Here is a 115,343-nt window from a genome sequence, read left to right on the forward strand (position 1 = left end):
TGGCACTCACGCCCGCCGAGCAGCCGCCCGTAGCTCGAACGACCGATGGCCGAACAGACCACGACGAGCGTGGAGTCGAGCAGACCGTCGTTCGCGAGCCCCGCGAACAGCTCCTCGAGACCACGATCCAGCGCCTCGGCACAGCGCTGGAATCCCCGCGGTCGTCCCCAGTCCGCTGTCTCGCGCACGGTCAGTGCCAGCTCTCCGACGCGGCGCAGCTCGCGCGCCTCCCGGCACCGATCGGCGAAGGTGCGCCCGATCGCGCGGACGCCCACGCACTCGGACTCCAGGGCCCGCGCAGCTTCGAACCAGTCCGTCGCGGCAGCATCCAGGCCGGTGCTCAACTCGAGGCCATCGCGGGCTGCGAGGCGCGGCAGACAGGCGGAGAGCCTGCCGTGGAAGGGCCCGAAGGCCGGCGCAGCGACGAGTTCTCGCGAGACGCCTCCCCATCCGTCCAGGGCTGCCCCAGAGGTGACGCGCACCGGAGCGTGGCCCGCGACGAGGTCGCAGGCCGGCAGACCGCGCTCGACCAGCACGAAGACGACCGCCTCCGGCTCGGCCACCGGTATCGACGGCAGGCCCAGGCCGCCGGTCACGAGGGCCGAGCCGACCAGGAACTCGCGCCGCGTGGTCCCGCGGGCCCCGCTGCCAGGGTCGCGCACCTGCCCGGTCATGCCAGCGCGCGGTGGACGATCTCGTAGACGTCCTTGCTGAGCCCGTCGACCGCGGCGATGCGCTCGAGGGCCCCGCGCATGGCCTGCTGGCGGTGCTGGTCGTAGCGCTTGTAGTGGTTGAAGGAGCCCGCCAGGCGCGAGGCGAGTTGGGGGTTGGCGCCCTGCAGCTCGATCACGGCGTCCGCCACCAGGGTGTAGCCCGAGCCATCGGCGCTGTGGAAGCCCGAGTGGTTGGCCATGGCGAAGGCCCCCACCACCGAGCGCACGCGGTTGGGGTTGCGCCAAGTGAAGTCGGGGTGATGGGCCAGGGCCGCCACGCGCGTCGGCGCGCCGGGCAGGACGCTCGTCGCCTGCAACGTGAACCACTTGTCGAGCACCAGCGGGTCGCCCTTCCACTTGGCGTAAAAGGCCTCGAGGGCCCGCTGGCGGTCGGGCACGTCCAGCTGGCACAGGGTCGCCAGCGCCGCCTGGGAGTCGGTCATGTTGTCGGCCCCGTCGAAGTGCGCGGCGACCGCCGCGGTCCACTCAGGCGACTCGAGGCACGACAAATAGGCCAGGGCCACGTTGGCCTCGCGGCGGCGATCGATCGAGGCGCGGTCGTTGCTGTATGCCCCGCTGGGCTTGGCGCGCTCCCAAAGGGCTGCCAGCTCCGTGCGAGTGCCCTCGGCCAGGGCGCGGCGCACGGCCCGGCGGGCCCGATGCAGGGCGTCGGGATCGACGATCTCCATGCGTTGGGCCAGCTCCAACTCCGACGGCAGGGCCATGGCCAGGGAGCGCATCGAGCCGTCAAGGCTCGGGTCGGTGACCACGGCTCGGAAGGCTTCGACCAGGCCCTTCGAGACCTGGAACTCGTCGCCCCGCGCCAGGGCCGCGGCGCCGGCGAGGATCGCGGCCCCGAACAGGCGCTGACCCGCGTCCCAGCGGTTGAAGGCGTCGGAGTCGTGCGCGAGGCGGAAGGCGAGGCGCTGCTCGTCCTCTTCCAACTCCAAGAGCACCGGCGCGGACAGGCCACGCGCCAGAGAAGGCACCGGCTCGGCGGTCAGTCCGGCGAAGACGAAGGTCTGCTCGCGCTCGGTCAGCTCCAGCACGCGCTCGGTCGGCGCACCGGCGGCCGCCTCGCCCTCGAACCCGAGCGGCTGGTCCGCACCGTCGGGCCCGATCAGTCCCATGCGGATCGGCATGTGGAGCGCGCGGAAGTCCTCCTCGCGCTGGCCGGTCGGGCACTCCTGACGCAGGGTCAGGCTGTAGGTCCCCGCCGCGGCGTCGAAGCGTCCGGTCGCCACCAAACGCGGCGTGCCCGCCTGGGTGTACCAACGCTCGAACTGCGCCAGGTCGCGGCCGTTGGCGTCGGCCATGGCCGCGCGGAAGTCGTCGCAGGTCACCGCCTGGCCGTCGTGGCGCTCGAAGTACAGGTCCATCCCCCGCCGGAAGCCGTCGCGGCCCAGCAGGGTGTCGACCATCCGGATCACCTCGGAGCCCTTCTCGTACACCGTGGCGGTGTAGAAGTTGTCCATCGAGATGTAGGACTCCGGTCGGATCGGGTGGGCCATGGGACCCGCGTCCTCCGCGTACTGGCGCAGGCGCAGCATGGCCACGTCTTCGATGCGTTTGACCGGTTCGGAGCCCATGTCGGCGCTGAAGCGCTGGTCGCGGAAGACCGTCAAGCCCTCCTTCAGGGTCAGCTGGAACCAATCGCGGCAGGTGACGCGGTTGCCCGTCCAGTTGTGGAAGTACTCGTGGGCGACGACGCCCTCGACGCCCTCGTAGTCGTCGTCCGTGGCCGTGTCCGGTCGCGCCAGGACGAACTTGGAGTTGAAGATGTTCAGCCCCTTGTTCTCCATCGCGCCCATGTTGAAGTCATCGACGGCGACGATCATGTACAGGTCCAGGTCGTACTCGCGACCGAACTGCTCCTCGTCCCAGCGCATCGCCGCCTGGAGCGAGCGCAGGGCGTGGTCGCACTTGTCGAGGTTGTGCGCCTCGACCCAGATCTCGCAGCGCACGGTGCGGCCGGAGACCGTGGTGAAGTCACCCGCGTGGCTGGCGAGCTGGCCTGCCACCAGGGCGAAGAGGTAGCTGGGCTTGACGAAGGGATCCTCCCAGCGCACCTCGTGGCGCCCGTCGCCCAGGTCGCGCTCCCCCACCCGGTTGCCGTTGGACAGCAGCACGGGGTAGCGCTGCTTGTCGGCGCGGATCGCGACCGTGTACGTCGCCATCACGTCCGGGCGATCCAGGAACCAGGTGATGCGCCGAAAGCCCTCGGCCTCGCACTGGGTGCAGAAATTCCCGCTCGACAGGTACAGGCCTGAGAGCTGGGTGTTGCTCTCGGGGTGGATGCGGACCTTGGTCTCGAGCTCGCACCGCGCCGGCAGGTCGGGGATGGTCAGCCGCTCACCCTCGATCGTGTACTCGCCCTGCCCCAGGACGCGGCCGTCGACCGCCACGGACAGGGTCTCGAGCTCCTCGCCGTCGAGCTCCAAGGGCCCCTCGGCCACCTCGTCGTTGCGGCGCAGGGACAGGCGCGCGGTGACGACGGTGCCCTCCTCGCCCAGGTCGAACTCCAGGGCCACCGAATCGACCCAGAAGGTCGGCGGGCGGTAGTCGAGGCGGTGGATCTCGCGCGGTTCGGCGGCGGTCTCGAGGGCGGTCATCGGTCGGCTCCGGAGGGGTCGGGGGGGGCTTGGAGGGCGGCCAGTCTAACCGCGGCCGCCGGGGCCCTCGTGGCCCCCGGGCCGTCGCAGGCCCGGCCCGGGAATCCGTGCGCCATCGAAGTGCCCCCGGCGCGACCGGAGGCGGTCGGATCGGAGCCGGTCCGATCAGCGCCGTGCCAATCAACGCCGTTCCGATCAACGCCGTCGCCCGAAGGCCTCGACGTCGAAGCCGCGAGTCGCCCCCACACCGTCGACGCGCGCCGCCAGGGCCGAGACGGCCATGGAGGTCGAATAGACCCGCCCGGCCACGAAGCCCCACGGCCCGATCGGGTCCCAGGAACCATCGCTGCAATGGCCGGAGTCCTGGTGGCCCAGGAGAAGATGTTCGAGTGCGGCGAGCCAAGCCGCGCTGCCGCCCGGACTCATGGAGCTGAACTGATGGATCGCGCGCGCGCCGAGCCTCCAGTAGTACAGGTCGACTGACTCCCCGTCATCGGACCATTCGGGCCGTCGCCGCAGGATCAGGTCGAGACCCTTCTCGACCAGCTGGGCTCGCTCCGACTTGGGAGCGATGGGATCACCGAGCCCGTTCGCAGAGTGCAGGTGGATCGCCAGGGCAGCGGACGTCATGGCCTCGCCATGATCCGCGGGGAAGCGTTCGTGCATGCCCTCCAGGCGGGAGGAGCTGCTGCCGACGGTGTTGTACCCGCAGCGTCCATTGCCCCGATCGCTCACCTCGTAGACCCAACTGAGTGCACCTTCGAAGCAGTCGGCGTCGACTCCCTCGGGCAGGATCCGGTCAGCCGCCGCCAGGGCCTCGATGCACCAGTAGGTCGTCGACGTGTTGTTCTCGCCGGTCGGCGGCAGGTCGTAGTGCCAAGCGCCGTAGGGATTGCGCGCGCGCCCGAGGAAGGCCACCGAGCCGCGCACGAGCTCCTGCAACAGCTCCGAGTGCAGGTCGTCGTGGTAGCGCGCCAGCACCTGGCAGGCCAAGGCCTGGTCGTAGAGGAAGTTCGTGGCCCGGATCGGTCCGAACATCTGCTCGTTCTGGTCCCACTCGCCCACCAACCAGGCCAACCCCGCGCGCACCGTCGCTCCGTGCTCCGGGTCCCGCGCATCGACCCCCGCATCGGCGAAGGCGAGCAGGGCCAGGGCCGTCAGGCCCAGGTCGTGGTAGTCGAAGCCGGCCCCGTCGCAGATGGTCCCCGACCCGGCGCAGCCGGCGCTGAACGCCGCACCGCTCCAGCTGCCCTCGGTTGACCGGTGCCTGGCGAGCCAGTCGAGGCCAGCGGCGATGGCCCGGGCCACCGGCTCGTCCAGCTCGCTGGCCGTGCGCCCGCGCACGGGCTCCAAGCGTCGGATCAACGCAGCCTCCCCCAGGTGGACGAGGGCGGCGTCGAACACCGGCTGCGCGGGGGACGCGGCGTCGGTGGGCGAGCTCGCCCCATGCGCTTCGATCGCCGGGCTCGTCGCGCGCTGACGCGCCTCGGCCGCCCAGGCGAAGTCGTCGTCGGCGCACAGGAGCGTCAACAGAGCCAGCCGCGACAGCGCGCGCCGATGCTCGGCGGCGCTGCTCGCCTCGACCAGGCCCAGACCCAGGACCGTCCCGAAGCCAGCTTGGAGGTCCACCGTGAGGCGCTCTTGCACCGCGGCCTCCACCGCGGTGCCGCGACGCTCGCCGATCTCCGCCAGGGCTGCGACGACGCGCTCGTACGGCTCGCGCTCCCGGAGCGCCGCGACCGCGGCGCCCTCCGGATCCTCCGGCGCCGGCGTGAGCCATTGCACCAGCGCGGCGAGGGCTCCATCGAGGCGGGCGTCCGGGTCCGCGCCCGCGCCTTCGGCGGCAGCCCCTGGCTCACCGTCAGACGCCGCCAGCGACGGCTCCAGCCCTGGCAGCCGGCCTTCGAAGACGTCGGCCAGCGACGGGATCCAATCGGCCGGCGCCGAACGCGCGAGCACCAGCGGATCCTCGAATCCGTCCGGGTGCACCGCGCGCCAGGGCCCCACCGGTCGCGAGCCGGCGAAGTAGCCCCGCAGGGCGGGGGTGCCGTCCGGCCAATCCAGGCGGAGCTGCCCGTCGAGGTGCCCGCCGACCAGGGTCCCCCGCAGGCGTGGGGCGCCCCCGGGCCAGTCCTGCTCCAGGTGAACCACCGGGCCCGATCGACGCGGATCGAGCCGGCCGTCGGGCAGCCAGACCTCCTGCTCGCCGCTGCGTCGGCCCTCGTCGAACACGATCTCCGCGAGCCTGCCCTTCGAACCCAGGTCCGAGTCGGGGTACCAGACGCGCCAGGTCCCCTGGACTCGGCCGTCGCGGCAGTTCCCTGCCGCCTGCTTCTCGCCGTTGGCCCAGACCAGTCGCCAGCGATCGGAGGCGAGGCCGTGGTCGAAGCTGCCGCGGGCCGCCAGCTCGCCGCCAGGGTGGAAGCGCTCATAGGTGCCGTGGCGGACCTCGGTGCCCTCCGGGGCGTCCCTCAGCACCTCGTAGCGCTCGCGCGAGCCGTCGGGTAGGACGCGCTCCACAGCGCGCACGGGCTCCTGGGTCGGGGACGAGGCGAGCGCGGCCATGAGGGCCATCGGCAGCAGCATCTGCATGGACAGTGGCAGGGTGTCGGAAGGTGGCGATCGGGGTGTCGTGCGGGCCCCTTGCAATGGAAGAACGGGAAGCGGCGCCGGGATCGTCGGAGAATCGCCCCTTCGGGGGGTGACTCGGGCCGGGAGAGGTCCGACAGACGCTAATCTGTGCCCTTCGCGCGGGATCCCCGGGATCCCGTCGTGCCCCGTCCCCTGCTACACGACCCCAGCCACCCCGCCATCACCGTGCTCTCCACCTCCCAGGTCCAGAAGCTGATCGAGGCTCACCTCCCCGATGCCCAGGTCCGCGTGACCGACCTCACCGGCACCTCGGACCACTTCGGTGTCGAGGTCGTCTCGCCCGTGTTCGCGGGCAAGTCCCTGATCGACCAGCACAAGATCGTGCACGCGGCCTGCGCCGAGCACATGGGCGGCGCGATCCACGCCCTGCAGATCAAGACGCGCACGCCCGAGTGAGCCCGCGGGTCCCTCGCGCGCACCACTAGGGTCGCCGTTCAACCGTTTTCCGCTCAACCACCGTCCCCCCTCGAGAAGCAACATGTGGAACAAAGACAAGGTCGAAGAGACCGTCAAAGCTGACAAGGTCGTCCTGTTCGCCAAGGGCTCGCGATTCCAGCCGATGTGCGGCTTCAGCGCCAAGGCCATGGACATCCTGTCGCGCTACACCGAGAACTTCACCGTCGTCAACATCTTCGACGACGAGAACATCCGCCCCTCGCTGATCTCGTTCAGCAACTGGCCGACCACGCCGCAGCTGTTCATCGACGGCGAGTTCATCGGCGGCTCCGACATCATGGAGGAGCTCATGAAGAACGGTGAGCTCGAGACCAAGCTGAAGGCGACCGGCGCCGTCTGATTCGGCTCGGGTCCGCCGGGGCGGCGCATCCCGCGGGGGCGCCGCCCCGCTCGCTTTCGCGGTTCACATTTCCCGCTCGCTCTCACCGCGCTCCGCGCCCCGCCCCCGCGGCTGCCATGTCCAGTCTCTTGCGCCCCATGTCGGTCGGGGAAGTCCTCGACGGCTCGTTCGCCCTCTATCGGCGCCACTTCCTGCGCGTGGTGACGATCCCGGCGCTGATCTACACCGTTGTGTTCGGGCTCGGCGTGCTGATGCCGATGCTCGGCATCCTGGCCGGGATCGTGGTCCAGCCGTTGATCCAAGGGGCTCTGGTCTGGTCCGCGTCGGAGCTGATCCTCGACCGCGAGCCGGCCCTGCGGCCCGCACTCAAGGTCGGACTGGTCCGCCTGATCCCGCTGCTACTCGTGACGATGTTCCACAGCATGATCGTCACCACCGGCTTCTTCCTGCTGATCGTTCCGGGGCTGATCGCCGCCACCTACTTCTTCCCCTTCCAGCAGGTCGTGGTGCTCGAGAAGCGCATGAACTTCCTGGACCGCGGGGTCAAGCTGGTGCGCGGCGGCTTCAAGAAGTGCCTCGGGGTAATCGTGATCTCCTACGTCATCGCGATGCTGCCGACCTCGATCATGGTCGTCGGCGTGGTCGCCCTCGACCAACAGGTGATGGGCCTGAGTCAGGACTCGCCCCTGACCTTCGGATGGATGCAAGCGGCGCAGTACGGCGTCAGCTCGTTGGTCTTCCCCTTCACGATCCTGGTCACGACCCTGCTCTACTACGAGCGTCGGGTCTCGGCCGAGGGGCTCGACGTCGAGCGCTCGGCCGCTGCGCTGGAGCGCTCGGTGGCCTCGGCGACCTGAGCTCGAACACTCGAACCCGGTGATTCCCACGGTCTCGACTGCGCTCGCCACGGCTCTGGGCACGGTCGTCGGACTCCCGGGTTCGACGCGGTCCCTGGCGAGTCAAGCCGACGCCGGCCTGCCCACGGCCGCGCGGGCGCGGGAGGCCCTGTTGGAGATCCTCACCGCGCCGGAGTTCCAGCCGTCGCCCGTGACCTGGCTGAGCCGGATCCAGGACCAGTTGCGTCAATGGCGCGACGAGTTCCTGATGTGGATCGTGCGCCAACTTGGCCTCAGCGACGGCGCAGGCGATGTCTTCGCTTGGGTGGTCCTGGGCGTTCTGGCCGTGGTGCTCGCGCTCGTCATCTTCGCCGTGGTGCGTGCCGTGCTGAAGAACTCAGGTCGGCTCGGTCAGGCCCCCGAGCGGGCTGCCGACATCACCGTGGTCGGCCCCGCCACCGGTCGCGCCGGCGCGGCCCTCGCCGCAGCCCGCGCGGCGGCTGCGTCGGGCAATTTCGAGGGGGCCATGCACCACCTCTACCTCGGCGCGCTGTGGCACCTGGACGACGCCGGCCTGGTGCGCTTCGAGGAGCGCAAGACCTCCGGCGAGTACGGCCGCGAGTTGCCGCGCGGGGACCGGCGGGATGCCTGGCGCGCGATGCTCGGTAGCTTTCATCCGGTGGCCTTCGGCGGTCGCGACGCCACTGGCGAGCATTGGAGCTCCATGCGCTCCGCCGCGGACGGGCTGGGGGTGCCCCAGTGAACGCCTCCGCACGAACCCAGCGCATCGCGATCGTGATCGCCACGATCGCGGTCGTCGTGGCCGCGTTCCTCGTGACCCCTCCCAGCAGCGAGTCGGCAACGTGGCTCAACCCGGAGACCACGGCGCCCGGTGGCGGCGCCGCCATCGCGCGCGGGGTCGAGCGCCTGGGCCTCGGCGGTGACGTGGTGCGCGAGACCTGGACCAGTTGGTGTGAGGACCACCCGGGGGCTGTGCTGGCGGTGATCGCCCCCACGGCGTCGATGGAGCCCGAAAGCCTCGAGTCTCTGCTGGCCTGGATCGACGGGGGCGGCACGCTGATCTACGTGCCCGGCATGGCGACCACGCTCATGCCGCGCACGGACGTCGAGCTCTCCGACGCCCTCGGGTTCACCATGCGGACGGCCGCCCGGGACCCCGAGGACCGCACCCGCCCGCGCGTGATCCGCGCGACCGAGGGCCGAGCTCCCCTGCGCGAGCTGGGCCTGGAGGGTGCCCCCGAGCAGTGGAGCGATTGGCTGCGCGCGGCCAGGACGGACGCGGAGGTGGTCGGCGAGCCCGCGGAGGTCTGGCTGCAAGACCACAACGGCCTGCCGTCGGTGGCCCTGTTCGAGCGCGGCGAGGGCCGTGTCTTCCTGTGGTGCGACGCCGAGGGGCTGCGCAACGACCGCCAGGAGGCCGCGGGCTACGGCGCCAGCTTCCTACGCTCGATCGCGGTGGTGGCCCAGGACCGACCGGTCTTCGTCGACGGCTACGGTCACGGACTCGCGGCCCTGGGCGACCTGGAGCTGGCCCTGTGGCGCTGGTCCACGGGCACCCGACTGGGGAACACGGCGCTCTTCGCCCTGGCCATCGGCCTGCTCGCCATGGTGGTCGCGGGGGTGCGCGTGGCGCCGCCGATTCCCGACCCGCCCCCGCCCGGGCGCTCGCCGCTCGAACACGTGAACGCCCTGGCCGACGCCTACCGGCGCGCCGGCGCCCACCGGCGCCCGACCGAGCACCTCTTGTCCACCGTCGAGCGCCGGTTGGGCTCGGTCGGTCTCGCGACGCGCCTCGCCTCCCTGCGACGAAGCCGACCCGACTTGGCGAAGGAGCTGGATCGGGTCGAGCGCGCGAGCAAGGATCCTGGGCCGACAGTCACGAAGACCAACGATCTCGTCGCCCTCTGCGCCGCCCTGGATCTGGTGGCAACCGCCGACACGGCGCCCCCGCGTCCGAACCGAAACGCCCCAAGGAACCCACGTGACTGAGCCCACGCCCCTCTCCCCCGCCGAAGCCGCCGACTGCGGCACGCGACTCGCAGGCCTGCTCGACGGCCTGGAAGGGGTCGTGATCGGCCAGCAGAAGGTCCTGCACCAGCTCCTGGTGACCCTCGTCGCCGGGGGCCACGCCCTGCTCGAAGGTGTGCCGGGGACGGCCAAGACCCTGTCGGTGCAGGTCCTGGCCGAGGCCCTGGGTTGCAGCTTCAAGCGCATCCAGTTCACCCCCGACCTGATGCCCAGCGACGTCACGGGCGTCAACGTGCTGAACCAGATCGAGCAGCGCTTCGAGTTCCACCCGGGCCCGCTCTTCGCCGACCTGGTGCTGGGCGACGAGATCAACCGCGCCCCCGCCAAGACCCAGTCGGCCCTGCTCGAGGCCATGTCGGAGGGGCGCACGACCGTCGATGGCGCGACCCACGAGCTGGGTGACCTGTTCACCGTCTTCGCCACCCAGAACCCGGTCGAGTACGAGGGCACCTACCCCTTGCCCGAGGCCCAGCTCGACCGCTTCCTGCTCAAGGTCCTGGTCGGCTACCCCGACCGGCCGGCCGAGATCGATGTGCTGCGGCGGCACCGCGCGGGCTTCGACCAACGCGAGCCGGCGACGTTCGGGATCGGCCACTCCCTGGGCCGCGAGGGCCTGGGCGAGCTGCGCGCCGCCGCGCGTCGGGTGCGGGTCGAGGACGAGGTGCTCGAATACATCGCGGACCTGGTCCGCTCCACCCGCGAGGATCCGACCCTGGTGATCGGCGCCAGCCCGCGCGCGTCGGTCGCGCTGCTGCGGGCGGCGCAGGCCTGCGCCTTGATCGACGGCCGCGACTACGTGATCCCCGACGACGTCAAGTCCATGGCCGTGCCGGTCCTGCGCCACCGCGTGATGCTGTCGCCGGAGGCCGAGATCGACGGCGCCAGCACCGACGAACGCGTCGAGTCCGCGATCGCGCAGGTCGCCGCCCCCGAATCGCGTGACGCCGAGCTGACGCCCCAGCCGTGAAAGGACTTCGGCCGAGGTCGATCCCCCTGCCCACCGCGCGGGCCTTCGGTCTGCTCTGTGCGAGCGCCCTGGTGGCCCTGGCTTCGACACCCATCGCCGGCGTGGCGGTGGTCTTCGTCCTGGCGTTGGTCGCGGTGGACGGCTGGCTGGCCTCGCGCGAGCGGGGCTTGACCACCACCTTCGACCTGCCCCGGCGCGTCGGCCAGGGCCAGCAAGGTCAGTTCCACCTGGAGCTCGACAATCGCAGCGGTCGCGAGCAGCGACTGGTCCTGGCCGTAGAAGCCGATCCGAGCCTGGTCACGGCCCAGGCCCTGGCGCCGCGCGAGGTGACCGTGCCCCAGGGCGGTCGCGCCCGACTCGCCTTCGACCTCCACGCGCGCCTGCGCGGAACCCGGGGTCTGGCGGCACTGCACCTGCGAAGGCGCGGCCCCCTGGGCCTGGCCTGGCGCCTGGAGCGGCGCGCTCAGCAGCTCGCGGTCGAGATCATCCCGGGCCTGCGCGAGGCCAACGCCCACGTGATGCGAACCGCCTACCACCAACGCCGCGACCCGGGCCTGCGACGCGCGCGGCGACGCGGCAACGGCGGCTCCTTCGAGAGCCTGCGCGGCTACGTGCGCGGTGACGATCCGCGCCACCTGGACTGGAAGGCCACCGCGCGCCACGGCGCCGCGATGGTGCGCCAGTACGAGGCCGAGCGCAGCCAGTCGATCGTGCTCTGCATCGACTGCGGCCGGATGATGGGCGAGCGCTTCGGCGAGCTCGAGCGCCTCGACCACGCCCTGGCGGCTTCGGTGGTCCTGGCCCGCGTGGCGGCGACCTGGCACGACCAGGTGGGCCTGTTCGCCTTCGCCGACCGCGTGCTACGTCGGATTCCGCCGCGGGCCGCGTCGCCCGACCGCCTGGCCTCGGAGCTGGCGAGCCTGAAGGCGATCTCGGTCGAGCCCGACTACCCCCGCGCCCTGCTCGAGCTGACGCGCACCCTGCGGCGACGCTCGCTGATCGTGTGCTTCACGGACGTGGTCGACGACGAGGTGTCCGCGCCCCTGGCCGCGCACCTGGCGCTGCTCGCCCGACGCCACCTGCCGCTCTTGATCGCTCTGCGCAATCCGCACCTGGCCCTGGCCGCGGCGGCGCCGGTCACCGATGAGCGCGGGGCCTACCGCCGCGCGGCTGCGGCGGAGCTCGAGTCGGTGCGCGCGGTCAGCCTGGCCGGTCTGCGACGTGCCGGCGTCCAGGTGGTCGACATCGACCCGAACCAATCGGTTCCGGCGGTGATCGAGGCCTACCTGCGCATCAAGTCGCGGCAGATCCTGTAGCGCGGCCGTCGCGGCGGGCGAAGACGCGACCCTCGGCCCGGATCAGGCGACTGCGCGGCCGCCGCCGGGGTTGCCGTCCGAAGCGCCACCCGGCGCGCCGCCGACGCGGTCCGCGTCCGAAGCTCCCGCGGAGCCCTCCGACGCCTCCTCGGCGCCCCGACCGGTCAGCCCCAGGTAGAACACGAGCCAGGTGGCGGCGCCGGCAGCGACCAGCAGCTTGACCACGTCGGGCAGGCGCGAGGGCGAGATGAAACCCTCGATCAACCCGGCGATCACCAACAGGCCCGCGACGCCGGCGATCAGGCTGACCGCTTCGCGAGCGCGGGTCGCGGTGGCGGCGGTGCGGGTGCGCCGGCCCGGGAACCAGATACCGCTGCCCATCCACATGCCCGCGCCCCCGGCGATGACGATCGCCGTCAGCTCGATGATCCCGTGGGGCAGCACGAACAGGCCGATGTTGTGGAGCACGCCGCGGTTGGCGAAGACCGCCAGGGCCGTCCCCAGGTGCAGGCCGTTGAAGGCGATCGAGGCCGCGCTGCCCAGGCCGAACAGCAGGCCGGCGGCGAAGCAGACCAGCGCCACCTGCACGTTGTTGGCGATCAGCCGCACGCTCAGGGCGTCGCTGCCCATCCAGGCGCCCTCCCAGGTGTCGCGGTAGTCCGCGTCCGGGTTCGCGCGTGCTTCGTCGGCCCGCGCGATGATCGACGAATCGATCAAGAGCCGCTCCATCTTGGCGTCGCCGCGGACCAGGCCGTAGCCCAGCCCGGCGCTGCCCACGAGCAGCAGGCCCGAGATGCCGATCGGCCAGGCCAAACGTCGGAAGAGGGCTGGGAACCCCCGGGACATGAAGGCCCACAGGCGCCGGCCCGCATCGCTGCGCGGTTGGTAGAAGACGTTGTGGACCGCGCCGACGAGTCGTTCGAGGGCGAACAGGGTGCGCGCGGAAGCGCCGTAGGTGCGCGAGCGCGCCAGGTCGGCGGAGACCTCGCGGTAGCGGGCGGCGAGCTCGGCGACCTCGTCCTCACCCACCCGGCGCAGCCCGCCGCGGCGGAAGCGCGGCAGGCCCTCGCGCAGCTCCTCCCAGCGCGAGCGCTTGGAGCGCAAGAGGGCCATGGCAGCGGGGGCACCGGCCTCGGTGGAGAGGCGCGCGGTGGCGCGGCGCACGCGCTCCTCGGCGTGGAAGCGGATCAGGTGCTCCGCTGGGGTCTCGCCCTCGCGGGGCGGATCGATCTTCGCGACCGAATTGGAGAGCCTGCGGCCGAGCTTGAGCAGGACCTCGGGCCGCAGTTCGTCCGCGCGGTCGACGAAGGACTCGAGCGCCTCGAACCCGGCGTCGTCCAGGCGCGGCGCCCCGCCGCTCGCGGCGACCTCGGTCACGTCAGGGAACTCGATCGGCAGCTCGCGCACGACCACGGTTCCGCCGACCAGGTCGCCCAGGCGCCGGCCGCGGCTGTCGATCAGCATCACGAAGCCGCCGACGAGGCAGCTCGTCCCCGGCTGCAGGTCGATGATCCGGATCAGGTTCCGTAGGGCCGCCGCCTGGATCGTCAGGGGCTGGCCGCCGGCGAGCACGGCACGCACGCCGAACAGCCGCTTGCCCGGCGTCTGCCCGTCCGAGAAGGCCTCGTAGAAGAAGAAGTAGCCCCAGATCAGGAAGGCGATGGCGGCCACCACCAGGGCGATCGCCAGCTCGGGCGAGACCACGCCCAAGTACTGTTGTCCGACCAGGACCACGACCAGCGCGACGACGATGAACGCCAAGAGGATCAGCGTCCCGTCGATCAGCAGCGCGCCGAAGCGCGAGCCGAGCCCCGCCAGGGGGAACTCGACGGAGACACGCTCGGGGGTGTCGATGCGAAGCACCCGGTCGCGCAGCACGTCGACCGGGGGCGCCGGCTCTGATTCGTTCTCGAGGTCGCTCACGGTTGGGGTCCTTGGATTCAGCAATGGCCGCCCGACAGGCTAACCGCAGGGCGACCTCCCCCGAGGCTCCTCGAGGGCGTGATCGGGAGGGGGCCGATCCCGCGGCCAGACGATCCGCGCCGCCGTCACCGGGGTCGGCCAGGTCGAGCGGGACCGTGGTCTGCACGCCCATGGCCAGGATCTGCGGCCGGTGCGAGGAACGGGTTCGCCAGCAGGGCCCCACGGGCAGGCCCGCGGCGGGCAACGCTCGCCGCCGGCCGTGGACGGATCGGTTCGCAAGGCACCGCCAGCGGGTGAGAGTCCACCGCCGGTCGCCGGCCGGATCCGCTCGGCGTGGATCCCGGCGGCCCGTGGGGGCTAGTCTGCGAGGCCATGGTTCCCACGATCTGCGCCCCCCGCCTGCGTGCCCACGCCCTGACCGTTTGCACCGCCGCCGCCTTGACCCTGGCCCTCGCCACAGGGGCCCAGGCGCAGCTGGGCTACGGCAAGGTCACGATCGTCGACGCGCAGCTCGGCCCCGGCGCCGACTTCGCCGACCTGCCCGAGGCCGTGGCGGGCGCGCGCGACGGCGAGTTGATCCTGGTCCGCAGCGGGACCTATTCGGGCTTCTCGATCGTGCATGCCGCCCTGCGTGTGTGCGCCGACGCAGGCGCCGAGGTGTACGTGGCCGGCACGGTCCGGATCGACAACCTGGGCGGCGGCGATCAGACCCTCTTGCGCGGGCTGCGCACGCCCGCGACCTGGCCCTTCCTCCAGTTGGAGGCCACGGGCTCGCTCGGACCGATCTGGTTCGAGGACTGCGAGTTCGGCCTGCCGGCCGGGTCGCTCCTCGCCTTCCCGACGACGGCCGCCTACCTCAAGAGCATGACCTCGGCGACCTTCATCAACTGCGACCTGGGCGCGTCCCAGGGCTCGCCGGTGGTCTTCGCCGATCCCGCGGGCGCGGCGGCCATGAGTGCCGAGTTCTCGAACGTCTGGGTCTGGGGCTCGACCTTCCGCGGGGGTGACGCGGCCCCGGGCACCGGCGCCGAGGGCGGTCGCGGGGTCGCCCTGAAGAACTTCGAGTTCTTCGCCTCTGGCAACACCTTCATCGGGGGCCAGGGAGCCGACGGCGGAACCTGTCAGATCGGCGGCGACGGCGGCGACGGCCTGGCTGCGCTCGAGTTCGTGACCAACCTGCACCTGCACCAGAACACCTACAACCCGGGGGCGGGGGGCGTAGGCGGTGCTTGCGGCGCGACGATCGAGCACCGCGGCCTGAGCGGCGATCGGATCGAGACCAACGGCGGGCAGTTGGAGCACCTGGGCGGGCCGGTGCGGGGCTTCTCGGTCGCCGCGCCGATCCGCGAGGACGAACCGATCGAGCTGAGCTTCGAGGCACCTGCCGGCGAGCCGGTGGTGACCTTCGGTTCGCTCTACCTGGACACCGACGTGCAGTACCCCCTCTCGGGCGTGCTCCACATCGGGCCCGAGCTGTCGACGATCTACCGCGGCATCGTGCCCGCCGGCGGCGTGGTGCGGATCGACCGCGCCGACGCGCTTGTGCCGCTGGGCTTCGAGCACGTGGTGCTGTTCATGCAGAGCGTGTTCGCGCCCGGGGGGACCGAGCCGATCGTGCTCGGGCCGCCCTCGGCGTTGGTCGTGCTGGCGCTCTGAAGACTGCGCGCGCGGCTCACCAGGGAATCGGCTCGCCCTGGAAGTCGAAGAAGGCGCCGTTGTCGTCCGGGCCGAGTCCGTCGATGACGCGCAGCAGTCCCGACACGCTGGCCTCGACGGTCAGGGGTGCAGCACTCCCGCCCATGTCGGTTTGGACCCAGCCCGGGTGCAAGAGGACGCAGCGGAAGCCCTCCGGCGCAAGGTCGATGGACAGGCTGCGGCCGAGCATGTTGAGGGCCGTCTTGCTCGCGCGGTAGGCGTAGGAACCGCCGCTGGTGTTGTCGGCGATCGACCCCATTCGGCTGGTCATCTGCAGCACCAGCCGCTGGGAACCGTGACGCAGGTGCGGCAGGAAGGCGCGGGTCACACGCAGGGGGGCGACGGCGTTGACCTCGAAGCAGCGGCTGACGTCGGCCAGGTCGATCTCGTCCAGGCTGCGGCCGTGGCCCATCACGCCGGCGTTGTTGAGCAGCACGTCGAAGGACTCGCCCTCCAAGCGCTGGGCCAGGGCCGCCACCGCCCCGTCGTCGGTCACGTCGAGCAGCTCCACCCGCGCCCCCGCGGCGCGCAGGGGCTCGGCGTCCTGCTCGCGGCGGACCGTGGCCACGACCTGGTCCCCCCGCGCGCGGAGCTGTCGCACGAATTCACGGCCGAGGCCGCGGCTGGCGCCGGTGATGAGCCAATTGCTTGCCATCGAATCAGTCCTCCGATCGGTCGTTGCTGTCGGTCACTTGGATCTCGAAGCCGCGCAGCCGCAGGGCGCGCAGGTAGCTGTGCGGGTCCATCGCCTGCTCCAGGGGCCTGGGTCCGGGGGCCACCTCACCGGTCGCCACCGCAACGGCACAGGCCGTCGCGGACCAGGCCGTGGTGCGCTCCATGGCGGTGAAGCCCGTGTGCTCGTCGAAGGCGTCGTAGACCTCGATCTCGAGGGTGCGCCCGCCCTCCTTGGCCTTCGCGCTGCAGCGCAGCACGACCAGGTCGCGATCCCCATGGAAGTGCAGCCGCTTCTGGAGCAGACCGCTGAGCAGCGCGCGCGGAACGACTTGGTTCGCGCCCGCGAACTGGACGGGGTCCTCGTCGAGCAGGCCCAGCTCGAGCAGCAGCTTGAACTTGCCGTGGTGCCCGGGGTAGCGGACCGTCTTGTAGTCGAGCCGATCAATGCGACCCTCGAAGGTCCAGGGGGTGGTGGAGAGACCGCCGGAGGTGACGAAGGCCTCGACGGCGCCGATGCGATCGAACTCCAGCTGCTCCAGCTCGGTGAACGTCGGCACCTCGACCACTCGGCCCTCGCGCAGGACCTGGGCCCGACCGAAGTACTCGTTCAAGAGGCCCGCGACGCTGAACACCAGCATGTAGTCGAGGGGCGGCTTGGGGTCCTGGGGCAGGCCGCCACAGCGCACGGCCACCTCGGAGCAGTCCCCCAGCTCGGCGACGGCCAGGGCCACGAACAGGTTGCCCATGCCAGGCATCAGCCCGCAGTCGGGCAACACGCACAGGTGCTTCGCGTTCGGGTGGCCGCGGTGCAGCTCGAGCTGCTCCTGCACCACCGCCGTGTTGCCACCCAGGTCCAGGTAGTGGCAGCGCCCCTCCAGGGCCAGGAGGGTCAGGGACGGCGCGAAGCGGTAGGGCAGGGCATTGAGACAGACGTCCGCCTCGGTGAACAGCGGCTGCATCGCGCGACGGTCGTTGGCGTCGATCACCTGCCCGCGCAGTCCCTGGAACTTGACCAGCTCCGCGATGCGCCGCAGGCCGGCCTCCAGCCGCTCGGAGCTGGAATCGATCCAGGTCAGGGCCGTGGCCTGGCCCCGCAGCGCCAGGTCGTAGACGGCCGCAGTCCCCTGCATCCCGGCTCCGAGCACGAGGTAATGGGTCATGGCCCAGAGAGTAACGGCCGCCGCCCCCCGCGACCGCCGTCCGAGAACGGTAAGAGCGAGTGAGTCGTGTTGCCCCAGCGGAGCGGCCCGCTAGTGAAGGCGAGGGAGACAGCGGTGCGGCGTCTGCCGCGTCCGACCTAGTCCTCGCCGTTCGAGGCGGTCGCGAGTCCTGGGGGGCCAGTCGGATCGCGACCAGATCGAACACGGCGGCGACGCACCGCTCGCCTCCCCGCCCGTCCACTTCGCGGACGTTCAGACCGCGGCGCCTGGCGGCGGGCGCGATCGAGCCGTTGGGGGGGGAGCCGTCGGACGAGCTGCCGCGAGGGGTCGTCGTGCGCCCCACTGGGCAGCCGCGGGGAGCGTGCTATCGTTCCCCCCGATGACCTCCCAGACCTCCGCGCAGGCGCTCCCCACCCCGATCGAAGCGCTCCCGATGATCCGCCGCGCGGCGGAGGTGATCGGACCGCACATCGTCCGCACGCCGACGGTGCCCGCTCCGGCCTTCAGCGAGCTGAGCGGACACGAGGTCTTCCTGAAGCTCGAGACCCTGCAGCGCACCGGCGCATTCAAGGTTCGCGGGGCCCTCAACAAGATCCTGACCCTGGATCCCGAGTCGCGCTCGCGCGGGGTGGTCGCGGCTTCGGCCGGCAACCACGCCCAGGGCGTCGCCCTGGCCTCGAAGATCGTGGGTTGCCCGGCGACGATCGTGATGCCCGAGCGCACGCCGGTGATCAAGGTCGGCCGCACCCAGAGCCACGGACCCCACGTCACGATCGTGCTGCACGGGGCCAACTACGACGAGGCCTACGACCACGCCCGCACCCTGGCCAGCGAGCGCGGCGCGGTGATGGTGCACCCCTTCGACGACCTGGACGTGATCTGCGGCCAGGGCACCATCGGCCTCGAGCTGTTCGAGCAGGCGGAGCCCTTGGACACGGTGATCGTGCCGATCGGCGGCGGCGGGCTGATCGCCGGCATCGGCCTGGCGCTCAAGGCCCTGTGGCCGAAGGTGAAGCTGGTCGGCGTGCAGGCCGAGGGCGCGGCGCCGATGGTGCGCTCCTTCGAGGCCGACAGCGAGGTCGTGGTCGCAGGACCGAAGACCATCGCCGACGGCATCCAGGTGGGCAAGGTGGGCCGGATCACCTGGCCCCTCGTGCGTGCGGTGGTCGACCAGTGCATCACCGTCAGTGAGGACGAGATCACCGACGCCATGGTCCAGGCCCTGGAGCAGACCAAACTCGTGACCGAGGGCGCGGGAGCCACGGCCCTGGCGGGTCTGCTCTCGGGCAGAGCCGAGTTGGGGCCGCGCGTAGGCCTGTTGATGTGCGGCGGCAACATCGACCTGACCCTGCTCACGCGCGTGATCGAGAGCGGCCTGGCCAAGGCCGGCCGCTACCACCGCATTCGCCTGCGGACGGCGGACGTGCCCGGCGTGTTGCAGCGCATCACTTCGGTGCTGACCCAGCTCCAAACGAACATCGTCGACATCAGCCACCAGCGCCAGGGCTGGAAGGTCCCGGTGGGCTCGGTCGACGTCGAGATCCTGGTCGAGGTCCGCGACGGAGACCAAGGCCCGCTGGTGGACGAAGCCCTGCGCGCCGCGGGATTTGCACCGCGGGAGCATTGAATCGCGGACCGTCCCGTCGGCCGGTGGAGGCGATCGGCTCGGCGTGGGCTCCCTGACCACGCGGCGCGTGTTCGTTTGGCGTGACCGACTGCGTGCGACCGTGCGTATTTCAGGGGTTGCCCCTCGAGCGACCCTCGACCGCAGCCGCGATTAGACGGCTCCCGGCAACCGGGCGACTCGTACGCGGTAACGCACGCAACAGTGCGCGGCGAAACGGATCACCGCATCGTGAACATCACCGCAGCGTGAACATCACCGCAGCGTGAACATCACCGCAGCGGCAACTCGTCCACGGCGGGGGCCGCGCTCGGACGTTCTCGCCGGAGCGGATCCAATGGCGAGCGCGGGGTGGATGGAGCCAGAGATCGGATTCGAACCGACGACCGCTGCTTTACGAAAGCAGTGCTCTACCACTGAGCTACTCTGGCCTGCCTTACGGCGGGCGGCGATGATAGCGCCCGCCCCAGCGGGAGCCCACGTCGAGCTGGGCAGAATCCCTGCGCGGTCCGCACGACCGCCCGACTGCGCGCCCCACCGAACGACCCGCAAGGGAGCCGCGGCGGCTGGCCCGAACGCGAGCGGCGCCGCAGGGGAAAGCCCTGCGGCGCCGCTCGTCAGTCCCGGGGCTGCGTCAACTCAGCAGCGCGCGAAGCTCGCTGCTGAGGCTCGGCGGCCCGGCGAGCCTCACTCGCTGACCATCGGGTCGAGGTCGCCCAGGATCGAGCGCGAGAGCTCGCCACCGGTCGGATCGTCCAACGCACCCAGGGCGCGCGCGGCTGCCGCACGGACCTGGATCGAGGCGTCCGAGGACACCACGCCCGAGAGGGAACCGAAGGAGGCATTGTCGGGGCGAGCGCCACGGCGGAACAGGGCTGCCAGGCAGTCGGCGGCCGCGATGCGCGCGGCGTCGGTCCGATCACCGTCGGCAGCGACGCCCACGACCTTGTCGACCGAACTTCCGTCACCCACGCGGGCGAGGGCTCCGAGGGCCGGGATGGCGACCGCGTCGACATCGCGACCGGCGGCAACGGCGAGCGAGTCGGCGGCACCGGCCAGGGCATCGGCGCGACCCGAGGCGGCCAGGGCATCGATCGCGGCGCAGGCCCGCGCCGCCAGGTCGTTGGCCATTTTCTGACCCTGGCTGAGGCGGTCGGTGAGCAGCGGCTCGACCGTCGAGGCCAGCTCGTCCGGGCTGGTGACGACGCCGGCGACTCGATCGCCGTAGGCGTCACCGAGCTCGGCGCTGCGGGTCAGGAGCACCACCGGCACGCCGTCCAGGTTGGGCTGGTTGGCCACCTGGTCGAGGATCCGGTCGGCGGTCAGGTCGCTCAGCTCGGAACCGACCAGCACGACGTCAGCCGAAGCCACGTCGAGGATCAGGCGCAGGCCGAGGACGCCGTTGGGCGCCACCGCGACGGACATCCCGCGACCACCGAGAGCCTCCGCCACGCGGCGGGCCCGGGCGGCGTCGCTGTCGATCACGATCGCCTGGCGCAGGACTTCCTGGCCGGCACAGGCCGCGAGGGCGTCGACCGCGGCACCCATGGCACCACCGTCGGCGCCGCGCAGGGTCGCGTGGGCCACCGCCAGAGCGGCCTCGCCGCGCACGCGCAGCTCAGGCGAGCCGAGGGCCGCCCGCACGCCGTCGCCGATCGAATCGGCAGTGTCGGCCAGGGCGCGGAGCAGACCGACCGAGGCCGCCTCATCACCGGCTTCGAGGGCGATCCGCAGGGCCCCGTCGAGGGCCGCGGAGCCGACCGCGAGGGCCTGCAGGTGGCCGTTCTCGACGCGACTACGCATGTCGTCGGCGTCGCCGCCGGCGGCTTCGATGGCCTCGAGCTTGACGACCCCCTTCGCACCCGCGAGGGCGAGGGCGCTGCGGGCAGCGACCGAACTCGGATCCGCGTCGAGCGCGCGCGCCAGGCGACGCTTGGCGACCTCGAGGGCGAAGAAGGCGCCGTCGGTCTCGACACCGACCAGGCCGTCACCGCTCCAGCGCCAAACGACAGCGCTGCGGCCGTAGGGGCCGAGCACGCGATCGCGCTCGAGGGCGTAGTCGAGGCCCTCGGCCGTGAGCATGTCGGCGGCGCTGACCGCACCGCTGGCTTCACCGACCATCGACGACAGGGCCTGCTCCGCGGCGAGGCGCACTTGGGTGTCCTCGTCGCCGCGGGCGAGCAGCATCAGGGTGCCCAGGGCCCGGCGATCGCCGAGACGACCCAGGGCCAGGGCCACGTGACGGCGCAGGCGCGGCTCGGGCGAGGAGGTCGCTTCGATCAGCGGCATGACCACGACGTGGCCCATCTCCTCGAGGGCGCGCATGAACAGCACTCGGCGCTCGTCGTTGCCGGCGTCACCGAGCGCCGGAAGCATGGCGGGCACCACGTACTCGCCGTGCTTGGCGGCCAGGGTCGCGGCGATCTGACGTCGAGCGATCACGTCGTCGGCGTTCTGCAGCAGTTGACCCAGCATCTGCCGGATAGCAGCCGGATCGTTCTGGGCCTCGGCGCGGCCGGCGCGGGCCAGCTCGAGGATGCGCTCGGCGGCGAGCTGCATCTGGCCCTCGCGGACCATCAGGTCGAGCCACACGTCGTTGTCGATGCTCTTCCAGAGCTGGTAGGCGTCCTCGCGCGACGGGTCGAGGGCCAGCACCTGCTGGAAAGCACTCACTGCCCCCTCGTCGTCGTTCTGCTCCAGAGCGCGCAGGCCCTGGCGGAACAGCTCCTGGACCTCGCTGTCCTGGAACGCGGCGGCACTAGGAGTGGCGACGGCGAGAGCGGCGGCCACGGTGAGCAGGCCGAGCGGCCGGCTGAATCGCATCATGTCGATCCTCTGCGCGAAAAGGGCGAAGCGACCAGTCGTCCGCGATGGGCGTCGGGTGTGAGTCACTTCGGAGTCGGATGGGGAGCCACCAGGCGCGAGGACGTAGCGCGCGGGCACGCAGACCTGACCGCCCGAGGGGCGGAGGCCGGCGGCAGCGCGGGTGGGGACGTGCCCGGCGGCGGCGCGAGTGGGTTGCGAGGGAACGGCTCCGCGGGACACTCGAGTCGCTGGTGGGCGAGTCGAGGGACCGACGAAGGCCGAGCTGGGGACGACCGCGCGGGAGGGATCCACGCGCGATCGGAGGGCGGGATGATACCTGGGGGGTGGGGCCGGTCAAGGACGCCGGAGCCCACCTGCGCCCCGCTCTAACCCCACAACCGGCACCGGCAACCACCTGGATCGAGAGTCCGCGGATCCCGCCGACCCTCCGACAAGGCCCGGAAGCCCCCGACGGCGCGCCGCCAGCTGCCTTGGCGCCCCCCCTTCCGGCGTGCCAGGATGCGGCCATGCCCCCCCAGACATCCGCCGAGGGTCCCTCGGCCGAACCGCGCCGCCCCACCGTGCTGGTCGTGGACGACGACCCCGACATCCGTCTGGCCCTCGAGATGATCCTCAAGTACGAGGACTTCGAGGTCTGGACTGCCAAGGACGCCCGCGACGCCCTCGGGCGCCTCGACGAGGAGCAGGCCTCCGGTCGCCGGGCCGACGTGGTCCTGAGCGACGTGAAGATGCCCGGGATGGACGGTCTGGAACTCCTGGCGGAGCTGCGCTCCCGGCCCGGGGCTCCGCAAGTCGTCATGATCTCGGGCCACGCCGACATCGCCACGGCGGTCGAAGCCGTCCGCAAGGGGGCCGCCGACTTCCTCGAGAAGCCCCTGGAGCAGAACCGCGTCGTGGTCAGCCTGCGCAGCGCAATGCGCCAAGGGCGATTGACGCGCGAGAACGCGGGCCTGCGCCGGGCCCTGGGCGACCAGTGGGACCTGGTCGGCGAGAGCGCGACCTGGCGCGCGGTGGTCGACCAGGTGAAGCGCCTGGCGGCCGTGGACGCCCCGGTCCTCTTGACGGGCGAGAACGGCACCGGCAAGGAAGTCGTGGCGCGCAACCTACACCTCCTGGGTCCGCGCTCCGACGGGCCATTCGTGCCGGTCAACTGCGCCGCGATCCCGTCGGAGTTGATCGAGTCGGAGCTCTTCGGCCACGAGAAGGGCAGCTTCACCGGGGCCCACGAGCGCCGGGTGGGCCACTTCGAGGCGGCGGACGGGGGCACCCTGTTCCTGGACGAGATCGGGGACATGCCCCTGGCGGCCCAGGCGACGGTGCTGCGCGCCCTGGAGACCCACGAGGTGACCCGCGTGGGCGGCTCGAGCCCCAAGCGGGTCAACATCCGGGTCGTGGCGGCGACCAACGCCGACCTGGCCCAGGCGGTGGAGGACGGTCGCTTCCGGATGGACCTCTTCTATCGCCTCAACGTCGTGCCCCTGCGGCTGCCGCCCCTGCGCGAGCGGCCCGACGACGTGGCGGTGCTGGCCCACTCGTTCCTGGAACGCCAGGCCCGCCGGCTCGGCCGTGCGGCCCTGACCCTCGACGAGGACGCCCGCGCCCTGCTGCGGACCCTCGACTTCCCGGGCAACGTGCGCCAGCTCAAGAACCTGCTCGACGGCGCGTCGGTCTTCGCCGAGGGCGACCGCCTCACGCGGGCGGACATCGAGGGCGTGCTGGCCAACGGCCCCGGCCTCGCCGCGCCCAGGACCTCGACGACGACGGTCACGGCGGACGGCGAGGACCCGTTCGACGCCCCCACCTTCGAGGAGTTCAAGAACCTCTCCGAGGCCGCCTTCTTCCGGCGCAAGCTGGTCGAGAACGAGGGCAACGTGAAGCGCACCGCCGAGAACCTCGGCATGCAACGCAGCCACCTCTACAAGAAGCTGGACCGCTACGGCCTGAAGGACTGACGGGTCCTGCGGGCCGAGCGGTCCAGGTGACGGCTCGATGCTGCGCGCTCACGCACCCAGTGCTGCGCTCACGCCCACCGCGTCAGGGGATCTTCAGCACCGTGCCCTCGGGCACCCGATCGGGGCTGTCGAGGACGTCGCGGTTGTGGTCGTAGATGCGACGCCAGAGGGTGCCCTTGCCGTAGTAGGCAGCGGCGATCGTCGACAGAGACTCCCCATTGACGACCGTGTGCAGGACCTCGGTGGTGCCGAGTTCTTCGTCGGCGGCGATCGGCTCGGGGGTGCTGACGTTGCGGATGCGCGGCGCGGGGCGCGAGGGGCGCGCTTCATATGAGTGGTCGCGGGTCGGCGACGGCCGAGCGTCGATCGGGACCAGCAGCTCGTCCCCGGAGGTCAGGACCTCGAGCCCCTCGTTGTTGGCGCGAATCACGTTGGCGTATTCGACGCTCCCGTAGAGGTCGCGGGCCAGGGACGAGAAGGTCTCGCTACCGTCACAGGTGTACAGGGCGAAGCCGGTGATCACCGTCTCGGCCAGGGCGTCGACCTGGCGCAGCCGGCCCTTCGGCAGGCCGCTGCTGTCGATCCCGCCGCTGTCGATTCCGCGACCGCTGGACTCGGCCTTGGGCTCAACGTCCGCGCTCAGCAGGGGCGGGGCAGAGCCACTCCCCGACGAGGAGCCCTTCGCAGCCCGGTCGGTGCCTCGCCCGGATGCGGGGCGAGCCGATCCCCCGAGGTCCGCGAGATCCAACTCGGTCCCGCTCTGGGCGGGCACCAGGGGCATCTGCTCTCCAAAGCGGTTGGCGATGCTGTCCGAGGGGGTGTCCCCGTCGGCTTGGACAGTCTTGGTCGAATTGAGCGAGACGGCGAGGACGACCCCTGAGAGGAAGATCACCGTCAAGACAAACAGCTTCTCGAGGTTGCCCATACGCGTCGCGCGACAGGAGCACTGCCGCCGCCACAAGTCACTTAGAGACAGAGAGTTGCAGCCAGAGAGAGGTCGGAACCACCCGACGAACCAAGACTCCGGTGCGAGGGGCCAGTGTTCGACCGCCCCCCACCCGAGTCAAAACAAAACCAAGGCCCCAGGGCGCCCGACCCACCAAATGTTGCGTTGTGGGACAAGCGGTGCGCTGTATCCGGTGGCCTGCCCGGCCGGATTCGCCTCCGAACTGGCCCGCGGGCGCGGACCGACCCGGAGGCCGCTATCGTTGGGCGCCCCATGCCCTCTGCGACCAGCGACCCGGGAGCCTACCCCCCGCCCCCGCCCGTCTACCCGCCCCCCCGGGAGGGCATTCGCGCCGCGGAGATCCGAGCCGCGGGGGGCGCCGAGGCCCGCGACCTGCGCCTGACCGACCCCTGGCTCGTGTTGGTCCTGGCCCTGGCCCTGGCCGGACAGGTCCTGGTCTGGTCCCAGATCAGCGGCTACCGCCTGGCGGACAGCGCCGAGTACATGGAGCGCGCGTTCGAAGTCGCCCAGGGCCGGGCCCTGGACCCGTCGACCATGCGCTCGTTCGCCTTCTCGGCGCTGCTGGTGCCCTACTTCTGGGTTGCCGACCTGTTCGGGATCACGGACCTGCGCGGCGTCGTGCACGCGATCCGCGCGACCCAGATGTTCTTCGGACTGGCCGCGGTGTTGGTCGTGGCGCGTATGGGCGCGCGACTCTTCGGACGCGCCGGCGGCCTGGCCTGTGGCGCCCTGCTGGCGGTCAATCCCGTCTTCGCCCAGTACACGGTCACGCCCCTGTCCGCGTCGGCGGCGATGCTGTTCGTGGTGCTCGGCATGGCCGGCATGGAACGAGCGAGCGAGCCCGAGCGCGCCACCCTGCGACGCGGCCTGACCACCGGCCTGTGGTTCGGCGGCTCGATCCTGATGGCCTTCCAGTGCATCCCGGTCGCCGCCGCGTTCATCGCCTTCGCGCCCCTGCGACGGGCTTGGCGCCGACCGGGGCACCTGGTCGGTCTGGTCTGTGGAGTGGCGGTCATGCTGCTCGCCCAGGCCACCCTCGACTGGTGGATGTTCGGCACCTTCGCGTCCGCGCTGCAGGCCTACGTGGTGCAGAACGCCGGGTACATCGGGGCCAACCTGCTGCGTCAGATCGGCCTCGAGGACTTCGCGATCAAGATCTACCTCGCCATCGACGAGGCCCACGCCAAGACAGGTAACGTCGCGAGCACGACCCAGGGCGTGTCGATGTACCCGCGCGACTGGTACCTGACGCAATTGACGTCGTTGTGTGTGGTCGTGCCTGCCGCGATCTGTGCGGGCGTCGGCGTGCTGCGCGCGCTGCGTCGTCCGCGCTGGATCCTGGTCGCGACTCTGGTCGTGCTGGCCGCCAACGTACTGGTGCTGAGCACCAAGGGTTCGAAGAGCTTTCGCCTTTGGGTGCCGCTGCTGCCGCTGATCGCGCTACTGGCCGGCGGTGGCTGGGCCTGGTTGTTCGCGGGAGGAGGCGGGGCTCTGGGGCGTGTGCGCTCTTCGCTCGGTGTGCTCACGCTCGCCCTCGGTTCGCTCCTGGGCGCACGCATCGTGCTGGACACGAACCTGTCGCAGTTCAGCGGTTACTGGAAAGCGATGGAGATCGTCAACGCCCACGCGCGGCCCAGTCGCGGCGAGATCGTCGTGGGCAGCGCCTACCACTGGGCCGCCGACTTCCGGGCCAGGGAAGGCGTGCGGCTGCTGAAGCTGCGCGAGCACATCGATCGCTGGCCGAACCTCGACGCCGAACAACGCGCCAACCTGCTGGCGGGATTCGCCGACCTGGACTGGTACGTGGGTCACGGGCAGACCCTGTTCCAGGACCCTGAGATCCTGCGCGCCGTGAACGAGCTGTTCGAGGTCCACGCGGTCCTCGACGACCGCGAGACCTACGAGGACCTGCAACCGATCTACGTCCTGAAGCGGCGCACGGGGGATCCCGACGCGCGCACCTTCTTCGAGGTCTTCACGGACACCGCCGGGGGCCAGCCCAACTTCCCGCCCCTGTACCAATCGCGCATCCAGCACCCGCGCAGCGTCCGCTACCGTCGCCCCGACGCCGACGGCACCGTGTCGGAGATGGTCTTCTTGGGCTTCGACGTGGACCCGAGCATGGTGGACGGGCAACAGGCCTGGGTCACCTACCACTGGTACGCCGGGCCGCTGCACGGGCGTCGCTACCAGATCATCGACTCCCTCACCGACCGACGCGGCGGCGGGTTCTTCAACAACCACGAGCCCGGCATGGGCGCCTGCCCCACCACCGAGTGGAGCGAGGGCTCGATCGTGCGCGAGAGTTTCCTGACGCGCATCGCCCCCGACCCCTGGAGCTTCGGCGGCGCCTACCGCCGGGGCGAGTTGATGCCGGTGGACCTGTGGATCGCTGTGGTCGAGATCGACGCGGCGGGCGAGCAGATCGGCGGCCTCAACCCGCACCTGCCTTCCACCGCCGGGCCGATCTCGCGCGTGCCGGGCCCCGGTGGCTGGGCCAGCCTCAACGGGCACCGCTGGAGTCCCCAGGCACAGCTCCAGGTGGGCGGCTTCTGGATGCCGGTGATCGACGAGCGGCGCGTCCCGGACGACGGTCGGATGATCCAGGCCCAGCCCTGACGGGTCCTTCGATCGACATCCGATCGCAGCGGGCCGACTTTTGGCCCGGCGCGGCCCGAGGCTCCTCCGGCGCGCTTGTTCGCGCCCGGCGACCCGCGCTATCCTCCCGGGTCGCTCAGCGGGCGCGCGGCGCCCCGCGACCGCTCCAGTCGAGGCTGCAAGGTGCCCGCCCTGCAATCCCCCCGTCGCGACGCCCCACTCCGTCGAGACTTCGAGACGCCCGTGAACCTGACTCACCCGATCGAGTTCGTGCATCGCCCGCAATCCGCCGACCGAGCTCGCGGAGTGCGCGGGTCCTTCTTCCTGACGGTCCTACTCGGCTTGACAGCGCTCCTGACGAGCTGCGCCAGCACGGGCAAGGGTGACGAGCTCGCCGCGCGCGTGACCATGCGCCAGTTCACCGGCAATGCGATTTCGATCGAGCTGCGCAGCGAGTCGCACACCGACGCCGTCGATTTCTATTCGCGCGCGCGCGACACGGCCAACGTGAAGATCGTGCCCGACGGGCTGATGGACGCCCTGCTGCGCGACCTCGAGCAGTACCACTTCGACGACTTCGCCCAACCCGGTCCGGGGCCCTCGAACGGTCTGAGCGGCGCGACCAAGGTGATCGAGGTCGAGGTCGACGGAGTGGTCCGTCACGTGGCCTCGCACCCCAACGCCAGCAACGAGCAGCGCAGCGCGGTGGTCGGGATGGCCACCTTCCTGAGCCTGGCCTTCAGCAACGTGCGTGGCTTCCAGTCCATCGAAGACGCCCAGAACAAGGGCGCGTTCTCGGGCTCAGGTCCGGGGATCGAAGGCTGAGACCGTGACCTCGCCGACCACCGAATCCGACCTGGTGACGCTTCCGGCCGATGGGGCCGCGCGTCCGGGACGCCGACCGGCCTGCGGCCGGGCCCGGTGGTCGACCCAACGCCCCGGCGAAGAGCTCTGAGCCGCCGTGTCGGTGGACAGCAGAACGACGACGCCCGGCCCGGCCGGCGCGTCGCCGCGCGCCCTGGCGATCGTCCCCGCCCGGCTCGGGTCGACCCGCCTGCCGCGTAAGGTCCTGCTGCGAGAGACCGGTCGCTACCTGTTCGAGCACACCGTCGCCAACGCCCGGCGCTGCGGTGCCCTCGAGCGGGTGATCCTGGCCACCGACTCCGAAGAGGTGCTGCGTGCCGCTGCGGAGGTCGACGTCGAGGCCGTCATGACCGACCCGGCCCACCCCAGCGGCACCGATCGCGTGCGCGAGGCCCTGGCCGCCCTGGCGGGGCCCGAGCCGGAGGTGGTGGTCAACGTCCAGGCGGACGAGCCGGACCTGGACCCGGGTGACCTCACGCGACTGGTTGCCGCTTTCCGCGACCCCCAGGTGCGCCTGGCGACCCTGTCGATTGCCATCGACGCCGCCGAGGACTTCACGCGCCCCGAGGTGGTCAAGGTCGTGACCGACGCCGCCGGGCGCGCGCTCTACTTCTCGCGCGCCCCCATTCCCGCCCGAGGTCACGGAGGCGACTCGCCGCGGGCCCACAGGCACCTGGGCGTATACGCTTACCGCCCGGAGGCGCTGCACGCGTTCTGCGACGCGCAACCGGGTGTGCTGGAGCAAACCGAGAAGCTCGAACAGCTCCGCTGGCTCGAAGCCGGCGGGACGATTCACGTGCTCCCCGCGACGCGGGCGCCCCGTGGCATCGACACGCCCGAGGACTACCGCGCCTTCGTGTCCCGCTGCCGACGCGCTCCCCTCGCCGACTCCCCCCTGGCCGGCGACCCCCCGCCTGAATCCTCGACTGGCCCACCGGCCGCTCAACCAGCATGACCAAGCACATCTTCATCACCGGTGGTGTCGTCTCGAGCCTCGGCAAGGGCCTCTCGGCGGCCGCCATCGGGATGCTCCTGGAGCGCCGCGGGCTGAAGGTGTCGATGCAGAAGCTCGACCCCTACATCAACGTCGACCCGGGCACCATGAGCCCCTTCCAGCACGGCGAGGTCTACGTCACCGACGACGGCGCCGAGACCGACCTCGACCTGGGGCACTACGAGCGCTTCACCCACGCGGTGCTGCGTAAGTCGAGCAACTACACCACCGGCAAGATCTACCAGTCGGTGATCCGCAAGGAGCGCCGCGGCGACTACCTGGGCCGCACGGTACAGGTCATCCCCCACATCACCGACGCGATCAAGGAGGCCATCTACGCCGGCGTCACCGATGACGACGTGGACGTGGCCATCACGGAGATCGGCGGCACGGTGGGCGACATCGAGAGCCTGCCCTTCATGGAGGCGATCCGGCAGTTCGGGCTCGAGAACGATCGCCACGACTGCATGTACGTGCACGTCACCCTGCTGCCCTTCCTGCGCGCGGCGGGTGAGATGAAGACCAAGCCGACCCAGCAGTCGGTCGGCAAGCTGCGCGAGATCGGGATCCAGCCGGACATCCTGCTGTGTCGCACCGAGCAGCCCATGACCGAGGACATGGCGCGCAAGATCAGCCTGTTCTGCAACGTGCGCAAGGAGGCGGTGATCGAGGAGCGCGACGTCGAGTTCTCGATCTACGAAGTGCCGGTGAGCCTGATGACGGCCCACACCGACCGCATGATCGTCGATCACCTGCACCTGACCGATCGCGGCGAGCCCGACATCTCCGACTGGATGGCGATGCTGGAACGGATCCGCGCCTGCGACACGAGGGTCGAGATCGCGGTGGTCGGCAAGTACATCGAGCTGCACGACGCCTACAAGTCGATCTACGAGTCCCTCTCCCACGCGGGCATCGCGAACGACTGCGAGATCGTGCTGCGCAAGGTCAGCGCCGAGGACGTGGCCGACCGCGGTCCGGCGGCGGTGCTGGGCGGCGTCCACGGGCTGCTGGTGCCCGGCGGCTTCGGCGAGCGCGGCCTCGAGGGCAAGATCGAGGCCATTCGCTGGGCCCGCGAGGAGGGCGTGCCCTTCTTCGGGATCTGCCTCGGCATGCAGTGCGCGGTGATCGAGGCGGCCCGGCACCTGGCCGGGCTCGAGGGCGCCCACACCCTCGAGCATTCGCCCCACACGCCCCATCCGGTGATCCACCTGATGGAGGAGCAGAAGGGTGTGGAGAACAAGGGCGGCACCATGCGCCTGGGCGCCTACGACTGCGACCTGGTGCCCGGCAGCCGCGCCCACGACCTGTATGGCGTGGACCGCATCTCCGAGCGCCACCGCCACCGCTTCGAGTTCAACGACGCCTACCGCGAGCGGCTCGAGGCCGCCGGCCTGCGCGCCACCGGCATCAACCCCCAGTTGGGGCTGGTGGAGATCGTCGAGCTGACCGACCACCCCTTCTTCATGGGCGTCCAGTACCACCCCGAGTTCAAGAGCAGGCCCCTGGCCCCCCACCCGATCTTCCGCGGCTTCGTGCAGGCCGCTCGCGAGCGGGCCACGGGCAAGTCGAGCGGCGTGCTGCAGCCGCAAGGGACGCGCGCGTGAGTGAGCAAGCGATGCTCCCCGGGGGCGACTTCAAGCTGTTCCTGACCCGCCTCGGCTACCAGGCGATGCTGAGCCTGGGTCTGATCGAAAACCCCGCCACGGGCAAGGCCCGGCGCGAGGAGAGCCAGGCGCGGATGGTCCTGCAGGACCTGCGGATGCTGGCCCACAAGACCGAGGGCAACCTCGACATCGACGAGATGGAGGCGCTCACGAACCTCGTGCGCGACCTCGAGCGGCACCTGGGCGAGGACGAGTAGGCCCGCGGGCGCGGTCCGTCGGGGATTTCGCTGCACCCCCTCCCGATCGGTGACGTCGAGGGGACGATGGGCCTCGTCCTCGCCACCGTGAGAGCCACGACACAGCCGACCCCCGACCCGGGTCGGGAGCGGGCGGATGCCGAGCTCCTGGCCGCGCTGGATCCCGACGACCCCCAGGGGGCGCGGAGGGCGTTGGCGGAGCTCTACGCCCGCCACGGGGCGGCGGTGCTGTCGTTCCTGGAGCGGACGTTGCGCGACCGGAGCTCCGCGGAGGACGCCCTGCAGGACGTGTTCCTCAGCGTCGCGCGCCACGGACGCGAGCAGCGTGGTTCATCCGTGCGAGCCTGGATGCTCCGCATCGCGGCCAACCGAGTGCGCGACGAGCGGCGCTCGCGGGACCGACGCGACCGGCGCGAGCGCGCCGCGGCTCGCGAGGAGCTGCACCACCAGCACGCCCCCACCCTGCTCGACGAGGAGTTGGAGACTGCCCTGTCCCAGCTGCCGGCGAACCTGCGCGCGGCGCTCGAGCTGCGCTTCGCCCAGGACCTGACCCACGCCGAGGTCGCCCGGACCCTCGGCGTCTCCCTACGTACCGCCAAGAGCTGGAGCGCCCAGGGCCTGGAGGTCCTGCGCCGACGGCTCGACGGAGATCTACGATGAACGAGACCTTGGAACAGCGCCTGGCCCTGCGCGGCCGTGCGCGACTCGAAGCCCCGCGCGAGCTGCTCGAGCTGGCCTTCCCCGAGCCCCCCGCCGAGCGCCACGAGCGCGGCCCAGTGCTCGCCATCGGCGTCGCCGCAGCAGGGGCCCTGGCCCTGCCGGCGGTGCGGGTGCAGGCGGACAGTGCCTTCGAGCGGCGCGCGGCGGCGATCACCCTCGAGCTGGCTACGGCCTTGACGGAATTGCCTCGATGAGCGCCATGGATCACGGCCTACGGCAGACGCGCGCGGCCCTGCACCTCGGCGCTTGGATGGCGCTGATCATCCTCATCCCGGCAATGTTCCTCCCCACGGCACTGCCAGGAGAGGGCTTCGACCTGAGCTTCAGCCTCGGCGGGTGGTTCCAGGACTCCCTGCCGAGCGCGGTGGCCGTGACGATCCCCGGCTTGGCCGCGGCCTGGTTCGCCACGGGCGGACGGGGCCTGCGCGCCGGCCTGCGTCAGATCGCGGGGGTGGGTCGCGAGTCGGAGGCGGCGACCGCTGTCCGGGCCCTGGCCAGCGCCTCGCGCGCGACGATGGCCACCGGACTCGTGCTCGCCATCAGCAGCCTGATCATCGCCAGTGCCGTCGCCGCGGGAGCCACGGACGCAGCGCCCGCATTCCTGGCCGAGGGGATCACCCTCGGCCTCTTGCCCCCGGCCTACGCCCTGCTCATCGGGCGCTGCGCCCTCGGCGCGTGTGCTTCGAATGCTGCCTCGCGGGCCGGCGAGCGCCACGGACGAACCCAACGAGGTTGGGCCGAGGTCTCGGTTCCGCTCCTGCTGGTAATGATCCCGGCGGTGTTGGTGCTCTTCACCCTGCTGGACTTCCGCGTCCTGAATCCCCGCTGACAGCTTCGCCATGAACATCCAACGACTCCTCGGTCTGCTCGGCGCCGTCGCTGCCGGCCCCCTCGCCCTGCGCCTCGCGGGACTCGACTTGACCCTGCTCTGGGCGCCGCAACAGCTCCTGCTGGTCGCGGCCCTGCCCTTCATCCTCCAGGCCCTGGCCAGCGGCGGGTTCTCGGCCCCACGCGCCTTCGCTCTCGCGTTCGCGAGCGATCTCGACGATCGCCCCACCGACGCACGCGAGGCGGCGGGGTCGATCCTGCGCGAGCTCGGCGGCCTGGCCGTGGCCGTGGGCGCCCTGTCGTTCCTGCTCGGCCTGATCTCGCTCTTCGTGCTACTGGCCGCGACCTCCGGCCAGGCCAGCCCGGTCGAGACCATCGTCGGCCTCGGCTCGGCCATGCTCGGCCCGGTCTACGGCATCCTGCTCAAGGCGCTGGTCTACGACCCACTCGCCACCGCGATCGAACCGGCGCCGGGGGAGTTGGCGGCAGCCTTCGATGCCTAGCGGGCGCGCAGCTGGTGGAACTCGAGGACCTCTCCGGGGAGCTCGAGCCCCAGCTCGACCGCCGCGTCGCGATCAGCGAATGCAGCCAGCCCAGAGGCCATGGGGGTGAGCAACGCGTCGGAGCGCAGGTACCAGGCGGACTCCGCCTCGACCCACTGTTCCGTCCCATGGTCATGCACCCAGCGCGCCAGCACTTCGTACTCGGGGTGCTCGCGCTCGTGGATCAGCTGATCGCCGAGATCGTCGAAGAGCAGCGCACGCCCCCCGCCGCGCTCGTCGCGCACGACCAGTGCCGTCGCGAAGCGCAGGTCGCTGATGATCATGTCGCACTCGGCGCAGACCGAGGCGTCGGGCACGATCGTCGGCGGCGCGTCCGGGTCCGCGGCCCCGCAGGCGGAGATCGCGGCGCAGACCGGTACCAGGGCTGCGAGCACCCTCACGCCGTCGAGCTCCGCGAGAAGCCGAAGGCCGCCACGGCGAAGGCCAGCATTCCCCAGGCACAGAGGACGCCGAAGAGCAGCCAGGGAAGGCGTTCCCCCCAGGTCTGGCTGGCGTACACCCCCACCGGGCCGAGCACATCGAGGGAGCTCTCGAGGCCCTGCACCACGCCCAGCTTGAAGGCCTGCAGCGGGTTCAGGACCGACAGGGCGAAGAGCTCCTGCACGCGCAGCTTGAAGAGCACGCTGCCCGCCATCAGACCGAGGTCGCTGAGCAGAACGAGGAACAGCCAAGTGAACAGGGCCACGCCGGTGGCGACGCTCGACTTGCGCGAGAAGACCGAGATCACGAAGCCCAGGGCGAGCATCACCAGGGCCAGCAGGCTGGTCGCCGCGACGAGCATCACGAAGGAGTCGATTCCGACCGCGCCGCGCGAGGCCAGGACCAGAGCCGAGAGGCCGAAGCCCCCGCACAGGCAGGCGACGAAGGCCGCGGCCAGGCCGAGGAACTTGCCCAGCAGGACCTCCCAGCGGGAGACCGGTTGGGCCACCAGGTAGATTAGCGTGCCGCGCTCCCGTTCGCCGGCCAGGCTGCCGGCACCGGCGGTCAACGCCATCAGCGGCACCACCAGCATGATCAGGTTCAGGAGACCGGCTGCGGTGCGGCCGAACCCGGCCAGGCCCTCGGAGCCGGCGCTGGCCAGGGAGACGTACGAGACCGACACGGAAAGCGCCGCGAAGGCCAAGCCGTAGAGCACGAACCAGCGGCTGGTGAGCGCCTCGCGCAGCTCGCGGCGCGCGAAGGCGAGCACGCAGGTGAAGCTGGAGGCCAGGGCAGGGGTCATGGCTCGAGGCGCCTCGAGTCCGGGTCGATGGATGGCTAGCTCGATCATTGAATTGCTCCCTGCGCGTCGCCGCGCACCGCCTCACAGACGCCGCTCCGCGCAAGCTGATCCGCGCCCGGCGCGAGCTCGTCGCGGACGCCGTCGAGCACCTCGATACCCGCCGCCGCCAGCACCTCGAGCGCGCGCTCTCGATCTGAATCGGGGATGTGCAGCGTGGAGCGCGGTCCGCCGTCGCCACTGGGCCAGAGTTCGTCCGGCGTGGCCGTTCGCACCAGCCGTCCGCCGTCGAGTACGAGGACGCGATCGGCCAGGGCCCGCACCTCCTCGGGCCGGTGGGACGAGAACAGCACTGTCTTGCCGCTGCGCCGCAGCTCGCGCAGGCTCTCCACGACCTGGGCGCGACCGGCGGCGTCGAGGTTCGACGTGGGCTCGTCCATCACCACCACCGGCGGATCGCCGAGGGTCGCGACAGCCAGGGCCAGGCGCTGCTTCATGCCTCCGGAGAGGTCGCGCACGCGCTTGCGCTCATGACCCGCGAGACCGGCACGGGCGAGGATCTCGGCAGCGCGTCCCAGGCTCTCGACGCGCAGCCGCGCGAAGAAGGCCAGGGCAGCACCGACGCGCATGTCGTCGTGGAAGGCCAGCTCCTGGGGCACGTATCCGATGCGCGCTCGCACCGCCTTGCCCTGTCGGCGAGCATCGAGCCCGTCGACCTCGACGCTGCCTCCGTGCCGCAGGGCACCGAGCAGACAGCGCAAGAGCGTCGTCTTGCCGGCGCCGTTGCCACCCCACAGGGCGACCGCCTCGCCAGCCTCGACGTCGAAGCTCACTTCGCTCAGGGCGCACACGCGCCCGAAGCGCTTGGTCAGGTCCCGAATGGTGATCATCAGCAGACCTCGGTTCCAGGGGCGGCGGCGCGCAGGGCGCCCAATCCGATCGCGGTGCTCACCCCGAGCAACGCGAGGCCCAGGGCCACCTGGCCCAAGTTCCCGCGGTCGGGGCCCGGCCCCACGCGTCGCGAGGCAGGCGGCGACATGAGTGGATCAGGATCCACGAACTTCGGCGCCGGGCGCAGCTCGGGCAGGGCCCGTGCCGTGAACTCGATCGCCCGTTGGGCCGGGCTGTGCACGAACAGGCGCAGGTTGGGCTCACGGGCCAGGAGGTCCTCGAACAGGTACCGGGGCTCGTAGGCCAGGTCGCCCAGGCCATCGCCATCGAGGTCGAAGCCGGGGTAGTCGGACCAGTAGTTCCCGCGCGGTCCGGCCTCCGTCAGCTCGTGGAAGGCGTTCCCGGAGAGCTCTCCGCGCCCGTGCACGGTCACCTGCTCCTCGTTCTCCACGAAGCCGTTCTCCGTGATGACGTTGCGTCGGGTGTTGGGCGTGACAAGCATGCCGACCTTGTTGTAGACGAACTGGTTGTTCGCGATGCGACCGACGGCGTCGACGCTGGAGGGCGAGTTGTCCAGGTACACACCGACGCGGTTGGCGACGAAAAGGTTGTCCTCGAGCAAGATGTCGTCGCAGTCCTTGAGACCCGCGCCGTAGCCGCTGGGCCCGCGGTTCTGCCGTAGGGAGTTCCCGCGCAGCGTGATGCGCCGGCTGTACATCAGGTAGATGCCAACGGAGTTCTGGTGCAGCCGGTTGTCCGCGACGTTCGTCTCGTGGCTGTACATGAAGTGCAGCCCGTAGCGGCTGTCGGCCACATCGTTGCGCTCGATCGTCAAGCGCTCGGAGTACCACAGGACCAGGTCCCGCACGCCGCGCAGCCAGTTGTCCGAGACGACGCAGTCGTGGCTCCACCACAGACGGATCCCGTCACCGCGGCGCCCGGCCTCCAGGGGCATCCCGACGATGCGGTTGCGACGCACGATCGAGTCCGACGCCATGCGCAGGTCGATCCCGAAGAGCACGTCCTCCAGGACGTTGTCCTCGATGATCGACGGTCCGACTTCGGCGCGGATCCCGGCCGGCTCACGGTCGACCCCCGCGCCGCTGCCGCGCACGTGCAGTCCGCGCAGGGTCACCCCCGGCGCCAGGATGGTCACCACGGTGCCCTCCCCGCCGCCGTCGATCACGACCTCGCCGCGACCCTCGAGCACCACGGAGCGCTCGATCACCAGGTTCCCCACGTAGGTCCCGGCCGGGATCTGGATCGTCTCGCCGTCCGAGGACGCCTCGATCAGGGCGACGATCCGCTCGACCCCGAGGGTGCGCGTGTCGTCGACTGCCGCCGCGCTCGCCGCGACACCGAGGATCGCGAACCCGAGCGCCGACACCAGCATCCGCCGACGGCTGCCGGTCGGAGAGGCTAGCCCAGCAACCATCAGTGGGCACCGCTCTTGGCCTCTATGACCAACGGGCGGAAGGCGCGTCGATGGAACCACAGGGCCAGCAGCATCACGACCGAGGCCCCGATGGCGAGCCAAAGACCTGTCCCTGGCTCCGCGATCGTCTTGAACTGGCCGATCTCCCCCACGCCGAGGATCGGCGGGACGAAGGGCTCGATCGAGTTCGACAGTGGCGCATAGGGATCCAAGTTCGTCCCGAAGTGGCTCATCCACAGGTGTAGGTCGAGCAGGAAGATCGCCGGGAAGAGGATCCCTGGCAGGATCAAGAGCGTCGCCCAGCGGCGGTGTACCAGAGCGGCAATCTCGAGCATCACGACCAGCCCGACCAACGCGAAGACGCCGTAGCGCCGCTCGAGCTGTGCCGCCTCGCCGAGCGGCCGCATCCCGATGTAGTGGTTGAGCCCGTCGATCTCCGCCACGTCCCCGCCGAGATTGTTGACGTAGGCCGTGAGGTGCAGGTTGTCCGGGTACTGGGGCGCCACCAGGTCCATCTCCCAATAGGGCAGGAACAGGGACACCAGGATCAGGATCCGGGCCGCCAGCAGCAGCAGGTACGGCAGGCGGTAGCGCAGGCCGTCGTCGGCCATGGCGTCGGAGTCGACCCGCGGGCCGGCGACCTTCTGGAGCAGCGTGGAGGACATCGAGGTCCCCTTCGGTTGGGAGCTGAGGGACGGACGGGCGATATGGTGGCGGGCGCCGGCGATCCGGCGCCCGCCCGGACGCGACTACTCGGTCGGTTCGACCAACAGGTAGCCGACCATCTCGAGGTGCAGCGCAGAGCAGAACTCGGAGCAGTAGAAGGGGAAGGTCCCGGCCGTGTGTGCCGTGAACTCCACCGTCGCCGTCTCACCTGGCTCGAGGCTCAGGTTGATGTTGTATTGCGGGATCGCGAAGCCGTGGGTGGCGTCGACCGCGCGCTCGATGTTGGTGATGCGCCAGGTGATGGTGTCACCGACCTTGACCGCCACGTGCTCGGGCTTGAAGTGGCTGCGGACGGCGGTCATGAAGACCTCGACAGAGCCCTCCTCGTCGTTGCGGGTGACGCGCTCCATGCCCGGCTTGGGCGCCATCAAGTCGGCCCGCTGGTGCAGGGGATCCCAGCCCACCTCGGGGTAGACCTTCCAGGGGTTCAGCTTGTCGGCCTTGCAGATCTGCGCGTAGTGAGGCTCGCCCATGCCGATCGGCATGTCGTAGATCACGGGCATGCTCGTGCCCTGATTGGCGATGTCGATCAGCTGGAAGTTCTGGGGCAGCAGCGGGCCGGGGGGCAGGAAGCGATCCACCGACCACTTGTTGAAGGCCACCAGGTACTTGCCGTCCGGGCTGACCGTGTCGCCCTCGGCCACACCGATGTGGCCGACGTTGTACTGGACCGGAGTCTTGTGGACGAGGGTCCAATCGGGCTCGGGCGTCCCTGCACCGTAGGAGCCACCCATGGTCCAGCGGGCCACCGCCGAATCCAGGAAGAGCGAGGTGTAGGCGTAGCCCTCCGGGCCGAACTGGGTGTGGAGCGGACCGAGGCCGACTTCGACCTGGGCCTCGACGACCGCGTCGAAGTCGAGGATCGGAATGCCCCAGTCGTCGCGACCGGAGAAGGTCTTGGCGGCGACGGCCTTTTTGAGCTTGGCCGTGGAGTAGACCGTGACGTGCGGGTCGAGCTTGCCCGAGACGACCACGAAGTCACCCTTGGGGGCCACATCGACACCGTGCGGACTGCGCGGCTCGGGCGTCAGGTAGATCAGACCCTCGGCGACCGCCGTCTTGATGCTGATCACCGGGAACCCCTCGATCATGTCGGCCTTGCCGGCCTGGAAGACGCGCTCGGCGCCCTTCCAGTCGATGATGTGGAGGTAGTCGGTCGCGTTGCGGCTGACGCCGGCCTCGAAGGGCGGATTTCCGCTCTCGATGCCACCGGTGGCCATCTCTGTGTTGATCGAGTTGAGGAAGAACCACCCGTCGCTGGCGCCCTTGCCGGCATCGGACAGGTCCTGCCAGTAGGGCGGCAGCTCCATCGCAAAGGACTTGGAGCGGTCGATGCGACCGGCGCGGCGGTCGAATTTCCACAGCGTCACCGAGCCGTGGTAGGACTCCTTGTACTCGCTCAAGGGGGCGTAGGCCGAGCCCCACGGGGTCGCGTACTGGCCACCCTCGATCACGTACTCGGTGTTCGGTGTGACGAAGGTGCCGCCGTGGTCACTGACCGTGAGCGGGTTCTTGACGATCTGCTTGGCCTCGAAGTCGCGCAGGTCGATCACGCCCACGCGGGCGTTGATCTTGTCGTTGATGAACAGCCACTGGCCGTCGTAGTCGCCGGCGGTCTCGGACAGGGCCGGGTGGTGGGTGTCGCCCCAGCGGACCGGTTCGCCGCCGTAGTCGCCGCCCGCCATGACCTCCTCGCCGACGCCGTAGCCCCACCCTTGCCAGGGCTCCGGCGTGAACACGGCAATCGTCTTCAGCAGACGCATGGAGGGCATGCCGATCGCGAATACCTGGCCACTGTGGCCGCCGGACGAGAACATCACGTACTCGTCCAACATCCCACTGGGCGTGAAGGTCTTGGCGGCGGCGAGCAGGTCGGCGGTGGTCAGCCCGCGCGCCGTGGCGGCGGCGCGGACGTCATCCATCGACTGGAAGGCGAGGCTGGAGCTCGCACCCACGCTGAGCAGCAGCGCAAGTGCGAGCGCGCGGGCACTCAACACACGGAAAGCAGGGTTCATGGTCGGTCCTCCGAGAGAAGGGCTACGGGGAATGCGTAGTCGGAGCGGGCTGCGACTCGCGCGTCGAATGACGCCGACGTCGAGCCCCTCGTCGTTCGGTCCGGTCACTCGCCGTGGAGCGAACGGATGTACTTCACGATCTCGGCCAGATCGTCGTCGCCGAGTGCGGGGTTGCCGCCCTTGGCCGGCATGTCGACACCGGTCGTGTTGGAGGCGTCCCAGATCGGTCGGCCGGTCTTGACGAACGCCATCAAGTCGTCATCGCTCTGTTCGGCGACGAAGGGACTGTTCGCGAGCGCCTTGCCCAGGCCGGGGACGCCCTCACCGGCTAACCCGTGACAGGCGGAGCAGCTCGCCACGAAGACCTCGTGGCCGGCACTACCGGCGACAGCCGAGGGCGCGCCACTGCCCGCAGCGCTGGATTCGACGATCCAGTCCTCGATCGAGACTGGTGGGACCCCGGGCTCCTGCAGCGTCCGCAGGTAGTGCACGACGTTCTGCAAGCGCTGCTCTTCCAGGTCCTCGCGACCGGCCCGCGCAGGCATGAACTGCCCGGTGGTGTTCGCCGGGTCACTCGGATCACGACCCTGGACGATCAGCTCGAAGAGCTCCTCGTCGCTGTGGCCTTGAACGAAGCCGCTGTTGCGAAGCGGCTTGCCGAGGCGCACCACGCCAGTTGCGTCATCTCCGTGGCAAAGGGAGCAGGCGTTCTCGAAGGTGATCCGGCCCTGGGCCAGGTCGCCCATGGAGACACCCAGCGTCTGCCCCCACTGGAGCCAGGGGTCGACATGCGGCTCGGGGCGGGTCAGGTCTATGCCCAGGCTGATCGCGGGGATGACCAGTGCGAAGACGGCCACCAGAGCAATGGCCTCGGTCCGAAAGGGGTCGGGATCGAGGGCGGACGGGGTCGCACGGAATGACGGAAGCATCGTCGTCGCTGACGTCGGGGTGGTCGGGGTGGACGAGAGGAGGGGCGGCGACACCGCACAGGACATCAGGACCGCCTAGTCTCTTGCTTGCGCCGAGACAGTACAAAAGTGGCACAGGATATGCCACTTCAGTCGCAGATTTCCTGCCCGGCAAGCCGCGCAAGATTCCGGTCCGACAGGCCGCCCAAGACCCGCCCCGTCGCAACAGGCTGGCTCGCCCCCCTTTGGGCGAGCCGGGGGAGCCCTCCCGGCCCCTCGGCCCGATGGCGCGGACTCGAGGATCAGTCGACGAAGTCGAGGTCGACGATCAGCGGCAGGTGGTCCGCACCGCCGTCGGAGCCGACCTTCGCCCGGCGCGCGACCAGGCCCGGTGTGCGCCAGACGTGGTCGATGCGAACGATGGGCGGCAGGGGGAGGCCCTTGTAGCGGCCGGGCAGGGGGAAGCTGAACCCGAGGCCCTCCCCCGCCTCGCGGAAGGTGTTCACCAGCCCGCTCGCCGCGAGGCGCGCGTAGACGGCGCTGGTCTCGGACGAGTTGAAGTCGCCCAGGAGCAGGCCCGGCGGGCTGGCGAGCAAGCCGTCCGTGAGCGGGCCCAGGTCACGCACGCTGCCGTCGGCGCGGCCCAGGAGCGCGGCGAAGAGCGACAGGTGCACCACCGTCAGCCGCAGGGGCCGGCCATTCACGTCGAGGGTCACGTCCAGGTGTGCTCGCTCGCCCTCGAGGTGGAAGAACTCGGTCTCGACGATCGGGAAGCGACTCAGGACCCCCCGACCGGGAACGCCGAGGGGGTGGAGGACGCGATAGGGGTAGCGCTCCGAGAGCCGCGCGACGAGCTCCGCCGCGACCTGGGCGTTGAGCTCGCACAGGGCGACCACGTCGGCATCCTGCTCCGCGATCCAACTGGCCGCGTCGTCGGGCGAAGCGACGGCCGAGCCCAGGTTCCAAGCGACCACCTGCAGGTCGGCCGAGGCACCGAGGGGCGCGGCTTTTAGTCCCTGCGGCGCGAGGATGCGTGGGGCCCACCAAGCGCCCAGGACGATCGGATTGAGCAGCAGGGTCCAACCGAGCCAACGCCGGCCCTGCCGCAGGGCGTCGATGCCGAGCACCGCGCCCAGCGCCACCCCCACGTGCAGCAGGTTCGCCGGCCCCGCCAGGAACCACAGGGCGTCGACCCCGAGCGGGCCGGCCAGCCACGAGGCCGGCAGGCCGATCGCGAAGAGCCAGTGCAAGGGCAGGCGGCGCGTGGGGCGAGGTGAGTCGTCGCTCATGGCTAGGTGTGCCCGGCTCGGTAGGCGTTCGTACGGTGCCAGGCACGAAACCGCCGCCTCTTCGCACCGGCCCGCAACCGCCGTTGGCGGCTGCGGGCCGGTGCGCGTAGGCGGCGGTTTCGTGCCTGGCACCGTACGAACGCCTACCGAGCCGAGCCGGGCGGGCGGTCGCAGGAGCTACCGACTAGCGGAAGGCCGGGATGCCGGTCAGCTCGTTGCCGATGGCCAGGGTGTGGATGTCGTGCGTACCCTCGTAGGTGTAGACCGACTCCAGATTGCACATGTGGCGGCCGGTCTGGTACTCGAGGCTGATGCCGTTGGCGCCCAGCATGTCGCGGCCCGTGCGCGCGATGTTGAGCGCGACGTGGACGTTGTTGCGCTTGGCCATGTTGACCATCGCCGGGGTCATCTTGCCCTCGTCCTTGAGGCGCCCGAGCTGCAGGGCCAGCATCTGCCCCATGGTGATCTGGGTCGCCATCTCCGCCAGCTTGGCCTGGGGGATCTGGTAGCCGGCCAGGGGCTTGTCGAAGACGATGCGCTCCTTGGTGTAGCCGAGGACCTCGTCGAACACGCTGTTGGCCGCGCCGATCGCGCCCCAGGCGATGCCGTAGCGCGCTTGCGTGAGGCACATCAGCGGGTTGCGCAGACTGGTCGTCTCCGGCATCCGCATCGAGTCCGGCACGCGCACGTCCTCGAGCACCAGCTCGGAGGTGATCGACGCCCGCAGGGACCACTTGTGCTTCTGCTCCGGCGCGCTGAAGCCGGGCAGGTTCGTCGGGATGCAGAAGCCGCGGATGCCGTCCTCGGTCTGGGCCCAGACGATCGCCACGTCGGAGATCGTGCCGTTGGTGATCCACATCTTGCGCCCGTTGAGGATCCAGTCCCCGCCGTCGCGCTTGGCGTTGGTCAGCATGCCGCCCGGGTTCGAGCCGGCGTCGGGCTCGGTCAGGCCGAAGCAGCCGATGGCCTTGCCGCTGGCGAGCTGGGGCAGCCACTCGCGCTTCTGCTCCTCGGAGCCGAAGGCGTAGATCGGGTACATGACCAGCGAGCCCTGCACGGAGACGAAGGAGCGCAGACCGGAGTCACCGCGCTCGAGCTCCTGGCAGATCAGGCCATAGGACACCGAGTTGAGCCCGGCGCCGCCGTACTCCTCGGGGATCGTCGGACCGAAGACGCCCAGCTCGGCGAGCTCGGGGGTCAGCTCGGTCGGGAAGGTGCCCGCCTCGAAGTGGTCCATGATGAGCGGGATGAACCGCTCGCTGGTCCAGGTGCGCACGGCGTCGCGCACCATTAGCTCCTCCTCGCTGAATTTCTCGTCGAGGAGCATGTAGTCGAGGTGCCGGTACTCAGCCATCTTGGATCGTGGGCTCGCGGGGGTCCGTCCGGCGCCAGGCGCCGCGCGGGGTCGAATGGGTCGGTCCGAGAGAGGCGCCGCGGAGGGGCTCAATTGACTCTTCCTCGGCGCTGATGAACCCGCTCTTATAGCACAGGGATCGCTCCGCTACCGGCCCTCGGGGGCCGCCTCTCGGAGCCCCACACGCGCCAGATCTGGATGACTGCTCCCGATTCACAACAGCCGGCGGCCCTCCCGGCGCGCGGCAAGCCCGTGCCCTGCAGGCGCTGCGGCTACCACGCGCCGGCGGAGCCCTGCCCCCACTGCGGGGGCGAGCCGCGCGAGCCCAGCCTGGCCGGCGAGACCGGACCGGTTGGCGGGCTGGCCGCCGGGGCCAGCGCCCTGTTCCGCGGTGCCGGCTTCCTCTTGAGCACCCCGGGCACCAAGCGTTGGCTGATTCCGCCGATGCTCTTGACCGTGCTGGCCTTCGCGGTCGCGACGATCCTCATCTGGCGTTGGATCGACGGGGTCCTCTCGGGCGTGGTGCCCGAGGAGGTCGACCTCCACAACCACCTGCCCGGCTGGCTGGCGAGCGTCCTCGAATGGCCGATCCGCCGCGGCTTGGTGCTGCTCGCCGCCCAGGGCCTGGGCCTGTTGGGCGTGCTGTTCGTGGCCGCCCTGGTCTGGTGGTTCGCCTTCAGCCTGCTGTTCGAGACCGTGGCCGGCCCCTTCCTCGACGAGATCCACGGGCGCATCGAAGCCCGCTGGTTCGGTGAGGATCCGCGCAACCGACTCGAGCGCCCAGAGGGCAACGACGCGCGGCTGAACCTGCGCGCCAGCATCCTGGGCGCGTTGGTCGGCGCCGCCTGTGCCCTGGCCCTCTTGCCGCGGCTCCACGGCTGGAGCCTGTTGCTGTTGCCCCTGATCGCCGCCGCCCCGGCGGTCGCGATCGGCCTGGCCCGGCCGCGCTACGGCCGCTGGCTGTTCTGGGTCGCGAGCGTCGAGCTGCGCGCCTTGCGCGCGAGCCTCCTGGGCCTGACCGTCTCCGGCGTGCTCCTGGTGCTGTTCCTGCCGGTCTACCTGGTGCCCCTGATCGGCCCCTACGTCTACGCGGTGGGCGCGGGCTTCGCGACCTCGATCACCCTGCTCGACCTGCCCTTCAGCCGCCGCGGCCTGGGCCTGCGGGCGCGGCTCGACTTCCTCGGGCGCCACGCGGCCACCATGGCCCTGTACGGGCTGATCTGCGGGCTGCTCTTCGGCGTGCCCTTCCTGGGCCCCGTGGTGGTGGTGCCGTCGGCCTCGGTCGGTGGCCTGTGGCTGTTCTGCCGCCTCGACAAGCGGCTTCTGCGCGACGGCAGGTGAGCGGAGGTCCCGGGCCAGCGGCTAACCTGTCCGCCCCCGAGCCCCGGAAGACGATCCATGCCCCGCTACCTGGTCACCAGCGCCCTGCCCTACGCCAACGGTCCGCTCCACTTCGGACACGTGGCCGGGGCCTACCTGCCCGCCGACGTCTACGTCCGCACCCTGCGGATGCAGGGCGAGGAAGTGCTCTACGTCTGCGGCGCCGACGAGCACGGCGTAGCCATCACCATCGGCGCCGACCAGAAGGGCGAGCCGTACCCCGATTACGTGGCCCATTGGCGCGACGGCATGAAAGCCATGTTCGACCGGCTGGGCATCGCCTTCGATCGCTGGTCGGGCACGAGCGTGTCGCCGCGCCACGTGGAATTCACCCAGGAGTTCTTCCGGCGGCTGGTGGACGGTGGCTACTTCAACGCGCGCGAGAAGGAGCAGCTCTACAGCCCGGGCGAGGAGCGCTTCCTGGCCGACCGCTACGTGGTGGGGACCTGCCCCAACTGCGGCTTCGAGGAGGCCCGCGGCGACGAGTGCCCGAACTGCGGCTCGTGGCACGACGCCCTGGACCTGGGGCAGCCGCGGTCGAAGCTCTCGGGCGAGGCGCTCGAGCGGCGCATGAGCACGAACTGGTACCTGGACCTGCCCAAGCTGCGCGACGAGTACCTGGGCCAGTGGACCCGCGACCACGATTGGAAGCCCAACGTGCGGGCCTTCATCGAGGGGCTGCTGAAGGACGTGCCCGAGCGCGCCATGACGCGCGACATGAGCTGGGGCGTGCCCGTGCCCACCGACGTGGCCGAGGGCGCCGAGGGCAAGGTGCTCTACGTCTGGTTCGACGCCCCCATCGGCTACGTCTCGATCACCGCCGAGTGGGCCGCGGCCCAGGGCGATCCGGACGGTTGGAAGCGCTGGTGGAAGGACCCCGAGACGCGGCTAGTCAACTTCATCGGCAAGGACAACATCCCGTTCCACTGCCTGATCTTCCCGGCCATGCTCTACGGCCAGCAGGATGGCTGGATCCTGCCCTGGGCCGTCCCGGCCAACGAGTTCTACAACCTCGAGGGACGCAAGTTCTCGACCTCGGGGGGCTGGTCGATCGATCTGGACGCGTTCTTCGATCGCTACGACGCCGAGGCCGCGCGCTTCTACCTGCTCGCCAGCGGCCCGGAGACCGCCGACAGCGAGTGGCGCTGGGAAGGCTTCCAGGACTGCGTCAACGCCCAGCTCGCGGACACGATCGGCAACCTCGCCACGCGGGTCCTGCGCTTTTGCGGCAAGCACTTCGACGGGGCGATTCCGCCGGTCGGGGACCACGCCGCGGAGTTCGACGCGCTGCTGCTCTCGGAGTGCGGGGAGGTCGCCGATCCGGGCGCCTCGATCCGCGAGTTCCGCTTCCGACGTGCGGCCGAGGAGCTCGTGGCCAACGCGCGGATAGCGAACGTGTTCGTCGACCGGGCGGCGCCCTGGACCCTGCGTAAGACCGACCTGCCGCGGGCCGCGGCGGCACTGGCCACGGCGGCCGAGTGGATCGCGCTCACCGCCCGCTGGATGAGCCCCTTCATGCCCGGCAAGGCCCAGCAACTGTGGGCCATGGTCGGGGGCGCGGGTGCGGTCGAGGATGCCAGCTGGCCGGCCGCCCCCGTGGCCGGTGCGTGGCGATCCTTCCCGAGCGGCCAGGCCCTCGGGGAGGTCGACGGCCTGTTCGCCAAACTCGAGGACGACCAGATCGCGGCCGAGATCGAAGCCCTGCGCCAGCGCAGCTGATCGAGGCCCTGGCCCGGGAGCCCGTCCGAGCCGGCGGCTGGTCACCGCCCCCGCGCGACCTGGACCCATCGAAAGGGGAAGACTCGGGAGATCTCCCGTGGCCGCGAGCTCGGTCCAGGTGGCCCTACCGTCCAGCGGGGCCCAGCGACCCGCGCATCGGAAGGTCAAGTGGCACTTCCGGTAACGCTACCCTCCCATTGAAGCGCGCTTACGCCTCCCATGGGAACCAGACTCCGCCACCGGGCCGTCCCGAACGACCACCGCCCGGCACGCAGAAGCGAACCGGGCGGTAGTTGAGTTCGACGCGACGAGGGGATTACGCCGCGTCGTGCCTGTCGAAGATCAGCGACGGCGCGTCGCGGCCTTCTTCGTCGCGCGCTTCTTGGTCGCACGCTTCTTGGTCGCGCGCTTCTTGGTCGCGCGCTTCTTGGTCGCGCGCTTCTTGGTCGCGCGCTTCTTGGTCGCGCGCTTCTTGGTCGCGCGCTTCTTGGTCGCGCGCTTCTTGGTCGCACGCTTCTTGGTCGCGCGCTTCTTCGTGGCACGCTTCTTGGTGGCGCGCTTCTTGGTAGCCCGCTTCTTCGTCGCACGCTTCTTGGTGGCGCGCTTCTTGGCGGTCTTCTTCTTGGTCGCGCGCTTGGTGGTGCGTTTCGCGGCCTTCTTGGCACGTTTCTTAGCCATCGGAAGTCTCTCCTAGGAGTGGTTGAATCGGCGTCTTCGGAACGCCTCTCCACGACACCAAGGGCGGACATCGGCCGGATCACTCCGGGTCTTGCCCTAGTTCTGAGAAACTTTCGCGAACGAGTCGCGGGTCCGGCACGCCAACGACGTGGCGTGCGGACCCGCTTCGGAACCTCGCGAGCGGTGCAGTCGGCGTCTCGTGAGTCGCCCCGACGAGCGCGGAGCCGCGGACACCGAACGCTCCGACCGATCAGAACAGGTCGTCCAGCGCCGCCGCGCCGGCGGACGAGAAGTCGTCCGACAGGCTGCTGTCGCGGACCTCCGACGCGATCCGCGCAAAGGTCTCACCCAAGCGGACGGTGGCCTCCTGGGAGTAGAAGCGGACCAACCCCAGGTTCGTACGCTCGTCGAACACGACCGCCAGCAGGGTGCGCTCCCCCACCAGTTGGAGCTGGATGCTGTCCCGCTGCCCCTGGTGGAACATGACCGCGAACTCGGGTTCCCCGAGCAGGCGCGCCATCTCCTTGGTGGCCGCGAACGACCCGGCGATCAGGGCCGAGATCGACTCGGAGGAGCTCTCCACGGCCTCTCCCCGTCGGGTCACCATGTGACCATCCCGGTCGATCAACATCGCGCAGCGGGACTTGGAGAGCTCGAGGAAGCCGTCGAGCTCGGTATGCAGCTGCTCCATGTCCGCTTCGTAGAACACGAGGCGGTCTTCTCGCAGCCGGGCGTCGTCTTGAGTCGTCACGCTTGGGTCTCCCTTGGTTTCGGCTCAGAGAGCGCTGAGGACGAAGTGGGCGATGACGGCACCGACCGTAGCGGCGGCGACGACGAAGGCTGCGGTCTTGGCACCGCTGCCCCCCTGTCCGCGACGAATCTGCGGAGCGGGGGCCGTGGTCCGGGTTCTTTGGGCGGGCCGCGTCGACGGTGCCGGCGCGGGGTTGCCCTGGGTCTGCATCAGCTTCGAGGGCGATGCCTTGGCGGGCTTCGTCGGGGCCGCCTTGGCGGTGGCCGCGCGACGGGCCGCGCTGGGTTGGGTCGCGGCCGCCGCGGCCGGCGCCGTGCCGCCACTCTGCGCCTGGGGGGCGACCGCGCCCGTCGGGGCCGGCGCCGGAGCCGGAGTCGCCGCCGGGTGCAGGTCGAGGTTCGACTTGGTCGGAGCGCCGCCGACCGGCGGTGCCGAGACGGTGCCCGCCCCGGAGGCCTGGGCCTGCGAAGCCGGATGAAATCCGGTGGTGTTGGTCGCACCCGGGCGCGACGAGCCTCCGGCGCACTCCGTCTGGATGTGCTTGAGCACCAGCGCCGCCAAGCCCTTGAGCGTCGGGAAGACCCCTTGGCCGGTCGCCGCCACGCCCTCGAAGGTGGTCGTGCCGAAGGTGTTCAGGGCCTTGTCGAGCTCGTCGACGGGCAGCGCCCCCGGCAGGTCACGCTTGTTGTACTGGATGACGTGCGGAAGCGTCTTGAGGCTCTTGCCGTACTCGTTCAGGTTCTCCTCGAGGTTCCGAATGGACTCGAGGTTCGCTTCCATCGCATCGGGGCCCGAGTCGGCGACGAAGATGACTCCGTCGACGCCCTGGAGCACGAGCTTGCGGGTCGAGTTGTAGTAGACCTGTCCGGGGACCGTGTACATCTGGAAGCACGTCTTCATGCCCGCGATCGTTCCCAGATCGAGGGGCATGTAGTCGAAGAAGAGCGTCCGGTCGCCGTCGGTGCTGATGCTCGTCAGTTCACCGCGATTGTTGTCGGGGGCGCGCTGGTGCACGACCTCGAGGTTCGTCGTCTTGCCGGACATGCCCGGACCGTAGTAGACGACTTTCGCGTTGATCTGCTTCTGAGCGAAGTTGATCTGGACCATGGTTTCAGCTTCCCGCGCTGGTTCGAGGATCTTGAGATCCGGCCGGTCCCTGGGCCGGGGTGTTCACTTGAAGTCCCGAGCGCTCGGAAGGGAGCGCCGCGGGAGGGTCTGTCCGTTCCTCCACCACTTGGGTGGAGGGGCCACGCAACGCGCGGCCGATGCGACGTGCTGCGCCGTCCATGTGGAGCCGCAGCTCCTCCTGGTTGACGCTCGCGTCCGTGATCGCCATCAGCACCGAGCCCGGGCTCTGGACGAGCACCAGGCAGCCGCGGGCCGCGGTCAGGACGACGCGCTCGGGGTTGGGCCAGGTCAGCGCCGCCACCGTGCGGGTCAGCTCGCTGAGCCACTGGGTCGCCACCGCTGCCGCGGCCTCGACATCGATGGCGAGCACCTGGGATCCGTCGTTCGAGCCGCCCTTGCGCTCCATGCCGGGCACCGCGACGGGGACACCGTCACGGGTGACCAAGCCGACCAGGCGCACGCCGGGGATCTGCGCGATGGGTTCGAGGATCTCGATCATCTCTCCACCCCATCGACAGTCGGACGCCAGCCGACCAAGTCAACCAGCGCCCTTTCCTGACTAGTGGTCAACTTTCCGCTCGACCACATGGCGGCCGAGTCGGCCTCGCTGCACGCGGCCGAGAGGGTTCCGAAGTCGCCCTCGAGGCGCAGGTCGGTGATGCGCCCCAGCCCGAGCCGGCGGGCGACGGTGCGACCGGACTGCACGACTTCGCGCACCTGGCGCGCGGTGCGCTCGGCGGTGGCGCCCTTGGGCCCCTGGACCAGGGCGGTCGAGCCGCGCAGGTAGAGGGCCGCGCGGATCTCCTGATCGCGCGTCAGCTCGCGCAGCACCGGGCGCACGTCGTGGGCCAGGCCGTCGCGCTCGCTCTCTTGTTCGTGGGTCGGATCGTCGACCAGCCGTCCGGTCTTCTCGACCTCGCGCAATGCCTGGTTCACGTCCGGAGCATCCGCGCAGAGGGTGTCGAGGGTGCGGAAGCGCGCCTCGAGGGCCGGCGAACCGGGCTCGAGCTCGAGCAGGCGCGCCGCCGCCCTGCGCGCCTCGCGCCAGGCACCGATGGCCGTGGTTATCTGCAGCCGCAGCCGCCACGAGCGCTTGTCGGAGCCCCGGAGCTCGTCGAACTGATCCAGCGCCTCGAAGGCGAGCTGGCCCACGTCGCGACCGCGGTCGGCGATGAAGCGCTCGACGCGGGCCCGTGCCACCGCCAATCGAGCCTCCGGCCCGTCGAGCTTGGCGCACCAGTCCGTGGCCGTCTGCTCGGCGCGGGAGACGTCGCCGGACTCGAGCAAGAGGTCGACCAGCTCGCGGAAGACGGCGTCGCGCGGCCCCTCGACCAGCTCGCTGCGCAGTTCCCCCAGGCGCGACTCGCGGTCCTGCTTGTCGATCCGCTCGGCGATGCGACGCAGCTCCCCGTGGGTGGGGAACTGCCCCAAGCCCTCGGTCGCCACGCGTCGAGCCTCACGCAGGTCGCCCGCCATGGCGCACTCCTGCGCCAGGGCGACGTAGTTGGACGGCGTGACCTGTTTGGAGAGCCGCGCTCGGGCGTCTCTCACGCGCGATCGGCTGAGGATTCGGCGCATCATGCTCATCGGGGCTCCTCGATCAGTTCTCGTACCGCGGCCACGTCCTCGCGGACGCGCGCCGCCTGGCCCCAGTCGTCTCCAGCGAGATCCAGGGCCTGTTCGAAGGTCGCGATCGCCTCGTGGTAGCGGCCGCGCTCGACCAGGCGGCGAGCCTCCAGGCGCGCGGTCTCGGCGGCTTCGGTGCGACGCGTCTTGTCGGTCGCGATCGCCGCGGCGCGGTCGGCCTCGCGGCGCTGCAAGTCGTCGATGGCGCGGTCGACCTGGGCGATCTGCCGGTCCACGGCGAGCATCCCGTGCCAGACCGGGTTGATCCGCGCGAACTCGTTCAGCTCTCCCAGGCGCCGATCGAGCTCCGTACGCGAGTTGTCCGCGGGCGGCGTCAGGGCCTTGAACTGGCGGTCCAGTTCGACCTCGCGCCAGACCAGCACGGCGCCGAGCAGCACGAACAGCACCACCGCTCCCACTCCGCGCCGCTTCCGCTTGCGCGCTTGAGCCTGCTCGGCGTCGTCGTAGCGCAGGTCGCGGATGAGTCGCGCAATGTCCTTGCGGCCAGGATCGGCCAAGAGGACCTCCTGCAGGAAGGGCACGGCATCCATCGGCCGCCCGCCGTCGATCTCGACCTGGGCCTTGGCCAGGTAGCGACGCGCCAGCTCGTCCACGTCGCCCAGGCGCCGCAAGAGGCCCGAGAGGTCGCGGTCGATCCCGCGCTCCTCGGGGAAGGCGTCCGCGAGCGCCTCGAGCAGCGCTCGGCCGCGGTCCGAGTCTCCACCCTGCTCGAACAGCAGCGCCGCGCGACGCCCGAAGGCCGGCACGTCCACGGACTGCCGGCGCGCGAGCTTGGGCCAGCTCAATCCGAGCAGCACCAAGGCCTCCAGCAGCCGGGGATCGTCCCCCGCTTCCTTGACCGCGGCCTGGACCAACTCCAGCGCGCGCGCGGCGGCGGAGCGGGTCAGCTCGCCGCATCGATCGAGGCGCCGGTCGAGCACCTCGTCGAGGAACTCGCCGTCACCAGGCTCGACGGCCACGGCTCGGAGGACTGCGTTGAGGCTCACGGGATGTGTAGGACGCGGATCGGGACGGGCAGTGGCGTGCGGAACGAACCGCGGTCGATCCAACCGGCCCGACCGCAACCTTCGTCGCCCCGCGACGCCGGTCTGAAACCCAAATCGATTCCCCGGCCCCACCCGAACGCGGACCGGCCGGGGGGCCCTTGCGAGCCCCCCGGCCGGTTCTGTTGCGGCGCGACCGAGCCGAGCTCAGTGCACCGGGGTCGCCGTCAGGACGCCCGAGGCGTTCCCGAACACGTCGAACACCGAGCTGTGCTGAACGGTCTCGGCGGCTCCCAGGGGAGCTGAGAGGGTCAGGCGGAAGGTGTCGTTCGAGACCTGCTCGACCGCACTGACGGTCTGCCCGCCGCCGATCGTCCAGCTGCCGAGCGATTGGACCTCCGCGGGCGCGACGTCCTCGTCGAAGCGCACCAGCACCTGGGCCCCGGTGGCGTCGCTGCGGAAGTCGACGAAGGCCGCATCGAAGTCGGGGGCCGTCACGTCGCCGCCGAACACGGCGTTGAGCACAGCCGGGAAGGCCATGGCGTTGCCGGCGACATCCTCGATGGCGTCGACGGTGACTTGCACGGCGGTACCCGTGGCGAAGTCGAAGCTGTCCGGGAAGGCGATCGTGACCTCGTTGCCCACCGACGAGTAGCGCATCGAGGCACCCGTCAGCACGAGGGTGTTGCTGTCGACCGTGATCGCGTAGTTGCCCGACGAGGTCGCCTGGCTGGCGTTGACCGGCTCGTTGAAGGTCAGGCGCAGGTAGTCGCCCCCCACACCGGGCACGGCCACGGCTTCGACGGTTCCGACCAGCGGTCCCACCGAATCGGCCGCCACCACGGCCTCGCTGACAACGCCGGCGTTGCCGGCCAAGTCGTCGATCGTCACGTCGACGGTATCGCTGACCACCACGCCACCGGCGAAGCTGAGGTGCACCGAGCGCGGTCCGACGACCGTCGCGGTGGTGGCATCCGTGCCGCTGATCTCGAAGTTGGTCACGTCCACCGCGCCGGTCAGGTCCACGGCCTCGTCGAACTCGACGATCACCGAGTTGGCACTGTCGGCCGGATCGAGCCGCGTGCGGCCCACCGCCAGACCCGGCGCGACGGCATCCCCGGCCGCGACGATGACCGCCGCGTCCGGTCCACTCATGACCACGCCCTGGGCCGTCTCCAGCCCGTCGATGCTCAGCGTGTAGCCGTCGCCGGTCTGCAGGTCGATTCCGGCCGGCAGGTGCAGGGTCACGGTGGTCGCCCCATCGAACTCGAGCTCGGTGCCGGTGAGGTCCACCGCGCCGCCGCCATCGGTCAAGGAGTAGAACGACAGGTCCGTCAGGTTCCAGCCGCTCGGCCGACGGTCGAATCCGACCGTCAGGGTGTCGTTGGCCTCGCCGCTGAGCGAGGTCACGGCGCTGGCGCCGCCCAAGCCCAGCTCGCTGCTGTCCTGGGCCGAGATCCCGCGGTTCTCGACCGCGAAGAAGGGGTTACCGGCCGTGTCCAAGACGCCGCGCAGGTTGATCTCGTAGACCCCCGGCGTGACCACTTGGCTGAAGGTGAACTCGATCTCACGCGGCGTCATGGCGTCCCAGGCGACCGCAGCCGGTACCCCGAGCAGGGCGTCGGCACCGTCTTCGAGCTCGGCCGTGACGAAGCTGTCGGGCTCCATCACCGGCTCGTCGAAGACCACCACGACCCGGTTGTCCTGGGGCGAGTTGCGCACGTAGACCGAATCGATCGACGGCTGACGGCGCTCGACGTCCACGGTGCCGTCGAGGGTACCGGGGGTGATCGTGTTGCCCCCCAGGTCGCGCACGTCGGCCACCGCCACGGAGAAGTCGTCGTCGACGAAGAAGTCGATCCCGTCGCCGCCGTCGAAGGTCAGGGTCGCACGACGTTGGGTCACGCTGTAGCTGATTGTCGCCGCGCTGGTGTCCAGGGCGGTGCCGACGGGCGATTCGATCGTCCAGTGGCTCGGATCCTCGACGTCGGCCGGGACCATGTCGTCGTCGAAGAGCACGACGACCGTGTCGTTGTCGAGCCCCGCGTTGCCGACGGCATCGGCTCCGACGGCGAGGGGCTCGACCGTATCGGTCGAGGTCACTGCGAGGGTCGTGATCGCATCCATCGCGTTGCCGGCCACGTCCAGGACTCCGGCCACGTCGAAGGTGTTCTCGTCGGGAATCGCGGGTCCGTCGAGGGTCAGTCGGACCACGCTGGCGTCGACCTGGCGCACGGCGGCGGTCACGGTCAGTCCGCCCGAGGCGGTCCAGTTGGCGGTGTTCTCGGCCGTGGTCTCGTCCACATCCTCGTCGAAGGTCACGTCGACTGTCTTGCCGGTCGGGTCGAGCACACGGTTCTGGACCACCGTCAGCACCTCCGGCAGCAGCACGTCGCCGTCGACGAAGCCGCTGAAGGGCACGGCGAAGGCCTCGCCGTCCACGTCGATCGGTCCGGACGGGGTCAGGTCGAAGCTGAGCCCGTTGGTGGCGTCGTCGACCAGGGTGATGGTCAACGTCTTGGTCAGCAGGTCGTAGTCGAGGGTCTGCAACGAGAGGTCGACACTGCCGCCGTCGACGTCGAGGGACCAGTTTGACGGGTCCTCGGCGCTTTCGGGCTCGAGGGCCTGGACCGTGGTCGCGATGACCTGGTCGCCGCCCACACCGCTGACGGTGCGCAGCTCCGGATCCACCGAGTAGGCGTTGGCAACGAGGCTGCCGGCCGAGATGGCCTGCACGCCCGTGGGGAACTCGTTGCCGTGGGCGTCCACGAGGCCGTACAGACCGACCGAGTTCAGACCGGGGATGACGGGGACCGGGAAGGTCGCGCGGATCACCGACGGGCTGGGCTGGGAGATCGCCGTGGCGAACAGGAACAGTCCGGTGGAGAAGTTCGTGGCCTGGGTCGAGAAGGCCGGATCCATGGCCTCCGAGAAGGTGAACTCGATCACCCGGCCGAACTCGTCCTGACCCAGGGCCTGGTTGGCCGAGACCAGCGTGGGCGGCACCACGTCGCCGGTCGCGAAGCCGAGCACCGGGGTGTTCCCGACCGGCGTGTCGGCCACGGAGGTGACCCCGGTGACGCGCAGCGAGAACAGGGTGTGCACGTTGACGGTGCCGTCCGTGAGGATCGTCAGCTGCTGGTCGGTGGCGTTCCAACCCAGGGCCGAAGCGTTCATCGGGAAGGCACTCCCGTCGACCAACAGGGACCAGTTGGCGCCCACGGCCACCAGCTCGGGGGCCACGCGGGGGCCCGAGAACTGGATCACCAGCCCGTCGTTGCCCAAGCCCACGCCTTGAACGGCGCTGGTGATCGTGTAGGTCGGCGACGAGGCGTCGGTCGTGGTAACCGCGCGCAGATCGTCGTCGATGCCGCTGACCCCCACGATTCGCACTTGGTCGCTGGGCGTCACTCGCTCGTCCCATTCGACGGTGATCGAGCTACCGCTCACCACCGCCGAAGTCGGCACGGCTGTGCCGTCCGACTGGAAATTGCCGGGTGTGAGCTGCGGAGCGTCCCCTCCGAAGGCGAACACCGTGGTCATGCCGTCGGGATCGACGGTCAGGTCCTGGGTGATGCTCTCGACGGAGAGATTCGTTACCGATCCACCACCTACTCCGCACGAGGCGAGAGCAAGGGCAGCGGCGAACAGGGACGGGACAAGGAGGTAGTTCCCCTTGAACATGCGCGCGTCCTCGGGTCTGGAAGCGGCTCCCACCTAGGGCGGGGTGCTGGGACTTGTGGGGGACGTCCGTGGGGACGGACGCCAGGCGCGGGCCGGCCGCGCTCGACCCTTGGATCGGCCTTCGGGTGCCGAATCCTGAAGCGCAGTTTCCTAGGAACGGGGCAAGTCCACGCCGCACGGAGTCCCGGAGGAGTCGGGCCTGCTCAGAGGATCGGCGGACGCGCGGCATCCTCGAGCAACACCGCCGAGGGCCCGGACGGCCCAGTCGTCAGTGCGAGACCCTGGAGCACGAGCTCGAGTCCGGCCGCCGCGGGCGCGATCGAGAGGGGCACGACGAAGCGGTCGGGTCCAGCGGGCTGGGCCGGTACCAGGGCCCAGGGCTTGGAGAGGTCCAACTGCGACAGGCCCAGGACGCCGGGCACCGGCAGGGGCCTGACCGCCTGGGTCCCGATCAACAGCGCGGCGTCCACGCCGGACGGAGCGGCCAGCCAGACTTCGGTCGCGCCGCCGCCGATGGCGGTGGACGTCAACTCGAGGGCACGCTCGCCGGTGTCGAGCAGCTCCACGGCCCCCAGGGACCCGAGCACGTTGGCGTGACCCTGCTTGCGCGCTGCGGCCAGCCGCGTGCCGTCCGCGGACAAGTCGATGGCGTAGACACTGCCGGCCAAGCTCTCGGCCAACACCGGTTGGGCTTGGTCGCGATCGAAGAGCACCACTTCGGGCTCGCCGAAGCCCAACCCCCACAGCCCGAAGGCCGCCCGTCTCCCGTCCGCGGTGACGCGCGCCTCGGAGACGAAGTTCTGGGGCCCGAAGGGTGGCCCCACCTGGGCCAGGTAGTTGATGCGCGTTGGGGTCACAGCCAAGTCCCAGGTCTCGAGCCGCACGGTGCGGCCGGTCAGGCCGTCCCACCAACCCAAGGCCAGGAAGCCCCCGTCCGCGGAGAGATCCACGGCCACGGGGTAGTCGGCGGCGCCGCCGGTGATGGTCGCCGTCGGCAGGTAGCCCTTGCCGTCCCGGGCGTCGACGAGGACCTCGAGCTTGGCGCCCGTCCCCACCACCACCGTGTTGCCGTCACCCGACAGGGCGGCGGAGCGCGCCGCGGCGTCGTCGTGGCGATGGAAGATGACCTGGCCACCGGTGGTCTCGACCACCCACAGCTCCGTGCCGGCCAGGACCAGGGCGCGCCCGTCGCCGGAGCTCAGCTCCAGGGCCCGCAGGGTGCCCCCGGCCAACTCGACCTCCCAGCGCAGAGCGCCCTGGGCGACGTCGAGGGCGGTCAGTCGCACCCGGAGCGGGGCATCCACGGACTGCGCCACCAGCGCCAGGTCCGCCCGCGTCGCCAGCCGATTGCCGCCGTTGCCCAGGCTCGCCAGGTCCACGGTCCACGCGGGACTCCAGGCCTGCTGCGCGGTGGGTGTGTAGCGGGCGACCCGCATGCGCTCGCCCCCCGTCTCGGTGATTCCGGCGGCTGCGATGCAGCTCCCCGCGACCGCGTCCACCGCCAGGACGCCCTCGGCCCCCGCCCAGCTCACGCCGTCCTCGCTGAGCTCGGCCCCACTCGGTTCCGACTGGGCACCGAGCAGGCTCAGGCGCGGTTGGCCGTGGGCCAGGCCGGCGGCCACCAGGTTCCCAGCGGCCAGGAAGGTGACATCCCGCGCGATGGCCGGGGCCTGGGCGTCGGTCGCGTGCTCCCAGCGGGGGCCCTTGGTGAAGGGCGCCACGGGGGTCTGGGCCGCCAGGGGCAGGGCCAGGGCCGCCAGGGCGACCACGACCCGGGGGCCGAGAGTTGGAGGGGTCAGGTGCATCGAAGGCCTTTCGATGAAACCTATCCCGACGGGCGGCCTCCGGTCGGAGGGTCGCCGCGCGCCCTTGGAGCGGCAAGGGGCCTCAATTACATTGTCTCGCCCTCACGACCGTCCGCGCCCCTCCCGAGCCCCCATGCAACAGACCGCAATCCACGACCGTCACGTCGCCCTCGGCGCGCGGATGACCGACTTCGGCGGTTGGCGCATGCCCTTGCAGTACGGGCCGATCCTCGAAGAGGTCAAGACCGTGCGCTCGACCGGCGGGCTGTTCGACCTGGGGCACATGGGCCGCGTGCGGGTCGAAGGCCCCCAAGCGGTCGAGTTCCTGGACCGGGTCTGCACCGCGCGCGTCGAGCGCATCCCCGAGGGCTCGATCCGCTACTCGCTGTTCTGCACCGAGTCCGGCGATCCCCTCGACGACCTGTTGGTCTACCGCGACACGGACCACGTGTACCTGGTGGTCAACGCCTCGAACACCGCCACCGACCTGGCCTGGATGCGCCAGCACCTGGAGGGCTTCGACGCGCAGATCATCGACGAGACCCCGACGACCGAGATGCTCGCGCTCCAGGGCCAGATCTCCCAGGAGGTGCTGCAGCCCCTGGTCGAGGACTGCGACCTGGCTTCGATCGGCTACTACAAATTCGGCTACGGCACGGTGCTCGGCCAGGAGCACACGCGCATCAGCCGCACCGGCTACACGGGCGAGGACGGCTTCGAGCTATACCTGCCGCCGGAGCTGGCGCCGACCGTCTGGGATCGACTGTTGGAGCAGGGCGCGGAGCGCGGCCTGGCGCCGATCGGTCTCGGCGCGCGCGACACCCTGCGACTCGAGGCGGGCATGGCCCTCTACGGCCACGAGATCGCCGAGGGCCTCAACCCCATCGAAGCCGGCCTCTCCTTCGGTGTTTCGCTCCACAAGTCGAAGTCCGGCACCCTCGGCTTCGACGCGCTGACCGCGATCAAGGCCGCGCCCACGCGGCGCCTGGTGGGCATCACCACCGACGGCCCGCGGGTTCCCCGTCAGGGCTACAAGCTCTTCGACGGCGACGACGAGATCGGCTTCGTCTGCTCCGGCGGCGTCTCGCCGACGATCGACTCGAACATCGGTTCGGCCTACGTGGCACTCGGCCACGACGAGGTCGGCCGGACCCTGGACCTCGACGTGCGCGGCAAGCGCCAGGCCTGCCGCGTGCAGGAGCTGCCGTTCTTCTCGCGCACGCGCAAGTAGACCTGCGCGCGCCCCTCACCCCCTACCCACCCCCATCGATGCGCCCCGACGACCGTCAGTACACCAAGTCCCACGAGTGGGTGAAGAAGGACGGCGACACCGTCCTGATCGGCATCACCGACCACGCCGTCAACGAGCTCTGCAGCGGCAACGAGGGTGACCTCGTCTACTGCGACCTGCCCGCCGTCGGGCGCGCGGTCGACGCCGGCGAGACCTTCGGCGAGATCGAGTCGGTCAAGGCCGTCGCCGACCTCAACGCACCGGTATCGGGCGAGATCGTCGCCACCAACCCGGAGATCGAGGACCACCTCGAGATCCTCTCCACCGACCCGTGGGAGAAGGGCTGGATGGTCCGCCTCAAGCCCCGCACCAAGTCCCTGGACGGCGAGCTGATGTCGGCCGCCGAGTACGAGAGCCACGTCGCAGAACACTGAGACCGACTGGCGCCTGCTCGAGACCTTCGAGCGGGACGCCCTGTGGAACATGGCCGCCGACGCAGCCCTGCTGGTCGGCGGCTGTCGTGTTCCCACCCTGCGGCTCTACACCTGGGAGCCGTGTGCCCTGTCCCTGGGCTACTTCCAGCGCGTCGAGGACGTGCCGGAGGCGGTCGCGCGCCGGGGCGACCCCCGCCGACCGTTGATCCGCCGACGCACCGGAGGCGGTGCGATCCACCACGCCAGCGAGCTGACCTTCTCGATCGCCGCCGACGCGGACCATCCGCTCTACACAGGCCCGATCGCCGAGAGCTACCAGCGGGTGCACCGCATCGTCGCGACCGCCCTGGCGCAGTTCGGCGTGAGTGCCCAGCCGCGCGGCGAACGCGAGCTGGTGTCGGACGTGGCCGGCACCGGCATGTGTTTCCACGCCTCCCATCCCCTCGACCTGGTCTGGGAGACGCCCGAAGGCTGGGCCAAGGGCGTGGGCTCTGCCCAGCGCCGCAGCGAGGGGCGCGTGCTGCACCACGGCTCGATCAAGCTCGGGCCGGATCCCCTCGAGCCGCACGTGGCGACCGTGGCGCACGGCGGCGGGCAGGTCGAGGCTCGCGAGTTGGGAGCGGCGCTGATCGGAGCCCTGGCTGCGGCGAGCGGCGTCACGCCCATGCCCGGCGAGCTGACCGCCGCGGAGCTCGCTCAGCTCGAACGCGAGGCGCGCGCCTTCGCCCACCCGGCCTTCACCGGCCGTCGATAGCCCGCAGCGCCTTCTCACCTCGCGATTCACACCAGCGAGCGAAAGGGGGGCTCTGGGCGACCGCTGGCCTGCGAAGTCGACATCGATCCCCCGCCCCCCCACGGCTTCGGAACGCGACAGATGACGCAGCCACCATGGGGCCGCAACCGAGCGTCGGGGTCGGAGCTGTCGAACCAGCCGAGCCCGAACGCCCTGCCGCATGCAGAAGTCGTTCGAGCTCGCGCGGACTCCGACTCGGGCCTACAGGTCGTAGAACTGAATCTTCAGCTTGCCGACCTCTTCGAGCACGCCGACCTTCTCGTTGAACTCACCGCAGCCGGCGATCACCTGCACCAAGTCACCCACTGAGGACATCTCGAGCCTCGCGATGTAAGAACCCGCGGGAGCCAGGACCCGGAAGACCGAAGTGGAGTTCGACTTGGTGTCGCCCGAGTACACGAATGCCGAGCGAGAAGCGGGCTGACCGGTGGGGAAGGTCGCCAATACGTCACCCGCATCAACCACGCAGTTGGCGTTGAGGTCGTGGTAGATGGCGAAGGTCAGGTCGGTCTTGCCTTGAATGTTCAGGCCATTGCGACCGATCGAGAACCCGTCGAACGGAATCAGCAACTGCGAGTTGGCGGTGTGAGTGTTGAAGGGTACGTCGATGCGGGCGGGCGCTTGGCCAGTGGCCGCGTTGCCGATGGTCAGGTCCGCGTCAGCGGTGATGAAGCCGAATGCATTGCCCTGGATCGTCGTCTCGATGGTGGCTCGCAGCTCGGTCAACGTCTCGAAGCGCAGCTCGAGCTCACTGGAAGAACCGTCCGCAAATGCCCGGAGGGGAGGGCTCTGCAAGGGAGTCACAGAACCCTTGGCCAACTGAGTACACGCGCCCTCTCCGGGCGCCGTGTACACCTTGGAAATCGACGCCGCATTCGACGATCCACCGTCGAAGTCCAGCAGGTTGCCGAAGTTGACGTCGGAGTTCACGGCGAAGGTGAAGTCAGTGAACTGAGCAACACCGGCGGCCTGCACGGTGCTCCGGACTTCGCCTTGAAGTCCGACGGCGCAGGCGGGATAGCGGTTCTGAGCCGATGCGACGGCATGGGTTGACGCGAGAATCGCTGCGGAAATGAGTAGACGGTGGCAAATCGGTCGAGTCACGTGGAGAAACCTCTGATTCAGTTGATGTTCGGCGAGAACGAGACAGCTCGTCCATCCCGCTGAGCCATTGGCGTCGGGTTCACGGCCAGAGTTTCAACTGAAGTTCGATCGTGAGGGGCCGCCCGCGATGACACCTCCCCGCGCAGTCCGTCGGCTTCACCTGTCGCCAGTCGGCGTCGCCGTGCCGAGCACTTCTCGCCTCCCCCGCTCGACAACACCATCCACCTGCGAGCCTCCGACGCCAGCCGCAAGGACCACGGTCACTCGTCGAGGTAGCCGAGCTTGCGGAGAATCGCCTCCTGACTCGGCGTCAGGCTGACGCTCTCCTCGGGCGGGCGCGCGGACTGCTCCAGCCAGGGCTTCAGGAGGCTCAGGGCCCGGGGCGTGGCCTCGCCCACGCTCGACAGCTCTTCGGGATCGGCCAAGAGATCGAAGCGATCGGAGCCCACCACTCGGGTCGTCTCCGCGCGTGTGCCGCGACCCTGCTGACGCCAGACGATCGACTTCTCGAGTTCGCCCGGCGCCGCGCGCCTGACGCCCATGTGCGGCGCGCTGTGGTTGGTGCGCAGGATCAGCTCACGTCGCTCCGGGTGTGCCCCGGCGTCGGCGAAGCTGGGCCCCAGGGCGATGCCGTCCAGGGGCGGGTTCATGCCCGTCTCCAGCCCCAGCCAATCGACCAGGCTGGGCACCACATCCACCGTCGAGACGAAGCCGTCGAAGACCACCCCGGACATGCCCCGGTCCGCCGGCGGCTTGACGATCAGGGGCACGTGAATCATCTCCTCGAAGAGATCGCTGTTGTGGCCCCAGACCCCGTGCTGCCAGAAGGCCTCGCCGTGGTCGGAGGTCACCACGATCCAGGCCTCGTCGTAGAGCCCCGCCGCGCGCAGGGAGTCGAAGATGCGACCGAGCTGGCTGTCGGCGTAGCGCAGGGTGGCGTCGTACAGGTCGCGGGCCGCCTGGCGGTCAGTGTCGTCGATGGCGAGCGTACCGCCGTTGCTGGCGATCAGCGGCTCCACGTCGCCGCCGGCGAAGGGCCCCGCGTAGCTCGGGTCGACGAACAGCGCGCGCACCTCGGGCGGCGGATCGTAGGGCGTGTGCGGCTCGAGCAGGTGCAGATAGAAGAACGCCGGTGCGTCGACGCCTGCGCCGCTCTGGAGCCAATCGCCCATGATGTCCACGAACTCCGCCGCCCGCGGCAGGTGCATCTCGTGGCCGTCGAAGGAGAGGTCGGCCGGGAAGCGCTCCGAGGGCGTGAAGACCTCGATCACCTGGTCGAAGCCCTGGGTCACGTTGAAGGCGCTGGACCCGTTGAAGTTGGCGATCGCGGCGAGGGTGTCGTAGCCCCGCCGCGCCAGCATCTCGGCCAGGGTCACCTCGAGCTCGGGCAGCACGACCTTCTTCTGCACCAGGCCGTGCCGGTGCGGCAGGCGACCGGTGAGGATCGAGGGGATCCCGGCCAGGGTGTAGGGCGCCGGCGAGAAGGCCTGGGTGCAGGTGACGCCCTCGGCGGCCAGGGCGTCCAGCACCGGCGTGGTGTCGCGTTCGTTGCCCAGGTGCCCCACGTGGCTGGCCGAGAGGGCGTCGAGCACGATCAACACCACCGGCGGTCCTCCGAGCGGCGCGGGTGCGGCGCCCGAGCCTCCGCAGGCCACGAGGGCCAGGCCGATCATCGGCGCCCAGGTGCAGCGGCCCGGTCGGATGGCAGGAGACGTCGGCATGGGAGCCGACTATAAGTGGGCCCGATGGGACCGTCCAACCGAGCCCGTGCCGCTGCGCTGGTCGCGATCTGCACCCTGGTCCTGATCGGCTGCGGATCGACCGAGGTGCCCGCGCCGCGTCCGAACGTGCTCCTGTTGGTGGTCGACACCCTGCGCGCCGATCGGCTCGACGCCGAGCACATGCCGCAACTCGCGGCCTTCGCTGATGAGGGCCTGCGCTTCGTCCACGCCCAGTCGCCGCGGGCCAAGACCACGCCCGCGGTCGCTTCGCTGTTCACGGGCCTCTACCCGCCCCAACACGGCGTGCGCGACTTGACCGTGCCCCTGCCGGCCTCCCACCCGACCCTGGCCGAGCGCCTGTCGGATGCGGGCTACGCGACCGCTGCGATCGTCGGCAACTTCGTGATGGTGCGCCGGCGCTCGGCCCTCGATCGCGGCTTCGACCTGTGGGTCGAGGACCTGCCCCAGTCGACCGGCGTGCCGCCCAGTGCGGTGCCCCAGCGCACGGCCGAGTCGTTGACGGACGGCGCCTTGGCGGCCTTGGGACTGCGGGCCGGGCCCGCGGCAGACGGCGCCGGGCCGAGCGAGGCCCTCGATCGGGGCGACCAGCCCTGGTTCCTGTACCTGCACTACATGGACCCCCACGGGGCCTACGAGCCCCCGGCGGACTTTCCGCCCCGCGCGGGCGCGCCGGACATGGTGCCGACCCTGTCCGCCATCCCGCGCACCGAGCTGCACCGACCGCGAGTGGCCACCTACAACGTGCCGGAGTCGGCGCGCACGATGGACGGCGGGTTCGATGCCGCGGCGGTCCGAGCCCTCTACGACGCGGAGGTGCGCTTCGTCGACGCCCAGCTCGGACGGTTGTTCGAGGAGCTGCGCACCGCCGGGATGCTCGAAGACACCCTGGTGGTGGTGACCGCCGACCACGGCGAGAGCCTGGGCGAGCACCTGTACTGGTTCGAGCATGGCCTCTACGCCTACGAAGCGACCTGCCGCGTGCCGCTGGTGGTGCGCTTCCCCGGCGCGTGGCCCGAGCGTCCGGCGGGGATCACGCGCGCGTCGGACGTCTCCCTCGCGGACGTGGCTCCGACCCTGCTCGAGCTCCTGGACTTGCCGCCGCTTCCGCCGGCATGGGGTGATGCGCCGACAGGGCAGTCCTGTGCCGCGAACTGGCTCGCCGGCGAGGCGGGAGACCACCCCGTCTTCAGCGACAAGTCCGACGGAGCCGACCTCGACGGGGCGATCCAGATCAAGGCCGTCCGCTTCCGCACGATGAAGCTGATCCGCCGCTTCACCTACCTGCGCGGAGCGGACGGACCCGAGCTGCGCGTGTTGAGCGACGAGCTGTACGACTTGGGCAGCGATCCGGACGAAACGGTCAACCGGATCGACGATCCGGCCCTGGCGGGCTGGCGTGAGCGACTGACCCTCGACCTTGTGCGCTACTTCGCCGCGGACGCCGACCTGCCCGCGGTGGCGGCGTCGATCCGAGCCCAGCGCGAGGAGCTGCGCAGCGGGGCGGCCGACGACGTCCGCCACCTCCAGGCCCTCGGCTACTGGTAGTGGCCGCGGGGCTGGCCGTCGATGCCAGCCCTCCAATGCAGAACGGCGCCCCCGGCCGCGAGGGCCAGGGACGCCGTTTGGAGGTGGTTACCCCGCCAGGACTCGAACCTGGAATGACTGGACCAAAACCAGTTGTGTTGCCAATTACACCACGGGGTATCGCGGGCGGAGACTATAGCGACGGCGCGGCGCGACGGTCAATCGCCGAGAACCTGCGAGCGACGAGAGTTCAGTCCCGCAGCTGCTCGAAGCCCCCCGCTCGCTCCGCACCCAGGCTCTCGAGGCGGTCCTCGAGGCCCGCCAGGGCCAGGAACAGGGCGGTCTGCTCCGCGTAGCGCCGGATGCGATCACGATCGACAGGTGGGAATCGGCGCTCGAGGGTCCAGACCTCTCCGCGCAGGGCGAGTCCCAGAAACACCAGTCCGACCGGCTTGTCCTGCGAGCCGCCGCCGGGGCCGGCGATGCCGGTGGTCGAGATGGCCAGGTCGGCGCCCGAGGCCCGCGCCGCCCCCAGGGCCATGGCTCCCGCCACCTCGGCGGAAACGGCTCCGTGGCGCGTGAGGAGCTCCGCGGGAACTCCGAGCCGCTCGCGCTTGGCCTCGTCGCTGTAGGTGACCCACCCCTCGCGCAGCACGCCGCTGATGCCCGGCACGCTGGTCAGCGAGCGCCCGATGCCACCACCGGTACAGGACTCGGCGAAGGTCACGGTCGTGCCTGACGCGAGCAGTCGACGGCCGACAGTCGTCGCCAGGGCCTCGTCGCGCTCGGAGTAGATCCAATGGGCGAAGCGCTCGCGAAACTCCGCCGCGCGGGCGGCCACCAGCAGCTCGGCGCCATCCTCGCGGGAAACCAGGGTCACGGCCAGGACGCCGTCGCGGGCACTGACCCCCATGCGCGGAATCGCCTCGCGACTCATCCAATCCCCGGCCAGCTGGGCGAACTCCGACTCCGGGAGGCCGAACAGGGCGAACTCGTGGCGCATCAGGTTCAGGTCGCCGCCGAAGCGCGACCGCAGGCGCGGCACGAGTTCGTCCTGGAGCATCGCGACCAGCTCGCCCGGCGGGCCCGGCAGGACCGCCAGGATGGTCTCGGGGTCGAGCTCCAGCAGGAAGCCCGGCGCGGTGCCCTTGGAGTTGGGCAGGATCACGGCGCCGGTGGGGATCAGGGCCTGGCGCCGGTTGCTCGCCGGCGGCTCGACCCCGCGGCGCTCGAACCAGACGCGCACTGCGGCCCAGGCCACCTCCGAGTGCACGAGCTCGACGCCAGCCGCCCGGGCGACGGCGTGACGAGTCACGTCATCCAGGGTCGGTCCCAGTCCGCCGCTGGTGACGATCACAGCGTGGGGCCCGCGCAGGCGCCCGACAGCTTCGGCGATGGTCTGCTCGTCGTCGGGGATGACTTCGACGCGATCGACCACCAGCCCCATCTCGCCCAGGGCCCGCGCCACCTGGGGCGCGTCGAGGTCCGCGTGGCGACCGCTCAAGAGCTCGTCGCCGATGGAAAGGCAGGCCACCCGCAGGGGACCCGTCAAGAGTCGCCTCCGGGGTGCGTGCCCCCCGCCGGTACCAATGCGCCGTCCTTCCGCAAGCCCATGCGCGAAGTCCACAGGCCGAGCTCGTAGAGCAGGATCATCGGCACCGCCATCATCAGTTGGGTGAACGGGTCGGGGGGCGTGATCACGGCCGCCACGACGAAGGACAGAAGTGCGAAGTAGCCGCGGAAGTTGGCCATCGAGCTGGTCTTGACCATTCCCGCGCGGGCCAGGGCGTTCATCACGATCGGCAACTGGAACACCACGCCGAGCCCCAGGCAGAGGGACGACAGGAAGGTGAAGTACTCGGCGATCCGCAGCTCGAAGCGGAAGTCCTCCAGGGACACCGTGCTGTTCAAGTAGAAGATCGCGTAGGGCACCAGTACGAAGTAGCCGAACAGCACCCCGCCCAGGAACAGCGCCAGGCTCGCTGGAAGGTACGTCAGGACGACCCTGCGCTCCTTGTCGTAGAGCCCGGCGGCGATGAACATCCACATCTGCCAGATCAGCAGCGGGCCGCCGACGAACAGCGCCAGGTAGAACACGGCCTTGAGGTGCACCATGAACGCCTCGGCGCTCCCGGTGGCCAGGGCGCGGTGGCTGATCGGTTCGAGCAGCCGCTGGTCGCCCGGGTCCGCGGTCTGGAAGAACTGGGTGCGCTCCAGCTTCGGATTCTCCGCTAGACGGGTCTCGAAGCGCTGGACCAAGTCCGCGTTGAGCCAGCTGACCGCCTGGTGGTAGGGCTCCGACACGATGTCGTAGACCTGGTCCTTGAAGAACCAGCCGACCGCGAAGGCGAGCACCACGCCAACGAGCCCCTTGATGAGGCGTGATCGCAGCTCATCGAGGTGGTCCGCGAGGGACATGCGTGCGCCGTCCGCCGGCGGCTGCTGCTCGCTGCTCGTTCCTTTGCTCGCCATTCGATCCCGCCGCAAGCCAGCCGCGGGGGGCACAGGTTAGCGGCCGCAGGCCGCCTCGTCCCGAGTGGCGCGCCTGAACAGCGACCGCCGGACCCGGCCCCGGAATTGCCGCGGCCCCCACCATCCGTTCGGACAGCGGGGGCCGGGCAGGCGGGCCTGGTGTCGGAGCCGGGGGGAGAGCCTCGCGAAGGCTGCCCGACCGAGCTCCGAGCGCGGCTCTAGAACTTGAAGTACTCGCGCACCTGCGCGATCGGGATCACCTTGCAGCCCTGCGCCACGGCTTCCGAGTAGATCGGAAGGTTGCTCGGGTCGACGGGCTCCTCGTAGGCGTCACCGAACTCGTCCACGTAGACCTCCGAGCCGACGATGGCGTAGTCCGTGGTCAGGCTCAGGGAGTCTTGGACGTTGATGCCCATGCGGCCCAGCAGCGCGCGCAGTTGGCCCTCGTCGTAGGACCCCGAGAAGCGGCCGATGAGCACCGCGTTGCGCTCGCCGGTCGGGTCGTAGAGCTCGTTGATCAGCACGTCGCCGGGGACGACCGGGTCGAAGGGATCGACCAGACCGCTGATCTGGATCTCGGCCATGTCGGCCATGACCTGGGTCACTTCAGCGATGGCCTTGACCTCTTGGGCTCCGGGCTTGCCGCTCTGGATCTTGAACCCGACGCCGCGCGCCAGGCGCTGGTTGGCGCCGATGTCGATCCAGGCCAGGCCCAGCTCGGAGCTGACCGAAACGATGCGGGCGTCGGGCAGCTCGCGCGCCGCGGGGCGCAGGAAGGCGAGCTTCTCGCCCTGCTCGGTCAGACGGCCGCGCAGCATGGCGATCTCGCGATCCTTGTCGCGGCCCAGCACATCCATGTCGCGCTGCAGCTGACGCACACGCTGGTCGAGGTCGTCAGCCTGGCCAGATGCCTGGGCCAAGCGGCGCTGCAGCTCGTCCTCGCGCTCGCTGGCGTTGGCCTGCTCGTCGCGGAGCTGGTTGGAGAGGCGGGTGATCTCCTCATCCTTGGCGCGCAGGTCGTTGTCGCGCTGGGTCTTGACCGTGTCGATCTCACCCTGCTGGCGGGTGATCGTCGACTGCAGCTCGGAGAGTTCCGCGACCTTGCTGCGGTACATCCGCTCGGCGATCGGCAGCACCGCCTGGAAGTTGCCTTCCAGGTCCCCGGCCTCGCTGAAGGTGTCCTTGAAGGACTCGAGCGCGGCCTTGGCGGTATCGACGTTGGAGTCGATATCCGCGCTGGTCGTGTCGTAGAAGCCGAGCACCCGCGAAACCTCGCGGCGCGCGTCCTGGGCGCCCTCGAACTTGGCGTCGGAGTCAGCCATCTCGGCGACGGCGCTGTCGCGCTCGGTCACCATGATGGCCTTGTCGTCCTGGGCGATGTAGCCGAAGAAGATCGACGCCAGAGCGATCACCCCGAAGGTGATCACCCAAACCACGCTGACTTGTGCGGCACCGCGCTTGGCACTCGACATGGAGCTGGAACCTGTGAGGGTCTTTTCGGCGACCGGACGAGCCGGGCCGAGGGTGGGGATGCGCCTCCACACGGGGCCCGACCGAAGTACCGGCGGACCACTGGGGGATGCGGGGGCGATGATAGGAGCTGACGTCGGGGGTTGTTACCGGCGGCGGGATGCTACCGGCCGCGGATGCTAGCACGGCTGCGGATGCTGGCACCGGCCCGAGCCCATGGGATCGGACACCGGGACCGGTGCACCACGACCGGCGGAAGTCACCCAGGTCGCTTCGGACCCCCTCGCGCAATCGTGCAGGTCGATCGGCGCGTGCGGGTCGGTCAGAGAAGGTAGCGGCGTACAGGGCCCTGTCAGGGCACCGGTAACGTCCGGGACGGCGGGTGGTGATACCCGACCGGTCGCAGCGGAGCAAGGATCGAGTCCCGCCCGGTGCCGCCGGCGCTGGCCTCTATCCCCTCGCGCGGCGGTGGTTGACAGATCCAGTGCCAGGCTGTGGCGATTCACTCGTGCGGTCGATCGCAGGTCCGAGTCGGCCAATCGACCCTCCGCGCGAGGGCCCGCCCCTCGACCCGACTTCTACTTGTGGAGTGCCGCCGAATTCCGGGTCCAGGGCACTAGGATCCGGCACCCACGGCTCGACAGCCCCCACCACCACATGCCCGCCTCCGACGCCCTCCGACCGACCGGCCCCGCCGCCACCCTCGTGGTCGGGGTGCTCGGGGGGATCGCGTCCGGCAAGTCCCTGGTCGCCACCACCTTGGCCGGGCCAATGGGCGTGGTGATCGACGCCGACACCCTGGCCCACGAGGTGTTGGCCAGTCCCGAGGTCTCCGGCCTGGTCGCCCAGGCCTTCGGTTCGTGGGCCCTGGGCCCCGACGGGTCCCCCGATCGAGCCGCCCTGGCGCGGATCGTGTTCTCCGACCCGGACCGCAGGCGGCTTCTCGAAGGCTGGATTCACCCGCGGGTTCGTGCCAACATCCGCGCCCGCCTCGCCGAGGCTCGCCTGGGCGGGGTGCCCGTGGCAGTCCTCGACGTGCCGTTGCTCCTGGAGCACGACGACGGGCACGGCCTGGCGCGTGAGTGCGACGCCCTGGTGTTCGTCGACGCCGCCCTGGAAGACCGCGACCTGCGGGCGGTCCGGGACCGCGGCTGGCCCCCCGGGGACGTGGCGCGACGCGAGCGCGCGCAACTCCCGCTGGACCGCAAGCGTGACCGAGCCGACCACGTCCTCTCCAACGACGGGTCGCGCGAGGACCTCGCCCGCGCGGCCGCTGGCCTGCGCGCCGAGCTGCTCGCGGCCGATCGCTGACGCGCGGCGGCCCCATCAACGACCTCCCCCACCTTCGCCCACGCCGGCGGCCCCCGCCGTCCGACCGCAGCAGCAACCCAGCGGGCCCGTCCCGCCGCCGATGGCCACCAAGAAGCGCAACCGTCAACGTCCCAAGTTCTTCCAGAAGAACAGGCCGCAGCTCGACAGCTTCGAGGTGCGAGTCGACTTCGAGGCGCTGCCCGCCGACCTGTCCGAGGACGACGCCGAACGCCTGTGGGACGAGCTCCCGCCGGCGACGCGCAAGACCAAGCCCAAGGCGGTCTCCTACTCCGAGCTGCAGGAGCTGAACCTGGCCGATCTGCACGAGATCGCCGAGAAGGAGAAGGTCGATGTCGACGACGCGCGCAGCCGCCGCGACGTGGTCTGGACCATCACCCAGTCGCGCATCGCCAAGCACGTGCCGATCACCACTTCGGGCGTGCTCGAGGTGCTCGACGACAAGCACGCGTTCCTGCGCGTGGCCCACAACAGCTACCTGGCCTCCGAGGAAGACGTCTACGTGCCCCGCTCGACGGTCGACCTCTACGGCATGCGTACGGGCATGACGGTGGTCGGGACCCTGCGGCCCAGCGCCGAGGGCGAGCGCTACTTCTGCCTCTGGGACGTCGAGTCGATCGACAAGCACGACCCCGACGAGGCGGCCATCCGCACGCCCTTCAAGGAGCTCGTGCCCCTCTACCCGGAGGAGCGCATGACCCTCGAGGGGGCCGCCGAGAATCCGCTCGAGATGCGGATCGTCGACCTGATCACCCCCATCGGGCGTGGCCAGCGCGGGCTGATCGTGGCCCCTCCGCGGACCGGCAAGACGGTGCTCTTGCACCAGATCGCCAACTCGATCATCGCCAACGCCCCCGACGCGCACCTGATCATCCTGCTCTTGGACGAGCGGCCCGAGGAGGTCACGGACTTCGCTCGCTCCCTGGCCAGCGACAAGCGCGAGATCATCAGCTCGACTTTCGACGAGCCCGCGGCGCGTCACGTGAAGGTGGCGCGGATGGTCATGGAGCGGGCGCGCTGCCTGGTCGAGGCCGGGGAGGACGTGGTGATCCTCTTGGACTCGATCACCCGCCTGGCCCGCGCCAGCAACCAGGAGGCGCCCAGCGACGGCAAGCTGCTCTCGGGCGGCATCGAGGCCACGGCCCTGCAGATGCCGAAGCAGTTCTTCGGGTCGGCGCGCAACATCGAGAACGGCGGCTCGCTCACGATCCTCGGCACGGCCCTGATCGAGACCGGCTCGAAGATGGACGAGGTCATCTTCGAGGAGTTCAAGGGCACCGGCAACATGGAGCTGGTGCTCGAGCGGCGCCTGTCCGACCGCCGTATCTTCCCGGCCATCGACATCAACCGCTCCGGCACCCGCAAGGAGGAGCTGCTCTTCACCGAGGGCGAGCTCGAGCGCGTGTGGATGCTGCGCAAGGTGCTCAACGAGCTCGATCCGGTCGAGGCCATGGAGATGCTGATCCAGAAGATGCGCCGCACGAAGGTCAACGGAGAATTCCTGCTGACGATCGGGAGCTGACGCCCCGGGGGAGGCACCAGGCCCTTCCGGAGCGCGCGGGCAGCGGGAGCCGACCGATCGGCTCCCGCTCGCCGTTCGGGCCGGCCCGCGACCGGCCGCCCGGGGGATCCGACGGCGCAAGGCCGCGAATTCCAGAACCCTCCGCGGCAGCGGCGACGAGACCGGGGCGATGGCGCCCGGAGCGTCCGGCCGTCCGCGCCCACCGAGGGGACCGATGCAGTGGAGTGATCCAGCGTTAGCAGTACGATTCACAGCCATGTCGGGCCCCACGTCTGCGGACCGAGGATCGTCGTCGGGCGAGCGAGGCTCGGAACGGGTCCTCGGCGACCCCCAGGCCGACCTGGCCCTGACCCGGGGCTTCCTGTCGGGCTCCGCCACGTGCATCCACGGCCTCGGTGAGCGCCTGCGGATCGTGCCGCGCATCCTGCGCGGCCTGAATGCCCGCTCGGGCCGACCGCTGGACGAGCACGACCTGGCCGACCTGGTTCAGGACACGGCCACGGTCATCCTGCGCAAGCTCGATCGCTACGACGGGCGCGCGGAGTTCGACGGGTGGGTCTACGGCATCTGCCGCTTCGAGTTCTTGAACGCCGCCCGCGGGCGCCGCCGACGGCCGCGACCGGTCGAGGACGTCGAGCTCGAGTTGCCGGTGTCTTCAGCCGACGGAGCCGAGGTCCTGAATCGCATCTCAGCCGACATCGACTCCGGCCTGGCGACCCTGACCGACTCGGAGCGCGAGGTGGTCCGCATGAAGCACTTCGACGATCTGACCTTCGAATCGATCGGTGAGCGCCTGGGCTGCTCTCCGAACACTGCCAAGACCCGCTATTACCGCGGACTGACCAAGCTGCAGGAGTTCATGGAACCCCGCCGCAAGGAGTACGAAGCGTGACACCGGAGCAGAGTGAGAGCGAGGCCCTGATGCGCAGGGTCGTCAGCGGAGAGTTGCCCGAGGACGCACCGCAAGTGCTGATTGCCGTGCAGCGCGACCCGTTTTTCCTGGACCGACTGGACGCCCTGCGACGGCTCCAGCGCGACCTCGATGCCCGTGCCATGCGAGACCAGATCCTCTCGGAGGCGAGCGGCTCGAGCTGGGCCGAAGGCGAGGAGCGACTGCTCGCCACGGTGGCCAGCCATGCCTACTCGAGCCCTGGCGGCGTCGCTGACGGGGAGCAGGGTGCGACTCCGCACGAGTCCACACCGTCGCCTGGCGAGGAAGGGGTCGAGGACAGCGACGACGAGCGCCGCGAGGCGGGTGCGCCGCCCTGGCGAACCGTGATCGTCGTCGTCGCCGCGGCGGCGGCACTCCTGATCCTGCCCTTCGTCGATTGGGCCGGCGATGCGCCCGAATCCGTGCCGCAGCAACCCGTGTTCCTCGGCGAGGAGCTGCGCGGGGCCAGCCCCGCCGGGGAAGTGACGAGCTATGCTCGCTTCGAATGGGACCTCGAGCTGCCGCCCGGTTGGACCTTCGAGCTGCGCGTGTACGACGACACCCCCGGGTCCGAGCTGAACCTGCTGGCCGCCCCGCCGCCCCTGCTGGAGTCCTCCTGGAATGCGCCGGCCGTGGAGCGCGACTGGCCGTCCGCGATCCGCTGGACCCTGGCACAGGTGTCGCGCAACAGCGCCGGACCGGAGCCCTACGTCGTGCGGGCCTGGCGCTCGTCGCCCTGACCCTGATCGCGCCCCCGGCCGCGCCCTTCGCGGTGTCGTCGGCCGCGCACTTCGCGGTGTCGTCGGCCGCGCACTTCGCGGTGTCGTCGGCCGCGCCTTTCGCGATGTCGCCGCCCCCGGTCGGCGGGCAGGGGCAACCGGACGCGGGCGCCGACGCGGACCTCGCGACCGCGTTGGGCTGGGCCGGAGAGCTCGACGACGCCGAGCGTGGGCCGGCGGTTCTCGAAGCCCTCGCGCATTGGCTCACGGCCCGTTGCGCCGAGTTCGACGCGGCTGCGGCCCTGGACAGCGACCTGGCGAGTTCCGCCGGCACCTGGTTGGTGCTGTCCCGCGCGGTGGCCGAGCGCGTCGCTGACGGGCGGTCGCTCGAGGTCCTGACTCGCGCTCGCAGGATCGCCGACCGACTCGGGCACCCCGACCGGGCCGCCGCGGTCTACTACGACCTGGCCCAGGGCCTGGTCCTGGCCGGCAGGCTGGACGAAGCCTTGGAAGTGGTCGAGTCCGGTCTCGCGCAGCACGACAGTTGGATCTACCGACCGTTGCTGCAACTGGTGGAGGTCCAGGTCGCGCGGCTGCAAGGGCGCTGGGAGGACGGCATCGCCGCGACCGATCGGCTGATCTCGGGCGACTCCCTCTACGACGAGCGCACGCTTCAGAACGACAGCGCCACGGCACAACAGCGCGAGATCGGTGTGCTCCATCGCCGCGTGCGGGGCATGGCCCTGGGTCAGCGCGCCCGCCTCGAGCTCGAGTTGGGGCGCGTGGACCGCGCGGCAGCGATCGCCTGGGAGCAGCTCTCCCTGGCCCGGTCCGCGCAGGACCCTCAACTGGAGCTCGACGCGCAGGTCGCCCTCGCCTCCTGCGACTTCCTCGGCCAGGACTACCAGGCGACCCTGCGCGCGGTGGACGAGATCGTCGCCAGCGGGCTGGCGCAGGAGGGACACGCCGAGGTTCGTTGGCTGCGCGGCATGGCCCTGGGCAGCATCGAGCTGCAGCAAGCGGACGCGGAGCCCAGAGGCGCCGTCTTGCTCGAGCAGGCCCTGGCCAGTGGCCAACTCGACCAGGTCGCCGAGCTCGACGCCGAGTGGATGTTGGCGGAGATCGCCCTGGGCGCCGGGGACGCGGCCACGGCACGACGCTGGCTCGATCTCGCGCGAACACGCCTGGCCGGTTGGGGCCAAGACCGCTCCCGGCTGGGCACGCGCGAGCTGCGCCTGTTGGCCGACGAAGCCGAGTTGAGCTGTCGCGAGGGGGCCGACGAGGCGCGTCTGCGAGAGATCGCGGCGGAGCTCGAGGTCGGGCTCGAGACCCTGCTCGATTCCTGGTCCCGGGTCGGCGTCGACGCGGGCGGCGTGGGCTTCCTCGAGACGGAGGATCGCCGGGCGCTACTCGGCGAACTGGTCCGCGTGCACGCGCGCCTGGACGGCGAGCGGGGCCTCGCGACCGCCTTCGAGCAGGTCCTGCGAGCCCAGGCCATGGGCTCCCTCGCACGGCGCGGCGAAACCGCAGCCGGCGACCTGGGGCAGGTGCGGGCGGACCTCCTGGGCCCCGGCGAGGGACTCCTCGTCTACGTGGTGACCGAGCCGACGGTGCACCTGTTGGCCATTGACGCCGAGCGCATCGAGCACTTCGAGTTGATCGGCGGCGGGCGGCTGAACCCGCGCTGCCTCGCGCTGGGCGCCGACCTGCAGCGTCGACTGCCCCCCGGGGCATCGCCCATGGCCCAGGGCGAGCGGCTGCAAGGGCTGACCGAGGCCAGCCGATCCTTGGGTGCCGACCTCCTGCCCCAGGCGGCCTGGGAGCTGGTGCGCGAGTGGAAGGCTGCGACCGTCGTCGGCGCCGAAGTTCTCCAGGGCCTCCAGGTGGAGGCCCTCGGCACCCCCGACGGCCGACTGTTGGGCGAGGCCCTGGCCGTGGTGGTCACGCCATCGCTCCCGCTCGCCCTCGAGGACGCTCGACTGCGCCGTTCCCGCTCAGCGGCCGAGGAGCCGCGGGAGGGCGCGATCGACTTCGCACTCCTGGCCTACCTGTCCCCCACCGATGCAGTGCTCGAGCTCCATCCGGGCTTGGCGCGCGTGGAGTTGGATGCGAACCGGCTGCTTCCTCTGCTCGCCCCCTACGGCGAGGACGCCTGCGCGCTGCTGCTCGATCCGCCACCGACCCTGGACGACCTGACCCGCGCCCTCGATCGCGCCGCAGTGGTCCAGGTCCTGGCCCATGGCGTGCAAGACCCCTTTCGCGAGCGGGGTTCAGGGCTGGTTCTGTTCGGCGAGGGCGATGAACTCGGCCTGGTCTGGTCCGAGGACCTTCAGCAGCTGCCGAAGCAACCGCGGGGCCTGGTCCTGTTGACCTCCTGCGGAACGTCGGTCGGTCCCCGCCGCACCGGTGACGACGAGCCGGCAAACCTGGCGGGGGCCCTGTTGGCGCGGGGGGCCAGCGGCGTTCTGACCACCGGTTCCAAGCTCGAGTACAGCCTGGCCCAGGACCTCGCGCTCGAAGTGCACCGTCACCTGGCGCAGGGCACATCGGCCGCCGAGGCCCTGCGCGCCGCGCGCGCGACTCTCGGCGCCGGCGATCGACTGCGGGCATTCGAGCTGGCCCAGGTGCAACTGCTGGGCTCGCCGCGCAGTCCTCTGGAGGGACGACCGTCGCGCTCCCCTGACCCTTCGTGGTGGCTACTGGTCGTCACGCCCGCCGCATTGCTCGCGGCCGCCGTTGCGCTCGCCCTGCGGCGCCGAACGCTCGGCGCGCGCACCGGTGCCGACACCGGTGCGCGCGCCTGAAGCCGTCGGGGTCGCGAGCGAGGACCGCAGCCGGGGCTGCGGGCGCCGGCCAGGACTCAGAGCTGCGAGGGCTCGTCCCAGAAGAACACCACGCCCGGGACCGGCGAGGTCTCGAGCACCGCCGGCATGGGCACGTCCGCGAAGTTGCCGACGCGACCCAGGTCGACGCTCAGCCCGAGCACGATCCCCGCTCCGTACGTCCCGGGCATCTGGAGCGGCAGGACCGACCGCTCACGCAGGAAGTAGGGGTCGCTCTGGAGTTGGAGCTGGTAGGTCTGGTCCTCCAGGTCGGCGAGGTCGGGATCCAGGGTCATGGCCGAGACGAACCAGCGACCGGGGTTCGAGATCGTCGGCTGGGACCCGCCACTCGACTGGACCAGGCGCATGGTCAGGAAGATGTTCCGACCGTCGGGCCAGGGGTCGAGGGCCGGCTGCCCCCAGTCGAGGTTGACGCCGATGTGCCGCCAGTCCTCGGTGGTCTGCGAGCCCGTCAAGGTCGGGAAGGGATACAGCTTGTTGGACAGGCCCACCGCCGACACCTGCTGCCCCGGGTTCTGCTCCCAGACCTGGATCTGAAGGTGGGTGAAGCTGGCGATCGGGATCCCGCTCGGGATGTCGAAGTAGACCCGGTAGGGCGCCTCGAAGCCGTTGGAAGTCAGCTCGTGCTCTGCCAGGCCGACGAACTCGACCGTCGAGCTGTCCCCGAAGAAGCTCCCACCGGTGAGGAAGAAGATCGGTGCGCTGACCACAACAATCGAGTTCAACGCGGTGAAGGGACACAGCACGTCGGCCTCGCCCGACTGGTCGATGTCGGTGAAGACACCATTGGGCTGGGCACCGATGACCGAGGCACCCGGGTTGGTCGTGTAGGCGTGCACGCGGTAGTCCTCGGGGCCCGTCGCGAAGGCAGGCTCGAGCACGCCACTGTTGCCCAGGACGAAGCCGGCGCCGAAGGTGCGCTGGGTGACCAACAGGTCCATGTCTCCGTCACCGTCGCTGTCGGCGGCCGAGAAGCCGACCACGTCGACATCGGTGTCGGTGCCGTTGGCGTCCACGCGGAAGGTCATCCGCAGGGGCGTCGGCGCGGAGTTCGCGGGCGCGAGCAGCAGCAGCTCGTGGAAGCTGTCCGTGGCGTCGCGGCGGCCCCAGGCGAGGCGGTCGCCGGGCTGGATCGTCGTGCCGCGCACGGTCGCAATGGTGCCACCCGGCCCGGGGACCGCCCACTGGCCCAGGGACACCCCGGCGACCGTGGTGATCCTCAAGAACGACGTGCCGAGCGTGGCCACGTCGTCGATTCCGTCGCCGTCGTAGTCCAGGACGGCGATCTGCTGCACCGAGTCCGCGAACTGGAGCCAGAAGTACGGGCTCATGGTCCCGCCCGCACCGATGCCCCAACCGCGCACGATCGTGTCGTCGACCGGCGAGATCGTCAGCATGTCCGCTCGCGGATCACCGTCCAGGTTGGCCCGGATCATCTGGGTCACGCCGATCCACTCGGCACCCGTGTTGACGATCGCGTGCGGGACGTAGTCGCCCGTGCTCGTGTCGTAGACGAAGCGCTGCAAGCCCCCGGGCACCGAGGCCACGATCGAACCCGCGTAGACGGGCGAGGCCGAGGGCAGGATCGTCGCCGCCGTAACGCCGCTGGCGATCTTCTCGACGTAGCCATAGCGACCGACGCCGATCACGACGTGCAGACCGTCACCGGCCAGCAGCAGGCCGTCGGGATCGTCGTCGTCGGTGAGCTTGCCCACCTCGAAGGTACGCAGGGGAGCGGCGACCGCCCCCGGACCCGAGGTCGGTAGCTCGATGTCATCCGCCGGATCCGCGGGGAGTTGCAGCCCCACTGGGTAGAAGGGCGGAGATTGGGCGGCAGCCGTCAGGGCGAGGCATGGCGCGAGAAAACTCGACGCGACGAAGTACTGGAGCAGGGTCTTCAAGGGTGGGATCTCCGGTCGGGGATCGAGCGCACCTGGGGAGCAGGGCAACGATCCGATCGTACGCGACCTTCACCCCTGCTGGGCTGAGGTCGGATCCGGGGCTCGTCCAGTCCTGGCCCCTCGGTTCTCGCATTACCCACAAATTCGCATTTGCCCCTGCCGGCTCCGCTGGCGGGGCTTCGTGGGTCGCCGAACGAGAGACGGGCCCGACCGAGATCCCTTTGGCCGGGCCCGCGCAGAGGGCCACCGCGAACCGGCTCGCTGTACCTCCCTCCACTTTCGATGCTGACGTGGCGCCCGGCCCGAGGGCCCAGCGGAGATCGACCTACCTGGGAGTGCGGCGCGCGCCGGTCGTGAACGAGGAGGGCAGCCCGACTCGATGCATCGGCCCCCCGAGGGATCCGAGGAGCCCGAGCGGGCTGCCAGTGAGGCTTCCTCCGACGTCGCGAACGCCGGGGAAACCGCAGACAAGGTGGGCAATGGCTCCGGAGCCTCGGGTCGAGCAAGTAGGGGCATGCGGGGAGTGGCGACTGGTAAGCAAGCCGCCGGCCCAGGCGACGCGCTCCCCGTGAAGCAACTGGGGATCGTCGGCACCCGCACCGATGGTTCTCCCGTTTCGAGAAAGTTCGCGCGGCGCGCGTGAAGACGCCGTAACCGGCGTGGGGCCGCGGAGCGGATCGGCCGCGCCCTCAAGCTCGCGGGGGCGCGAAGCCGATCCTTCGTTCGAGCCCGGAGACTTGCTCAGGAGGACGGAACACCATGCCCCAGACCACAGTGGACGCACGCCGCCGCCGCATTGGCGCCGTGCTGGGATGGGCCGCCCTCGCCGGGGCCAGTGCCTCCTGCGTCGCGTCGGGCCGTCACTTGGCCGCCCACGGGCCCGGAGCGGTGACCCTGGCGGCGATCGAGCGCATGGAGTCCTACGACGCCCCCGCTGGCACCGCCGGCGGCGACGTCGATGGCCTCTCGGCCACTTCGCGCTGGATGATCGGCTTCTGCACCGCGGCGTCCGGCACCACCGACTGAGCGCAACGCGCGCCTATCGACCGCGTGCCGAGCGCCTCACGGCGTCGACGTCGATCTCGGAGCGGTCCCACAGGACGCGCCCCTCCATGCCCCCGGCGACGGTGATCGTCTGCCCGGTCACATGGGCCGAGGCCGAGGGCGAGCACAGGCACGCACAGACCCGCGCCACGTCGTCCGCGCGCCCCAGGCGTCGCAGGGCCATGGTCGTGAGGGTCCGCCCCACCGCGCCATCGTCCTCGAGCGCGGCCCGCGCCATCTCCGTCACCGTCCAGCCGGGCTCGACCAGGTTGATTCGGGCCAGGGGATCGATCCTGGGCAGCTCGTTCTTGAGCGATTGGACCAGCCCCACCAGGCCGGCCTTGGCCAGGGCGTAGTCGGCGTGCCCGCGCTCGCCGAAGCGGCCGGCGGTGGAGCCGATGCAGACCATCGCCGCCCCGCGACCCGCGACGGGCCCGAGGCGCTCCAGGGTCTGCATGAAAGCCCTGGCCGTGTGCACCGCGCCGAGCAGGTTGATCGCGATGGTCTGCGCCAGGCGCGCCCCGTCGATCCGGTGCAGCGGGAGGTCCTCGATCGGCCAGACCCCCGCATTGGCGATCGCCGCGTCCACGCGTCCGAAGCGCGCCGCGCCGGCCTCGAAGGCCGCGTCGACCTGCTCCGCCTCGCGCACGTCGGCGGCCACGCACAGGGCGCGCTCGCCGAATTCCTCCGCGGCCCAGGTGGTCAGCTCCGCGATGCGGTCGTGGCCCGTAAGGACCAGGCGCACGCCCTCGGCGGCGAAGGTCCGCGCCAGGGCACGCCCGATACCGCCCGATGCGCCGGTGATCAGCACCGTCGACTCCGCCAGTCCGAGATCCATTGCGCGGAGCATAGCCGCGTGGAGCACCGCCGCGTGGAGCACCGCCGCCCGTCCCCGACGCGGGGACCGCCGCCGGAGCACCCCTGAGCTAGTCCGCTCCGGGAGGCCCTGCTAGCCTGTGTGGCCCCAGGCCGCCCCCCACGTAACGGCCCGGATCCGCCGCCATCGAACGATCGACCCCACTGCGACCATGCGCTCCAAGTTCACCGCCGCCCTCGCCGGCGCAGCCCTCACCACCCTCGCCGCCTGCGCCAGCAACTCCGCGCACGAGTCCCAGCAAGAGGGCTCGTCGACGCCCGTCGAAGTGGTCGAGTCCGGCCAGGACCTCGGCCTGATCACCGCGGCCCCGGTAGCCGGATGGGACGTGTACGGCGGTGACGTCGACGAGACCACCCCGATCGCCGCGGCCGACCTCTTGGCGCGCGCGGAGGCCTTCGACGGCCAAACGGTCGTGGTCGAGGGCACCGTCGACGCCGCCTGCACCAAGAAGGGTTGCTGGATGATCGTCAAGGGCGGCGACGAGGAGATGCGCGTGCGCTTCCAGGACTACGCCTTCTTCGTTCCGATCGAGTCCGCCGGGCGCACCGCGCGCATGGAAGGCGTGTTCTCGATCGTCGAGACCCCCGAAGCGGACGTGAAGCACCTGCTCGAGGACGCCGGCAAGCACGAAGAGGCCATGGCCCACGTCGGATCGGTGCGCGAGTTCCAGTTGATGGCGACCGGCGTGCGCATGCGCGAGTAGGTCCGTCGCGCGAAGCGCGAGGCCACGGTCTCACGCGAGGCGCGAGCCCCGTCGTCCGCGCCAGCTCAGCCAGCGCGCTCCGAACGCGATCGGCGCCGGGCCCCACGGGGTCCGGCGCCGATTGCGTTCGGCGGGCGGCGCCAGCGGTGGGTCGACGCGACTGGCGGAGCACGGTCGCTCGCGGAGTACGGTCGCTCGCGGAGTACGCAACGGCGCGAGACCCGGCGACGCCCAGTGCCGGCCTACTCGGAGGTCGGCGCGCCCGCGGCGAGCCAGTCCTCGACCCGCTCGCGGATCTCGTCGCGCGCCCCGCGGAAGGCCCGCAACACCACCGCTTCGTCGCCGCGTACGGTGTAGGGATCGGGTACCGGCCAGCGCAGGACCCGGGTGCGGCCCGGCAGGGGCGGGCAGGCACTCAGGGCCTGGCGCGAGAGGGCGATCAACACGTCCGGCGGGCGCTCGAGCTCGCGGTGCACGTAGGTCGACTTGAGCCCACTGATGTCGACCCCCGCCTCCCCCATCACCTGGATCGCCCGCGGGTGCACGCCGATGGGCCGCAGCCCCCCTGAAGTCACCTCGAAACGGTCGCCGGCCAGGTGTCTCAGCCAGCCCTCACCCATGGGGCTCCGGCAGGCGTTTCCGATGCAAAGGAAGAGCACCCGCGGAAGGGCGCTTCGCGATTCGCTGTCCACCCGGGCAGGATAGCGCCGTGACCCCGCCCCGGTCTCCCACCGCGACGCGCATCGGCGTCGATCTGTGCGTGCTGCGCGCGCCCTACCCGCTGAGCCTGCAGCGCTGCGTGCGCTCGGGCCTCGAAGCCCTGCGCGGTCGCGACGACGTGGAGACCGTGCGCCTGGGCCCGATGGGCGGCAGTCGCGGCCACTGGCGCCTGCGCGGCCTGGGGCGGGCGGCGCGTCGCTCGGAAGTCGACGGCGTGCACGCCTTCGTGTCGGGCTTCTCGCCCACGGCGCCCGGCCCACGGATCCAGACCGTGCACGAGCTGCCCTGGCACCACGGGGAGAGCGAGAACGCGGATCTGCGCCACCGTCTGTGGATCCGGCTGGGCGGCCGCTTCGCGCGGGCCATCGTCTGCCCGTCAGAGCACGTGGCCCGCGACCTGCGCGCCGAGCTGGGCTCGGCGGGCGAGCGCGTGCGTGTGATCCCCTGGGGCGTCGATCGGCGCTTCGGCGAGGCCGCGGGCGAGGGTGGCCCGACGGTCGAGTTGGGCGGCGAGCCCTTCGATCGTGCGACGCTGCTCTTGCCACTCGGTGGTCGGACCAAGAAGCGCGCCAGCGCCGCGGTCGAGGCCCTGGCCCACTTGCCGCGCTCGGTGCGGCTGGTGGTGACGGGTCCGGACGGCCCGGGCCTCGATGCCGCGCGCGCCCGCGCCGCCGCCCTCGGCCTGGGTCAGCGACTGCACCACGTGCCCTGGATCGAGGAGTCCGACCTGCCCCTGGCCCTTGCCGCCAGTGGCGCGGTCCTGGCCCTGGCGCGCTCGGAGGGCTTCGCCCATCCGGTGCTCGAGGCCCTGGCCACAGGAACTCCGGTCGTCGCCGCGCCCGGCGGCGCCCAGGAGGAGTTGGCCGGGGGCTGCGCCGAGCTGGCCGATCCGGAGGACTCCGCCGGGCTCGCCGCCGCGATCGGACGCGCCCTGGCCTGGACCGAAGAGCAGCGCCGCGCCGCCCGCGAGCGCGCCGCCCGGTTCACCTGGGAGCGCTGGGCCGAATCGACCGCGCTGTTGTGGCGCGAGCTGACCCAGGGGTCCGCATGAGCGCGCGCTCACCGCGCGTGTTGGTGCTGGGGGCCGTGCTCGGCCAACCCCGGGGCGGCGTCCAGCGACACAACGCCGAACTCCTCCCGCGCGCGGCGCGGCTGTTGCGAGCGCGGGGCGGGAGCCTCGCCGTGCTCGTCGGCGCGGAGCCGCCGAGCTTCGACTGCGGCGAGGACGTGGAACTGCTCGAGTCCGCGGTCCCCGCCGGTCCCCCCGCGCGCCGCGCGCGGGCGGAGTCGCGCGCTGTCGCTGCGGCCATCGACCATGCAACCGGCGCGGGCAGCCCCTTCGACCTGGTCCACACCGCACACCTGCCGATCCCTTCCAAGCGCGGCCTGCGCGGCACGCCCCTGACGGTGACCCTGCACGACCTGCGCCAGGTGAATGCTGAGCTCGTGGGTTCCCTGCGCGCGTTCGCCGGTCGCTTCGCCTACCGAGCGGTCGCGCGCCGCGCGGCGCGTTTGCTGTTCGTCAGCGACGAGGTGCGAGCGCAGTTCCAACTGCGCCATCCGCGCGTCGTCGGGCGCGCGGACGTAGTGCCCAATGCCGGCGACCACCTGCGCGTCGTGGAGCGCGGCGCGCGGGCGCGCAGCTACCTCGAGCCCGGCTACCTGCTGCACGTGGGGCACCTCGAACCGCGCAAGAACTTGGGCCTCGCCCTGCGAGCCTTGGCCGAGGACCCGGCGCTCCCGCCCCTGGTGCTGGTCGGCGCGGCCAAGGGCGGCGAACGCGCGCGGCTGGACCGCTTGGCGGCGCAACTGGGAGTCGGCGCGCGGGTCTGGTTCTTGGGTCCCCTGGACGATTCGGAGCTGCCCCTGCTCTACGCCGGCGCGGGCTGCTTGGTCCTGCCTTCGCGCCTCGAGGGCTTCGGAATCCCCGTGCACGAGGCCCGCCGCGCCGGCTTGCCCTTGGCCCTGAGTCGCTCCGGTGCACCCAGCGAAGTGGCCGGCGACGCCGCGGAGCGCTTCGACGCCGACGACCCCGCCGAGATGGCTGCAGCGATCCGCATCGCCTTGGCGAAGGCGACAACGCCGTGCGTCGACCTGGAATCCTGGGACGACAGCGCTGCTCGCTTGGTCGCAGCCTGGGAAGCAGCCGTCGCTTCGCCGCGCGGGTGATTGATCGCGGCCGCGACCAAGTCGCGGCTAGACACGGATGATCCGTTGGCTCGCACGGGTGATCGACCCGGACGTGTGATTGGATCTCGGAGCGCGAGACCAGCTGTGCTGCGATCCGCGCTCGGTCCTTGGCGCTCAGCCCTTCGCGCCCTGGACCAGGACGAAGACGCCCCAGGCCACGGCGACGAAGAAGACCAGGGCGCCGATCACGACGCCAGCCTGCACCCAGCCGGGGTACTGCGACAGGTCGCCACGCAGGATGCCGCTCGGCTCGGCAGCGACTTCGCGCAGGACCTCCTGGCGACGGCTCTCCCCCACGGCTTGCGGCGACAGCTGCGTCGGCTCGGGTCTCTTGGCCAAGGGAGCACGGTGCGCGCTGCCCTGCGGGGTCTGGCCGCGGTCGGTGAGGCGGGTCGACGCCAACTCGATCTCGGCGGGGTCCTCCAGGGACAGGCCGCCGCTGTTGCCGCTGCCAGCGCCGGAGCTGCCCTTGGCTCCGTCGTCGACGGACGCGGAACTCACCTCGAGCGGCGGCCCCTCGTCGAACTCGAAGTCCTCGTCGATCGGGTCGGCGGGCGCCCCGTCGCCTACGAAGCGCACCTCGAGGCCACCCAGGGCGAACTCGAGCCCCTCCTCGAACATGACCTCGGGCACGCGCTGACCGGCCACGCGCAGGCCGTTGCTGGAGTCCAGGTCGACGATCCACAGGTCCTCGCCACGCTGCTCGATGCGCGCGTGCTCGCGGCTGATCGAGGGGTGGACGATCGCGATCTCACAGGCGCGCAGCCGCCCGATGCGTTGGCCCGCGACCAGGTCGACGCTGCGGCCCGGATCGGGGCCTTCGAGGATCAGGAGTCGCGCCATGGCCGGGGAGGATAGCAGGCCCCAAGGCCCGAGCGAGCCTGGGCCCCAGGGGCGACTTGTGCGCGCCGCGCGCGGGCGTCAGGCTGCTGACCCGTGTCGACCGAGTCCGCACCACTCCCCGGCCCGCAGGCAGTCGCCATCCTCGCGCGCGGCCTGAAGCGCAGCTATCGCTCGGGCTTCCTCCTGGCGCGGCGTGCGGTCCTGCGGGGTGTCGACCTCGACCTCGCGGCCGGAGCCGTGGGCGGGCTGATCGGCCCCAACGGCTCGGGCAAGTCGACCCTGCTGCGGCTCCTGGCCGGTGTCGATCCGGCCGACGGCGGCGAGCTCTCGGTCTTGGGCGGTGATCCGCGCACGGCGGCGGTGCGCACTCGCATCGGCTACGCCACCGAGGGCTGTCCCTTCCCCGACGAGCTGCCGGCGCGGGTCGTGCTGGAGCTGCTGCTGCGTATGCGCGGGCTACATGGCGGCGAGGCCCGATCCAGGGCGCTGAGGCTGCTCGACCGCGCGGGCCTCGGCGCGGACGCCAAGCGCTCCCTGGGCCAGTTCTCGAGCGGCATGCGGCGGCGCTTCGTCCTGGCCCAGGCCTTCGCCACCGATCCGCACCTGGTGCTGCTCGACGAGCCCAGCGTGGGGCTCGACGCCGAGGGCGCCGAGGTGCTCGAGCAGTGGCTCGACGAAGCCCATGCCCGCGGCGCCGCGGCGCTGATCTGTTCCCACCGGCCCGACGACCTCTTCGGGCGCTGCGAGCGGGTGAGCGTGATGATCGAGGGCCGCGTGGTGCTGAACGAGTCCGCGCGCGCCCTGGCCGAGCGGGCGACGCGCGTGGAGCTCGAGATCGAAGGCGCGGGGAGCCAGGACCTCGACGCCGCGCGCCGCGAGCTCGAAGCGCGGGGGGCTGTGGTGCGCGCCACGCGCCCGGCCGCGGCGGCCCTCGACGCCCTGTACCGGTCCCTGGGATCAACCGGACGCGGCGCGCCGGCGGGCGTCGAGCGCGATGGATGATCGCCGGCGCGTGCGCGACGTGCGCGGGGCCTTGGCCCTGGCGAGCCTGGCCCTGCGGCGCGCACTGTCGCCGTGGGCGGTGGTCGCGACGGCGCTGTGGCTGACCCTGCTCGCGACCCGCGACTGGATGCCCGCGAGCGTGCGCCTGGTCGGCGAGCTCGATCCGTCGACACCCGCCGTGGCCGCGGCCCAGGCCCGCTCGGGAGTTCTGGGTGCGGCGCTGGCGTTGGTCGCGCCGCTCGTGCTGTGGCGCGTGGCGGCCCTGAACGCGCGCACCCAGGGACCTGAGCGGGCGGGCTTCGCGGCGGCGCCGGTGGGCGAGCTTCCGCGCCAGGTCGGCCTGTGGCTCGGAGCCTGCGCGGGCGCGGCGCTCCACCTGCTCGCCTGCGCGGCCGCGGCGGAGCTGGCGGCGGGCGCGGGATCGGAGCCGGTGCGGCCGGTGGTCGGCCGTCTCGACAATCCGGCGCTGAACCTACTCGTGGAAGGCGAGGTCGAGCGCTTCGAGCTGCCGCCCCTCCCGGCGCGCGCCGAGCGGATCCAGGTCGAGCTGGTGGTCCTCCCGGCCGCCGACCCCAGCGCCACGGTCGAGCTGCGCGTGCGGCGGCTCGACGGCGACGGCCCGGGAACCTCGGCCAGCTCGACCTTCGCTGGCCGGCGCGCCCTGTCGGTCGATCTGCCACCGGGCTCGGGAACTCTGCTGGTCGAGCTGGCGCGGCCCGCGGTTGGCGCCGGCGTCGGAGTCCCGGCCAACAGCCTGTTGGTGCTCGGGTCTCCCCGACCGGGTCTGCTGGCGAGCCTGGCCCTCGCCGCCCGCACCTGGCTCGGACTCGCCTTGGCCGCGGCGCTGTTGCCACTGCTCACGCGCGGACTGTCGGCCGGCCTGGCCGGCACGCTGCTCGCCTCCCTCTGGATCGCCGCCTGGCGCGGCGCGCCCCTGGTCGAGCACCTGCCCGCCGCGACCCTGTTCGACGACCTATCGGCGCTCTCGCTCGGACTGTCCCCTGGCGCACCGCCCCTGATCAGCGCTGGCCTCGCGCTCGGACTGTCCCTGGCCTGCCTGTCGGCGACCGCCCTGCTGGAGCGGCGCCGCGGAGGTGCGACGCGGTGAAGCGCTCTTCCGTCGCCGTCGTCGGAGCGGTGTTGATCGCCGCCCTCGCAGCCGAGTTCACCGGTCTCGCCCCCGACGAGCGCTGGCGCCCGCCCCCCAAGCCGCCCTCCGCCTCGGCAGCCCTCCTCGGCCCGATCGGCCGCGTCTTCGCCAGCGCCCAATGGGTCCGCGTCGACGCCGCCTTCGCCGCCGGACGCCCGGCCCAGGCCTTCGCCCTGGCCGAACGCGCCCTCGAGCTCGATCCCGGCGCGACCGAGGGCTGGGAGATCCTGGTCTGGTTCCAAGCCATCCAGCTCGCCTCCCCCGCCCGCGAACCCGACGGCGAACGACGCCGCCAATGGCTCGAGAACGGCCTGGCCGTGGCCGCCCGCGGCGAGCAATCCGCCCGCGAGCCCGCAGCCCTCGCGCGCCTCGCCGGCGACGTCCTCTTCGTCCACGCCGACGCCGAGCCAGCAACGCCGTGGCCCGGCGGTCGCAAGGCCCTGCTCGAGCTCGCGCAGACCCACTACCGCCGCGCCGCCGAGCTGGGCGACACCGAAGCCCACGCGAGCGCCGAGGGCGTCGCCCGCAAGCTCGCGGGGATGGGCGACTAATCCCTCCGCGGTCACCAGGATTCGCTGCCAGCGCGTGCGACTCGGATCCCAGCGACCGCTGCTGACTAGTGTCCTGGATCGGAAATTCGGCACCACTGCCCGGAGGTCCGATCGATGCTGGCTAGGCGCGCCGACGACGCGTATCCGCTGCGATACTCGGAGGAGGCGCTGGCGACGCCAGCGGCCATCGCAGCCCGGGAAGTGACGCCGAACTGCTGATCCAGGACACTAGCTCCCTTCGTCCAGCAGTGGAGCCAGGAAGAGCTCGTAGAGCGGAGTGGCCTTGGTTTGCGTCTCCGCGTCGAGCCGATCCCACAGGTCCCGGGCCAAGGTCGGCTCCCCGTGTCGCCCAGCGGACTGGAAGATCCTCACGCACGGCCCGTTCTCGGGCGGGAAGCCGTGGTCCGCCAACCAACGAAGACTGGCCGACGCCGCGGCCGCATCCATCGGATCTCCTCGCCCTTGGTCGAGGGCATCGAGTGCGAACTCGGCCCGCATCAGGTGCACGAGCCAGAGCTCGTCGGCATCCGGCCCAATCCACTCGAGTCCGCGGCCCAACAATCGGGCAGCGGCCTTCGGCCCGTCGAGCTGGAACACCGTCCAGGAGCGGTTGGTCCAGTACTCCGGCGCTTGCCCGCGGTAGGCCTCGAGTCCGGAAGCGAGTTCCTCGACCCGCAGGAGGAGGTGCTGCTTGCGGCCCAGTCCACAGCCGTAGCGCACGATGTCCGCGATCGGACTTCCGCTCGAACTCGGCCAGCGGGTCAAGCGGTTGGCACCTCCGAGATAGATATTGCCGAGGTTGATGCGCACCTCCGGTGCGTCACCGAGGGCGAGGCAGCGCTCATAGAGCCGAGCCGCTCGCCAGTGTGCTCCGGGCGTCGGGTCGTTCGAAGCGATGTCGGCCGCGTGGAAGAGCACCTCACGGTCCATGGGGAAGCGTTCGACGAGCGCATCGGCGGCGGCGAGCAGCCGATCGATCTCCGAGGCCACAGCGCCACCGCCCAGGGACCGGAGGTAGCGGAGTTCCGTGAACAGCACTATGGACCAAGAGCCGCCTCGCTCCGGGTCGAGCGCCCGCAGTGACGATGCGGCCGCGAGGCTGACGAGGTCCTCCGCTCCTTCGGCACCGAAGGCCGCCATCCGCGCCACGCGGACGTCATTGGGCGCGCGTTTGAACAGCTCGACGATGGCCGCACGCAGTTTGCGTGGATCCGCTCCGACGAAGCGCCAAGCAACGATCGCGCGCCGCGCGACGCCGACGGGGAGGTCCGAGTTCAGCTCCGGAAGCTCCACCCTGGGCAGAGGCACCCGTCCACTCGCGAGCAACGACTCGAGCCTGATCAGCGGCTCCCAGCACGGCTCGTGGCTCAACAACGCCTCCGCCTCCGCGAGGCTGAGCCGTAGCGCAGCCAGGCGCGCGGGTGACCTCGCCAGACGACCCGGATCGAAATTGCCCGGTCCGTCCAACGCGACGCGTACTCGCGCGAAGGCCACGTCGGGGTCCCGCGGCCGCAGACGCGCGAGCTCGTCCAGCGCCTGGGCTGCGGCGTCCCCGGTACCGATGGCCAACTCGGCGTCGACCAACTGACTCAGCGACTTGACGCGCTCGCCTTCGATCTGCTCGAGACGTCGCGACTCGGCGAGCACGGTCGAGCGACCGAGGACCGCGAGGATCGGCAGAGTCACGAGGAGAGCCGTTCGCGTCGGGTTTCGCCGCACCCAACGGGCGGCCCCACGGATAGGCCGCCGACGAGCCGCGCGTGGCCGGACTCCGTCGAGCCAGGACTCCAAGTCGTCGATGAATGCGGCACAACTCTGATAGCGATCTGCGGCCCGCGTTGCGGTCGCGCACGACACGACCGCCGCCAGATCCCGGTCCACCTCACGATTGAATGCCCGGACGTTGCGCGCGCCGTGCGATTGATACTCGCGGCGGATGGCATCGAGCGAGGGCGCGCCGATCGGAGTGGTGCCGGTCAGCAGGTGGAACAGCGTGGCTCCCAGACCGAAGATGTCCGCGCGGTGATCGCAGCCGGCACCGTCGATCTGCTCGGGCGCGGCATAGGCCGGCGTTCCCAGGATGTGCCCGGTGCGGGTGCGGTCCAGACCGACCGCCGCCGAATCGAGCGCCAGCCCGAAGTCGATCAGGATCGGATTGCCGTCGGGGTCGCGCAGAACATTGGACGGCTTCAGGTCGCGATGGACGATCCCCGCTCGATGCAGCACCTGCACCGCCCGAGCCAAGGTCGCCATGGTTCGAACCGCCGCTCGGATCGCCTCTCGATCGCCGGCGGGTCCGCGCTCGCGAACTTCGTGCGCGAGCGAGCGGCCGGGGACCAGAGCCATGACCAGGTACGGCCAGGAATCGGCCACGCCGTAGTCGAAGATCTCGACGACGTGGGGCGACCGGACCCGGGCCAGGATCGCGGCCTCACGCGCGAAGCGGGCCTGGGGGTTTCCGTCAATGGTCGGTCGTGGACTCAGGAACTTGATGGCGACTTCCCGACCGAGCGATTCCTGACGTCCGACGAAGACCGTACCGCCGCCACCCGCTCCCAAGTGAGCAACGACCTCGTAGCCCTCCACCGACGGTGGATTCCAGGTCTCGGCCTCCCCCTCGACCGCTGCCAGCAGACCGATCGACTCCAGTGCGGCTCGGCGGCTCGCGAAGCGCCGACGGAGAGCGTCAGACGCGGTCGACCACAGATCTGCGGCTACGGCCTCGTCCTCGAGGCGGAGCTCCAGGTACCGTTCAAACCACTGATCGTCGTGTTCGACTGCTGCCATTTCCTTTCGACCACGCAGGGGTCTACGCCGCGTCGACACTCTAGCTCTAGCCGAGGGCCCTCGGGGTCTACCCAAAAATGCCTGGCACTTCGGACGGACCGCATTCGGGCTCGCCATCGCTGATCGACCGCACTCGCGCGGGCGACTCTGCGGCGGCGCGACAACTCGTCGAGCGCCACCAGGGAATCCTGCGTGAGATGGCGCACCTGTGCCTGGGCGCCAGGAACCGACTACGCGACGACTGGGAGTCGGTCGACGTCGCGCAGGAGGCCGCCCTGCGAATCTGTCGCTCATCGACGGAGTTCCGCGGGATGACCGAGGCCCAATTCCTCGCCTGGGCGCGAACCGTGGTGCGCTCGGTGGTCACGGACGCCGGTCGCCGCCGAGCTGCGGCGAAGCGCGACGCCGAGCGCCTCGGCGCAAGTGAGGGGGAATGGGTCCTGGGCGACGCTCATGCGACAACCCCCACGCCGAGCCAGGTAGCCATGGGCGCCGAGGCGGCCGAGAAGTTCCTCTCGGCGCTAGCTCGACTGCCCGAGCACGAATCCGAGCTGATCGTCCTTCGCAAGCTCTGCGGTTGCACTTTCGAGGAGATCGCCGACGAGCTGGACACCGGCACAGCCGCGAGGGCCCGCGCCCGGTTGGCGCGGGCCCTCGGAAATCTCGCCAAGGAGCTAGATCTTTGAGCCTCGGTCAGGGAAGAACCGTGACGGAATCCTGATCGAAGTTGCCAGCGTCGCAGTTGTCGAAGCAGCCCGCTGAGTAGTTGACCTCGACCTTGAAGTACTGCGTCCCCGAGAAGGCGAACTGCGGTACGACGATCGAACAGTTGAAGGTCTTCTGTTGGCCGGGCGCGAGTTGGCCGCTCGAGTTGAAATGGATGGGCAAGATCGGGTTTCCGAACTGCCCCTTCCCGGGGTTGGGCACCATCGCCGACAGGAAGCAGACGTCGTCCGACACGGCGTTCCCGTTGTTCCTGACCCGAACCTGCCAACTCGCAGAGCTGCCCTTCCAAACGGTGCCAGGGGCATTGATCACGTCGAATTCCAGATCCCAGTAGGCCGCGTCGACGGTGATCGAGGCGCTCGCGCAGTCGTTGGAGGGCTTGCAATCGGGCAACAGCGAACAGGCCGTGGCGATCCGCGTCGACGCGCCGCCGCAGGAGACCGGCACGGGAGGGGTATTCACGAGTACGGTAGCGGTGGCCGTGCCCCCCGGAGGCGCACTGACAGTCGCGCTCCCACAAATCCCATCGATGCAGACCTGGAGGATCGGACTCGCGAACGCCGGTCCGTTGTTGCGGTAGGTCACGACGTAGGGATCAGGAATGTTGTCGCCTCCGATCGGCGAGCCGGTCACGGACAGGACTTCGATCTCGGCCTCGAAGAACCCGACCTTCAGCTCCAGGGCATTCGAGAAGCGCCACTCGAGACCATTCGTCGAGACGTACTGCGCGAAGGCCTCCGAACCCGCCGGGATGCCGAACGGGACGTTCAGGAGCCAATCGGCCTCGGTCTTGAACGAGCCGAACAGAAACAGCGACGAGTCGAGCAGCAGAGTGCCCTGCACCGGCAGCTCGAAGGGGATCACCGCCGGTCCAGCGGCCAGGTACAGCCCGTGGATCCAGCTCTGAGGTGCGTTCGGCCCGACGAGGTTCACGGCGTTCCCGAGCACCGGGTACTGGAAGGGGAACTCAGTCCCGAGCTCCAGCGGGTTCAGGGCCAGGGGCGGCGGCGGGTGCAGCGCGTCGACGTCCGCAAGGAAGCACTGGGCATGGCCCTGGGCGGCCAAGAGCGAGAGGGTGAGGGCGAGCGGGCCGAGGTGGCCCGTGGCAGCGGCGGTGGATCGCATGGATGTCTCCTTGTTCGATTCGGGGCGGCCTCCAGGGCCGATCACCCGCCTGGACGCCATCCAGGTCTGCGCGTACGCACGACCTCGAGAAAATCGGATCCACCGGCCCACCAACGGGGCGTCTGCGGGTCCGCGCGGGCTCGAATCCAATCGCCGCGTCCACGCGTGTCTTGCCTCCGCCCCTGAGCGGGACACGGTCCGGGACATGCCAAATTCCCGATTCCGCATCGCTCGGTCCGAGCGCAACAGTCGATGCCGGACCCCGCCCATGGGCGCGACCACGGAACGCCGACTCGCTAGCGGCTACTCGCGATCCTGCGAGCGGCCTCTGCCACGGCTGCAACGACGAGGAAGAAGCCGCTCGTCAGCTGAGGGACTGATCCCTGAGCCCGTTCAAGCAGGACAAACCCGCAGCCCGTCGCCGACCAGGGCGAAGGGGGCCCAGGCCAGGGGACTGGCGCCGCCGGCCAGGGTTTCACGTTGGGCGCCGGCGAGGGCGCGGCGGGCGGACTCGCCCTGGGCCAGGCGGCGGTAGAAGCGGCTCATCAGTTCGGCGGTGGGGTCGTCGAGGACGGGCCACAGGCTGCCGAGGACGGCGCCGACGCCGGCGTCGAAGAGGGCGCGTTGGAGGCCGAAGAGCTCTTCGCCGGCGAGGCGGACCTGGCGGCTGGTCTCGCAGCCGCTGAGCACGACCAGGTCCACGTCGATCTCCATCGCGCGCAGGTCGAAGGCGGTCAGGAAAGTTCCGCCGAGGTCGAGGCCGGAGAACAGGGGGTGGTCGGCACGGAAGCTGCCGTGGGCGCCGATGTGGAGCAGGGACGCGGAACACCCCTGGGCCAGGCGGCCGCGCAGGTCGGTGGGCTCGAGGGCCTCGACGCGGTTGCCATAGTGCTGGGCGGCGGCGTCCGCCTCGCGCGCGATGCGCGGGGCGCGGGCGTCCTCGGTTCCGACGATCAGCACGCCGCGCTGGGGCTCGCTCGCCGAGGCCCGCCGGCGTCGATCGGCGAGCAGGCCGAGGCTGGGCGAGTAGCTGACCTCGCAGCGCACCACGAGGGGCTCGCCGCCCACGTTCATGGCGTGGAAGGGCAGGCCGTGCAGACCGCCGTAGGGCACGATCACCAGCGGGCCGCCGTCGAGGTCGCCGACCAAGGGCGCGAGCAGCAGCTCGCCCAGGGCCGACAGGATCGAGTCGAAGGAGCGGCGCAGGCGACGCTCTTGCCGGGCGAGGTACTCGCTGCCCAGTTGGTACTTGTGGATCTGGACCCGCAGCCGGTCGCGCAGGGCGGCGATCTCGTCCAGGGTCGCGCTCAGGGGCACCTTGCGCAGTCCGCGGTCGTCAACCACCAGGGCCGCCGCGCCGCGCGCCGAGACCAGGTACACGAGCAGCGTCTCGCCCTCCTCGCGGCAGGCCAGGAGCCCGTCGAGGCGCTCCTCCTGCGCCGGCCTCGAGGGAGCCCGGCTGGCCGAGCGCTCCGCGCGCAACAGGGCCCGCTCGCAATTGGTCAGCTCGACATCCGTGGGCACGCCGCCCGCCGCCGGGCGCGCGAGCTCGGCGTCGAGGCGTCGGGAGAGCATCCAGTCCATGCGCTCGCGCAGCTCGCGCGCGTCGGCCGAGTCCTCGCGTCGGCGATCCTCCCGGCGGCTGCGACCCCGGCCGGCCTCCAGGACCCGCAGGGCCTCGCGCACCTCGAGCGCGGTCCCCGACTCGAGCAGGTTCCAGGCCAGGTTCTCGAACAGCGCGTGGCGACCGCGGAAGTAGGCGATGCGCGCGTCGGCGCCCAGGACCTCGGCGTAGCTCGACTCGACCACCGTGATCGCGTCCTGCAGGGCGCGGCGCTCCTCCGCGGCGCGGCCCAGGCGGCGGTGGATGCCCGCCTCGACCTGGTGGGCCTCGATCCGCACCAGGGCGTCCAGGGGCGAGTGTGCCTCGCGGGCGAGCAGGGCGTGGACCGCGGAGACCGCCTCGTCCGCGCGTCCGACGGCCGCCAGAGCGCGGATGCGAACCACGCCGGCCAGGTCCGCGAGCAGGTGATGGCGCTCGCGCTTCAGCTCGGCCAGGGCGTCCTCGACGATCGGCAGGGCCTGTTCGGCGGCGCCCGCGTCGAGCAGCAGCGCGGCCCGGTGCACGGTCAGCGCAGCCAACTGCACCTGATTGCCGAAGGCCGCGAAGAACTCCTCGGCCTGGTCCATGTCGCGCACCGCGCCGGCCACGTCGCCGACGCGCTCGCGCGCCAGTCCCGACAGGGACAGGGCCCGGCCCAGCTCCAGCTCGTAGCCGCTGGCGCGGAAGCCGATCGCGGCGCGCTCCGCGCACTCGAGGGCGTCGTACCAGGCGTCCAGGCGGAAGTGGATCTCCGCCAACTCGAGGTCGCACTCGGGCACGCCCGTGGGTCGCGAGGTCTCGAGGTACAGGCGCCGCGCTTGCTCGAGCTCGAGGATCGCCGCCGCGAAGCGTCCCTGGCGCGCGTCGAGCGCCGCCAGGCTGTGGTCGCAGTCGGCCACGTGGGCCTCGAGCCCGGCCGCCTGCCAGGCTTCGCGCGCACCGCGGTAGCGCAGCTCCGCCGACGACAGGCGACCGCCGTCCCGATCGAGGTTGGCCAGGCTGAAGGTCGCAAAGGCGCCGCCGACCTCGTCGCCGCAGGCTTCGAAACGCGAAAGGGCCGTGGCGTAGCAATCGGCAGCCAGCAGCAGCTCGCCGCAGCGCAGGCGCACGTTGCCGAGGTTGACCTCGAGCTGCGCCAACAGGCGCTGTTCGCCGCGACGGTCGAAGATCTCGCGCGCCTGCTCTCCCACCGCCAAGGCCCGCTCGACCTTCCCGGCGCGGTGCAACACGTCCACCATGCTGCGCAGCACCCGCGCGAGCTGCTCCTCGTCGCCGAGGTCCGTGTAGAGACCGGCCGCCTCTTCGTAGTCGCACAGGGCGGCCTCGCTCTGGCCGTTCATGTGGAAGGCCGCGGCCCGACCGCGCAGGCCCAGGGCGCGCCGCCCGGGCACGAGCTCCACCGCTCGCATCAGGGCCTGCGCCGCCTCGAGCGCCGTGGGCGGAGCCGAGCGCACCCGTTGGTCGACCTCGGCCTTCAGCCGCTCCACGACGATCTCGCGCTCGGGCAGGGGCAAACGGGCGAACTGGCCCCACTCGGGGGCTTCGCCTCTTCGCGCCAGCAGGGTCAGCGCGAAGTCATCGAGCGGAGCGGGAACGGTCAACGGGGCTGGAGGTCGACATCCTGAACGACGATCCGCGTCGCGTTGGCGGCGATCACCAGCGAGAACCGGTCGGGCGCCACCGATGCGAAGCGGAACTCCCCGGTGACCAACAGGTCCGTGGCCTGGGCGCAGTCGGGTCCGTAGAGGTAGACGTCCCCGTCCCCGAGCCCCGGGGCGTCCGGATCTTCCGGAAGCACCTGTCCGAGGAGTGCTCCCGATTCGAGCAGGGTCAGGTCGATCTCGTAACCCGCGGTTCGGTAGAGCTGGGGCGGATTCGAGGCGGCGGAGGACCGCACCGCAGGCACGGCCTCGCTGCGAGGCATCAGCACGGCGATGAGGTCTCGCCAACCGGACTTGATTGAGCCCTCGCCCGAAGTGGCGCCCTGTCCCAAGGGCACCGGCGCACCCAGGGCCCGCGCCGCCCCGACGGTGGCCGCCGAGGCCGGCTCGAGGGGCAGGGAGCGCAGGTCCCCCACCAGGGTCGACAGGAAAGCGAGCCGCTGGTCGCAGCGGGGACAACCGCCATCGACGTGTTGTCTGCGGGCGCTCGCAGCGGCCGCTGCGCCACTTGCGGAGCCTTCAACAGGATCGAGCCCGGCGCCTCCAGCGGGATCGAACAGGGCGACGAGGTCTTCGAGGCTGGGGCAGTTCATCGGTTCTCCGCCGACGAGAGGGTGCCACCCGGAGGCGAGATACCCGCAGTCCGCGATTCTGTGGACAGCGCGGACCGTTGCTCGGCTTCGGGATTCACAGGTCGGGATCCAGGACTCGCGCCAGCTTGGCGAGGCAACGCGCGCGGGTCGGGCCGATGCTGCCGACGGCCATCCCGAGCTGCTCCCCGACGCTGGCGTAGGACGCCTCCTCGCCGGATCCGAACAGGGCCAGCAGCAGTTCCCGGCAGGGTGAGCCCAGTCGGTCCAGACCCGCACGCACGCCGAGGACCCGCTCGGCCCGTATGGCGAGATCCTGGGGCTGCTCGGGTTCGATCTCGGAGCGGTCTTCGCTCGCCAGCTCTTCCACGTCGCGCCTGCTGCGGGCCCTGCGCCGCGCGCGGCGGCCTTCTCGAATGGCCGTGGTCGCGACCCAACCGACGATCGCACCGGGCGAGCGGACACCGTCCATGTGTCGGTGCAGGATCATCCACGCGGCCTGCTCGGCGTCGTCGGCCTCGTCGCCCGAGATGCCGGCCGAGAGCACGGCGAAGTGCACCCCATCGGCACAGCGATCGACCAAGGCCGACCAGGCGCGCCCGTCGCCCGAGCGCGCGCGCTCGAAGAGCTCCTCGACTGTCTGACTCACGATCGGCGCAGCCTAGCGCGGCGGGCCACACCAATCAGCGGGCCAAGCCGAGGGAAATCGGCCCGGGCGCCCACATCGAGGCCGGTCAAGCCCCGTGCGACCCGGTCCGACTCCTCGATCGACGCTTCAATCGTTGTTCTCGACCAACAGCAGGGCAGCGGCGATCGCGCTCAGACGTCCGGAGCCGAGCTGCCCCTCGAAGCCGGGGTTGAGGGCATCGATCGGGTGGGCCGAGAGCTTGATCAGCTCGAGGGCCGCTGCGCCGTCGATCGCACTGCCGACTCCACCGCCCGGGGCCAAGGCCTGAGCATCGTCGTCATCGTCGCCTCCGCCGTCATCATCATCATCGTCGTCGTCATCGTCGTCGTCATCGTCGTCGCCATGGTCATCGCCCGCGTCGGCGGCGATCGAGCGCGTCAATGACACGGCCCCGCTCGCCACAGCCGTCGCCATCGAGGTCCCGCTCCACCAGGCGTAGGCTCCGCCCGGCATCGAGCTGTAGAGGTCGACCCCCGGCGCCGAGATGGAGATCCCCGGACCGTAGGCCGAGAAGGAAGCCAGGACGTCGAGGGAGTCGACCGCAGCGACCGCGCTCGCCTGCGGGTAGGCAGCCGGGTAGAGCAGGGGCCCCTCGGTGTTGCCGGCGGAGGCAATCACGGCGATTCCGGCCTGGGACGCGATCTCGATCGCCTGCTGCACCGGAATCGACGGTCCGGTCATGCCCAGGCTCAAGTTGATCACGTCGACGCCGGCGTCCACTGCCGCCAGGATCGCCACGGCCACATCGAACGCCGAACCGTCACCATCGGAGTCGAGCACGCGGTAGGGCTGGATCAGCGCGCCCGGGTGAATCAGAACGATCAATCCGGCGGCGTGGGTCCCGTGGCCGAAGGCCTCGTCGATCAAGCCGTCCTTGTCGTCGTCCAAACCGTTGCCGACGTCGATCGCCGGTCCCGGCCCGTCGACCAAGTCCGCGCCAGGCGAAAACATGCTGGCCGCGAGCAGGGGATGGGTCGGGTCGACGCCTGTGTCGATCACGGCGACGACGGTCTGGGTCTCGCCCAGGAACTGTGCGGCCAGGTCCGCGCCGATCTGCACCGCCGCCGGCTGACCGTAGTATTTGCCCGTCGACGGGTTGCCGTCGAAGAAGGCCACCGTGCAGTCCTGCGCCCCGGGAAAGATGGGCGCGACCGAGCAGCCGCCCAACTCCGGCGGCGAGACGTCGCGGTCCGCCTCGGCGAACAGCGTCTCCGGCTTGGCGGCGATGAACTCGACGATCTGTTCGTACTCGATCGGCGGCGTGCCCTTGGGAACCTTGGCCAGGAAGACGCCGAGCGCGGGTATCGCGTCGACGACGTTCGCGCCCGTTCCAGAGAGGGCTTGATCGATCGTTGCGCCGGGAACCAAGCCGATGGCGATGCCGGGCTGCTCAGCGAGCTTGCGCAGGGTCGCGGGCGGTCGCACCACTGGCGTCACGGGGAACTGGGCCGGTGCCGAGGGCAGTGCCGAGAGCAGCAGGGGCGCGACGATCGAAGTAGTCAGCATGGCGAGGCGGCGGAATTCAGTCCGAGGGGCCGACGGAGGCGCTCGCGGCGAACGTGCGAAGTGCGCGACGGCTAGGGCGCAGCGGCCCGGGGAAGCAGTCTATACGACCACCCCACACCGGCCGGCCCGGCCGAGGGGCGGCACCCGAGCACCGTGGTCCGTGGGTTGGACGGGGAGTCGGCCGGGCCCCCGATGCGGACATCCGGGCGGCCGATACCGACCTCAACTTTCGCAGTCGTTACAGGAGCAGCGCGCAGCTCGTTCCCCGCGCCGGTCGCGCCCTGGCCGCTGGCGGGACACCCGAGATTCGAGCGGCGGCCCCGAACGGCGGACGGGCGGGCCATTGACGTCCCCGCCCGTCCGCCCTCGCTCCTCAGTTCGGCAGGGCATCGACTGCCCGAGCGCCGGGTGTCACGGTCCGAGGACCAGGGGCTCGGCTTCGCTGACCTGGTCGATCGCGCCGCCCGCGCCGAAGAAGATCGCGGCGTGGTGTAAGGAAGTCCCCGCCAGGGTCGGCGGCAGTCCGCCGGGCAGCACGATCGCTCCGTGGGCGCCGCCAAAGGAGCTGAGTGTTCCGAGGGTGTCGTCGAACACCGCTCCGTTGGCCTGACCCAGGGTCCAGGTGGTGTAGCCGTCGGGCACCAGGGGCAACACCACGCCCGCAGCCAGGGGCAGGCCCGGAGAGGTCCCGCTCGAAGAGCCCAGCACCAGATAGGGGCTGCCGGCGTATTCGCTCCCGAGGGCGAGCCACAGGTCCTGGGTCCCACCCGTCGCGACCGAAAGTTCCGTCGGCTCCGCGACCATCGAGCGTGGTTGGAAGCGCCATTGCAGCGGGGTGTACGTGCCCGAGTCCGAGTCGTAGCCCGAACCGGTCACCGCCACCAGGCCGCAGTCTGCGACCTCGACGTCGTTCGCCTGAGCCGACTCCCAGGGGCCGCTGGTAAGCAGGTCGTAGAGATCCACGCGATCCTCAGCCGTGCCGCGCCAGAGCACGGGCCGCGACCCCACGCCGGTGGTCACGACCACGCCGAGCTGGATCCCGCCATCACAGTCGCTGGCGGAACTCGACGTCGCGCTCGCGGGGTGCAGGTCCACCCGATCGTCGGCGTCGACGCCCCACAGTTGCGCGTGGTCCACACCGGAGAATCGGGCCTGGCCGACCGCCTGGCCGTCCCGGGCGCCGTTGATCGCACTGTAGCCGGCGCCCTCGGGACCGAAGTCCTCGTAGCTCGCCGCCGAGCCCGACCAACGCATCGCATGGACGACGCCGAAGCCCAGGTGAGCCGAACCGTACTGGTGGCCGCCGTCGATGGCACTCGCGCCGCTGCCCCAGAACTCCGGCGGGGTCAGCTTGACGAAGGAGGTCGAGCCCCCGGGCCAGTACGCCCCATCGCCGTTGGTGCTGGACTCGTCGAAACGCAGGGTGCCCACGTAGCCGGTCCCGTCGGTGTCGCTGATCGACCCGATCTCCCAACCGCTGGGCTGCATCTCGTGGTGTTGGAGCGTGTCGGCGTCCCACCGGGCGGCGTGCTGGTAGTAGCCGGTGCCTTGGGTCGTGGTGTAGGGCCACCACCACCAACCGACGATCGAGCCCTGCTCCACGTCGGCGACGCCGGAGCCGACGGAATTCGAGGGCGTCAGGTTCGCGACCAGCTGACCCTCGGCGTTCCACACCAACGCTTGTGGCTGGTCCGGATTCGGGGGCGCCGGCGCACTCCCCTGTCCTACGACCAGCGGCCCATCGGAAGCCACACCGGTCGAGCCAGCGCTCGACAGGACCCCGAAGGACTGAATGGTGGCGTAGGGACCCAGTGCCGGAGACTCGTGGGGCGCGAGGACGACAGGATCGCCGCTGTCGGTCCCGCAGCCGTTGGTCGCCACCAACCGGTAGCTCCCGGCATCGGCGAGGCCCACACCATCGATCCGCAGGTTCGACGTGTCGGCGCCGACGTACGAGCCGCCTCCCGCCGCCGGTCCGTCGAACAGCGGCTGGCCGTCCTTCTCCCAGCGCAGGTCGAAAGGCGGCCCGCCGGCCACGAAGGCCTCGAGCAAGCCGTCCATACCGACCCAAGGGGTGGCCACTCCGCCGGAGACCACCGACGGGCAAGTCGGCGTGTAGAGGGTCTCTACCGTGTGGGTCCCGCCGTTGCCGTCGGATCCACCGAGGGCGTAGAGGCGCTGATCGGGCCCGAGGGTCAGGCCGAAGCGGTAGCGCCCGATCTGCAGGTCCGGGCCCGCCACCCAAGCGTTGGCTGCCGGATCGAGGACCCAGGTGCGCGCCTCGATCAGGAAGCCTGCGGAGCGCCCGCCGACCACGTAGATGCGGCCGTCGGCTCCGAGGGCTGCGCGGGCTCCGCTGAGGCCCACGGGCAGGTCGGTGAAGTCGCCGCTGGTCCACAGGTCGGTGGCCGGGTCGAGGACCAGGATGGAGGCGAGCGGCTGACCGCCTGAGGGCCCGAAGCCACCGATGACCAGGATGCGCCCGTCCCCGGCGACCACGGCCGCGGCACCCGATCGAGCCGAGGGCAGGGGCGGCACCACCTGCCAGGTGTTCGTGGGGGCGTCGTAGCGCTCGACGCGAGTGCTGTTGCCGCCCTGCGACCCGGGCCCCCCGCCGATGGAGTAGATGCGGCCCTGATGGTCCGTGCACCAGGCGAAGCCGGTGGCGGGGGCCAGGGAGCTGCGGTCGGGCACGTTGCCCTGCTTGCCCTGGTCGAGGTCGTAGACGTAGGCGCCACCTTCGTCGCCCTCCGGATCGATGCCGTCCTTGCCGCCGAAGACGATGATCCGTCCCAGGGCATCGATGCCGCCGCCCTGGTCGATGATCGGTCCCTCGAGCCAGGCGTGCTCGACCCATGCGCCCCCGGGGATCAGTCCGTGGGAAGAGCAGTCGGAGTCGCCGCCGTTGAGGTAGGGCGAGCCGCCGACCGCCAGGACTTCGCCGCCGAGGGTCAGTCCGATCGGCGCCAGGCGCGGTTGGGTCGCGTCCGGAAAGGCGAGGCCCGAGTCCCAGGTCTGCGCGTTGGCGGCCACGAGCGGACCGGCGAGGAGGACCGCCAGGGCGGTCGCGAGGGGGGGACGTTGGCGCGCGCCCATACTCAGGCTCCCGGGTCGGGGTTGGAGGTGGTGGCGCCGCGCTACACGTAGGGAGCGCCCGCTGCTGGAGCGGGCGGACGTGCGACGCTGGCGCCGCACCGATCCTGACGGAGAGCCCCACCCCCGTGGATGACAAGCCTGTTAGTCGTCTACTGGGCCAACCAGCGCGCTGCCTGGCGGGCGAAGTAGGTCAGGATCACGTCGGCTCCCGCGCGCCGGATCGAGAGCAGACTCTCGAGCGCGGTGGAGCGCAGATCGAGCCAGCCGCGCTCCGCGGCTGCGTGCAGCATCGCGTACTCGCCGCTGACCTGGTACGCCGCCACCGGCAGGTCGGTGCGCTCGCGCAAGAGCCGGATCACGTCCAGGTAGGGCCCCGCCGGCTTGACCATCACCATGTCGGCGCCCTCGGCCACGTCCAGGGCGAGCTCGCGCTCGGCCTCGCGCGCGTTGGCCGGGTCCATCTGGTAGGTCTGCTTGCCACCGCCCTTGGGTGCCGAATCCAGCGCCTCGCGGAAGGGGCCGTAGAAGGCCGAGGCGTACTTGGCCGTGTAGCTGAGGATCGAGACCTCGGTGTGCCCCTCGGCGTCGAGGGCGTCGCGGATCGCGCCCACCCGTCCGTCCATCATGTCGCTAGGCGCCACCACGTCCGCGCCGGCGCGGGCCTGGGCCAGGGCCTGGCGGCAGAGCACCTCGACGGTCTCGTCGTTCAGGATCCGGCCGTCGGGGGCCACCAGGCCGTCGTGCCCGTCGCTCGAATAGGGATCGAGGGCCACGTCGGTGATCACCACCAGCTCGCCGAAACGCGCTTTCAGGGCGCGAATCGAGCGCGGCACCAGGCCCTCGTCGTTGGTGGCCTCGGCGCCATCGAGAGTCTTGAGCCCATCTTCCACGGCCGGGAAGAGCACCACGGAGCCGATCCCCTCGCCCAGGGCGCCCTCGACCTCACGCAGCAGCCCCTCGGGAGACAGACGCGCGCAACCAGGCATCGAGGCGATCGGCACGTCGTCGCCGCGCTCGTGGATGAACAACGGCAGGACGAGCCTGGAGGGGCTCAACTCGGCCTCGCGCGCGAAGGCGCGCAGAGCCGGGAGGCGACGGTTGCGGCGCGGTCGATTCCTCAAGGCTGGTGTGGCTCCGGTCGGGGGATGGGAGTCGGGCGCGGCGAGCATAGCCATCCTCGACCGGGAGGCGCCGACATCGGACCGCTATGATCCCGATTCGCCCCCGCGATGCTGCTGCTCGACCTCTCGACCTTCGCCCAGGACTGGATCGCCCAATACGGGTACCTGGGTCCCTTCGTCGTCCTGGTCCTGTGCGGCTTCGGCCTGCCCCTGCCGGAGGAACTCTCGCTGATCGGAGCCGGTCTCCTGATCCACGAGGGACACGACTACTGGACCATGCTGGTCGTCTGCCTGGCCGGGGTGCTCCTGGGCGACGCGGTGCCCTACACCGTCGGCCGGGTCTGGGGGCCCGAAGCCCTGCGCCTGCGTTTCGTGCGCCGTCTGATCCATCCGCGGCGCTTCCGGCGGCTGGAGCGGCGCTTCCAGGCGCACCGGAACTGGGCGATCTTCTCCTGTCGGTTCTTCCCCGGGCTGCGCTGGCCGAGCTACTTCCTGGCCGGCTCGATGCGGATGAAGGTCGGCCATTGGCTGACCCTCGACGCGGCTGGGGCGCTGATCCAAGTGCCCGTGGCCCTCTACCTGGGCCTGCTGTTCGGGCAGAACGTCGAGCGCCTGCGGTCGGAGCTGGAGACCTTCCAGATCGTGGCCGCCGCGGTGGTCTTCGTGGTGGTGATCGCCTACTTGATCCGCCGCCGCCACCGGCGCGGGAGGGCCAAGCGGCGGGCCAAGAACGGGCGCGAGCGGTCCCTGCGGGCCGTGGGTGCCGAGGGCGCCGAGGGTGCGCAGGAGTCGACAATCGCCCCCCCGCGAAGCCCGCAGGCGGCCTCCGACCCGGCGCAGGGGCAGCCGAGGATCGCCGCCGGAGGCCAGAGCCCACCCGTGGGGCCCTCGGATTCCGACCCGTCCGCCTGAGCTCGGCAGTCCCCCTGCCGCTCGGCCCGTGGCCCCTGGGTGGGCGCTTCGAAGCCCGCCGATCTGGCCCCGGAAGGCGCGGCTCGAACTCCCCCGCCGTGGACCCCGCGCGAGCCCGCGCGTATCCTGTCCGCCCCGAAATCGGTCGGGCCCCCGACAGGGCCGGCCCGGGGAGGTTCCCGCGCGGAGCGTCCCTCGCCTCGGAAGCGTCTTCCCGTCCCCTACGGCCCCGTCGCGATACCTCCCACCCGGGGGAGTCGGAGCGGGGCGCGTCTATCGTCCTCGCCGGCCGCGCGTCCCAACGATCGTCCTCGCTCGAGTCCGCTCGCTGCTGCTGCGCCGCCGCCGATCACCCCCCCACGACCTCAACTCACCCGCGGACCTGCCTTCGATCCACTGGCGATCGACCAGGTCCCGCTCCCCGAGACTCTGCCGCGCGACCAACCGGACCCTGCACTCGAGCAGTCCGCCAGCGGCAGCCAGGTCAAAACGTCTCCAGGCCAAGCGCCTTCAAGGACCGTCAATGCTCTACGTCGCCATCGCCCTCGCCGCGCTCGCGCTGGTGTTCGCGTTCGTCAAGTTCAAGTGGATCATGGGCCAGGACACCGGCACCGAGGCGATGCAAATCATCTCGAGGCGGGTCCAGGAGGGCGCCGCAGCGTTCCTGCGTGCCGAGTACCGCTGGCTGACGGTGTTCGTGATCATCGTCGCGATCGTGATCGCCACCACCCTGGCCCCGAAGACGGCGATCGCCTTCGTGTTCGGTGCCGTCGCCTCCGGTATCGCCGGTTACGTGGGCATGCATACGGCGACCCGCGCCGCCCTGCGCACCACCCAAGCCGCGACCAAGAGCCTGCAGGAAGCCCTGGGCGTCTCCTTCAGCTCGGGCATCGTGATGGGCATGAGCGTGGTTGGCCTGGCGCTGATGGGCGTCGCGATCTTCACCTGGCTCTACACCCGTGATGGTGGCTACACCACCGAGGCCCTGAACGAGGTGCTCGGCTTCTCCTTCGGCGCCTCCTCGATCGCCCTCTTCGCGCGCGTCGGCGGCGGTATCTTCACCAAGGCCGCCGACGTCGGCGCCGACCTGGTGGGCAAGGTTGAAGCGGGCATCCCCGAGGACGACCCCCGCAATCCGGGCACCATCGCGGACAACGTCGGCGACAACGTCGGTGACGTGGCGGGCATGGGCGCCGACCTGTTCGAGTCCTACGCCGGCTCGATCATCGCGACGATGATCCTCGGTGTGGCCACGTTCATCGGTGCGGCCGACGCTTCGGAGGCAGGCGCCAACATGGTGATCCTGCCCCTGATCGTCGCGGCGATCGGCGTGATCGGCTCCATCATCGGCACCTTCTTCGTGAAGGCCACCGACGAGCACGGCCTGCATTCGGCCCTGTTCCGCGGCCTGATCGTCGCTTCGGTCGTGGTCGTGGCGGGCATGGCCGCCGTGTGCTTCGGCGAGCTGATCGCCTTCCCGGAGACGCTCGCCGACGGCAGCGCGGCCCCGGCACCGGCCAACTACTTCTACGCCATCGTCGCGGGTCTGATCGTCGGCGTGGTCGTCGGCAAGATCACCGAGTACTACACCGGCTCGGGCACCAAGCCCGTAACCAACATCGCCAAGCAGTCGGAGACCGGCGCGGCGACGAACATCATCCACGGCCTGGCGACGGGCATGGAGTCGGTGGCCCTGCCCCTGGTCGTGATCTGCGTCGGCATCGCCCTGGCCTACGGCTGGGCCGGCACCTACGGCGTCGCCATCGCCGCCGTCGGCATGCTCTCGACCCTGGGTATCTCTCTCGGCGTCGACGCCTACGGCCCGGTGGCCGACAACGCCGGCGGCCTGGCCGAAATGGCCGAGCTGCCCAAGGAAGTGCGTGAGCGCACGGACGCCCTGGACGCCTGTGGCAACACGACGGCAGCCATCGGCAAGGGCTTCGCGATCGGTTCGGCGGCGCTCACCGCGCTGGCACTGTTCGCTGCCTTCAACGAGACGCTGCTCGCCAGCCCGCGAGTCCAGGCCGACCCCGGCGCCTACAGCCTGGCGATCACCGAGGTCAACGTGCTGATCGGCCTCCTGATGGGCGGCATGCTGCCCTTCGTGTTCAGCGCCATGACCATGCGCGCGGTCGGCAACGCCGCGAACAAGATGGTCGACGAGATCCGTCGCCAGTTCCGCGAGATCCCCGGCCTGCTCGAGGGCAAGGCCGAGCCGGACTCCGCGCGCTGCGTCGAGATCTCGACCGCCGGTTCCCTGCGTCAGATGATCGTCCCCGGCATGCTGGCCGTGGCCGCGCCGATCCTGATGGGTCTGTGGAGCGTCCAAGCCCTCGGCGGCATGCTCGCCGGCGCCCTCGTCTCGGGCGTCTCGATGGCGATCTTCATGTCCAACGCCGGCGGCGCCTGGGACAACGCGAAGAAGTTCATCGAGACCACCGGCGCCCACGGCGGCAAGGGCTCTGACGCCCACCACGCCGCCGTCGTCGGCGACACGGTCGGTGATCCCTTCAAGGACACCTCCGGCCCCTCCCTCAACATCCTGGTCAAGCTGATGACGGTGGTGGGACTCGTGTTCCTGCCCCTGTTCCTCCGCTAGTCAACTCAGACCCTTCGGCGCGTGATCTAAGGGCCGAATCGGCAGTGCTTTGGGCGGGGTGGGCCAATCGGGCCCGCCCCGCCTGATGCTTCCTGGGGCGAGCAGGCTAGCCTTGAGCGGGGCAATCCCGCGCTTGGCGGCCCCCCGCTCCCCGATCGACCCCGTCCACGCACCGAACCTTCCGGAGACCCCCATCATCGACGCCAAACAGCTCGCCGTCGTCGCGGCCCGAATCGCGGACGAGAAAAAGGGCGAGGAGATCCAGGTGATCGAAGTCGGCGACCAGCTCAAGGTGGCCGACTACTTCGTGATCGTCAGCGGCACCAGCCGCGCGCACGTGAGGGCGCTCTACAACGACCTCCACGTGCGACTGAAGGCTGCCGGGCACCAACACCCCCGGCCCGAAGGCGTGGAGCTGGGATGGTGGGTCGTGCTCGACTACGGCGACGTCGTGGTCCACATCCTCCAGCCGGAGGCGCGCGAGTACTACGACATCGAGCGCCTGTATTCGGACTGCCCGCGGGTGGAGCTGGCCGACGAGCCGGCGATCGAGCTGCCCGAGGCGCCTGCGGTACACCGCGGGGGCTGACTGCGGGGGCTGACGGCGGGGGCTGACTGCGGCGTCGCCGGGTAGGCGTTCGTACGGTGCCACGTTCGTCCGGTGCCAGGCACAGAACCGCCGCCTACTTGGAGCCCCCCAGCCGCCGAAGGCGACTGGGGGGCTCCAAGTAGGCGGCGGTTCTGTGCCTGGCACCGGACGAACGCCTACCCGGCAGCATCGGGCTCACGATCGTCCCGGCTGAGTGTCGTACCGGCTCAGTGGTGATGTCCGCCGGCGCCGTGGGCGTGGCCGTGCTGCTTCTCTTCGTCGGTCGCCGGCCGAATCTTGTCGATCGTGACGTCGAAGTGGAGCGTCTCGCCCGCCAGGGGGTGGTTGTGGTCGACCGTGACCTGGTCCCCCTCCACGGCGTGGATGCGGATCTGCATGGTGCGTCCGTCGGGCTGCTTGCCGTGGAAGACGCGGCCCGGCTCCACCGGCGCTTCGGGCGGGAAGGCGCTGCGCGGGACCTGCTCGAGCAGCTCGTCCCGGCGGACCCCGTAGCCCTCTTCGGGGCTGACGGCGACCTTCACGGTCTGGCCCCTGCTAGCCCCCACGAGGGCCTTCTCGAGGCCAGGGACGATGTTTCCGACGCCGTGAAGGTAGCTCAGCGCATGGCCCCCCTTGCGATTGGTGTCGAGCACCTCGCCGGCGTCGTTGGTCAAGGTGTAGTAGATAGCGACGACCGCCCCGTCCTGGACGTCGTCGAGCTTCTTGGAACTCATGGGCGGAATGCTAGCGGCTGCGGCGGGCCCGGACGCCGCCCTGGAGCCAGATACTCGGTCCGATTTCCGGTCCGCAACCACCTGCGGCCGGGGAGCGCTCCGCCCCGGGCGCGGATCCTGGTGGCCGCTGTGGGCTAGCGCCTCCCCGGCCCGATTGGCATACTTCTCGGCCCGATTCGGCGCCTCGGACCCAGAATCCGGCCCCGCACCGTTGGGGTCGCTTCGCGGCCCCGAACCCAGTCCTTTGCACTGCGACCCGACCGCAGTCTCCGCCCCTCCGGGGCACATCCGCCCCACCACCGAGCGAACACCCGTGGCCAAGACGAGCCTCATCGTTAAGAACCAGCGCCGCCGCGAGACCGTGCTGCAGTACGCCGAGCGTCGCGCCGAGCTCCTCGCGCTGATCAAGCACCCCGACGCGACCGAGGAAGATCGCGAGCGCGCCTACCTCAAGCTGCGCAAGATGCCCCGCGACGCCAGCGCCGTCCGCGTGCGCCGTCGTTGCCACCTGACCGGGCGTTCCCGCGGCAACTACCGCAAGTTCGGCATGTGCCGGAACATGTTCCGCGACCTCTCGCTGCTGGGCGAGATCCCCGGCGTTCGCAAGGCGAGCTGGTAGAGCGACCGGAGCCGGGCTCCTGACGGAGTCAGGCTCCGCTGGAACTCGTCTCGGGCCCGCCCGCGCGCCGAGCTGGTCTCCACCTGCTCGTCTCCACCTACTCGTCTCCACCTACTCGTCTCCACCTACTCACGGTGGAGTGAGCACCGATCGCGCGCCCTCTGCCTGACGCCCCCCTCCCCTGCAGCCACCCGAAACACGGCGAGGTCCAATCGGACTCGCCCCCGCCCGCGGACCACGACCCGCGGGGCAGAAAGCGAACCTGCCATGAAGTCCGACATCCATCCCGACTACCGGCCCGTGATCTTCAAGGACGTGTCCTCCGGAACGTCCTACCTGACCCGCTCGACGATTCGCACGGGCGAGACGATCACCCACGAAGACGGCAACGAGTACCCCCTCGTGAAGATCAACGTCTCGGCCTCGTCGCACCCCTTCTACACCGGCCAAGCGCAGATGCTCGACACTGCCGGCCGCGTCGAGAAGTTCCGTCGTCGCTACCAGAACAAGGGCAAGTGACACCGCGGCCGACGGCCGCCGGCGATCGGCCCCACGGAAGGCCGGCCAGCCGAGCCCTGCGGTGAGAACCAGCGCCCCGGATCGACCCTCGGTCGATCCGGGGCGCGGTGCTTTCGGACCAGGTGCTTTCGGACCAGGTGCTTTCGGACCAGGTGCTTTCGGACCAGGTGCTTTCGGACCAGGTGCGGCCGGGCCCGAGCCGCCACTGTCCAGCTCTCGGAGGCAGGGCCCGGACGAGAGAATACGAGCCGGGCGCGCCCTTGTCCGTTCACCGGCGCCGCCATCTCCGTTCGGTGCTTCGGGAGCCGGTGCGCGTCGCGTCCCGACAGCTGGCTGGCTCCCCCGAATGGCCGCATCGCCCGACTTTCTGGACCTTCCCTTGATTCGCGTTCGCGTCATCAGCTCCGACGGCGACACGACCCTCCGCACCGTGGAGGTCCAGGGGAACTCCCTGTCGGTCGGGCGCTCGGTGGACAACGACCTGCGCCTCGACGAGCCCACGGTCAGCAGCTTGCACCTGCGGATCCTGAGCGGCCTGGTGGTGGCGGACTGCAGCTCCCTGAACGGGACCTTCCACGATGGAGTCCGCCTCAAGGGAGCCCTGCTGATCTCGAGTGGGGAGACGATCGAGCTGGGCGGAACCGGCACGCGGTTGAGAATCGAAGCCGTGGGTTCCGACGGCAGGGTGATCGAGTCCGCCACTCGAGTGGTGCCGTCAGCCGCTGCGGGAACGTCGAGCTCGGAGGGGAACTCGACGTCTGTGCACAGCGGTGCAACGACGCCCCTGGCTTCCACCAGACCGTTGCGCGTGACCACCGGTGGCGATGCGAGACAGCAGACGGACAACCTACGGCGTCCTTCCCCACCCACCGACAGCACCACGGGACTCGATGCAGCTCCGGGCCTGCTGCCGAGCACGGCGCAGCTCGACCGCGAAGCTCCCGCGAAGGACGCGACGCAGCGCCTGGTGGCCAGCCCGGGCTTGAGGGCCAGCCCCGGCTCGACGCCCGCGGGTGGCGGGCTGGCTGGGAGCGAGTCGATCGCTACCGATTCGGACACGACAGATCAGACCGCTATCGAGCTGAGAGCCGCGCAAGGTCGCATCGCCGAGCTCGAGCGGCAGTTGGACTCGGAACGCGCGCGAACGCGCGAGCTGGCGAGCCGGCTGCGCGTGCTGCAGTCGACCGCGGTCCGTGGCGTCGAACCGAGCCGATCGGATGTGCCCGAGGAAGGGGCCCACGAGGCGACCGGACCGGAGTGTAGATCTGACGACAGCTCCGACAGCGGCACCCGGGGAAGGGCGGACCTTGGATCGGCGGCGGGCGGGGTCGACCTGCGACGCCTGTGGCGTGCCTTCGCGGCCCACGACCTCGATCTGCGCGACGCGCTCGAGTGTGCTTCAGCGGAAGAGGCTCTGACCGTCGAGGCGTTGCGACTCGCCGATGCGGTCGAACGCATGTCCGCCCATTTGGTCGGGGAGTCCCTCGCCACCGACGGGCGGGAAGCCAGCTACCAACTCAGCGTGCTCGCGGGCCGGGTGTTGGCGGAGCCGACCGAGCTATCGGTGCGCCACGCCTTCCGCGGTCGCATGGACGAGCTCGTGCGCCGGCTCGCGATCTCGCCCGCCTCCTACCGCGAGGCTGCCACCTCGGTAGTCGCGGAGTTGGTCGGCCGCTTGTCCGAGAAGGCGCTGACGGGCGACGAGCCCCTCGGGGTACGAGCTCGGCTCGCAGGCCGCGACGGCGAGCTTTGGCGGCGCACCGGTCGGGTCCTAGCCGAGTTGACGCCGGAGCATGTGCGCGAACGCGTCGACCGACTGGCTCGCTCCGCCGGCGACGCACTGGCGCGCCATCGGGGCTGACGGCGAGCACCTCCCGAGGCGCAACTCCCGGAGCGGCCTCCACGCATCGGGCCATGACGTCCTCGGCCAGCGAGGCACGCTCGATTCGACCCTCTCGATCGCTGCCGCGCGTAGGCCCCGTCGATCGCCACCCGCGCCCCTCGACGACCCGAATCCGAGGGCGCCGTGGTTGGACCCGCGGCGAGTTTGCTCCAATTCGGTCCGTGAGCTCCTCCACCGCGGCCACCGAAGATCCACGCTCCCACCTCGCGGGCGACCTCGCGGTCGGCTTGGCCAGCCTGGCTTTCTTCCTGTTCAGCGTCCCGGTCTGGTCGGACGCCCTGATCCTGGGCAACGACGTGGTGCCCTACGCGGTGGGCCTTCGAGCCAGCGGCACCCATGCCCTGGCCAACCCCCATCACCTCGGCTTCCACCCCCTCGCCTGGCTCGCGCTCCAGGTCCTGGGCCTGTTCGGCCAAGGGACGAGCTCGGTGGTCGACGCCCTGCACGCGCAGATCTGGATCTCGTCCGCGGGCGGCGCCGTCACTGCCGTCATCCTGCACCGCTTCGCCCGCGAGCTGTGCGGCGCGCGCCTGGCCCTGGCCCTGGTGGTGGCCTTCTGCGCGGCCGCGGGAAACTGGCTCTACGCCGCGGTCGGCGAGTCCTACCTACCCGCTACCGCCTGCGTGGCCGGTCTCCTGGTCGAAGCCCTGCGCGCGCGCCTGGGCCTGATTGCGCTGCGCGTGCCCGTCCTGGCCCTGTGGCTCCTGCTCGCGACGGTGATGCGCCAGGACGCCGTGTTCGTGGCGATCGCCTTGCCCCTGCTGCTGCCGTTGCCCGCGGCGACCCGAGTCATCGCCCTCGCCGGCTGCGCCTCCCTGGCGACCTACTTCGCGGTCTGGTCGGCCGCCGGCGACGTGGGGTTCCTGCCCTGGCTGCGCGGCCTGGCGGACCTGGGCGAATGGGGCGGCGGACTGCCGAGTTGGTTCGACCTCCAGCTGGGCGCGGTCACCCTGCAGCACGCACTGCACTTCGGCGTGCGCTACCCGGGCGCAACGACCGTCGCTTCCCTGGCGACGACCGCGCTGCTCGTCGCCGCGGCCTGGCCGGCGCGCGGAGCGCGGCGCGGTGAGAGAGCTGCCGGCCTGCGCGGCGCCCTGCTCGGCCTGTTGGTCTACACCGTGGTGAGACACGCCTTCTTCACCTGGTGGCAACCGGGGAACATGGAGTACCACGCGGGCACGCTGCTGCCCCTGAGCCTGGTGCTGGTCCTGGCGGCGTCGACCCACGCGCCGCCCAGGAGGCGCGCCGTCGGCCTCACCAGCCTCGCTGCGCTGCTGCTCGTAGCTGGCAACTGGAGCTCGCTGATCGAGCCCAACCGCGCCACCACGATGGATGACCGCGTAGACCGCGTCCTCGCCGAGGCCGGTCCCCAGGCGCTGGTGCTCTCGCTCACGGGGCTGCAGCACTACGCCGTGCTGCGCGCCGAGCGCCCGGGGGTCGAGGCCCATTCGATCGTCGACGCCGCGCGCTTCGCGCGCGAGGAGGACCTGGCCGCGATCGAGGCCCAGGTCGAGGCGCACCTCGCGAGCGGGCACAGCGTCGTCGTGCTACGCGACTCCGTGCTCTCCGCGCGCCTGGGACTGGGCGAGCAGCGGCTCGAGCCGGCGCTGATCGAGATCTTCTTCCGCCACGGCACGGTCGAGCGCTTCACCGACGACCGGGACGAGGTCTTCGCCCTGGTGATCGCGCGCGGGCCATGAGCGAGCAGTATCGCGTTGACCCTGGCTCGGTCAGCCGTTCCGATGGCGCCGTGCCGTCGCCCGCCGAACCCTCCGCCGCGACCGACCCGCGCCGTCGCCCCGGTCTTTCCGTCCTCGAGCGCAGCCTGCTCGGCCTGTTGATCGCCGCGGCGGTGGTCCTGCGCCTGGTCCAAGTGGCCGAGCCCCTGGACCGACAGTTCGACGGATTCCAGGGCGCCTTCTTCGCGGTCTGCGCCATCAACTATGAGCGGCTGGAGGGCGCTCACCCGGCGCACACCTTGCTACCCCGCGGAGCCGGCGACGGCTACCCGGTGGTCAACCTCGACCTGGACCCCGCCGCGCCGGACACCTGGTACCTCTACGCCAACCACCCCCCCACGGTGCCGTGGTTGGCCTGGTCGTCCCTGGCCCTGTTCGCACCTGACGGCTGGGACCAGGCCTGGCGGGAGGGTCTGCCGCCGGCGGGGATCGAAGCGCCCCTGCGCGCGCCGTTCATGGCGCTCAACCTGCTCGGGCTCGTGGCGTTGTTCTTGGCCCTGCGCGCGGCCGGCTGCCGCCGCGCAGCCTGGTACGCGACGCTCTTCTACGCCTGGACGCCGGCGGCGCTGCTCTACGCGGGCCTGGTCAACTACGAGAACCCCACCGTGCCCTTCGTCCTCGCGGGCGTGGCGGCGGCGGTGTGTTACGCGCGCGGTGGTCGCGCGGCTTGGTTGGCCGCGACCTTCGCGGCCTTCGCCTGCGCCGGCGCCGTGACCTATGCCGCCTTGTTCACCGCGGCGGCCCTGGCTCTCTTGCTGCCCGCCTGCGGTTGGTCGCGCGCGGCGCGGCTGACCGGCGCGGCGGTCGCTGGGAGCCTGGCTCCGCTGGCGCTGCACGGCGCCCGCGCGGGCGCACTGCTCGAGCAGCACGGGGAATCGATGGGAACGCTCGGCAGCCGCGTGCGCACGATGGTCGCGCCCCTGCTCGATGGCACGACGCCCCTGGGCACCTGGCTCGGGGTGCAGGCGAAACTGCTCACGGAGGAGGTCGGGATCGCCCTGTCGCTCCTCGCCGCCGGTGGCCTGGCGATCGGGGTCGGGCGCATGCTGCGCCGCAGCCACGGGGACGGGACGCGAGACGCCGACCTCTCCGCGCACCTGGCCCTGGCCCTGGTCGTCGGCGGCTGCGCCATGCAGCTCGCCTTCTACCGCCACACCCGCGATCCCCAGGACCCCTTCATCCTGCACCTAGTGCCGGGCTTGGCGGCGGCCGCGGGCGTGCTGATCGCGCGTCTGTCGAGCGGAGCAACACCCGCCGCGCGCTGGCTGGTCCTGACCGCGGCGCTGGCGGTCGTGGTCGAAGGCGGTCTGCGCTCGGCGCAGCTCCACGGACGTTGGCGCGGTGCGGGGCCCGAGCTCGGTCAGTCGTCGGCGGCGGCTCCGCTCCTGCCGGCGCCTTCGCGCCTCGGGCCCGCCCTGGCCGAGCTGCTCCCCGCCGGCGACGTGGCCTGGTACCCCGGCGCCCTTGGTCTGGGCCCGGCCACCAGTTTCTACGCCTGGCGCACGCTGTTGCCCGTCACGCCGGGCAGCTACGAGGCCACTCAACTGAGCCAGAACGACCTGGGCCTGGAGCAGGCGACCACTTGGCTCGCGATCCCCACCGCCGTTCCGCCCTCGGCCCAGGCGGCCGTCGACGAGTTGCTGGCCAACCTCGAGGCGGCCCTGCCGGGCTCTGTCCGCGAGCCCTCCGCGGCTAACGCGGGCTGGCGGCTGTGGCGACTGCGCAACTGAGCGCCGGCGCGACCGCGTTCAGTTCTGGTCGGCGTCCCCGGTTGGCTTGTTCAGCGAGTCCAAGTAGCCGAGCGCGTCGAGCTGATCGGTGAAGTCCTCGTTGGCGTGTTCGGTGGGCGAGCGGGGCAACGAGCGCGGGTGGGCCCTGACCCAATCGAGGTCCGGGCTCTCGCAGGTGCGCGCCGGGTTCGCGCGGGCGAACTCCGGATCGAGCACGCGATCGAGCCCGTTGCCCGAGGCGACCGAAGGCCAGTGCTCCGGTTGCGGCAGCCCGAGCAGGCGCAGGACCGTCGGCGCTACGTCGAAGACCGTGCCCAGGGGCGCGTCGCCCAGGTGTTCGCCGCCGGCGGCGATCCCGCGTCCCAGGGCGCCAAAGATCCCCGGCGGCGCGTCCAGGTGGTGACCCGAACCCAGGGAGACCGGGTCGTCGAGCATCAGCGGATCCGCGTGCATGCCGTGGTCGGAGCACAGGAGGATCGTCCAGCGCTCGTCAACCAGGGACATCAGTCGGCCGAGGGCCTCGTCCACGTCCACGTAGGCCAAGTTCAAGACATCACCCAGGGCGTCGAGATGCGCCGGCGGCACTTCGTAATGGAAGTCCCCGGGCGCGTGGTAGCGCCAAAAGCGGTGGCCGGCCACGTCCGGAAGGCCCAGGTAGGTCATCACCAGGTCGCCGGGATCGTCGGACAGGAAGCGCTCGGCGACCGCGAGGTTCGAGCGATCCGCCGAAAGGGTCCAGGCCAGGTCACGCACCAGCCGCGGCACGGGCTCGTCCTGGATGTCCGGGACCTTGAAGCGGCTGTTGAACTGCTGCTGCACCTGCTCGCGATCCTCGGCGAAGACGATGTCGTCGCGCACCACGTCCCACAGGTCCTCGGGCCAGGTCTGCTCCGGCACTTGGTCGGCGTCGTAGGCCGCCTTCCAGATCACGTGCGCCTGGGCCTGGGCCGCGTAGCTGGCCAGGATGCGCCCGTTGACCGGCTCCGCCGGCCAGCTCACCCACCAACCGACCACGTCGACGCCCAGCCCCGCGTCGGACACGATGTTCCACAGCGCCGGCACGCGGCGCGCCTCGCTGGTGTAGGGCAGGCCCGTCGAGCGGGTGTCGATGAAGAAGTCGATGCCGTGGGCGGTGAGCGCCTGGCCGGTGGCGATGGTGGTCCAGATCACCGGCGAGTAGGTCGGCTCGAGGGTCGTCAGCCGGCCGAGCACGCCCTGTTCGGCAAAGCGCGCGAAGTTCGGCAGGCGCCCGTCGTGGAGCAGCTCGGCGACGATGGTCGGATCGAGACCGTCCATGCCGACCAGCAGGACCGGCCCGAGGGCCTGCGGCTCATCCGGGCCGCCGCAGCCGGCGCCGAGGCCCAGGCCGAGGAGGACGACAGCCGCGGAGGGCAGCGCGTGGAGGGCGGAACGCATGGACCGGGTATACGGCCGGCGGGCGCCGCGCGCGAGGGCCGCCTGCGCGGCGAGCGGCGGCCCGCGTCCGTCAGCCGGCCAGGACTCGGCGCGCCGAGGCCAGGCGCACGAGTCCGAAGCCGAGCAACAGGGCGATCCAGAGCGACCCCGCCAGGGCCTGGCGCCAGGGGCCGGGCCCGGGGGTCGCGATCATCCCGCAACCGCCGCCGCCGCTGCTCTCGCTGCTCACGTAGGTGAACGCAGAGGGCAGGAGCGACGCCTGACCGGTGGTCTCGTCGCACACCAGCACGGCGACCGTTCCGCCGCCACCGGGCGTGACGGCGGTGATGGTGTTCGCATCGACCACGACCACGCCGCCGGCCTCCGAGCCGCCCGCGCCGGTCTCCGGGTCGACGCCGAACCAGACCCGCGAGTCGGGTCCGAAGTTGTCGCCGATGATCGTCACCAGCTCGCCGCCACTCGAGGCGCCGCTGCCCGGAGCCACGGCGCCCAACTGCGGATCGTCCTTGGCCACGTAGGTGAAGGTCGAGCTGGCCGCGTAGCCACCGGGGTTCGTGATCTGCAGGCTGACCGTCCCGGCGCCGCCGCCCGCCGGCGTGACCACCTCGAGTCGCGAGGCGTCCACGAAGGTCACGGTCGCGCTGGCCCCCCCCACCGTGACCTGGGCGCCGGACACGAAGTCCGCGCCGGTGAGGATCAGCTCGGTGCCACCATCCACGTCCCCCGAAGGCGGGAAGACCACGTCCACCTGCGGCAGCTCGGTGGTCTGGAAGGCGGAGGCGAGCCGCCCCTCGACACCGCTGGCGTCGATCACCACCACGTCGTGGAGCCCGCCCACGGTGGCCGAGGTGGTCAGGGTGATCGTGTTCTCGTCCACCACCGTGCAGCCACCGGGCAGGCCGTCAACATAGATCCGGTCACCGATCACGACCCGCGCGCCGGGATGGAACTCGGCCCCGGCGATCGTGATCGTGTTGCCCCCGCCCAGCGACCCTTGACTCGGCGTAACGCTCGAGACGATCGGATCGGACGGCGTGATCTCGAGCCCGCCCGGCAGGACGTCCACCGCTCCGAATGGGCTGGTTACGATCACGTCCACGTGACCGCTGGCCTCGCCGGTGGGCACCGTCACCTGGAAGGTGACGACCGTGCCGAGCCACGACACGGGAGTCAGCACCACGTCCGGGTCGCTGGCCGTCAAGGTCGAGCCGTTCACCAGGCCGGTGCCGCGCAGGCTGTGGAGAGTGGTCACGCCGGCGGTCGCGCGCCGCGGCAGGCGGTCCGAGCTGCGGCCGATCTGGATCGAGACGTCGGGCCCGCAGCTCAGGTCGCCCAGAGCCACGGTCTGCCCCACGGCAACCGTGTGCTGGCCGGTGTACCAGGTGGACTCGAAGTCGAGGTCGACGGTGTAGGACCCGGTCAGGTTCGCCGCGGAGACCGGGTCATCGAGCGGGTCCACGTAGATGCTGTAGGTGCCGGCGTCGAGGCCGCGCAGCAGGAAGGTGCCGTTGAGTGCCCCCAGGGCCGCCGCCGCCGTGCGGCCGTCCGCGTCGACCGCGATCACGTGGGGCCGCGCCACCGGCGAGTCGTCGTAGTGCAGCACGCGCCCCGAGAAGCTGCCGAAGGTCGCCGCCGGGTAGGCCGAGCGCACGCCGTAGGCGTCGTCCAGGGACAGGCTGCGGTGCAGGATCACGGTCGGGTCGACGTAGGGGAACATCGCCGCCCCCGCGTGGCCGCTGTGGTCGAGGCCGAGGAAGTGGCCCAACTCGTGGGTCACCA

General features: G+C 70.9%; 91 protein-coding genes and 2 tRNA genes (2 of these 93 running past the window's edge). 46 read left to right on the forward strand and 47 right to left on the reverse strand.

Translation table 11 applies throughout. The features are described from left to right. From Pla133_RS17840 to Pla133_RS17850, 3 genes are all read right to left on the reverse strand, one after another. A protein-coding gene (locus Pla133_RS17840) for a DUF1501 domain-containing protein (protein WP_145067712.1) crosses the window boundary here: on the reverse strand, nucleotides 1-674 show its 5' portion. 112 nt of this gene lie to the left of the window's left edge; only the first 674 of its 786 coding nucleotides appear in the window; it begins with the start codon at nucleotides 672-674; its stop codon lies off the left edge, out of view. After that, nucleotides 671-3,325 carry an aminopeptidase N gene (gene pepN, locus Pla133_RS17845; protein ID WP_145067714.1) on the reverse strand — a complete coding sequence of 885 codons (2,655 nt, stop codon included), beginning with the start codon at nucleotides 3,323-3,325 and terminating at the stop codon, nucleotides 671-673. The genes Pla133_RS17840 and pepN overlap by 4 nt, the downstream gene beginning before the upstream one ends. Before the next feature lie 195 nt (nucleotides 3,326-3,520). Beyond that, nucleotides 3,521-5,917, reverse strand: a complete 2,397-nt coding sequence (locus Pla133_RS17850; protein WP_145067716.1) for a hypothetical protein — start codon at nucleotides 5,915-5,917, stop codon at nucleotides 3,521-3,523. A 225-nt stretch (nucleotides 5,918-6,142) separates the two neighbouring features. Between Pla133_RS17850 and Pla133_RS17855 the strand changes: the two genes are divergently transcribed. From Pla133_RS17855 to Pla133_RS17885, 7 genes are all read left to right on the forward strand, one after another. Beyond that, entirely contained in the window at nucleotides 6,143-6,373 is a 231-nt protein-coding gene (locus Pla133_RS17855) for a BolA/IbaG family iron-sulfur metabolism protein (RefSeq protein ID WP_145067718.1), read from the forward strand. Between the two features lie 82 nt (nucleotides 6,374-6,455). Continuing rightward, complete coding sequence (gene grxD, locus Pla133_RS17860; RefSeq protein WP_145067720.1) at nucleotides 6,456-6,773, forward strand: Grx4 family monothiol glutaredoxin; 318 nt, start codon at nucleotides 6,456-6,458, stop codon at nucleotides 6,771-6,773. Between the two features lie 116 nt (nucleotides 6,774-6,889). Beyond that, a complete protein-coding gene (locus Pla133_RS17865; protein ID WP_145067722.1) occupies nucleotides 6,890-7,630 on the forward strand; it encodes a hypothetical protein in 741 nt (246 codons plus the stop codon). A 19-nt stretch (nucleotides 7,631-7,649) separates the two neighbouring features. Further along, nucleotides 7,650-8,372, forward strand: a complete 723-nt coding sequence (locus Pla133_RS17870) for a DUF4129 domain-containing protein (RefSeq protein WP_145067724.1) — start codon at nucleotides 7,650-7,652, stop codon at nucleotides 8,370-8,372. Further along, complete coding sequence (locus Pla133_RS17875) at nucleotides 8,369-9,619, forward strand: DUF4350 domain-containing protein (RefSeq protein WP_145067725.1); 1,251 nt, start codon at nucleotides 8,369-8,371, stop codon at nucleotides 9,617-9,619. The genes Pla133_RS17870 and Pla133_RS17875 overlap by 4 nt, the downstream gene beginning before the upstream one ends. Then, nucleotides 9,612-10,625, forward strand: coding sequence for an AAA family ATPase (locus Pla133_RS17880; RefSeq protein WP_145067727.1), 1,014 nt, complete (start codon nucleotides 9,612-9,614; stop codon nucleotides 10,623-10,625). The genes Pla133_RS17875 and Pla133_RS17880 overlap by 8 nt, the downstream gene beginning before the upstream one ends. Next, the gene (locus tag Pla133_RS17885) at nucleotides 10,622-11,941 is read left to right on the forward strand and encodes a DUF58 domain-containing protein (RefSeq protein ID WP_145067729.1); all 1,320 of its coding nucleotides are present in this window, start codon (nucleotides 10,622-10,624) and stop codon (nucleotides 11,939-11,941) included. Before Pla133_RS17880 ends, Pla133_RS17885 begins: the two co-directional genes overlap by 4 nt. A gap of 42 nt (nucleotides 11,942-11,983) precedes the next feature. Here Pla133_RS17885 and Pla133_RS17890 read toward each other — a convergent pair whose 3' ends face one another. Then, nucleotides 11,984-13,864, reverse strand: coding sequence for a stage II sporulation protein M (locus Pla133_RS17890; RefSeq protein WP_419191687.1), 1,881 nt, complete (start codon nucleotides 13,862-13,864; stop codon nucleotides 11,984-11,986). A gap of 372 nt (nucleotides 13,865-14,236) precedes the next feature. On the opposite strand from Pla133_RS17890, the gene Pla133_RS17895 reads away from it, so the two are divergent. Beyond that, nucleotides 14,237-15,520 (forward strand): hypothetical protein, encoded by a 1,284-nt coding sequence (locus tag Pla133_RS17895; protein WP_145067733.1) that lies wholly within the window; start codon nucleotides 14,237-14,239, stop codon nucleotides 15,518-15,520. 16 nt (nucleotides 15,521-15,536) lie between these two features. Here the strand turns inward: Pla133_RS17895 and Pla133_RS17900 are convergent, their stop codons facing one another. Further along, nucleotides 15,537-16,214 carry an SDR family oxidoreductase gene (locus tag Pla133_RS17900; protein WP_145067735.1) on the reverse strand — a complete coding sequence of 226 codons (678 nt, stop codon included), beginning with the start codon at nucleotides 16,212-16,214 and terminating at the stop codon, nucleotides 15,537-15,539. Between the two features lie 4 nt (nucleotides 16,215-16,218). Further along, a complete protein-coding gene (locus Pla133_RS17905; protein ID WP_145067737.1) occupies nucleotides 16,219-17,394 on the reverse strand; it encodes a saccharopine dehydrogenase family protein in 1,176 nt (391 codons plus the stop codon). A gap of 379 nt (nucleotides 17,395-17,773) precedes the next feature. Between Pla133_RS17905 and ilvA the strand changes: the two genes are divergently transcribed. Further along, nucleotides 17,774-19,021, forward strand: a complete 1,248-nt coding sequence (gene ilvA, locus Pla133_RS17910; RefSeq protein ID WP_145067739.1) for a threonine ammonia-lyase — start codon at nucleotides 17,774-17,776, stop codon at nucleotides 19,019-19,021. A gap of 353 nt (nucleotides 19,022-19,374) precedes the next feature. Here ilvA and Pla133_RS17915 read toward each other — a convergent pair. Beyond that, a tRNA-Thr gene (locus Pla133_RS17915) sits at nucleotides 19,375-19,449 on the reverse strand. 256 nt (nucleotides 19,450-19,705) lie between these two features. Then, entirely contained in the window at nucleotides 19,706-21,844 is a 2,139-nt protein-coding gene (locus tag Pla133_RS17920; RefSeq protein WP_145067741.1) for a HEAT repeat domain-containing protein, read from the reverse strand. A 506-nt stretch (nucleotides 21,845-22,350) separates the two neighbouring features. On the opposite strand from Pla133_RS17920, the gene Pla133_RS17925 reads away from it, so the two are divergent. Beyond that, entirely contained in the window at nucleotides 22,351-23,796 is a 1,446-nt protein-coding gene (locus Pla133_RS17925; RefSeq protein WP_145067743.1) for a sigma-54-dependent transcriptional regulator, read from the forward strand. An 82-nt stretch (nucleotides 23,797-23,878) separates the two neighbouring features. On the opposite strand, the gene Pla133_RS17930 is transcribed toward Pla133_RS17925, so the two are convergent. Beyond that, a complete protein-coding gene (locus Pla133_RS17930) occupies nucleotides 23,879-24,721 on the reverse strand; it encodes a LysM peptidoglycan-binding domain-containing protein (protein WP_145067745.1) in 843 nt (280 codons plus the stop codon). A 294-nt stretch (nucleotides 24,722-25,015) separates the two neighbouring features. Here Pla133_RS17930 and Pla133_RS17935 point away from each other — a divergent pair, with 294 nt between their 5' ends. The 9 genes from Pla133_RS17935 (at nucleotide 25,016) to Pla133_RS17975 (ending at nucleotide 33,134) form a co-directional block, all read left to right on the forward strand. Next, nucleotides 25,016-27,382, forward strand: a complete 2,367-nt coding sequence (locus Pla133_RS17935; RefSeq protein WP_145067747.1) for an ArnT family glycosyltransferase — start codon at nucleotides 25,016-25,018, stop codon at nucleotides 27,380-27,382. Between the two features lie 222 nt (nucleotides 27,383-27,604). Continuing rightward, nucleotides 27,605-28,186: a hypothetical protein gene (locus Pla133_RS17940; protein ID WP_145067749.1), complete on the forward strand. Its 582-nt coding sequence runs from the start codon at nucleotides 27,605-27,607 to the stop codon at nucleotides 28,184-28,186. A gap of 142 nt (nucleotides 28,187-28,328) precedes the next feature. Then, nucleotides 28,329-29,180, forward strand: coding sequence for a 3-deoxy-manno-octulosonate cytidylyltransferase (kdsB, locus tag Pla133_RS17945; RefSeq protein WP_145067751.1), 852 nt, complete (start codon nucleotides 28,329-28,331; stop codon nucleotides 29,178-29,180). After that, nucleotides 29,177-30,826, forward strand: a complete 1,650-nt coding sequence (locus Pla133_RS17950) for a CTP synthase (protein ID WP_145067753.1) — start codon at nucleotides 29,177-29,179, stop codon at nucleotides 30,824-30,826. Before kdsB ends, Pla133_RS17950 begins: the two co-directional genes overlap by 4 nt. Further along, on the forward strand, nucleotides 30,823-31,083 hold the full coding sequence (locus Pla133_RS17955; protein ID WP_145067755.1) for a DUF1844 domain-containing protein: 261 nt from the start codon (nucleotides 30,823-30,825) through the stop codon (nucleotides 31,081-31,083). Before Pla133_RS17950 ends, Pla133_RS17955 begins: the two co-directional genes overlap by 4 nt. An 87-nt stretch (nucleotides 31,084-31,170) precedes the next feature. Then, nucleotides 31,171-31,743, forward strand: a complete 573-nt coding sequence (locus Pla133_RS17960) for an RNA polymerase sigma factor (RefSeq protein ID WP_419191688.1) — start codon at nucleotides 31,171-31,173, stop codon at nucleotides 31,741-31,743. Further along, a complete protein-coding gene (locus tag Pla133_RS17965; RefSeq protein ID WP_145067759.1) occupies nucleotides 31,740-31,997 on the forward strand; it encodes a hypothetical protein in 258 nt (85 codons plus the stop codon). Before Pla133_RS17960 ends, Pla133_RS17965 begins: the two co-directional genes overlap by 4 nt. Continuing rightward, a complete protein-coding gene (locus tag Pla133_RS17970) occupies nucleotides 31,994-32,632 on the forward strand; it encodes a hypothetical protein (protein ID WP_145067762.1) in 639 nt (212 codons plus the stop codon). Before Pla133_RS17965 ends, Pla133_RS17970 begins: the two co-directional genes overlap by 4 nt. A 10-nt stretch (nucleotides 32,633-32,642) precedes the next feature. Continuing rightward, nucleotides 32,643-33,134, forward strand: a complete 492-nt coding sequence (locus Pla133_RS17975) for a hypothetical protein (RefSeq protein ID WP_145067764.1) — start codon at nucleotides 32,643-32,645, stop codon at nucleotides 33,132-33,134. Here Pla133_RS17975 and Pla133_RS26480 read toward each other — a convergent pair. From Pla133_RS26480 to Pla133_RS18020, 9 genes are all read right to left on the reverse strand, one after another. Beyond that, on the reverse strand, nucleotides 33,131-33,574 hold the full coding sequence (locus Pla133_RS26480; protein WP_419191689.1) for a nitrous oxide reductase accessory protein NosL: 444 nt from the start codon (nucleotides 33,572-33,574) through the stop codon (nucleotides 33,131-33,133). The two genes, Pla133_RS17975 and Pla133_RS26480, sit on opposite strands and share 4 nt — an antisense overlap. Next, nucleotides 33,571-34,416 carry an ABC transporter permease gene (locus tag Pla133_RS17985; protein ID WP_145067768.1) on the reverse strand — a complete coding sequence of 282 codons (846 nt, stop codon included), beginning with the start codon at nucleotides 34,414-34,416 and terminating at the stop codon, nucleotides 33,571-33,573. Before Pla133_RS17985 ends, Pla133_RS26480 begins: the two co-directional genes overlap by 4 nt. 44 nt (nucleotides 34,417-34,460) lie before the next feature. Next, nucleotides 34,461-35,303 (reverse strand): ABC transporter ATP-binding protein, encoded by an 843-nt coding sequence (locus Pla133_RS17990; RefSeq protein WP_145067770.1) that lies wholly within the window; start codon nucleotides 35,301-35,303, stop codon nucleotides 34,461-34,463. Further along, entirely contained in the window at nucleotides 35,303-36,739 is a 1,437-nt protein-coding gene (nosD, locus tag Pla133_RS17995) for a nitrous oxide reductase family maturation protein NosD (protein ID WP_145067772.1), read from the reverse strand. The genes Pla133_RS17990 and nosD overlap by 1 nt, the downstream gene beginning before the upstream one ends. Continuing rightward, entirely contained in the window at nucleotides 36,739-37,404 is a 666-nt protein-coding gene (locus Pla133_RS18000) for a cytochrome C (RefSeq protein ID WP_145067774.1), read from the reverse strand. Before Pla133_RS18000 ends, nosD begins: the two co-directional genes overlap by 1 nt. 84 nt (nucleotides 37,405-37,488) lie before the next feature. After that, a complete protein-coding gene (gene nosZ, locus Pla133_RS18005) occupies nucleotides 37,489-39,480 on the reverse strand; it encodes a Sec-dependent nitrous-oxide reductase (protein ID WP_145067776.1) in 1,992 nt (663 codons plus the stop codon). A 104-nt stretch (nucleotides 39,481-39,584) separates the two neighbouring features. Beyond that, complete coding sequence (locus Pla133_RS18010) at nucleotides 39,585-40,409, reverse strand: cytochrome c (RefSeq protein ID WP_419191690.1); 825 nt, start codon at nucleotides 40,407-40,409, stop codon at nucleotides 39,585-39,587. Nucleotides 40,410-40,690: 281 nt separating this feature from the next. Further along, nucleotides 40,691-41,677, reverse strand: coding sequence for an endonuclease/exonuclease/phosphatase family protein (locus Pla133_RS18015; protein WP_145067780.1), 987 nt, complete (start codon nucleotides 41,675-41,677; stop codon nucleotides 40,691-40,693). 184 nt (nucleotides 41,678-41,861) lie between these two features. Beyond that, the gene (locus Pla133_RS18020; protein WP_145067782.1) at nucleotides 41,862-43,031 is read right to left on the reverse strand and encodes an acyl-CoA dehydrogenase family protein; all 1,170 of its coding nucleotides are present in this window, start codon (nucleotides 43,029-43,031) and stop codon (nucleotides 41,862-41,864) included. 198 nt (nucleotides 43,032-43,229) lie between these two features. On the opposite strand from Pla133_RS18020, the gene Pla133_RS18025 reads away from it, so the two are divergent. Together Pla133_RS18025 and metG are read left to right on the forward strand one after the other, a co-directional pair. Then, entirely contained in the window at nucleotides 43,230-44,372 is a 1,143-nt protein-coding gene (locus tag Pla133_RS18025; RefSeq protein ID WP_145067784.1) for an EI24 domain-containing protein, read from the forward strand. A gap of 57 nt (nucleotides 44,373-44,429) precedes the next feature. Next, nucleotides 44,430-46,130 (forward strand): methionine--tRNA ligase, encoded by a 1,701-nt coding sequence (gene metG / locus Pla133_RS18030; RefSeq protein WP_145067786.1) that lies wholly within the window; start codon nucleotides 44,430-44,432, stop codon nucleotides 46,128-46,130. 342 nt (nucleotides 46,131-46,472) lie between these two features. On the opposite strand, the gene Pla133_RS26485 is transcribed toward metG, so the two are convergent. The 8 genes from Pla133_RS26485 to Pla133_RS18070 form a co-directional block, all read right to left on the reverse strand. Further along, nucleotides 46,473-46,808 carry a hypothetical protein gene (locus tag Pla133_RS26485; protein ID WP_419191691.1) on the reverse strand — a complete coding sequence of 112 codons (336 nt, stop codon included), beginning with the start codon at nucleotides 46,806-46,808 and terminating at the stop codon, nucleotides 46,473-46,475. A gap of 250 nt (nucleotides 46,809-47,058) precedes the next feature. Then, the gene (locus Pla133_RS18040) at nucleotides 47,059-47,559 is read right to left on the reverse strand and encodes a roadblock/LC7 domain-containing protein (RefSeq protein ID WP_145067790.1); all 501 of its coding nucleotides are present in this window, start codon (nucleotides 47,557-47,559) and stop codon (nucleotides 47,059-47,061) included. 24 nt (nucleotides 47,560-47,583) lie between these two features. Next, entirely contained in the window at nucleotides 47,584-48,666 is a 1,083-nt protein-coding gene (locus Pla133_RS26490; RefSeq protein WP_419191692.1) for a GTP-binding protein, read from the reverse strand. Between the two features lie 4 nt (nucleotides 48,667-48,670). Next, nucleotides 48,671-49,186, reverse strand: a complete 516-nt coding sequence (locus Pla133_RS18050; RefSeq protein ID WP_145067792.1) for a roadblock/LC7 domain-containing protein — start codon at nucleotides 49,184-49,186, stop codon at nucleotides 48,671-48,673. Further along, complete coding sequence (locus Pla133_RS18055) at nucleotides 49,183-50,238, reverse strand: hypothetical protein (protein ID WP_145067794.1); 1,056 nt, start codon at nucleotides 50,236-50,238, stop codon at nucleotides 49,183-49,185. The genes Pla133_RS18050 and Pla133_RS18055 overlap by 4 nt, the downstream gene beginning before the upstream one ends. A gap of 32 nt (nucleotides 50,239-50,270) precedes the next feature. Beyond that, nucleotides 50,271-51,320, reverse strand: a complete 1,050-nt coding sequence (locus Pla133_RS18060) for a hypothetical protein (RefSeq protein WP_145067796.1) — start codon at nucleotides 51,318-51,320, stop codon at nucleotides 50,271-50,273. Between the two features lie 204 nt (nucleotides 51,321-51,524). Further along, nucleotides 51,525-55,001, reverse strand: a complete 3,477-nt coding sequence (locus tag Pla133_RS18065; protein ID WP_145067798.1) for an Ig-like domain-containing domain — start codon at nucleotides 54,999-55,001, stop codon at nucleotides 51,525-51,527. A gap of 203 nt (nucleotides 55,002-55,204) precedes the next feature. After that, nucleotides 55,205-56,806, reverse strand: a complete 1,602-nt coding sequence (locus tag Pla133_RS18070; protein ID WP_145067800.1) for a WD40 repeat domain-containing protein — start codon at nucleotides 56,804-56,806, stop codon at nucleotides 55,205-55,207. Between the two features lie 133 nt (nucleotides 56,807-56,939). Between Pla133_RS18070 and gcvT the strand changes: the two genes are divergently transcribed. Genes gcvT through Pla133_RS18085 form a run of 3 tightly spaced genes read left to right on the forward strand, consistent with a single transcriptional unit; the run spans nucleotide 56,940 to nucleotide 59,225 of the window. After that, nucleotides 56,940-58,037 carry a glycine cleavage system aminomethyltransferase GcvT gene (gene gcvT / locus Pla133_RS18075; protein ID WP_419191693.1) on the forward strand — a complete coding sequence of 366 codons (1,098 nt, stop codon included), beginning with the start codon at nucleotides 56,940-56,942 and terminating at the stop codon, nucleotides 58,035-58,037. 38 nt (nucleotides 58,038-58,075) lie between these two features. After that, on the forward strand, nucleotides 58,076-58,471 hold the full coding sequence (gcvH, locus tag Pla133_RS18080; RefSeq protein ID WP_145067804.1) for a glycine cleavage system protein GcvH: 396 nt from the start codon (nucleotides 58,076-58,078) through the stop codon (nucleotides 58,469-58,471). 49 nt (nucleotides 58,472-58,520) lie between these two features. Then, nucleotides 58,521-59,225 (forward strand): lipoate--protein ligase family protein, encoded by a 705-nt coding sequence (locus tag Pla133_RS18085; protein ID WP_145067806.1) that lies wholly within the window; start codon nucleotides 58,521-58,523, stop codon nucleotides 59,223-59,225. Nucleotides 59,226-59,465: 240 nt separating this feature from the next. Here Pla133_RS18085 and Pla133_RS18090 read toward each other — a convergent pair whose 3' ends face one another. Continuing rightward, nucleotides 59,466-60,194: a hypothetical protein gene (locus Pla133_RS18090; RefSeq protein ID WP_419195401.1), complete on the reverse strand. Its 729-nt coding sequence runs from the start codon at nucleotides 60,192-60,194 to the stop codon at nucleotides 59,466-59,468. Nucleotides 60,195-60,628: 434 nt separating this feature from the next. Beyond that, nucleotides 60,629-62,089 carry a sulfatase gene (locus Pla133_RS18095; RefSeq protein ID WP_145067810.1) on the reverse strand — a complete coding sequence of 487 codons (1,461 nt, stop codon included), beginning with the start codon at nucleotides 62,087-62,089 and terminating at the stop codon, nucleotides 60,629-60,631. Nucleotides 62,090-62,113: 24 nt separating this feature from the next. Here Pla133_RS18095 and Pla133_RS18100 point away from each other — a divergent pair, with 24 nt between their 5' ends. After that, entirely contained in the window at nucleotides 62,114-63,655 is a 1,542-nt protein-coding gene (locus Pla133_RS18100) for a sulfatase (protein WP_145067812.1), read from the forward strand. An 84-nt stretch (nucleotides 63,656-63,739) separates the two neighbouring features. Here the strand turns inward: Pla133_RS18100 and Pla133_RS18105 are convergent. The 4 genes from Pla133_RS18105 to Pla133_RS18120 all read right to left on the reverse strand — a co-directional run bounded on the left by Pla133_RS18105 (nucleotide 63,740) and on the right by Pla133_RS18120 (nucleotide 67,578). Further along, nucleotides 63,740-63,814 (reverse strand) — tRNA-Gln (locus Pla133_RS18105). A gap of 70 nt (nucleotides 63,815-63,884) precedes the next feature. Further along, nucleotides 63,885-65,186: a CinA family nicotinamide mononucleotide deamidase-related protein gene (locus Pla133_RS18110; RefSeq protein ID WP_419191694.1), complete on the reverse strand. Its 1,302-nt coding sequence runs from the start codon at nucleotides 65,184-65,186 to the stop codon at nucleotides 63,885-63,887. Further along, complete coding sequence (gene tatC / locus Pla133_RS18115) at nucleotides 65,183-66,106, reverse strand: twin-arginine translocase subunit TatC (RefSeq protein WP_145067816.1); 924 nt, start codon at nucleotides 66,104-66,106, stop codon at nucleotides 65,183-65,185. Before tatC ends, Pla133_RS18110 begins: the two co-directional genes overlap by 4 nt. 218 nt (nucleotides 66,107-66,324) lie before the next feature. Then, nucleotides 66,325-67,578, reverse strand: a complete 1,254-nt coding sequence (locus Pla133_RS18120; protein WP_145067818.1) for a hypothetical protein — start codon at nucleotides 67,576-67,578, stop codon at nucleotides 66,325-66,327. A gap of 655 nt (nucleotides 67,579-68,233) precedes the next feature. Here Pla133_RS18120 and coaE point away from each other — a divergent pair. From coaE to Pla133_RS18145, 5 genes are all read left to right on the forward strand, one after another. Further along, nucleotides 68,234-68,887 carry a dephospho-CoA kinase gene (gene coaE / locus Pla133_RS26495; protein ID WP_419191695.1) on the forward strand — a complete coding sequence of 218 codons (654 nt, stop codon included), beginning with the start codon at nucleotides 68,234-68,236 and terminating at the stop codon, nucleotides 68,885-68,887. A gap of 100 nt (nucleotides 68,888-68,987) precedes the next feature. Continuing rightward, a complete protein-coding gene (gene rho / locus Pla133_RS18130) occupies nucleotides 68,988-70,427 on the forward strand; it encodes a transcription termination factor Rho (RefSeq protein WP_145067822.1) in 1,440 nt (479 codons plus the stop codon). A 256-nt stretch (nucleotides 70,428-70,683) separates the two neighbouring features. Continuing rightward, the gene (locus tag Pla133_RS18135; protein ID WP_419191696.1) at nucleotides 70,684-71,319 is read left to right on the forward strand and encodes an RNA polymerase sigma factor; all 636 of its coding nucleotides are present in this window, start codon (nucleotides 70,684-70,686) and stop codon (nucleotides 71,317-71,319) included. After that, on the forward strand, nucleotides 71,316-72,098 hold the full coding sequence (locus Pla133_RS18140; protein ID WP_145067826.1) for a hypothetical protein: 783 nt from the start codon (nucleotides 71,316-71,318) through the stop codon (nucleotides 72,096-72,098). Before Pla133_RS18135 ends, Pla133_RS18140 begins: the two co-directional genes overlap by 4 nt. A 104-nt stretch (nucleotides 72,099-72,202) precedes the next feature. Further along, a complete protein-coding gene (locus Pla133_RS18145; protein ID WP_145067828.1) occupies nucleotides 72,203-74,881 on the forward strand; it encodes a CHAT domain-containing protein in 2,679 nt (892 codons plus the stop codon). 56 nt (nucleotides 74,882-74,937) lie between these two features. Here the strand turns inward: Pla133_RS18145 and Pla133_RS18150 are convergent, their stop codons facing one another. Beyond that, on the reverse strand, nucleotides 74,938-76,821 hold the full coding sequence (locus Pla133_RS18150; protein ID WP_145067830.1) for an FG-GAP repeat domain-containing protein: 1,884 nt from the start codon (nucleotides 76,819-76,821) through the stop codon (nucleotides 74,938-74,940). Between the two features lie 759 nt (nucleotides 76,822-77,580). Between Pla133_RS18150 and Pla133_RS18155 the strand changes: the two genes are divergently transcribed. After that, complete coding sequence (locus Pla133_RS18155; RefSeq protein WP_145067832.1) at nucleotides 77,581-77,847, forward strand: hypothetical protein; 267 nt, start codon at nucleotides 77,581-77,583, stop codon at nucleotides 77,845-77,847. A 13-nt stretch (nucleotides 77,848-77,860) separates the two neighbouring features. On the opposite strand, the gene Pla133_RS18160 is transcribed toward Pla133_RS18155, so the two are convergent. After that, complete coding sequence (locus Pla133_RS18160) at nucleotides 77,861-78,703, reverse strand: SDR family NAD(P)-dependent oxidoreductase (protein ID WP_419191697.1); 843 nt, start codon at nucleotides 78,701-78,703, stop codon at nucleotides 77,861-77,863. Nucleotides 78,704-78,893: 190 nt separating this feature from the next. Between Pla133_RS18160 and Pla133_RS18165 the strand changes: the two genes are divergently transcribed. Continuing rightward, nucleotides 78,894-79,445, forward strand: a complete 552-nt coding sequence (locus Pla133_RS18165) for a DUF4920 domain-containing protein (protein ID WP_145067837.1) — start codon at nucleotides 78,894-78,896, stop codon at nucleotides 79,443-79,445. A gap of 242 nt (nucleotides 79,446-79,687) precedes the next feature. On the opposite strand, the gene Pla133_RS18170 is transcribed toward Pla133_RS18165, so the two are convergent. Then, complete coding sequence (locus tag Pla133_RS18170; RefSeq protein WP_419191698.1) at nucleotides 79,688-80,137, reverse strand: arsenate reductase ArsC; 450 nt, start codon at nucleotides 80,135-80,137, stop codon at nucleotides 79,688-79,690. Nucleotides 80,138-80,154: 17 nt separating this feature from the next. On the opposite strand from Pla133_RS18170, the gene Pla133_RS18175 reads away from it, so the two are divergent. Together Pla133_RS18175 and Pla133_RS18180 are read left to right on the forward strand one after the other, a co-directional pair. Next, nucleotides 80,155-81,216, forward strand: coding sequence for a glycosyltransferase (locus Pla133_RS18175; RefSeq protein WP_145067839.1), 1,062 nt, complete (start codon nucleotides 80,155-80,157; stop codon nucleotides 81,214-81,216). After that, nucleotides 81,213-82,334 carry a glycosyltransferase family 4 protein gene (locus Pla133_RS18180; RefSeq protein ID WP_145067841.1) on the forward strand — a complete coding sequence of 374 codons (1,122 nt, stop codon included), beginning with the start codon at nucleotides 81,213-81,215 and terminating at the stop codon, nucleotides 82,332-82,334. Before Pla133_RS18175 ends, Pla133_RS18180 begins: the two co-directional genes overlap by 4 nt. A gap of 135 nt (nucleotides 82,335-82,469) precedes the next feature. Here the strand turns inward: Pla133_RS18180 and Pla133_RS18185 are convergent, their stop codons facing one another. Further along, nucleotides 82,470-83,198, reverse strand: coding sequence for an FHA domain-containing protein (locus tag Pla133_RS18185; RefSeq protein WP_145067843.1), 729 nt, complete (start codon nucleotides 83,196-83,198; stop codon nucleotides 82,470-82,472). Nucleotides 83,199-83,291: 93 nt separating this feature from the next. On the opposite strand from Pla133_RS18185, the gene Pla133_RS18190 reads away from it, so the two are divergent. The 3 genes from Pla133_RS18190 to Pla133_RS18200 are packed head-to-tail and all read left to right on the forward strand — an operon-like array spanning nucleotide 83,292 to nucleotide 85,901. Further along, entirely contained in the window at nucleotides 83,292-84,200 is a 909-nt protein-coding gene (locus Pla133_RS18190; protein ID WP_145067845.1) for an ABC transporter ATP-binding protein, read from the forward strand. Beyond that, complete coding sequence (locus Pla133_RS18195) at nucleotides 84,193-85,308, forward strand: hypothetical protein (RefSeq protein WP_145067847.1); 1,116 nt, start codon at nucleotides 84,193-84,195, stop codon at nucleotides 85,306-85,308. Before Pla133_RS18190 ends, Pla133_RS18195 begins: the two co-directional genes overlap by 8 nt. Continuing rightward, nucleotides 85,305-85,901: a tetratricopeptide repeat protein gene (locus Pla133_RS18200; RefSeq protein WP_145067849.1), complete on the forward strand. Its 597-nt coding sequence runs from the start codon at nucleotides 85,305-85,307 to the stop codon at nucleotides 85,899-85,901. The genes Pla133_RS18195 and Pla133_RS18200 overlap by 4 nt, the downstream gene beginning before the upstream one ends. Before the next feature lie 228 nt (nucleotides 85,902-86,129). Here the strand turns inward: Pla133_RS18200 and Pla133_RS18205 are convergent, their stop codons facing one another. Next, entirely contained in the window at nucleotides 86,130-88,805 is a 2,676-nt protein-coding gene (locus Pla133_RS18205; RefSeq protein ID WP_145067851.1) for a serine/threonine-protein kinase, read from the reverse strand. On the opposite strand from Pla133_RS18205, the gene Pla133_RS18210 reads away from it, so the two are divergent. Continuing rightward, nucleotides 88,766-89,374: an RNA polymerase sigma factor gene (locus Pla133_RS18210; RefSeq protein WP_145067853.1), complete on the forward strand. Its 609-nt coding sequence runs from the start codon at nucleotides 88,766-88,768 to the stop codon at nucleotides 89,372-89,374. The two genes, Pla133_RS18205 and Pla133_RS18210, sit on opposite strands and share 40 nt — an antisense overlap. Before the next feature lie 7 nt (nucleotides 89,375-89,381). Here Pla133_RS18210 and Pla133_RS18215 read toward each other — a convergent pair whose 3' ends face one another. The 7 genes from Pla133_RS18215 to hemB form a co-directional block, all read right to left on the reverse strand. Then, nucleotides 89,382-90,539: a hypothetical protein gene (locus Pla133_RS18215; RefSeq protein ID WP_145067855.1), complete on the reverse strand. Its 1,158-nt coding sequence runs from the start codon at nucleotides 90,537-90,539 to the stop codon at nucleotides 89,382-89,384. Between the two features lie 393 nt (nucleotides 90,540-90,932). Beyond that, a complete protein-coding gene (locus Pla133_RS18220; protein WP_145067857.1) occupies nucleotides 90,933-93,743 on the reverse strand; it encodes a CHAT domain-containing tetratricopeptide repeat protein in 2,811 nt (936 codons plus the stop codon). Continuing rightward, nucleotides 93,740-94,396, reverse strand: coding sequence for a hypothetical protein (locus Pla133_RS18225; protein WP_145067859.1), 657 nt, complete (start codon nucleotides 94,394-94,396; stop codon nucleotides 93,740-93,742). Before Pla133_RS18225 ends, Pla133_RS18220 begins: the two co-directional genes overlap by 4 nt. Nucleotides 94,397-94,490: 94 nt before the next feature. Next, complete coding sequence (locus Pla133_RS18230) at nucleotides 94,491-95,042, reverse strand: RNA polymerase sigma factor (protein WP_419191699.1); 552 nt, start codon at nucleotides 95,040-95,042, stop codon at nucleotides 94,491-94,493. Nucleotides 95,043-95,168: 126 nt separating this feature from the next. Further along, nucleotides 95,169-96,587: a S8 family serine peptidase gene (locus tag Pla133_RS18235; RefSeq protein WP_145067863.1), complete on the reverse strand. Its 1,419-nt coding sequence runs from the start codon at nucleotides 96,585-96,587 to the stop codon at nucleotides 95,169-95,171. A 411-nt stretch (nucleotides 96,588-96,998) separates the two neighbouring features. After that, the gene (locus tag Pla133_RS18240) at nucleotides 96,999-99,683 is read right to left on the reverse strand and encodes a Kelch repeat-containing protein (protein ID WP_145067865.1); all 2,685 of its coding nucleotides are present in this window, start codon (nucleotides 99,681-99,683) and stop codon (nucleotides 96,999-97,001) included. A gap of 149 nt (nucleotides 99,684-99,832) precedes the next feature. Continuing rightward, nucleotides 99,833-100,852: a porphobilinogen synthase gene (hemB, locus tag Pla133_RS18245; RefSeq protein WP_145067867.1), complete on the reverse strand. Its 1,020-nt coding sequence runs from the start codon at nucleotides 100,850-100,852 to the stop codon at nucleotides 99,833-99,835. Nucleotides 100,853-100,912: 60 nt separating this feature from the next. Between hemB and Pla133_RS18250 the strand changes: the two genes are divergently transcribed. The 3 genes from Pla133_RS18250 to rsfS all read left to right on the forward strand — a co-directional run bounded on the left by Pla133_RS18250 (nucleotide 100,913) and on the right by rsfS (nucleotide 104,904). Beyond that, nucleotides 100,913-101,716: a DedA family protein gene (locus Pla133_RS18250; protein ID WP_145067869.1), complete on the forward strand. Its 804-nt coding sequence runs from the start codon at nucleotides 100,913-100,915 to the stop codon at nucleotides 101,714-101,716. 523 nt (nucleotides 101,717-102,239) lie between these two features. Beyond that, nucleotides 102,240-104,315, forward strand: coding sequence for a sodium-translocating pyrophosphatase (locus Pla133_RS18255; protein ID WP_145067871.1), 2,076 nt, complete (start codon nucleotides 102,240-102,242; stop codon nucleotides 104,313-104,315). A 112-nt stretch (nucleotides 104,316-104,427) separates the two neighbouring features. Then, on the forward strand, nucleotides 104,428-104,904 hold the full coding sequence (gene rsfS, locus Pla133_RS18260; RefSeq protein ID WP_419191700.1) for a ribosome silencing factor: 477 nt from the start codon (nucleotides 104,428-104,430) through the stop codon (nucleotides 104,902-104,904). A 227-nt stretch (nucleotides 104,905-105,131) separates the two neighbouring features. On the opposite strand, the gene Pla133_RS18265 is transcribed toward rsfS, so the two are convergent. Beyond that, entirely contained in the window at nucleotides 105,132-105,638 is a 507-nt protein-coding gene (locus Pla133_RS18265) for an FKBP-type peptidyl-prolyl cis-trans isomerase (RefSeq protein ID WP_145067875.1), read from the reverse strand. A gap of 313 nt (nucleotides 105,639-105,951) precedes the next feature. On the opposite strand from Pla133_RS18265, the gene rpsN reads away from it, so the two are divergent. The 5 genes from rpsN (at nucleotide 105,952) to Pla133_RS18290 (ending at nucleotide 112,148) form a co-directional block, all read left to right on the forward strand. Next, nucleotides 105,952-106,257 (forward strand): 30S ribosomal protein S14, encoded by a 306-nt coding sequence (rpsN, locus tag Pla133_RS18270; protein WP_145067877.1) that lies wholly within the window; start codon nucleotides 105,952-105,954, stop codon nucleotides 106,255-106,257. Between the two features lie 267 nt (nucleotides 106,258-106,524). Beyond that, entirely contained in the window at nucleotides 106,525-106,776 is a 252-nt protein-coding gene (locus Pla133_RS18275) for a type B 50S ribosomal protein L31 (RefSeq protein ID WP_145067879.1), read from the forward strand. Nucleotides 106,777-107,155: 379 nt separating this feature from the next. After that, entirely contained in the window at nucleotides 107,156-108,637 is a 1,482-nt protein-coding gene (locus tag Pla133_RS18280; RefSeq protein WP_419191701.1) for an FHA domain-containing protein, read from the forward strand. Between the two features lie 203 nt (nucleotides 108,638-108,840). Beyond that, on the forward strand, nucleotides 108,841-110,379 hold the full coding sequence (locus Pla133_RS18285) for a hypothetical protein (RefSeq protein ID WP_145067883.1): 1,539 nt from the start codon (nucleotides 108,841-108,843) through the stop codon (nucleotides 110,377-110,379). Beyond that, nucleotides 110,376-112,148 (forward strand): hypothetical protein, encoded by a 1,773-nt coding sequence (locus Pla133_RS18290; protein WP_145067885.1) that lies wholly within the window; start codon nucleotides 110,376-110,378, stop codon nucleotides 112,146-112,148. The genes Pla133_RS18285 and Pla133_RS18290 overlap by 4 nt, the downstream gene beginning before the upstream one ends. An 18-nt stretch (nucleotides 112,149-112,166) precedes the next feature. On the opposite strand, the gene Pla133_RS18295 is transcribed toward Pla133_RS18290, so the two are convergent. Next, nucleotides 112,167-113,564 (reverse strand): alkaline phosphatase family protein, encoded by a 1,398-nt coding sequence (locus tag Pla133_RS18295; RefSeq protein ID WP_145067887.1) that lies wholly within the window; start codon nucleotides 113,562-113,564, stop codon nucleotides 112,167-112,169. A 70-nt stretch (nucleotides 113,565-113,634) separates the two neighbouring features. After that, nucleotides 113,635-115,343: the 3' portion of an IPT/TIG domain-containing protein gene (locus tag Pla133_RS18300; RefSeq protein ID WP_419191702.1), read on the reverse strand. Its footprint extends 481 nt past the window's final position; the window shows 1,709 of its 2,190 coding nt (coding positions 482-2,190); its start codon lies off the right edge, out of view — the gene reads right to left on this strand; the stop codon is at nucleotides 113,635-113,637.

Origin of the sequence: Engelhardtia mirabilis (assembly GCF_007748095.1) — a bacterium.
GTDB lineage: Bacteria > Planctomycetota > UBA1135 > UBA1135.

Bases quoted from the DNA above. Each gene is read 5' to 3' on its own strand.
- Pla133_RS18225 (WP_145067859.1), bottom strand. From the start codon at position 94,396: ATGAACTGCCCCAGCCTCGAAGACCTCGTCGCCCTGTTCGATCCCGCT.
- pepN (WP_145067714.1), bottom strand. From the start codon at position 3,325: ATGACCGCCCTCGAGACCGCCGCCGAACCGCGCGAGATCCACCGCCTC.
- tatC (WP_145067816.1), bottom strand. From the start codon at position 66,106: ATGGCGAGCAAAGGAACGAGCAGCGAGCAGCAGCCGCCGGCGGACGGC.
- Pla133_RS18135 (WP_419191696.1), top strand. From the start codon at position 70,684: ATGTCGGGCCCCACGTCTGCGGACCGAGGATCGTCGTCGGGCGAGCGA.
- hemB (WP_145067867.1), bottom strand. From the start codon at position 100,852: ATGCTCGCCGCGCCCGACTCCCATCCCCCGACCGGAGCCACACCAGCC.
- Pla133_RS18120 (WP_145067818.1), bottom strand. From the start codon at position 67,578: ATGTCGAGTGCCAAGCGCGGTGCCGCACAAGTCAGCGTGGTTTGGGTG.
- Pla133_RS18290 (WP_145067885.1), top strand. From the start codon at position 110,376: ATGAGCGAGCAGTATCGCGTTGACCCTGGCTCGGTCAGCCGTTCCGAT.
- Pla133_RS18070 (WP_145067800.1), bottom strand. From the start codon at position 56,806: ATGCACCTGACCCCTCCAACTCTCGGCCCCCGGGTCGTGGTCGCCCTG.
- Pla133_RS17970 (WP_145067762.1), top strand. From the start codon at position 31,994: ATGAGCGCCATGGATCACGGCCTACGGCAGACGCGCGCGGCCCTGCAC.
- Pla133_RS18085 (WP_145067806.1), top strand. From the start codon at position 58,521: ATGGCCGCCGACGCAGCCCTGCTGGTCGGCGGCTGTCGTGTTCCCACC.
- Pla133_RS17950 (WP_145067753.1), top strand. From the start codon at position 29,177: ATGACCAAGCACATCTTCATCACCGGTGGTGTCGTCTCGAGCCTCGGC.
- Pla133_RS17905 (WP_145067737.1), bottom strand. From the start codon at position 17,394: ATGACCCATTACCTCGTGCTCGGAGCCGGGATGCAGGGGACTGCGGCC.
- Pla133_RS18095 (WP_145067810.1), bottom strand. From the start codon at position 62,089: ATGCCGACGTCTCCTGCCATCCGACCGGGCCGCTGCACCTGGGCGCCG.
- Pla133_RS18295 (WP_145067887.1), bottom strand. From the start codon at position 113,564: ATGCGTTCCGCCCTCCACGCGCTGCCCTCCGCGGCTGTCGTCCTCCTC.
- gcvT (WP_419191693.1), top strand. From the start codon at position 56,940: ATGCAACAGACCGCAATCCACGACCGTCACGTCGCCCTCGGCGCGCGG.
- Pla133_RS17975 (WP_145067764.1), top strand. From the start codon at position 32,643: ATGAACATCCAACGACTCCTCGGTCTGCTCGGCGCCGTCGCTGCCGGC.
- Pla133_RS18185 (WP_145067843.1), bottom strand. From the start codon at position 83,198: ATGGCGCGACTCCTGATCCTCGAAGGCCCCGATCCGGGCCGCAGCGTC.
- coaE (WP_419191695.1), top strand. From the start codon at position 68,234: ATGCCCGCCTCCGACGCCCTCCGACCGACCGGCCCCGCCGCCACCCTC.
- Pla133_RS18180 (WP_145067841.1), top strand. From the start codon at position 81,213: ATGAGCGCGCGCTCACCGCGCGTGTTGGTGCTGGGGGCCGTGCTCGGC.
- Pla133_RS18100 (WP_145067812.1), top strand. From the start codon at position 62,114: ATGGGACCGTCCAACCGAGCCCGTGCCGCTGCGCTGGTCGCGATCTGC.
- Pla133_RS18210 (WP_145067853.1), top strand. From the start codon at position 88,766: ATGCCTGGCACTTCGGACGGACCGCATTCGGGCTCGCCATCGCTGATC.
- Pla133_RS17920 (WP_145067741.1), bottom strand. From the start codon at position 21,844: ATGATGCGATTCAGCCGGCCGCTCGGCCTGCTCACCGTGGCCGCCGCT.
- nosZ (WP_145067776.1), bottom strand. From the start codon at position 39,480: ATGAACCCTGCTTTCCGTGTGTTGAGTGCCCGCGCGCTCGCACTTGCG.
- gcvH (WP_145067804.1), top strand. From the start codon at position 58,076: ATGCGCCCCGACGACCGTCAGTACACCAAGTCCCACGAGTGGGTGAAG.
- Pla133_RS18020 (WP_145067782.1), bottom strand. From the start codon at position 43,031: ATGGCTGAGTACCGGCACCTCGACTACATGCTCCTCGACGAGAAATTC.
- Pla133_RS18010 (WP_419191690.1), bottom strand. From the start codon at position 40,409: ATGCTTCCGTCATTCCGTGCGACCCCGTCCGCCCTCGATCCCGACCCC.
- Pla133_RS18205 (WP_145067851.1), bottom strand. From the start codon at position 88,805: ATGGCGAGCCCGAATGCGGTCCGTCCGAAGTGCCAGGCATTTTTGGGT.
- Pla133_RS18065 (WP_145067798.1), bottom strand. From the start codon at position 55,001: ATGTTCAAGGGGAACTACCTCCTTGTCCCGTCCCTGTTCGCCGCTGCC.
- Pla133_RS26485 (WP_419191691.1), bottom strand. From the start codon at position 46,808: ATGGCTAAGAAACGTGCCAAGAAGGCCGCGAAACGCACCACCAAGCGC.
- Pla133_RS18165 (WP_145067837.1), top strand. From the start codon at position 78,894: ATGCGCTCCAAGTTCACCGCCGCCCTCGCCGGCGCAGCCCTCACCACC.
- Pla133_RS18000 (WP_145067774.1), bottom strand. From the start codon at position 37,404: ATGTCCTCCACGCTGCTCCAGAAGGTCGCCGGCCCGCGGGTCGACTCC.
- Pla133_RS18275 (WP_145067879.1), top strand. From the start codon at position 106,525: ATGAAGTCCGACATCCATCCCGACTACCGGCCCGTGATCTTCAAGGAC.
- Pla133_RS17935 (WP_145067747.1), top strand. From the start codon at position 25,016: ATGCCCTCTGCGACCAGCGACCCGGGAGCCTACCCCCCGCCCCCGCCC.
- Pla133_RS18235 (WP_145067863.1), bottom strand. From the start codon at position 96,587: ATGCTGACTACTTCGATCGTCGCGCCCCTGCTGCTCTCGGCACTGCCC.
- grxD (WP_145067720.1), top strand. From the start codon at position 6,456: ATGTGGAACAAAGACAAGGTCGAAGAGACCGTCAAAGCTGACAAGGTC.
- ilvA (WP_145067739.1), top strand. From the start codon at position 17,774: ATGACCTCCCAGACCTCCGCGCAGGCGCTCCCCACCCCGATCGAAGCG.
- Pla133_RS18255 (WP_145067871.1), top strand. From the start codon at position 102,240: ATGCTCTACGTCGCCATCGCCCTCGCCGCGCTCGCGCTGGTGTTCGCG.
- Pla133_RS18145 (WP_145067828.1), top strand. From the start codon at position 72,203: ATGTCGCCGCCCCCGGTCGGCGGGCAGGGGCAACCGGACGCGGGCGCC.
- Pla133_RS17865 (WP_145067722.1), top strand. From the start codon at position 6,890: ATGTCCAGTCTCTTGCGCCCCATGTCGGTCGGGGAAGTCCTCGACGGC.
- Pla133_RS17985 (WP_145067768.1), bottom strand. From the start codon at position 34,416: ATGACCCCTGCCCTGGCCTCCAGCTTCACCTGCGTGCTCGCCTTCGCG.
- Pla133_RS18160 (WP_419191697.1), bottom strand. From the start codon at position 78,703: ATGGATCTCGGACTGGCGGAGTCGACGGTGCTGATCACCGGCGCATCG.
- nosD (WP_145067772.1), bottom strand. From the start codon at position 36,739: ATGGTTGCTGGGCTAGCCTCTCCGACCGGCAGCCGTCGGCGGATGCTG.
- metG (WP_145067786.1), top strand. From the start codon at position 44,430: ATGCCCCGCTACCTGGTCACCAGCGCCCTGCCCTACGCCAACGGTCCG.
- Pla133_RS18155 (WP_145067832.1), top strand. From the start codon at position 77,581: ATGCCCCAGACCACAGTGGACGCACGCCGCCGCCGCATTGGCGCCGTG.
- Pla133_RS18265 (WP_145067875.1), bottom strand. From the start codon at position 105,638: ATGAGTTCCAAGAAGCTCGACGACGTCCAGGACGGGGCGGTCGTCGCT.
- Pla133_RS18250 (WP_145067869.1), top strand. From the start codon at position 100,913: ATGCTGCTGCTCGACCTCTCGACCTTCGCCCAGGACTGGATCGCCCAA.
- Pla133_RS18240 (WP_145067865.1), bottom strand. From the start codon at position 99,683: ATGGGCGCGCGCCAACGTCCCCCCCTCGCGACCGCCCTGGCGGTCCTC.
- Pla133_RS17990 (WP_145067770.1), bottom strand. From the start codon at position 35,303: ATGATCACCATTCGGGACCTGACCAAGCGCTTCGGGCGCGTGTGCGCC.
- Pla133_RS17900 (WP_145067735.1), bottom strand. From the start codon at position 16,214: ATGGCAAGCAATTGGCTCATCACCGGCGCCAGCCGCGGCCTCGGCCGT.
- Pla133_RS18015 (WP_145067780.1), bottom strand. From the start codon at position 41,677: ATGAGCGACGACTCACCTCGCCCCACGCGCCGCCTGCCCTTGCACTGG.
- Pla133_RS18215 (WP_145067855.1), bottom strand. From the start codon at position 90,539: ATGCGATCCACCGCCGCTGCCACGGGCCACCTCGGCCCGCTCGCCCTC.
- Pla133_RS18050 (WP_145067792.1), bottom strand. From the start codon at position 49,186: ATGATCGAGATCCTCGAACCCATCGCGCAGATCCCCGGCGTGCGCCTG.
- Pla133_RS17850 (WP_145067716.1), bottom strand. From the start codon at position 5,917: ATGCAGATGCTGCTGCCGATGGCCCTCATGGCCGCGCTCGCCTCGTCC.
- Pla133_RS26490 (WP_419191692.1), bottom strand. From the start codon at position 48,666: ATGGTCCAGATCAACTTCGCTCAGAAGCAGATCAACGCGAAAGTCGTC.
- Pla133_RS17965 (WP_145067759.1), top strand. From the start codon at position 31,740: ATGAACGAGACCTTGGAACAGCGCCTGGCCCTGCGCGGCCGTGCGCGA.
- Pla133_RS18195 (WP_145067847.1), top strand. From the start codon at position 84,193: ATGGATGATCGCCGGCGCGTGCGCGACGTGCGCGGGGCCTTGGCCCTG.
- Pla133_RS18025 (WP_145067784.1), top strand. From the start codon at position 43,230: ATGACTGCTCCCGATTCACAACAGCCGGCGGCCCTCCCGGCGCGCGGC.
- Pla133_RS17930 (WP_145067745.1), bottom strand. From the start codon at position 24,721: ATGGGCAACCTCGAGAAGCTGTTTGTCTTGACGGTGATCTTCCTCTCA.
- Pla133_RS17925 (WP_145067743.1), top strand. From the start codon at position 22,351: ATGCCCCCCCAGACATCCGCCGAGGGTCCCTCGGCCGAACCGCGCCGC.
- rho (WP_145067822.1), top strand. From the start codon at position 68,988: ATGGCCACCAAGAAGCGCAACCGTCAACGTCCCAAGTTCTTCCAGAAG.
- Pla133_RS17895 (WP_145067733.1), top strand. From the start codon at position 14,237: ATGGTTCCCACGATCTGCGCCCCCCGCCTGCGTGCCCACGCCCTGACC.